Raw genomic sequence first — 110658 nt, 5'->3', positions numbered from 1 at the left:
ATGCACTCATCCTGAGAGGAGCATAAATCCTGCGTTTTCAGGACGATGTCACCAAAATCATCCAGCAGAACCATGCCTGATTTCTGAATGGCCGAGCGCAGCGCGGGGCTGACGCGCGAATCATCGTCCGGTTTCGGATGCAGCTGGCGGTTAACCGTCTGGGTGAGAGCCGTGGCCTTGTTCACCACTTCGGATTCCGGCAGCGGCAGCGGCGGCGCGTCGTTCCAGATAATTTGCGAACAATCGAACGGCATGAACGGCGAACTCTGACGCGTGTTCCACGCCCCCGGGGTGTGAATATTACACATCCCGGTCCCCTTCAGGCGCAGCGTGTCCCCCACGCGTACACCGGCTTCATCCAGTTTGTTGACGCTGGTCGCTTCAATGGTTTGCGCCCCTTTGATCCACGACAGGGTGAATTTAATGGGCATATCCAGCGGCACGAAAAGCAGCAGCATGGCTAAGACCAGCGCGGCGCCGCCGGCAATGACCGTACTGCGTAGCCAGTGCTGAAGCGGGAAATTTTTCACTTCATCATGCAGAGACAGGAAGCGCCCCTGACGCACAACGTGGCGGTCAAGGTAGATATCAATATCGGTTTTCTGCCCTAAATCCTGTGCGATCCACGGCTGCCAGTGACGCGGGTAGATCAGGTCGATAATACCGAGCGAGATATTGTTGAGATGCTCCTGATCGTTTTCACCGAACAGGCCCCAGCGCTTTGGCGTCCCGCGCAGGCAGTGGATCTCGCGCAACGAGGTTTTAGCCGGTGGAGCAAAGAGACCCCAAAGCCCGCCGGCCAGCAGCAGCACCGCGCCGCCAGCCAGCCAGGGGACAAACACATCCGGCGTCAGCAGGCAGATAAAAAAGAGCAGGAAAGCAGCAACGATCAGAATGGCTTCACGGATGCCGTCCGGGCGGCTCAGGGCGTACTCTTCATGCGTCTCCTGGCGAATGTTCAGCAGTTCTATCTGCTCTGTCTCTTCGCCACGAATGGACGCCTGCGTTGAACTCGCGCGTTCCAGCGCAAAACGCGGGGCTTCCTGAAGGTATTCATTCAGCGTATGGCCGTTAAGCGTGATAACCAGAGGCAACGAATCGGTGTGAATCAGCTCAACGCTGTTTTCGTCATTAATGTATTGCTCCCAGGACGGGGGCAGATGCACTTCGACGGAATCAAGGTAATAGCGCCATTTGTTGGGGTCATCAGTGGTGATGCCATAGCGCGTGATGGAGCGCGTCACGCAGAGCACGGTATCACTTTGCGCATTAAGCTTTAGCGCGACGGGCGCAGCGGTGGCTCCCGTTGGCCCAGGCGTTAACTGAGTACGGTTCAGGATTTCGAGATAGTTTTCAACCGCATCGCGCTCGTCCTGCGTGAGTTTACGCGTGCTCGCACCCGCAAATGCATTTAAAAAGGGCAGACGATAACGGCGCTGTACGCGGCGCCTGTACAACCATCCTGCAACCAACGCGCCGGCCAGCATAGCAGCGAGAACAATCAAAATGGTGCTCATGCTTTCCCCATCTTACTTATCTTCTTACAGGTGTAGTCAGTAGCACCTTTACATTGAATGAGAGTCTGTGGCTGGCTATCGGCAAGTATGGAGTCGAACTTGAGCATTCTGAAGCGCATCCCAGTGACCGGTGATGATAGCAAAGCCTGTTATGGCGCGATATCAGCAAATTCCTGGAAACATTTCAACCTCTTGACATTTGTTTTGAATTGAGGATTGATCCCAGTTACGTTGCATAAATGTAAATAAAGAACGATTGACATTGCCGAAACCGTGCGGCATATCGCACAATAACGCCAGTTCTCACTGCTAAGACCCATCAAGATGAGCAAACCACTACAAAAACCCACCATTCTGAATGTTGAAACTGTCGCCAAATCGCGCCTGTTTAATGTCGAAAGTGTGGACCTGGAGTTCAGCAACGGTGTGCGTCGCGTTTATGAACGTATGCGCCCCTCTTCGCGCGAAGCGGTGATGATTGTTCCCATTGTCGACGATCATCTGATTTTGATCCGCGAATACGCTGTGGGAACGGAATCTTACGAGCTTGGGTTCTCGAAAGGGCTTATCGACCCGGGTGAAACCGTCTTTGAAGCGGCAAACCGCGAGCTAAAAGAAGAGGTCGGCTTTGGTGCGAATGAGCTTTCATTCCTGAAAAAGCTGAGCATGGCGCCGTCCTATTTTTCCAGCAAAATGAATATCGTGGTGGCTGAAGATCTCTATCCTGAATCGCTGGAAGGGGATGAACCGGAGCCGCTGCCGCAGGTTCGCTGGCCGCTAGCGCACCTGATGGATCTGCTGGAAGACCCTGACTTTAATGAGGCTCGCAACGTGAGCGCGCTGTTCCTGGTACGGGAGTGGTTGAAGGGGCAGGGGCGATTGTAGTGGCCTGATGCCCTCACCCCAACCCTCTCCCACGGGAGAGAGCAAACACAAAAACGGCAACCAGAGGTTGCCGTTTTGCTTTGTTGTCAGAACAGCTCGTGCGTCTCGCCGTTATCAATAATCTCTGTCCCCACCTCGTGCACCGCCTGCGTGGTTGGCTGCGTGCCCTCGATGAAATACTCTTCGCGACTATTACCGCCGTTGGCGAGCTGGCCCGTGCTGCGGTCGATATTAACCGTCACCACGCCTGGCGGTGGCGTTAACGGCTGCTCCGGCACGCCTTCAAGAACGGACTTCATGTAGGCGTCCCAGGCCGGCTGCGCGCTCTTCGCTCCGCCTTCGTAGCCGGAAATCTGATCCTTAATCGCGCCGGAGGCCGTTGTACGACCTAAGTCACGGCGGTGATCGTCGAAACCGATCCAGACCGACGTCACCACGCCCGGGCCGTAGCCGGAGAACCACGCGTCTTTCGAGCTGTTGGTTGTCCCCGTTTTACCGCCGATGTCATGACGCTGCAAATCGCGCCCTGCGCGCCAGCCTGTGCCCTGCCAGCCCGGTTCACCGAAGATGTTGGTGTTCAGCGCGCTTTTGATCAGGAACGACAGCGGCGTGTTGATCACGTGCGGGGCATACTCCGGCGCGCCGGTCTGTGCCACCAGCGACTGGTTAGCCTGCTCAAGCTGCGGCTGCGGCACGACGCCGTTCTGCTGCTCCTGAGACACGGCAGGGTCTTCCATGTCCTTATTCTCAAGCACCTCGGATTTTGGCGTATTGCCATAAATCACCGGAATATCGCAGTCAGGGCAGGCAATCTTCGGCTTAGCTTCGAACAGCACGCCGCCCTGATCGTTTTCAATCTTGCTGATGAAGTACGGGTCAATCAGGAAGCCGCCGTTGGCCATCACCGAGTACCCGCGTGCGACCTGAAGCGGCGTAAACGAGGCGGAGCCTAACGCCAGCGACTCGGTGCGAACGATGTTCTGCGCCGGGAAACCGAAGCGCTGCAGATACTCTGCGGCATAGTCGACGCCCATCGCGCGCATGGCGCGCACCATCACCACGTTTTTCGACTGTCCCAGACCCTGACGGAGACGAATTGGGCCGGCATACTCCGCAGGGGAGTTCTTCGGCTGCCAGTCGGAACCGGCACCGGCATCCCAGCGGGAGATTGGCACGTCGTTAAGGATGCTGGCGAGGGTCAAGCCCTTATCCATCGCTGCCGTGTAGAGGAACGGTTTGATATTGGAACCGACCTGACGCAGCGCCTGGGTGGCGCGGTTAAATTTGCTCTGGTTGAAATCAAATCCGCCGACCAGGGCCAGGATGGCACCGTTCTGTGGATTGATAGAGACCAGGGCCGAGTTGACGTCCGGCACCTGTGCCAGCCACCAGGATTCGCCTACTTTCCGCACCCAGATTTGCTGCCCGGTCTGGACGGCATCGGTCACTTTACGCGGCGTTGCGCCCTGCAGCGTATCCGAGCGGTAAGGACGCGCCCAGCGGATACCGTCCATACGCAGCGAGACGGACGTACCGTCCGCGAGCGTCGCAACGGCTTCCTGAGGATCGGCCTGCGTTACCACGGCAGGAAGGAGCGGACCATAGGTTGGCAGCGCCTTCAGCGTACTGGTGATTTTTTTGCTGTCCCACGCGCTTTCGCCCACTTTCCAGAGCACGTTTGACGGGCCGCGATAGCCGTGACGCATATCGTAGTCCATCACGTTGTTCCGCACCGCTTCCTGAGCCGCCTGCTGGACCTTACGGGTGACGGTGGTGTACACGCGATAGCCATCTTCGTAGGCCTTGTCACCATAGCGATTCACCATCTCCTGGCGAACCATTTCGGTCAGGTAAGGGGACGCGAAAGCGATCTCAGGGGCGTGGTAGTTAGCGTCAATGACATCGTTACGCGCCTGGTCGTACTCGCTCTGGCTGATGTAGCCTTCGCTCAGCATACGTGACAAAACGACGTTACGGCGCGCGGTGGCGCGATCGAGCGAGTAGAGCGGGTTAAAGGTGGACGGCGCTTTCGGCAGACCGGCGATGGTTGCCATTTCGCTTAAGGTGAGCTGCTCAACAGGCTTACCGAAGTACACCTGTGCGGCAGCCCCCACGCCATAGGCGCGGTAACCCAGGTAGATTTTGTTGAGGTACAGCTCAAGGATTTCGTCTTTGCTCAGCAGCTGCTCAATACGGATCGCGAGGAACACCTCTTTGATCTTACGTATCAGCGTCTTTTCAGGGCTGAGGAAGAAGTTACGCGCCAGCTGCTGCGTAATGGTACTCGCCCCCTGAGAAGCGTGACCAGAGAACAACGCAATGCTCGCGGCACGGAAAATCCCCACCGGATCGACACCGTGGTGCTCGTAAAAACGGCTGTCCTCCGTGGCGATAAAGGCTTTCACCATCACGGGGGGGATTTGGTTTAAGGTCAGCGGAATACGACGCTTCTCGCCATACTGCGCCATCAGCTCGCCATCGGCGCTATAGACTTGCATCGGGATCTGGAGGCGCACATCGCGAAGCGTGGCGACATCAGGTAGCTGTGGCTCAATATATTTGTATAAACCGTAAATCGAGCCTGCTCCCAGCAGAATGCAACAGACTGCAAGGATGAATAAATACTTTACGAACTTCACCGGAGATTTCCCATTTGGTTTCACTTGGGCAGTTTCTAAACAATCGCGCGGTAGTATAAAGGCAAGCCTGATTCATTGATATAGCCGTCAACCCGACGGGCGATAAGGAGATCGTGAAGCATGGCTTTCAAAACATGGCAAACGGGCGTTCATATTCAACAGGATAGGGTGCAGATCGTCGCCTTGACCCGGGAGAAGTCGGGCTGGTGCTTGCGCCGCTGGTGGGCGATTCCTCTGGACGAGGGCATCATTCGTGACGGCAAAATTTGTCAGCCAGAACGGCTGGTTGATGCGTTACGCGACTGGCGGAAAACGCTGCCGCACTACCATCGGGTGTTCCTCTCTTTCCCGGCAGCACGCACCCTGCAACGGTCGCTCCCCCGTCCGACCGTTGCGCTGCGCGACAGCGAGCAGCTCTCATGGCTTGGCGCGGCGCTCGCGCGCGAACTGGAGATGTCTGCCGATACGCTCTGTTTCGATTACGCGCAGGATACCTTCAGCAATACCTTTCACGTGACCGCCGCGCAAAACAACGAGGTTGATACCCTACTGGCGCTGGCGAAAACGCTGCGTTTGCGGCTGGTGGCCATTACGCCGGATGCCAGCGCGCTGGCGAATCTTCTTCCTGCGGTGGCGCCAGCGACGTGCGTCGCCTGGCGCGACGAGCGGCAGTGGCTGTGGGCGATGCGTCACCAGTGGGGACGCCGCTTTACCACAGAAGCCGAAAGCGTGGCCGAGCTGGCGGCGCTGCTGGCGCTTGGTCCGGATGACATCGCGCTGTTTGATAACCGACGTGACCCGTGGGAAATCCTGGAGCGCTGCCAGGCCCCGCTACCGGACTGCGGCGCTGATTATACCGTTGCGCTGGCGCTGGCCATGAGCGAGGTGCCCAGATGAGCCTCATGAACTTTCTGCCCTGGCGACAGCAGCGGCGCGCACGATGCCTGCGTTTCTGGGGGGCAATGTGTGTCGGCACCGTGCTGTTGATGTTCGCGATCATTTTCTGCCTGCGGATAAACCCTGTTATGAGGCTGCACGCGCTGCAAACGGAGCTGACGGGAATGCAGACCGTGCAGCATGCGCTTGCCTCCCGGCAGAAACTCGCCTCACAGGCGCAGAAGCCAGCGCAGACACGTCAACAACGCGCATGGCAGCCGGTGCTGGAATCCCTTTCCCGCGCCACTCCTTCACAGGTCTGGCTGACAGAGCTTCGCTATCAGCCTCCTGCTCTGATGTTGAGTGGGTATGCCATAACCCTGCCAGCCCTGTCTGCTCTGCGCGATGCGCTGGGCCAAATAGCGGGTTTTACGCCCGGAACGGCGGGTGAGCTTCGGCAGGACAGCCAGGGGCGCTGGATGTTCACCCTCCATCTTAAAAGCGAGGGGTAACGCATGGATACCCTGTTAGAACGCTGGTGCGAAAGCCGTCCCTGGTATCGGGTGCTTTTCTGGTGTCTGGGGAGTCTCCTGGCAGGACTGGCCGCGTGGGGCACCTTGCTCAGACCGCTGGACAGGCAGTGTGCTGAACGACAGCGACAGCTGATTCAGGACGCGAGGACGAACGCGGCGTTATGGCCTGTCGTCAGAAAGGTGCCGTTTCTTACGGAAACAACGGAAATACGCGAGCTGACGCCGTTTTCCCCGCTCGATTTTCAGGGTGATAACGCGACGCTGGTTCACTGGAAGCCGCTGCAGAACGGAGGGGAACTGATGCTGGAGGTGGAGTGGCAGGCTCTCCCGGCGCTTTTTTCCCGGCTGGCGCAGCGGGATGTGCAGATCGCCGCTTTCGCGATTGCCCCACAAGGTACAGCGTTGCGCCTGCGGCTGGAGCTGGAACATGCGAAATAGCGCGCGATATTTGCTGGTTTGCTCAGCGCTGCTATTGACCGGCATGCGCGATCCGTTTCGCCCGCCGGACGATCCCTGCGCCATTGGCGAGCTGGCGCAGTGGCGCTATCGCGGCATGGTGGGAGGACAGCAGGCTATCGGTATTTTACAGGATGGGCAAAAGCGCTGGTACCGCCTGAAAATGCATGAGCGCTTCCCGGCAGGCTGGACGATAACAGCCATAAATGAAACGGAACTGGTTGTTGATGTGGGTGACACATGTGAACCAGGAAAATGGACGTGGCAACGAGAAGGAACGAATAAGAATGAATTTACGGATAATGCTGTGGCTGCTGGCGTTCAGCCATCCGCTGTGGGCCGCCGCGCCAAAACCGGTCACGCTGGTGGTGGATGACGTGCCTGTAGTCCAGGTGCTGCAGAGCCTGGTCGCACAGGAGAACCGAAATCTGGTGATATCGCCTGACGTCGGCGGCTCGCTTTCGCTCAACCTGACGCGCGTCCCCTGGCGGCAAGCGTTACAAACGGTTGTCACCAGCGCTGGCCTCGTTTTGCGAGAGGAGGGCGGCATTTTTTATGTTCATACCGCGGCCTGGCAGCGTGAACAGCAGGAGCGCTCAGAACAGGAGCGAACGCGTCGACAGCTTGAGGCGCCGCTGGTTTCTCACAGCCTCGCTTTCTCCTATGCCGATGCCGGAGAGCTGCAAAAAGACGCTGAAAAACTCCTGAGCCCAAAGGGAAGTTTGTCTCTCGACAAACGCACCAACCGGCTGCTGATTCGCGATAACCAGACGGTGGTGGAGACGCTGCAGCGCTGGGCCGCTCAGATGGATATTCCTGTCGAACAGGTCGAGCTGGCGGCGCATATTGTGACCATTAATGAAAAAAGCCTGCGTGAGCTGGGAGTGAAATGGAATCTCGCCGACGCCGCCGACGCGGGAAAGGTTGGCCAGCTCACCACGCTTGGCAGCGATCTTTCCGTCGCCAGCGCCACCAGCCACGTGGGTTTTAACATCGGACGGATCAATGGTCGGCTGCTGGATCTGGAGCTCTCTGCGCTGGAGCAAAAACAGCAGGTCGATATCATCGCCAGCCCGCGGCTGCTGGCCTCGCATATGCAACCGGCCAGCATCAAGCAGGGGAGTGAAATACCGTATCAGGTCTCAAGCGGTGAAAGCGGCGCAACCTCCGTTGAGTTTAAAGAGGCGGTATTAGGGATGGAGGTCACGCCGGTGGTCTTACCGGGAGGGCGCGTGCGCCTGAAATTGCACATCAGTGAAAATATGCCGGGACAGGTTCTGCAGCAGGCGGACGGCGAAACGCTGGCGATCGACAAACAGGAGATAGAAACCCAGGTGGAGGTAAAAAGTGGAGAAACGCTGGCGTTGGGCGGAATTTTTTCGCAGAAGAACAAAACCGGCAGCGACAGCGTGCCGGGGCTGGGGAAAATCCCCTGGCTTGGGCAGCTTTTTCGCCACGATGGGAAGGATAATGAACGGCGCGAGCTAGTGGTGTTTATTACACCACGTCTGGTCGGTATTCGCTGACGGGTAACGATCCCCGCAATGATTTTGCATTCAGTTTGTTGCAGATGTTTGACGTGGGGCATGAATTAGCATACAAGGAGTACCGATTTGAGTTGGACTTACGTCTTATTACCTTATGCGCCCGGCGCGGTGATTTAATCAGTTGCCAAACAAGCCGGAGTATTGAGATAATTTTTAGTCTGACTCTCGCTCTATTGCATATGAGGTTTCAGTTCATGTCCTGCTACGCTGGGTGTCTGCGAAGCGGGAATTACCATTAACGAATAGTCTTAGTAGTACCGATAAAATGGCAGAGAAACGCAATATCTTTCTGGTTGGGCCTATGGGTGCCGGCAAAAGCACTATTGGGCGTCAGTTAGCTCAACAACTCAATATGGAATTTTACGATTCTGATCAAGAGATTGAGAAACGAACCGGAGCTGATGTGGGCTGGGTTTTCGATGTAGAAGGCGAAGAAGGTTTCCGTGACCGAGAAGAAAAAGTGATCAACGAACTCACGGAAAAACAGGGCATCGTTCTGGCAACAGGCGGCGGTTCTGTGAAATCTCGCGAAACCCGTAACCGTCTCTCCGCCCGTGGCGTAGTGGTCTATCTTGAGACGACCATCGAGAAACAGCTGGCACGTACGCAGCGCGATAAAAAGCGCCCGCTGCTGCAGGTTGAAACGCCACCACGCGAAGTTCTGGAAGCGTTGGCCGATGAACGCAATCCGCTGTATGAAGAGATTGCCGACGTGACCATTCGTACTGACGACCAGAGCGCTAAAGTGGTTGCAAACCAGATTATTCATATGCTGGAAAGCAACTGATTCTGGCTTTATATACACTCGCCTGCGGGTAAAAGCATTAAAGGTGGATGTCGCGTCATGGAGAGGATTACAGTTACTCTCGGGGAACGTAGTTACCCTATCACCATCGCGGCTGGTTTGTTTAACGACCCAGCTTCCTTTTTACCACTGAAAGCGGGTGATCAGGCGATGCTGGTCACCAATGAGACGCTGGCTCCGCTTTATCTCGACCGCGTACGCCACCTGCTTGAGCAGGCGGGCGTAAAAGTCGACAGTGTGATTCTCCCCGATGGCGAGCAGTATAAAAGCCTGACGGTACTGGATACCGTCTTTACCGCATTGCTGCAAAAACCGCACGGTCGCGATACAACACTGCTTGCCCTGGGCGGCGGTGTTGTGGGCGATCTGACCGGATTTGCGGCCGCAAGCTATCAACGTGGCGTCCGTTTTATTCAAATCCCGACCACGTTGCTGTCCCAGGTCGACTCCTCTGTGGGTGGCAAAACGGCAGTCAACCATCCGCTCGGCAAAAACATGATTGGCGCGTTCTACCAGCCCGCATCGGTGGTGGTGGATCTCGACTGTCTGAAAACCCTGCCGAAGCGCGAACTGGCTTCGGGTCTGGCAGAAGTGATCAAATACGGCATTATTCTCGATGGCGAGTTCTTTAGCTGGCTTGAAGAGAATATGGATGCGCTGCTGTGCCTGGATGAGGCTACACTGGCATACTGCATTCGTCGTTGTTGTGAACTGAAAGCAGAAGTTGTCGCTGCAGACGAGCGTGAAACGGGCTTACGTGCTTTACTGAATCTTGGGCATACGTTTGGCCACGCCATTGAAGCCGAGATGGGTTACGGCAACTGGCTGCACGGTGAAGCCGTCGCGGCCGGTATGGTCATGGCAGCGCGCACCTCTGAACGTCTGGGGCAGTTTAAACCTGAAGAGACGGCACGCATCATTGCGCTGCTTGAGCGTGCAGGTTTGCCGGTAACCGGGCCGCAGGAGATGTCGGCGCAAGCGTATTTACCCCACATGATGCGCGATAAAAAAGTATTGGCAGGTGAGATGCGTCTTGTACTCCCGCTTGCAATAGGGAAGAGTGAAGTGCGCGGCGGAGTGCCGCACGATGTCGTTCTTGGCGCTATCGCTGATTGTCAGCAGGCGTAACAACTAGAAAGGTCAGGCCACTGTCGCAGGTGGTCGTTTAGCTTCAGGTGAAATGCAAAGTCGTTAGCATAAGCCTTTGAGTGGGGTGTTAAATGGATGAATTCAAACCAGAAGACGAGCTGAAACCCGATCCCAGCGATCGTCGTACTGGTCGTTCTCGTCAATCTTCAGAACGTGATAACGAGCCGCAGATCAACTTTGACGATGTTGATCTGGATGCAGACGATCGTCGCCCTTCGCGCAGCCGCAACGCGCACGAAGAGCGAGCAGAAGAGGATTATGAGTCCGAAGAAGATTCAATGGACGAACAGCCTGTAGAGCGTCGCCCACGTAAACGTAAAAAAGCCGCTGCGCCGAAACCGGCTTCCCGCCAGTACATCATGATGGGCCTGGGCGTTCTGGTGCTTGTGCTGCTGATTGTCGGCATTGGCTCCGCGCTTAAAGCACCGTCAACGAACTCAACCGAGCAAACTGCTTCCGCTGAGAAGAGCATCAACCTGTCCGGTAACGATGCGACCAATCAGGCGAATGGCGCACAGCCTGCACCGGGTGCGACTTCCGCAGAGCAGACCGCAGGTAACACCACAGCGCCGCAGGATGTTTCTCTGCCGCCCGTTTCTTCAACCCCTGCTCAGGGTCAGGCACCTGCTACGCCTGAAGGCCAGCAGCGCGTAGAAGTTCAGGGTGATTTGAACAATGCGCTGACGCAGCCGCAGAACCAGCAGCAGGTTGATAACGTCGTGGTTAACTCTACGCTGCCAACTGAGCCGGCAACCGTTGCCCCAATTCGCGGCGGTAACGCTCAGCCACAAACGGCTGCGACGGAAACCAAACCGCGCCAGACGCAAACTGCGACGCGTCCTGAACGTAAGCAGGCGGTGATTGAGCCTAAGCGTGAAACCAAACCTCAGGCAGTCGTAAAAGCGCCTGAAGTGAAAGCCGTACCGGCACAGCCGAAACGCACCGAAACGGCTGCGGTGAGCGAGCCTGCTAAAGCGCCAGTCACTCAGACTGCGCCGAAAGCAACGGCGACCACAGCGGCACCGGCTGCCACAGCGGCACCTGCAGCAACGGCTCCGGCAGCCACGGCAACAGCCTCCAGCAGCGCCGCAGGCAAAACTGCAGGTAACGTTGGCTCGATGAAGTCTGCGCCATCCAGCAATTACACGCTGCAGCTGAGCAGTTCGTCTAACTATGACAACCTCAACAGCTGGGCGAAGAAATCAAATCTGAAAGACTATGTTGTTTATCAGACGACCCGTAACGGTCAGCCGTGGTATGTGCTGGTCAGCGGCGTTTATTCGTCCAAAGATGAAGCGAAACGTGCCGTAGCGGCACTGCCAGCGGATGTTCAGGCAAAAAATCCCTGGGCGAAGCCGATTCATCAGGTTCAGGCCGATCTGAAGTAATGTTTAAAGCGCAGGATGCTGTCGGAGCTTTCTCCACAGCCGGAGAAGGTGTAATCAGTTAGTCAGCATGAAAAAAAATCGCGCTTTTCTGAAATGGGCAGGGGGGAAATACCCCCTGCTCGATGATATTAAAAAGCACCTGCCAAAAGGCGAGTGTCTAATCGAGCCTTTCGTGGGCGCAGGATCGGTGTTCCTGAACACCGATTTTTCTCGTTATATCCTGGCGGATATCAACAACGACCTCATCAGCCTCTATAACATTGTTAAGCTGCGTACCGAAGAGTATGTCGCAGAGGCGCGCAAACTGTTTACGCCGGAGAACAATCAGCCGGACGTTTACTACCAGTTCCGCACTGAGTTTAATCAGAGTCAGGATCCGTTCCGTCGGGCGCTGCTGTTCCTCTATCTCAACCGTCATGGTTACAACGGCCTGTGCCGCTATAACCTGCGCGGGGAGTTTAACGTGCCGTTTGGTCGCTATAAGCGCCCGTATTTCCCGCAGGACGAGCTGTACCACTTTGCCGAAAAAGCGCAGAACGCAGAGTTTCATTGCCTCTCCTATGAAGAGTGTATGGAGCTGGCAGGCGTAAACTCGGTGGTTTACTGTGACCCGCCTTACGCACCACTGTCTGCAACGGCGAATTTCACCGCTTATCACACCAACAGCTTCAGCCCGGCCGAACAGGCCCGTCTGGCGGAGATGGCAGAAAAGCTGGTCAGCAAAAGAATTCCGGTGTTAATTTCGAATCACGACACGCCTGATACGCGCGAATGGTATAAAGCCGCGAAGCATTTTCAGGTCAAAGTGCGGCGTAGCATTAGCAGCAACGGCGGCACACGTAAAAAGGTGGACGAACTTCTGGCTCTTTATCGCCCCTGAGCCGTTTTGCCCGCCGGTAAACACATTTCAAGGAGAAGCGGATGAAACAGTTTTTGATTGCTCCCTCAATTCTGTCGGCCGATTTTGCCCGCCTGGGTGAAGACACCGCCAAAGCTCTCGCGGCTGGCGCAGATGTCGTCCATTTCGACGTTATGGACAACCACTACGTCCCTAACCTGACCATTGGCCCAATGGTGCTCAAGGCATTACGCAACTATGGCATTACCGCGCCGATCGACGTTCACCTGATGGTTAAGCCTGTTGATCGCATCGTGCCTGACTTCGCCGCAGCGGGTGCCAGCATCATCACTTTCCATCCGGAAGCCTCTGAACACGTGGACCGCACGCTGCAGCTGATCAAAGAGAACGGCTGTAAGGCGGGCCTGGTGTTTAACCCGGCCACGCCGCTGAGCTATCTCGACTATGTCATGGACAAGCTGGACGTGATTCTGCTGATGTCCGTTAACCCGGGCTTTGGCGGTCAGTCGTTCATTCCCCACACGCTGGATAAGCTGCGTGAAGTGCGCCGTCGTATTGATGAGTCAGGTTACGATATTCGCCTGGAAGTGGACGGCGGTGTGAAAGTAAATAACATTGGTGAAATTGCGGCAGCCGGCGCGGATATGTTCGTTGCAGGTTCGGCAATTTTCGACCAACCGGATTACAAAAAAGTCATTGATGAAATGCGCCGTGAGCTGGCGAAGGTAAGTCATGGATAAATTGCAGGCAATTCGGGGTGTGGCATTTGACCTCGACGGCACGCTGGTCGACAGCGCGCCGGGCTTAACGAGCGCCGTAGACCAGGCGCTGTACGCCCTTGAACTCCCCGTTGCGGGAGAAGAGCGCGTGGTAACGTGGATTGGCAACGGCGCCGATGTCCTGATGGAGCGCGCGTTGACGTGGGCGCGTCAGGAGCGCACGTCGCAGCGTTCCGCGCAGGGTAAACCGAGCGTTGACCACGCTGACATCCCTAAGGATGAACAGCTGCGGATTCTGCGCAAACTGTTCGATCGTTTCTACGAAGAGACCGTCGAGGAGGGCAGCTTCCTGTTCCCGGACGTTCAGGAAACGCTGAGCGCGCTGCACGCGAAGGGCATTCCGCTGGGGCTGGTGACCAACAAACCGACGCCGTTTGTTGCACCGCTGCTGGAAGCGCTCGATATCGCGAAGTATTTCTCCGTGATTGTGGGCGGCGACGACGTACAGAACAAAAAGCCGCATCCGGAACCGCTGTTGCTGGTGGCAGGAAAATTATCCTTAACGCCTGCGGAGCTGCTCTTTGTCGGGGATTCGCGCAACGATATTCTGGCTGCCCGAGCGGCTGGGTGTCCTTCCGTCGGATTAACCTATGGCTACAACTACGGTGAAGCCATCACATTAAGTGAGCCGGATGTGGTCTTCGACCACTTCAAAGATTTGTTGCCCGCACTCGGGCTTTCGCACAGTGAACATCAGGAATTGAATAATGACTAAGCCCATCGTTTTTAGTGGCGCACAGCCTTCAGGTGAATTGACCATTGGTAACTACATGGGTGCGTTACGTCAGTGGGTCAGCATGCAGGATGAGTACCATTGCATTTACTGCATCGTCGATCTCCATGCGATTACCGCGCGTCAGGATCCTGAGAAGCTGCGTAAAGCCACCCTGGACACCCTGGCGCTGTACCTGGCCTGCGGCATCGATCCTGAGAAGAGCACCATTTTCGTTCAGTCTCACGTGCCGGAGCACGCGCAGCTGGGCTGGGCGCTGAACTGCTACACCTATTTCGGCGAGCTGAGCCGTATGACCCAGTTCAAGGATAAATCCGCGCGCTACTCTGAAAACATCAACGCCGGTCTGTTCGACTATCCGGTGCTGATGGCGGCGGACATCCTGCTGTATCAAACCAACCAGGTACCGGTAGGTGAAGACCAGAAGCAGCACCTGGAGCTGAGCCGCGATATCGCCCAGCGCTTTAACGCGATTTACGGCGATGTGTTTAAAGTGCCAGAGCCATTCATTCCGAAGTCCGGTGCGCGCGTGATGTCGCTGCTGGAGCCGACCAAGAAGATGTCCAAGTCTGACGATAACCGCAACAACGTTATCGGCCTGCTGGAAGATCCGAAATCCGTCGTCAAAAAGCTCAAGCGCGCAGTCACCGACTCCGACGAGCCGCCTGTAGTGCGCTACGACGTGCAGAACAAAGCGGGCGTCTCCAACCTGCTGGATATCCTCTCCGGCGTGACCGGCCAGAGCATTCCTGAACTGGAAAAACACTTCGAAGGCAAGATGTACGGCCACCTGAAAGGTGAAGTGGCAGACGCCGTTTCCGGCATGCTTACCGAGCTGCAGGAGCGTTATCACCGCTACCGTAACGACGAAGCTTTCCTGCAGAAGGTGATGAAAGACGGCGCGGAAAAAGCCAGCGCGCGCGCGTCCGAAACCCTGAAAGCGGTGTACGAAGCGATTGGGTTTGTGGGTAAACCGTAGGTAAAAGCAAAACGGTAACAGCGTTACCGTTTTTAGGGTTTGTTCCCTCTCCCTGTGGGAGAGGGTCAGGGTGAGGGCATCAGGCCGCACGTCCCTAAACTAAAAAACCGGGAAATTCCCGGTTTTTTTACGCCTGAAAAACGCTTACTGCTGCGCCGCCGGGCCGCAACCGCCGATGATCTTCGAAATGGAGATCGCCGGGTGCAGCAGGTAATCGTAGCTGCAGTTATTTTTGGTGTTCTGTACATGACCGGTACAGGCAGTCAGAGTCGATAACAGGCCAACCAGAACGGCGGCTTTTGCCAGTTTGAACATACGCATTCCTTGTCTTAAAAACGAAAGTTGGATGTAACTCAGGGGAATAAAGGGAGAAATTCCACTTCGGGGCGGTATGTTATCGACAGCGGTAAGAGGGGAGTAGTCCGCATAAGGACTACTCCGCAAAGGAAGAATATGCGTTAGTGATTTGAGAACCAGTTCAGCTTATCGCGCAGCTCAACCACGCGACCCACCACAATCAGCGCCGGGCTTTCGACCTGCTGCGCCAGTTCACCGAGCTGCGTCAGTACGCCATCCACTACGCGTTGCTTGATGGACGTACCGTTTTCCACCAGCGCAACCGGCATATCAGCCTCCATGCCGTGCTCCAGCAGCTTCGCCTGAATCGTCGCGGCCTGGTTCAGCCCCATGTAGAAGACCAGCGTCTGCTTTTCCGCGGCCAGGTTATGCCAGTCCAGCTCGCAGCCGGTTTTCAGATGGCCCGTCACCAGACGCACGCTCTGGGCATAGTCGCGGTGGGTCAGCGGAATGCCAGAGTAAGCTGAGCAGCCGGATGCCGCCGTAATGCCCGGCACCACGGAGAACGGAATGCCCGCGTCACACAGGGTTTCCAGCTCCTCGCCGCCGCGACCAAAGATAAACGGATCGCCACCCTTAAGGCGCACCACGCGCTTACCTTTCTGCGCCTCGCGCAGCAGGATCTGGTTAATCTCCTCCTGCGGCACGCAGTGATAGCCCGCCCGTTTTCCAACGAATACGCGGTCGGCATCGCGGCGTACCAGGTTCATGATGTCATCGGAGACCAGGCGATCGTAAACCACGGTATCGGCCTGCTGGATCTGCTGTAGCCCTTTCAGCGTCAGCAAGCCCGCATCGCCGGGGCCTGCGCCCACCAGCACCACTTCACCGCGATGGTCCAGCGGCTCGCTGAGCAGCTGTTCGGTCGTCTCTTCAACGGCTTTGGTGTCCTGATTCGCCAGCGACTGCGCCAGCCTGTCGTTCACAAAGAATTTTTCCCAGAAGCGACGGCGCTCGCCCACGGTCGAGAAGGTTTGCTTCACGCGGGAGCGGAGCTGCCCGGCGTAATGCGCAATCTGACCAAGGTGCTGCGGCAGCACGGCCTCCAGCTTTTCCCGCAGCAGGCGGGCGAGAACCGGCGAGCGTCCGCCGGACGATACCGCAATCATCAGCGGCGAGCGGTCGATAATCGAGGGCATGATAAAGCTGGCCTCTTTCGGCGCATCCACCACGTTGCAGAAGATTCGACGCGCTTCGCAGGCGTCGCTGACGCGCTGGTTCACTTCATCGTCGTCCGTTGCGGCAATCGTCAGCCAGCAGGTATCGAGCAGGGATTCATCAAACTCACCCTGTTCCAGCGTGAGCATCCCTTCCTGAGCCCAGACCTCAAACTGTGGGGCGAAGGTGAGGGCATTGACGGTGAGCCGGGCGCCAGCCTCTAGCAGCAGGCGCGCTTTGCGTTCAGCCACGTCGCCGCCGCCCACGAGCAGGCAGTCGCGGTTGCGTAATTGACAGAAAATCGGCAGGTGATCCACGACGTTACCTCGCAGCTTTCATGGAGGGGGTAAGAATTGACGTCAGGATAACAGCAGGAATCGTACAAAACATACGGTTTTTCCTGCCGTTACCCATAAGGGGTCATAAGCTTTTCGTATTGAAAAGGCGGGGGATCAGCCTTTCAGCTGCACCTTGCCGTCCTTCACGCGAACGTCATAGTGCTTCACTGAATGACTCTCATCTTCCATGCAGTAGCCGTCGCTTAAGCGGAAACGCTGCTTTTTCAGCGGGCTGGCGACCCACAGTTCGCCCTGATGCTCGGCAATCAGTCCGCGGGAAAGCACGCTGGCCTCGAAGAACGGGTCGATATTGCTGATGGCAAAAACCTGTTCATCGTGGCGAGGGCGGAAAATCGCAACCTGCTCGCTGCCCAGCAGCGCGCATACGCCGGTGGCCGGGATGATGTCGTTAATATCGCAAATGTTTATCCACTGGCTCATGCGTTTTCCTCCACCAGCGTGACCGGAATACGTTCATACGGTGTCGCCGGACGATGCTGTTCACGCTCCGGTACAACCTGTACGTTCGGGTCGCGCTGGGTGCTGTTGATAAAGTGTTTGAAGCGCGTCTGCGCCGCCGGGGTGTTGACGGTTTCCGTCCACTCGCAGATCACCGCCTCGCGCAGGCGCGCCATCTCGGCTTCCAGATGCTCGTTCAGCCCCAGCTTGTCGTCGATGATCACCGCTTTCAGGTAGTCGATGCCGCCTTCCAGGTTATCGAGCCAGGAGGCGGTACGGGTCAGCTTATCGGCGGTGCGGATATAGAACATCATGAAGCGGTCGAGATACTGAACCAGCGTGTCGCGATCGAGATCCGCCGCCAGCAGGTCCGCGTGGCGTGGCTTCATCCCGCCGTTGCCGCAGACGTACAGGTTCCAGCCTTTTTCGGTGGCGATAATACCTACGTCTTTACCCTGCGCTTCCGCACATTCGCGGGTACAGCCGGAGACGCCAAACTTCATCTTGTGCGGGGTGCGGATGCCTTTGTAGCGGTTTTCCAGCTCCACGCCGAAGCCCACGCTGTCGCCGACGCCGTAGCGGCACCAGGTGCTTCCCACGCAGGTTTTCGCCATGCGCAGCGCTTTGGCGTACGCGTGACCGGTTTCGAAGCCCGCTTCAATCAGCTGACGCCAGATTTCCGGCAGATCGTCTTTCTGCGCGCCAAACAGGCCGATACGCTGGGAGCCGGTAATTTTGGTGTAGAGGTTAAATTCACGCGCAATACGACCCACGGCGACCAGCCCTTCCGGCGTGATTTCGCCACCGGCTGAGCGTGGAATAACGGAGTAGGTGCCGTCTTTCTGGATGTTCGCCAGAAAGTTGTCGTTGGTGTCCTGTAGCGGCGTGTGTTCCGGCTTGAGTACGTACTCGTTCCAGCAGGAGGCCAGCAGGGAGCCGACGGTCGGTTTACACACTTCGCAGCCGTAGCCCTGGCCGTGTTTCGCCAGCAGTTCGTCGAAGGACTTGATGCCTTCCACGCGGATCAGGTGATACAGCTCCTGGCGAGAATACGCGAAGTGCTCGCACAGGTTGTTGTTCACTTCGATGCCCTGTTTCGCCAGTTCGGCGTTCAGCACCTGAGTGACCAGCGGAATACAGCCGCCGCAGCCGGTACCGGCTTTGGTTTCCGCTTTCAGCGCCGCAACTGTGTGGCAGCCTTTGTTGATGGCGGAGATTAGCATGCCTTTGGTGACGTCGAAGCAGGAGCAAATCTGCGCGCTGTCCGGCAGTTTATCCACGCCGATAGACGGCTTGCCGCTGGACGCGTGCGCCGGGAGGATCAGCGCGTCCGGGTTTTCCGGCAGTTCGATGGCGTTCAGCACCAGCTGGAGCAGGTTGCCGAAGTCGCTGGTGTCGCCCACCAGCACCGCGCCGAGCAGGGTTTTGTTGTCCTGGCTGACGATGAGGCGTTTGTAGACTTCTTTGCTTTCGTCGAGATAGACATAGCTGCGAGCGCCGGGCGTGCGGCCATGCGCATCGCCAATACCGCCCACGTCCACGCCCAGCAGCTTCAGCTTGGCGCTCATGTCTGCACCGGTAAACGCGTTTTCGCTGCCGAGGATATGGTCCACGGCGACCTGCGCCATTTTGTAGCCCGGCGCCACCAGACCGTATACGCGGTTATTCCAGCTGGCGCATTCGCCAATCGCGTAGATATCCGGATCGGAGGTCTGGCAGGCGTCGTTGATCATGATCCCGCCGCGCTGCGCCACGGCCAGCCCGCACTGGGTCGCCAGCTTGTCGCGCGGACGAATACCGGTGGAGAAGACGATGAAGTCCACTTCCAGCTCGCTGCCGTCGGCAAAGCGCATGGTTTTGCGCGCTTCAGTCCCTTCCTGAACGATCTCTTTGGTGTTCTTGCTGGTGTGAACCTTCACGCCCATGCTTTCGATTTTACGACGCAGCTGGTCACCGCCCATGTGGTCGAGCTGTTCGGCCATCAGCATCGGGGCAAATTCGATGACGTGGGTTTCAACGCCGAGGTTTTTCAGCGCGCCTGCCGCTTCCAGACCCAGCAGGCCGCCGCCGACGACCGCGCCGCGACGGCTGCGACGGGCGCAGGATTCGATGGCGTTGAGGTCTTCAATGGTACGGTAGACGAAGCAATCCTGAGTTTCCGAGCCTTTGATCGGCGGGATCCACGGATAGGAGCCCGTCGCCATGATCAGCTTGTCGTAAAAAACCGTACGCCCGGCGCTGGAGTGGATCACTTTTTCCTGACGGTTGATGGTGATAGCGCGTTCGCCCACCAGCACTTTTACGCCATGCTTCTCGTAGAAACCTTCGCGCACCAGAGAGAGCTCTTCGGCGGTATGATGGGAAAAGTAGGAAGACAGGTGCACACGGTCGTACGCCTTGCGGGGTTCTTCACAGAACACGGTAATATCGAACTGCTCAGCATCGGCCTTATCGAGAAGATCCTCGATAAAGCGGTGGCCGACCATGCCGTTACCGATGATAGCGAGTCTGACTTTGCTCATTATTGCCTCGATTTCTTTTCTATTATTGCCTACCTTAACGATTCAGCAGGGGCGCTTATTGATGCAAATCAAATACGTCTTCGCCTACTCCTTAGGTGGTATATAACTGATTTGTCAGGATTTTTATAAGTGGCGGAAATCGCAGGCTTTTCGTGCTCGTTGAATTTGTGTACAAATCAGGGGCGGTTTTGCCAAAATCGATACGCCTGAATATCAGCGGCGTTTTTTAGGGGAAGGGTATGTCTACAGCACCGTTATGGCTTGTTCAGAATGTTCGTTTACCGGGTCGGGAAGGGCTGTGGCAGCTCGCCATTGGGAACGGGCGATTTGGTGACATCACTCCGATGGACGACACCCACGCCGAAAGTTATGAAGTATTGAACGCGCGCGGCGGGCTTGCGATCCCGCCGTTCATTGAGCCGCATATTCATCTTGATACGACCCAGACCGCGGGTGAGCCGAACTGGAACCAGTCCGGCACGCTATTCGAAGGCATTGAGCGCTGGGCGGAGCGCAAGGCGTTGCTCAGCCATGAGGATGTTAAAGCGCGCGCCTGGAAAACGCTGAAGTGGCAAATTGCCAACGGCATCCAGTTTGTCCGTACCCATGTGGATGTCTCCGACCCGACGCTCACCGCCCTGAAGGCGATGCTGGAGGTGAAGCAGGAGGTTGCCCCGTGGGTGACGCTGCAAATCGTCGCGTTCCCGCAGGAAGGTATTCTCTCTTACCCGAACGGCACGGCGCTGCTGGAAGAGGCGTTAAGGCTGGGGGCCGACGTGGTTGGGGCGATCCCGCACTTCGAGTTCACCCGCGAGTATGGCGTGCAGTCGCTGCATATCGCTTTTGAACTGGCGAAGAAATATGACCGTCCGCTGGATATCCACTGCGATGAAATCGACGACGAGCAGTCGCGATTTGTCGAGACAGTGGCAATGCTGGCGTATGAGGCCGGCATCGGCCCGCGCGTGACGGCCAGCCACACCACCGCCATGCATTCCTACAACGGCGCTTACACCTCGCGGCTCTTCCGTCTGCTGAAAATGTCGGGGATTAACTTCGTCGCTAACCCGCTGGTCAATATTCATCTTCAGGGGCGCTTTGATGACTATCCGAAGCGCCGCGGCATCACCCGGGTGAGAGAGCTACAGGAAGCGGGCATTAACGTCTGCTTCGGTCATGACGACGTCTTCGACCCGTGGTACCCGCTCGGCACCGGCAACATGCTGCAGGTGCTGCACATGGGGCTGCACGTCTGTCAGATGATGGGCTATCCGCAAATCGACAGCGGCCTGAATCTCATCACCCATAACAGCGCCCGTACCTTCGGCCTGAGCGATTACGGTATTGCCACGGGGAACCCGGCGAACCTGATTATTCTGCCTGCCGAGAGCGGGTTTGAAGCGGTGCGCTGTCAGGTGCCTGTGCGCTGGTCGATTCGTCAGGGACGGGTGATCGCCACGACGCAGCTGGCGCAGACGTGGATCCAGATGGATATCGGAGGAGAAGAGGTAAGTTTTGCCAGAAACAGCCCCTCTGCCGAGCGCAAAGGGGCGTAGGGGTTAGTGAGACGCTGCCGCCGCGTTGTGCTGGCGGTGGCGGGTCACGAAGCCCAGAACGAAGCACATGATAAACACCACGGCATACAGGCCGTTTGCGGTGTGCAGCGCCGCCAGCGGACCGCTGTGGGCGACGATCGGGCCAGTGACCACGAAGGTCAGCATGGTGCCGATGGTGCCGCAGGTCAGGACGAAGTTAACCAGCTTCGGCGAGGCCACTTTGGTCTGCAGGGAGCCCAGGGTGATGATAGAGGTATAAATGGCGCTGGAGAAGAAGCCCAGGGTCAGAATGAACCACGGCATATGCTCCGGTGAACCGTTGATGAACAGGTACATCAGCACGGTCGCCAGCCCCGCCAGCACGGTCAGAATGCGCTGCAGGTCGAAGAAGCGCAGGATGAAGCTAAACGCCCACATGCCGAACATGTAAGACATCCAGAAATCGCTCACCAGTTTACCCGCGTCGTTCAGGCTCATGCCCAGACCTTTGGCATACTCCGGTACCCAGGAGATAAAGCCCAGCTGGCCCAGGATGTAGCACAGCGCGGCGATGGAGAGGAACAGCACGCCGATGCCCCACTTTTCTTTCGCAACAGGCTCTGCGGTGGTTTGCGCTTTCTTGCCCAGCACCGGGAACTTGCAGCCGAAGGTCAGAATAAAGATCGCCACGTAGACCAGGCCGATGCAGGCATAGACCCAGTACCACTCAATGCTGCGCGCCAGCAGAACCGCCGCGAGCATCGGAAAAATCATTCCGGCCATGCTGAAGAAGGAGTCGGTAAACAGCAGACGCGCGCCGCGCTGGCGGCCTTCATACATGTGGGTAATCAGGAACGTACCGATCGACATGGTGATCCCGCTCACCAGACCGAGCACGAACATGGCGGCGGAGAACAGGGCGATGCTGTGGCTCAGCATCAGGCCCGCCACGGCGGCAACCATCAGCACAAAGCCAAAGCGCAGCTGGGTTTTCAGCGGGACGATTTCCATCAGCCAGGCATTCAGGAAGATAGAGATCAGGATCCCCGCGTTGAGGAAGGTAAAGGTGTTACTCATGCTGGAAACGGGCAGCTGGAAGTAGTCTGCGATATTCCCCATCACCATCCCGGTGACGATCACCAACGCGCCGGTCAGGGCGTAGGAGAAGAAGCTGATCCATGTGAGCTTGATGCGATTGCTGTTAGTCATGTCTGGCCTGTTCAGAAAAAGAAAAGCGCCCGGGGGGCGCTGAGAGCGGGCAGATTTTAGTCGCTAAAGTGATCTATTCCTATCTTTTAAGGGTAATGATTACGTCATTGCAGGTTTTAGTGTGATCTAAATCACATTAATTGACGGCGTAACCAATCGTTTGCGCGGTAATAATTGTTTCAATTTCGTAAAATTAGGTAAAAGGCTGGTCTCCGTTCATACTGCTCTTTAGAATCAAGCCATTCGCTTTTTATACTGCGCTTTGTTAAGGAATTCTCATGCTCAAATCAACACTGGCGGCTGTCGCAGCTGTGTTTGCTCTTTCTGCCGTTTCCCCTGCTGCGCTGGCAGCCAAAGGGGACCCTCACGTTCTGCTGACCACCTCCGCCGGGAATATTGAGCTGGAACTGAATAGCCAGAAAGCCCCTGTTTCCGTGAAAAACTTCCTCGACTATGTGAACAGTGGTTTCTATAACAACACCACTTTCCACCGCGTGATCCCAGGCTTTATGGTACAGGGCGGCGGCTTCAACGAGCAGATGCAGCAGAAGCAGCCTAACCCGCCAATCAAAAACGAAGCGGACAACGGCCTGCTGAACAAGCGCGGCACCATCTCCATGGCGCGTACCGCAGACAAAGATAGCGCGACCAGCCAGTTCTTCCTGAACGTGGCGGATAACGCCTTCCTCGACCACGGTCAGCGCGACTTTGGCTATGCCGTTTTCGGTAAGATTGTGAAAGGCATGGACGTGGCCGATAAGATTTCTCAGGTGCCTACTCACGACGTCGGTCCGTACCAGAATGTGCCGTCAAAACCGGTGGTTATCCTCTCCGCAAAAGTTCTGCCGTAATTCTTCTGAACGCGGGCTTCTTCTGCCCGCGTTATATGACCCTCCCTGCGAAAGCGCGTTTTGCTGCTTATACTTGTGGCAAACGGACTATTCAGGGAGGCGTTAAGTGAAAAAGCTCACCGACAAGCAAAAATCCCGTCTCTGGGAACAGCAGCGTAACGTCAATTTACAGGCCAGTTGTCTCCTTGAAAAAGGTAATGGTCCCTCAGAGCCCCATATTGAGACGCTGGAGCTTGGGCCTTCCGCGCCCGGGTTGCCCCATCTGTGCCTCATTCATCGTCATTTGTACCGCAGCGAGATGAAGCGGGCAGGCGAGTTACGTACCGACGATATTTTTAAGGGTGACATTCCTTTCTGCCATTTCGAATACATCGAGAAGATGGGCAACGAGCTGATGGCGGCGCTGGAAAGCGAAAAGTATCTCGTGGGTCTTGAGAAAGCGGCGTTTGTTGACCGGGTTAGCCACTATTACTGCGAAATCAACATGCTGCATCCGTTTATGCGCGGCAACGGTATTGCCCAACGCGTTTTCTTCGAGCAGCTGGCGCTCCACGCGGGCTACTCGCTGGACTGGCGCGATATCGATCCCGACCAGTGGGTGGCGGCTAACCGAAGCGGCGCAACGGGGGATTTAACCGCGCTGAACGCTATCTTTGCCAAAGTAGTGAGCGAAGCGCGGGAATCTGAGTAGAATAGGGCGGCATTTTTTTCGGGAGCCGCCATGATTCTGCTGATTGATAACTACGATTCCTTCACCTGGAACCTTTACCAGTATTTTTGTGAACTGGGTGCAGAGGTGGTTGTCCGCCGCAACGACGAGATCGGACTGGCCGATATCGGGACGCTGGCTCCGCAGAAAATCGTGATTTCTCCGGGGCCGTGTACGCCGTCAGAATCGGGTATTTCTCTGGATGTTATCCAGCACTATGCCGGCAAGCTGCCGATCCTGGGCGTCTGTCTGGGCCATCAGGCGATTGCTCAGGCGTTTGGTGCCTCCATCGTGCGCGCCGCGAAAGTGATGCACGGTAAAACCTCTCCGGTCACCCACGCCGGCACCGGGGTATTCACGGGGCTCAATAACCCGTTAACCGTGACGCGCTACCATTCCCTGGTGATTGACCCGTCTACACTGCCCGACTGCTTTGAGGTGACCGCCTGGAGCGATACGCAGGAGATCATGGGGATTCGCCACCGCGAATGGGACCTCGAAGGCGTGCAGTTCCACCCGGAAAGCATCCTCAGCGAGCAGGGGCACGCGCTGCTGGCAAATTTCCTCAATCGCTGAATATCTGTTGCCTTGCTGTGATTTTTTATGCATATTTTGTGATTATATTTTCACAATCACTGTGACATAAAAATGGATGGTCATGACATGGCAACTGAACAACCAGCAATTACCCGCGCGACATTTGATGAAGTGATCCTGCCGATTTATGCACCGGCTGAGTTTATCCCGGTGAAGGGGAAAGGCAGCCGCGTCTGGGATCAGCAGGGTAAAGAGTATGTGGATTTCGCGGGCGGTATTGCGGTCACGGCGCTGGGTCATTGCCATCCCGCGCTGGTTGAGGCGCTGAAAACCCAGGGCGAAACCCTGTGGCATACCAGCAACGTGTTCACCAACGAACCGGCGCTGCGCCTGGGCCGGAAGATCATCGATGCGACCTTTGCCGAGCGCGTGCTGTTTATGAACTCCGGCACTGAAGCCAACGAAACTGCGTTTAAGCTGGCGCGCTACTACGCGACAACGCGCCACAGCCCGTACAAAACCAAAATCATCGCCTTCCACAATGCCTTCCACGGACGCTCCTTCTTTACCGTCTCCGTTGGCGGCCAGCCGAAGTATTCCGACGGGTTTGGCCCGAAACCGGCCGACATTGTCCACGTGCCGTTTAACGATCTGCACGCGGTGAAAGCGGTCATGGACGACCATACCTGCGCCGTTGTTGTCGAGCCGATCCAGGGGGAAGGCGGCGTGACGGCGGCAACTCCGGAATTCCTGAAAGGGCTGCGCGCGCTGTGCGACGAGCATCAGGCGCTGCTGGTCTTTGATGAAGTGCAGTGCGGGATGGGGCGTACCGGCGATCTGTTCGCTTATATGCATTACGGCGTGACGCCGGACATCCTGACCAGCGCCAAAGCGCTCGGCGGCGGTTTCCCGGTGAGTGCGGTACTGACGACGCAGGAGATCGCCTCCGCGTTCCACGTCGGTTCTCACGGTTCCACCTACGGCGGTAACCCGCTGGCGAGTGCCGTGGCGGGTGCCGCATTCGACATTATCAACACGCCGGAGGTGTTGAACGCCGTGAGCGCGAAGCGCGAGCTGTTCGTAAAACACCTGCAAAAGATTGATGAACAGTACGATGTGTTCAGCGAAATTCGCGGGATGGGGCTGTTGATTGGTGCCGAGCTGAAGCCGCAGTACAAAGGCCGGGCGCGCGACTTCCTGCACGCCGCCGCGCACGAAGGGGTGATGGTGCTTAATGCCGGGCCTGACGTGATGCGCTTTGCGCCGTCGCTGGTGGTAGAAGACAAAGACATCGAAGACGGGTTAACCCGCTTTGCCGCAGCGGTCGAGAAGATCGTAAAAGGCTAATACTCGGTTCGCTTTAGCCGGCGCGTTAACCAAATGCCGTGATGCGGACGCTGACGCCATGCCACCGACGAAATGGTGTGCATGGTGTTCAGATGCCCCAGAACGCGCTGTAAATGCTGCTCCAGGGTGCTCATTGGCCCGTGGGTCAACGTCTCCGGCGCTTCCAGAATATTTGAGTCGCCCGACTCGCCCGGCGCGTCATACTCCAGACGCTGCTGGCACCTCTGCAACGCAATTTCACACGACTGCAAATAGCGCTGCGCCAGATCCGGCGTTAGCATCGTGTGCTCGCGCGCCAGCGTGGTCATGGCGTTAATATGCTCGACGATAAACTGGCTGTGCGTCACCCAGAGCTTCATGTCTGCCAGATAGTGCGAGTTAAAGCCCGGCTCCTGCATCGCCTGGTTGAGCGAGTTAAACAGGGCGTTGTGCGCCTGGTTGACCTTCATCCGCTGATAGGCCAGCGGGGAGGGCTGCGGGTCGTTGCTCAGGATCAGGCGAATAGCCTGCTGGTCGGCTTCCAGCGCGTCGTGGGCGTTCTGCCTCAGCAGCCCGCTCTGCCACTGCGGCCACAGCCAGACCATGCCGCCAAAGGCAATCAGGCAGCCGATCAGGGTATCAATCAGTCTGGCGACAATAAACTGTTCGCCATTGAGCGTGAGCAACTGCAGCGTATATACCGCCGTCACCGTAAAGCCCACCATCGCCCAGCCGTAGTTTTTGCGGATAATCAGGTAGCTCACCAGCGTAATCGCCAGCATCCCTGCCAGGGTATAGCCTTCCGGCACGTGGAAGTGCAGCGTCACGCCTGCAATGATCAGCCCGGCCAGCGTTCCGCCAGCCCGATGCAGAATACGCACCCGCGTGGCGCCGTAGCCGTTCTGGGTGACAAACAGCACGGTCATTAAGATCCAGTACGGTTTCGGCAGATGCAGCGCCATGCCCATCAGGCTGGCGGTACTGAGCATAACGCTAATCCTTGCGGCGTTGCGCAGGGCGGACGATTTAAGAGAAAGATAGCTTTTGAGCGCGGGCAATAACGGAAGCCGTTTTTGCTTATCCGCCATCAGGTCGCGGGGATAAAGCGGGCGCTGGGTGCGCAACACGCGGGCGATGCGGCTGAAGTGCCAGGCGGCAAACTGGCCGACCGGGTTATCGGGATGCTGACGGGCGATTTTCTCCAGCGCGCCCAGCTGCTTGTCCATGTTAAAGCGCGTCGGGTAACGGTGATAGAGAATATCATCGGCCAGCACGCGCAGACGTGCGGACACGGTTTGTGCGTTCCAGCGGATCACTGCTTCGGCGTGGCTGCGCTCGACCAGCTTTTGCACCTCCTGCGGGTGATGAAGGCTTACGGAGATGTGCTCCTGCAGATCCAGCCCGACCTGGAAGGTGCGCAGCAGCCGTTTGTATTCGTGGTTCTTGTTGGCGGCGAGCATATGCAGCTGCTGATAGCACTGGCTTATGAGATCCACCACCTTCTGCTGGCGCGTCAGCAGCGGCGGTAAGGATTTTTCCGGGTCGGTATGCTGGGTGAGCAGGGTGTATTTGGCTTCGCAGTAATCCGCAAGCTGCACATAGAGCAGGCTCAGGGATTCACGCAGCGGCTGCTCCCGCCACAGCCAGAACCAAAACCAGTTAAACAGCCCGTACCATAATGTCCCCAGGGCGTAGATCAGCAGCGGCTCCCATACCGGCATGTTCCCGGCGAGGCTCAGCGTGAAAATGGCCGCAATCAGCGAGGCGGGAAGCAGGCGAGCATGCAGCGAACTGATTTCCGCCGTGACGCCAAGGGTCATCGCCAGCACGGTCAGGATCAGCGGCAGCGGGATATCCCGGGCAAGCAGAAGTTGTACGGCGAGGCTACAGCCCGCAAACAGGCAGCCACCGATAATCAGGCGTTTGAAAAAGCGCTTATGCGGAGTGTCCAGACCGGCGATGTTGCAGCAGGCGGGCACGAGGGAAAACAGCAGGCCTTGTTGAAGATGTCCGAGGATCAGGCCTATGGCCACAGGAAGACACAACACCAGCGTTTGTCGCAGTGCGTAGTTAACTTCCGGGTGATAGATCAGCCTGCGCCACATGGGGAGTAGAGACAAAAACGGCGTGACACCTTGCGATGGCACGCCGTTTAAGCGGAATTAACGCGTTCCGTAGACCACGATGGTTTTACCGTGGGCGGAGATCAGGTTTTGATCTTCCAGCATTTTCAGGATACGGCCCACTGTTTCACGGGAGCAGCCGACGATCTGACCAATTTCCTGACGGGTAATTTTAATTTGCATGCCGTCCGGGTGGGTCATGGCGTCTGGCTGTTTCGCCAGGTTCAACAGGGTTTGTGCGATACGGCCGGTAACGTCCAGGAAGGCGAGGTTACCCACTTTCTCTGACGTGACCTGCAGACGGCGCGCCATCTGGGAAGAAAGACGCATCAGGATGTCAGGGTTAACCTGAATCAGCTGACGGAACTTCTTGTAAGAAATTTCAGCCACTTCACATGCTGTCTTTGCTCGAACCCAGGCGCTACGTTCCTGGCCCTCTTCAAACAGGCCCAGTTCACCGATGAAATCGCCCTGGTTCAGATAAGAAAGGATCATCTCTTTCCCTTCTTCATCTTTGATCAGCACTGCCACCGAGCCTTTAACGATGTAATACAACGTTTCCGCTTTTTCACCCTGGTGAATCAGCGTGCTCTTCGATGGGTACTTATGAATGTGGCAATGAGACAAGAACCATTCGAGAGTCGGGTCTGTTTGCGGTTTGCCAAGCACCATGCGCTGTTATCCTCTGTTATAAGCTGTCACCAGAGTCATCAGATGCATCCGGACTCTGGGGTTGCAATCGAATTCTTACCCATACCCTGGGAAGTCGGCTACCGTAACGTTTCGCAGCCAGTAAAGTTTGATGTCCTCTGCATACACGTGTAACGTCAATGTATTACTGTAGCATCCTGAGTGTTTTAGCATAGCTTTCGCCGCGTGTCTCCTGGTGTCTCGCTTCAGCATGATGCAGGTCGCCTTCCATTGCGATAAATGTAACGCACGCGTAATCTGTCACCAAAAATGCAACGTTGGAGTTAATGAATATGCAAGCGCGCGTGAAATGGGTTGAAGGTTTAACGTTCCTGGGCGAGTCCGCGTCAGGACACCAGATTTTGATGGACGGTAACTCCGGCGATAAAGCACCCAGCCCAATGGAAATGGTGCTGATGGCGGCAGGCGGATGCAGCGCAATTGATGTGGTGTCGATTCTGCAAAAAGGACGTCATGACGTGACGGATTGTGAGGTTAAACTCACGTCAGAGCGTCGCGAAGAGGCGCCACGTCTGTTCACCCATATTAACCTGCACTTTGTGGTCACCGGTAAAGAACTAAAAGACGCGGCGGTCTCGCGTGCGGTGGACCTGTCTGCGGAGAAGTACTGCTCTGTGGCGTTAATGCTGGAGAAAGCGGTAAAAATCACGCATTCGTATGAAGTGATCGAGGCGTGATTGATGGGGCATCGTGCGTGTTGATGCCCTCACCCTAACCCTCTCCCACAGGGAGAGGGAACATGCTCACGCGATCTGCTTCCCTTCCATCAGTCGCTCCACCAGCGGCGTCATGATGAGCTCCATCGCCAGCCCCATTTTCCCGCCCGGCACGACTAACGTATTCATGTGCGAAATAAACGAGCCCTGCAGCATTGCCAGCAGCCAGGGGTAATCAATGCCTTCGAGATTGCGGAAATGGATCACCACAAAGCTCTCATCCAGCGACGGGATGCTTTTAGCGGCAAACGGGTTGGAGGTGTCCACCGTCGGCACGCGCTGGAAGTTGATATGGGTGCGGGAGAACTGCGGCGTCAGGAAGTTAATGTAATCCTCCATGGAGCGCACCACGGAGTCCATCACCGCCTCTCGCGAATGGCCGCGCTCGCTCATGTCGCGCGTCAGCTTCTGGATCCACTCCAGGTTAACGATAGGGACCACGCCGACCAGCAGATCCACGTGGCGCGCCACGTCGTGTTGAGGGGTGACCACGCCGCCGTGCAATCCTTCGTAAAACAGGACGTCGGTGGGTTCCGGCAGCGGCTGCCACGGGGTAAAGGTTCCCGGCACCTGATTCCAGGGTACGGCTTCATCATAGGTGTGCAGATACTTGCGGGACTGCCCTTTGCCGCTCTTACCGTACTCTATAAAGGTTTGTTCCAGCAGGCCGAAGTCATTGGCCTCCGGGCCGAAGTAGCTGATGTGTTTACCCGAATCGCGCGCCTTACGAATGGCCATGTCCATCTCCGGGCGCGTGTAGCGGTGAAAGCTGTCGCCTTCGACCTCCGCCGCACGGAGATTCAGCTGGGCGAAAATCTTGCGAAATGCGAGGCTGGTGGTGGTGGTTCCCGCACCACTCGACCCCGTAACGGCAATAACCGGATGTCTGGCAGACATAGCAACTCCCTGACTGAAAAGGATGGAAGATCAGCCGTGAAACGCGTTGCGGGGCATGATATTGACCGTCTCATGCAGTTCTGACCACACCAGCACCACGTCGCCGCTTTTCAGCTGGCGCTTAACATCGTTGACCTTTTGCTCAAGCGAGCGTTCCTGTTCACCATAATCGGTGCCTTCGCGTAATACAAAGCTTTCAATCAGATTATCGAGCGTTTCGGGAGCCAGATCCTGCCAGGGAATAATCATTTTGCACCGTCCAGATAAGGGGTCAGCCAGTCAGGAATACGCGCCTCAAGCCACATTTTCGGGCGACGCAGCGTGCCGCCGATAAAGCCGACGTGGCCGCCGTGCTCGGTCAACTGATAGTGAACGTTGTCGGGCAGGAATTCCTGAGCGGGGATCGAGTGATGATCCATAAACGGGTCATCTTTGGCATGAATAATCAGCGTCGGCTGCGTGATCTTGCTGAGCAGCGGCATGGCGCTGCACTGACGATAATAGTCAATCGCATCGGCGAAGCCGTGGATTTTCGCGGTGATCAGGTCGTCGAACTCGCGGATACGACGCACCTTTTTCAGCTGGCGCAGGCTTACCGGCAGGGTATCCGGGTAGGCCTTCAGCTTACGCGCCGCGTTGGCCTTCAGCAGGTTGAGCAGGTAGCGCTGGTAGACGCGGGAAAAGCCTTTATCCATGTGGTAGCTGCACTGCTCGAGCATAAACGGCGCGGAGACAATGACGGCGGCATCCAGCGGTACGCTTTCACCCTCTTTGGCCAGCAGACAGGCCAGCATATTCCCGCCCAGCGAGTAGCCCACGGCGGCCGTTGGCACGGTGCCATAATTTTCCCGCAGCCAGTGTAAAAACCACGTCCCGTCTTCGGTTTCACCCGAGTGATAAATGCGTTTCTGACGATTCGGTTCACCGCTGCAGCCGCGAAAATGCATCACCACGCCGAGCCAGCCGCGCGCTTTTGCCGCCTCAATTAGCCCATGCGCATACGGGCTGTGCAGGCTGCCTTCCAGACCGTGGAAAACCACCAGACGCGGCTTATGGCGAGCCTGTTCAGGCGCTTCGCTCCAGGCGAGATCCAGAAAATCACCGTCTGGCAGGTCAAGCCGTTGCCAGTGCGGGGTGAACTGAACCTTGCGGCGGATCAGTCGCGGCAGCATGGTCTGCAAATGCGGATTGGCCACGCCGCGCATAGGCACGAACTCAGTGCTGTCTTCGGCCGCAATGTCGAAGTCTGATGGAATGATTTGGGTCATAAGCGCGATGCTGATTCTTGTCGGAAATTTACGATACTTTCCGAATTGTACCCCGTTTAAGCTGGATTTCCGAACCCGGTACGGATTCTGCTCTTCAAACGGGGTAAATAAGTCAGTCAGCCTGCAGCATCGCTTCCAGCTGTTCCTGCGCGTCGAGCCACGCCATCTCGCACTCTTCGAGACTGGATTTGGTCTTCGCCTGGGTTTGCAGGCAGTCGGTCAGCTCAGCCTTGCGGCTTTGGTCATACAGGCCGCTATCGCCGAGCTTCTCTTCAACGATAGCCAGCGTGGCGTTGAGTTTTTCCATCTCTTTTTCGAGACGGGTAATCTCTTTACGCAGGGGCTGCGTCTGGGTGCGCAGCTCCGCTTCACGGCGCTTCTGATCTTTACGCGCCTGCGCGCTGTTGGCGTTGTCTTTCGCTGACTCTTCCGGCTGGTTTTCCTGCTTCTGCACGTCCGTCAGCCACTGCTGATAGTCTTCCAGATCGCCGTCGAACGGTTCGACTTTGCCGCCGTGCACTAAATAGAGATCGTCCGTGGTGGAGCGGATCAGGTGACGGTCGTGCGAAACCACCACCAGCGCGCCTTCGAACTCAATCAGCGCTTCGGTCAGCGCCTGACGCATGTCGAGATCCAGGTGGTTGGTCGGTTCATCGAGCAGCAGCAGGTTCGGGCGCTGCCAGACGATCAGCGCCAGCACCAGACGGGCCTTTTCGCCGCCGGAGAAGCGCTCGGTGTTTTCAGTCACCTTATCGCCCTGGAAGCCGAAGCCGCCGAGATAGTCGCGCAGCTTCTGCTCCATCTCCTGCGGCGCAAGACGCGCGAGGTGCTGAATCGGCGATTCATCCGCGCGTAAAAATTCCAGCTGATGCTGGGCGAAGTAACCCAGTTTGATGCCCTTCGCCAGGCCGATTTCGCCGCTGACCGGGTTAAGCTCGCCCGCCAGCAGTTTGATCAGCGTCGATTTACCGGCGCCGTTACGCCCCAGCAGGCCAATGCGGGAACCCGGCACCAGGTTGAGCTTGATGGAGTCGAGAATAATGCGGTCGGCATAGCCAGCGCTGACTTTTTCCATTTTCAGCAGCGGGTTAGGCAGGCTTTCCGGCTCGCGGAAGCTGAAGTGGAACGGGTTATCCACGTGCGCCGGGGCGATCATCTCCATGCGTTCCAGCATCTTGATGCGGCTCTGGGCCTGCTTGGCTTTTGAGGCTTTGGCCTTAAAGCGATCCACGAAGCTCTGCAGATGCGCCACGCGCTGCTGCTGGCTTTCGTACATGGACTGCTGCTGGGCGAGACGCGTCGCGCGCTGGCGCTCGAAGGAGCTGTAGTTGCCGGTGTACTCGAACATCGTTTGCTGTTCGATATGAATAATTTTATCCACCACCGGGTCAAGGAAGTCGCGGTCGTGGGAGATCAGAATCAGAGTGCCCTGATAGCTCTTGAGCCACTTCTCCAGCCAAATAACCGCATCGAGATCGAGGTGGTTGGTCGGTTCGTCGAGCAACAGCAGGTCAGAGCGGCAGATCAGCGCCTGCGCCAGGTTGAGGCGCATACGCCAGCCGCCGGAGAAGTCGCTGACCGGGCGTTCCAGCTGTTCGTTGCTGAAGCCCAGGCCGTGCAGCAGGCTGGAGGCGCGGGAGCGAATGGTCCACGCGTCGATGGCGTCCAGCTTGCCGTGAACGGTGGCGATGGCGTGACCGTCGTTGCGCTCGTTAGCAGAATGAAGTTCCGCTTCGAGCTTACGGTATTCACGGTCGCCGTCGATAACATAGTCGAGTGCCGGTTCGCTCAGCGCAGGCGTCTCTTGGTTTACCCAGGCGAGCTGCCAGTTTCCCGGGAAGGTAAAGTTACCGCCATCCGCGCTAATCTCGTTTTTCAGCAGCGCCAGCAGGGTGGATTTACCGCAGCCGTTTTTGCCGACCAGACCCACTTTTTGGCCCGGGTTGATGGTAGCAGTGGCGTTATCCAGCAGGACGCGCACGCCGCGACGAATTTGTAACGAGGAGAAAACAATCATAGAAGCGCCGTATGTTCCGACTATGTTAATTTGTCATTATGATAATGTAAGGTGTGGGCCATTTTCCGCACCGGGCCGCCATGGTAGCCCAAAACAGCGACGATACACAAAAACAGAAACAAGACCTGGAGGGGAATGATGTCTCAGACAGCAAAAGTGCTGCTGCTGTATGCCCATCCGGAATCTCAGGACTCGGTGGCAAACCGGGTGCTGCTTAAGCCGGCCACACAGCTTAGTAACGTAACGGTGCACGATCTCTACGCGCACTATCCTGATTTCTTTATTGATATCCCTTACGAGCAGGAGCTGCTGCGTCAGCATGACGTGATTGTGTTCCAGCATCCGCTTTATACCTACAGCTGTCCGGCGCTGCTGAAAGAGTGGCTGGACCGCGTGCTGAGCCGGGGCTTCTCCAGCGGGGTGGGGGGCAACCAGCTGGCGGGAAAGTACTGGCGTAGTGTGATTACGACCGGTGAACCCGAAAGCGCTTACCGCCACGACGGGCTGAACCGCTATCCGATGAGCGATATCCTCAGGCCATTCGAGCTGACGGCGGCGATGTGCCGTATGCACTGGATGAGCCCGATTATTGTCTACTGGGCGCGGCGTCAGGATCCGAAAGAGCTGGCAAGCCACGCCAGAGCCTACGGTGAATGGCTGGCGTCACCTATTCCGGCAGGAGGTCGTTAATGGAAGGATCGAATTTACTCCTCGCCGGGGTGCTGTTTTTATTTGCGGCCGTCGTCGCGGTGCCGCTTGCAGCCCGTATTGGTATCGGTGCGGTGCTGGGGTATCTGCTGGCGGGGATCGCGATTGGGCCATGGGGGCTGGGATTCATCAGCGATGTCGATGAGATCCTCCATTTCTCCGAGCTGGGCGTGGTGTTCCTGATGTTCATCATCGGCCTGGAGCTGAATCCTTCGAAATTGTGGCAGCTCCGACGCTCTATCTTTGGCGTGGGCGCCGCGCAGGTGTTATTCAGCGCCGCGATCCTGGGCGGCCTGTTAATGCTGACCCACTTTTCATGGCAGGCGGCGGTGATTGGCGGGATAGGCCTTGCAATGTCGTCGACGGCGATGGCGCTGCAGCTGATGCGCGATAAAGGGATGAATCGCAACGAAGCCGGTCAGCTGGGCTTTTCGGTGCTGCTGTTCCAGGATTTGGCGGTGATCCCGGCGCTGGCGCTGGTGCCGCTGCTGGCGGGGTCCGGGGACGATCACTTCGACTGGGCTAAAATCGCCATGAAGGTGCTGGCCTTCGCGGGCATGCTGATTGGCGGTCGTTTCCTGCTACGTCCCGTGTTCCGCTTTATTGCCGCGTCGGGCGTTCGCGAGGTGTTTACCGCCGCGACGCTGCTGCTGGTGCTGGGATCGGCGTTGTTTATGGACGCGCTTGGTCTGTCGATGGCGCTCGGGACCTTTATCGCCGGGGTGCTGCTGGCGGAGAGCGAGTATCGGCACGAGCTGGAAATTGCCATCGATCCCTTCAAAGGGCTGCTGTTAGGCCTGTTCTTTATTTCGGTGGGGATGGCGCTCAACCTCGGTGTGCTCTATACCCATCTGCTGTGGGTGGTCGTGAGCGTCGCCATCCTGGTGGCGGTGAAGATGCTGGTGCTGTACGTCATGTCACGTATCTACGGGCTGCGCAGTTCGGAACGCATGCAGTTTGCCAGCGTGTTAAGCCAGGGAGGCGAGTTCGCGTTTGTGCTGTTTTCTACCGCATCCTCCCAGAAGCTGTTTAAAGACGATCAGATGGCGCTTTTGCTGGTGACGGTCACGCTGTCTATGATGACCACGCCGCTGCTGATGAAGCTGGTGGATAAACTGCTGTCGCGCCGCCTGAACCCAAATGACGATGAAGACGAAGCGCCGTGGGTGGAAGACGATAAGCCGCAGGTGATTGTGGTGGGCTTTGGCCGTTTTGGACAGGTGATTGGACGCCTGCTGATGGCGAACAAAATGCGCATTACGGTACTGGAGCGGGATATCAGCGCGGTCAACCTGATGCGTAAATATGGCTATAAGGTTTACTACGGCGACGCGACCCAGCTTGAGCTGCTGCGCTCGGCGGGGGCGGAAGCGGCAGAGTCCATCGTGATTACCTGTAACGATCCGGAGGATACGATGAAGCTGGTGGATCTGTGCCAGCAGCATTTCCCGCATCTGCATATTCTGGCGCGTGCGCGGGGACGTGTTGAAGCTCACGAATTGTTGCAGGCGGGTGTGAAACACTTCTCCCGTGAGACGTTCTCCAGTGCGCTGGAGCTGGGCCGCAAGGCGCTGATCTCGCTCGGCATGCATCCGCATCAGGCGCAGCGCGCCCAGATGCACTTCCGCCGGCTGGATATGCGGATGCTGCGCGAGCTTATGCCGGTACATACCGATACGGCGCAGATCTCCCGCGTGCGGGAAGCGCGTCGCGAGCTGGAGGAGATCTTCCAGCGAGAGATGCAACAGGAACGACGCCAGCTTGATGGCTGGGATGAATTTGAATAAAGGGTAACGAAAGATGGCTGTACGTAAACGCTTTATCGCGGGTGCAAAATGCCCGACCTGTCAGGCGCAAGATACCCTGGCGATGTGGCGGGAAAATAATGTTGATGTTGTTGAGTGTGTTAAGTGCGGTCACCAGATGCGTGAGGCCGATAAAGAGGCCCGCGATCACGTTCGCAAAGAAGAGCAAGTTATCGGGATTTTTCATCCGGACTAGCGATATGCCCTGAGTTTTTTTAAGCTAAAGGGTACACGGGTGCAGATTTCCGCTACAATCTGCGCCAGCAATTTTCCCACGCTCAGGAGATATCATGAAAGTAGCAAAAGACCTGGTGGTCAGCCTGGCCTATCAGGTACGTACAGAAGACGGTGTGTTGGTTGATGAGTCTCCGGTGAGTGCGCCGCTTGACTACCTGCATGGTCACGGTTCCCTGATTTCCGGCCTGGAAAACGCGCTGGAAGGTCATGAAGTTGGCGACAAATTTGACGTTGCTGTAGGCGCGAACGACGCTTACGGTCAGTATGACGACAACCTGGTTCAGCGCGTTCCTAAAGACGTGTTCATGGGCGTTGACGAACTGCAGGTTGGCATGCGCTTCCTGGCTGAAACTGACCAGGGCCCGGTTCCTGTTGAAATCACCGAAGTGGAAGATGACCACGTCGTGGTTGACGGTAACCACATGCTGGCTGGCCAGAACCTGAAGTTCAACGTAGAAGTTGTTGCGATCCGTGAAGCGACCGAAGAAGAGCTGGCTCATGGCCACGTTCACGGTGCGCATGGTCACGACCATGACCACGATCACGGCCACGACGGCTGCTGCGGTGGTCACGGCCACGATCACGACCATGGTCACGACCACGGTAAAGGTGGTTGCGGTAACGGCGGCTGCGGTTGCCACTAATACCCGTCGTCTTTCAAGCCGCAGGTGCGTTGGCTGCGCTTTCAAACCCCGGTCACATAGTTATCTATGCTCCTGGGGATTTTCAAGCTTGCCGCCTTCCTGCGACTCGAAATCCATAGGGTATTTGGTATGTAGGCCCGGTAAGCTTCGCGCCACCGGGCACAAAAAAAGCGGGATAATCCCGCTTTTTTTACGCCTCAATAATGAGGGGGTGGCGTCTCTTCTGACTGAGAGGCAATGTTTGACGGCTGCGTAGCCTTCAGCTTTTCCGTCAGCAGGCGCATATGATCCCGCAGTTTTGCCATTTCGAGCTCATGTGCGGTCACGGTCTGGTTTAGCTCTTCGATGGTGATGTCCTGAAAAGCCAGGCGGCTTTCCAGCTCAGCCATTCTCGCTTCTATTGCTGTATCCTTCATCATTCACCTCGTTTATTTCAGATTCGCCATAATGGCCCTGCGGCGGCGCAGTTTAACTGAGTTTATCCTTAAGTACAGTCTGCATCCCTTTGGCAGGAAACTTATTTAAACAAAAATAGTCTGAAAAGTGGCGAGAATTGGAAGTGTCTGTCTGTAGATTTCTTCCGCAACGTTTTATAGTACGTAACTCATTTACGTTTAACGCTGGGGTGAGAGTCCCCAGGCCCTGGAGATATGGATGAAATCACTGTTTAAAGTAACGCTGCTGGCGACGACGATGGCTGTTGCGCTGAACGCGCCGCTGTCATTCGCTGCTGATACTGCTGCGAAGCCTGCTGCCACTGCAGACAGCAAAGCGGCGTTCAAAAATGACGACCAGAAATCCGCCTACGCACTGGGCGCATCTCTGGGTCGCTACATGGAAAACTCTCTGAAAGAACAAGAGAAACTGGGCATCAAACTGGATAAAGCTCAGCTGATCGCGGGCGTTCAGGACGCATTTGCAGATAAGAGCAAGCTGTCTGACCAGGAAATTGAACAGACTCTGCAGGCGTTCGAAGCGCGCGTGAAGGGTGCCGCGCAGACCAAGATGGACGCGGACGCTAAAGACAACGAAGCGAAAGGCAAAGCCTACCGCGACACCTTTGCTAAAGAGAAAGGTGTGAAAACCTCTTCTACTGGCCTGGTGTACAAAGTTGAGAAAGAAGGCACCGGCGATGCGCCTAAAGACAGCGACACCGTGGTTGTGAACTACAAAGGTACGCTGATCGACGGTAAAGAGTTCGATAACTCTTACACCCGCGGTGAGCCGCTCTCCTTCCGTCTGGATGGTGTGATCCCTGGCTGGACTGAAGGCCTGAAAAACATCAAGAAAGGCGGCAAGATCAAGATGGTTATCCCACCGGATCTGGCCTATGGCAAAACCGGCGTTCCGGGTATCCCTGCTAACTCTACGCTGGTCTTTGACGTAGAGCTGCTTGATATCAAACCGGCACCGAAAGCGGATGCGAAAGCAGACGCACCGGCTGACGATAAAGCCGCTGCTGCTAAGAAGTAATGTTGAAAAAAACCGCCGCCTTTCAGGCGGCGGTTTTTTTATTGTGGGGCAGATATAATTAACACTGGAAAGCGCTACGCACGCTGTATTAATTTAGTTGTCCGTGTAGATAATGAGCCTGCCCTGAAAACCTAACGACAGGCTCCTGAAAAGGAGTGTTTTTTTCATGTCCAGGTCGCTTTTAACCAACGAAACCAGTGAACTTGATTTGCTGGATCAACGTCCTTTCGATCAGACCGACTTCGATATTCTGAAATCCTACGAAGCGGTAGTGGACGGGTTAGCGATGCTCATTGGCTCCCACTGCGAAATCGTATTGCACTCCCTGCAAGATCTGAAGTGTTCCGCCATCCGCATTGCGAATGGTGAACATACTGGCCGTAAAATTGGTTCGCCAATTACCGACCTTGCATTGCGTATGCTGCATGACATGACCGGCGCGGACAGCAGCGTCTCAAAATGCTATTTCACCCGCGCCAAAAGCGGCGTGCTGATGAAATCAGAAACCATCGCGATTCGAAACCGCGAGCATCGTGTTATTGGGCTGCTGTGCATCAACATGAACCTTGATGTGCCATTCTCGCAAATCATGAGCACCTTTATTCCGCCAGAAACGCCGGACGTTGGCTCTTCTGTTAACTTTGCCTCCTCCGTTGAAGATCTGGTGACGCAGACGCTTGAGTTTACGATTGAAGAGGTGAATGCCGATCGCAACGTCTCGAACAACGCCAAGAATCGCCAGATCGTGCTCAATCTCTACGAAAAAGGGATTTTTGATATTAAAGACGCCATTAATCAGGTGGCCGATCGTCTGAACATCTCCAAGCACACGGTCTACCTCTATATTCGCCAGTTCAAAAGCGGCGATTTCCAGGGACAAGACAAGTAATGCGTTTTGCGTTAATGGTGACAGGCCCGGCGTACGGCACTCAGCAGGCCAGCAGCGCGCTGCAGTTTGCGCATGCGCTACTGGCGGCCGGACATGAGCTGGCGAGCGTTTTCTTCTATCGGGAAGGGGTGTATAACGCGAATCAGTTTACGTCACCGGCGAGCGACGAATTCGATCTGGTGCGCGCCTGGCAGGCATTAAACGAAAAGCAGGGCGTAGAACTGCACATCTGCGTGGCGGCGGCACTGCGCCGCGGGGTGACCGATGCAACCGAAGCCGCACGTCTTGGTTTATCGGGTTCTAACCTGCAGCCCGGCTTTTCGTTGAGTGGCCTGGGTGCACTGGCACAGGCGGCATTAACCTGCGACAGAGTGGTGCAATTCTGATGAAGCGTGTCGCGTTTGTTTTTTCCTCCGCACCGCACGGCAATGCGTCCGGCAGAGAAGGGCTGGATGCGCTGCTCGCGACCTCAGCATTGACCGAAGATATCGGTGTCTTCTTTTTGGGCGACGGCGTATTTCAGCTTCTGGCGGGGCAGCAGCCTCAGGCCATTCTGGCGCGTGATTACATCACGACGTTCAAAGTGTTACCGCTTTACGATATCGAAACCTTCTATGTCTGTGCCGACTCCCTGGCCGCGCGCGGTTTAAACGAGGCAACGCCTTTCGTGCTGGATGTGACAGTCCTGTCTTCTGCTGCATTGCGCGAACACCTTTCCCACTACGACACCGTTCTGACTTTCTGAGGCTGACATGCTCCATACTCTGAGCCATTCACCGTGGCAATGTGATATCGACGCGTTACTGAGTATGCTGCGCGAAGGTGATGATCTGCTGCTGATTCAGGATGGCGTGCTTGCCGCACTGGACGGCAGTCGTTTCGTTGAAATTCTCACGAATGCCCCCATAACAGTCTCTGCGCTGAAGGACGATCTGGATGCGCGGGGTCTTTCTGGTCAAATTTCAGCCAAAATTGACGTGGTTGGCTATACTGATTTCGTCAATCTTACTGTGACGCACGCCAGTCAAATGAACTGGTGATTTGAGATCGCTGTATATTTCTTGACACCTTTTCGACGTAGCCCTAAAATTTCGCGTCCTCATATTGTATGAGGTCGTTTTATTACGTGTTTACGAAGCAAAAGCTAAAACCAGGAGCTATTTAATGGCAACAGTTAACCAGCTGGTACGCAAACCACGCGCACGCAAAGTTGCAAAGAGCAACGTGCCTGCGCTGGAAGCCTGCCCGCAGAAACGTGGTGTATGTACTCGTGTATATACCACCACTCCTAAAAAACCAAACTCCGCACTGCGTAAAGTATGCCGTGTGCGTTTGACTAACGGTTTCGAAGTGACTTCCTACATCGGTGGTGAAGGTCACAACCTGCAGGAGCACTCCGTGATCCTGATCCGTGGCGGTCGTGTTAAAGACCTTCCGGGTGTTCGTTACCACACCGTTCGTGGTGCGCTCGACTGCTCAGGTGTTAAAGACCGTAAGCAGGCTCGCTCCAAGTACGGCGTGAAGCGTCCTAAGGCTTAATGGTTCTCCGTTAAGTAAGGCCAAACTGATTTATCTTAATGTCAAACTAAACTCTTTGAGTTTTGGACAATCCTGAATTAACAACGGAGTATTCCCATGCCACGTCGTCGCGTCATTGGTCAGCGTAAAATTCTTCCAGATCCGAAATTCGGATCAGAACTGCTGGCAAAATTTGTAAATATCCTGATGGTAGATGGTAAAAAATCTACTGCAGAAGCAATCGTATACAGCGCGCTTGAGACCCTGGCTCAGCGTTCTGGTAAAAATGAACTGGAAGCTTTCGAAGTCGCTCTCGACAACGTTCGCCCAACCGTAGAAGTTAAGTCCCGCCGCGTTGGTGGTTCTACTTATCAGGTTCCAGTTGAAGTTCGTCCGGTTCGTCGTAATGCTCTGGCAATGCGTTGGATCGTTGAAGCTGCTCGTAAACGCGGTGATAAATCCATGGCTCTGCGTCTGGCGAACGAACTTTCTGATGCTGCAGACAACAAAGGTACTGCAGTTAAGAAACGTGAAGACGTTCACCGTATGGCAGAAGCCAACAAGGCGTTCGCACACTACCGTTGGTAATCCCTTCGGAGTATTAGTCACCAGGCGGGCGCTTCAGAGAAGCCGCCCGCTCTGGGTAACTTAACTGAACGCCTAAAGATATAAACGAGGAATCAAATGGCTCGTACAACACCCATCGCACGCTACCGTAACATCGGTATCAGTGCGCACATCGACGCCGGTAAAACCACTACTACCGAACGTATTCTGTTCTACACCGGTGTAAACCATAAAATCGGTGAAGTTCATGACGGCGCAGCCACCATGGACTGGATGGAACAGGAGCAGGAGCGTGGTATCACTATCACCTCCGCAGCGACTACTGCATTCTGGTCAGGTATGGCTAAGCAGTACGAACCGCATCGCGTAAACATCATCGACACCCCAGGGCACGTTGACTTCACCATCGAAGTAGAACGTTCCATGCGTGTTCTTGACGGCGCGGTAATGGTTTATTGCGCAGTTGGTGGTGTTCAGCCACAGTCTGAAACCGTATGGCGTCAGGCGAACAAATATAAAGTTCCACGCATCGCGTTCGTTAACAAAATGGACCGTATGGGTGCTAACTTCCTGAAAGTTGTTGGCCAGATCAAAACCCGTCTGGGCGCGAACCCTGTTCCGCTGCAGCTGGCAATTGGTGCTGAAGAAGGCTTCACCGGCGTTATCGACCTGGTGAAAATGAAAGCCATCAACTGGAACGATGCAGACCAGGGCGTTACCTTCGAATACGAAGATATCCCAGCTGCAATGCAGGACCTGGCTGACGAATGGCACCAGAACCTGATCGAATCCGCTGCTGAAGCTTCTGAAGAGCTGATGGAGAAATACCTGGGTGGTGAAGAACTGACTGAAGAAGAGATCAAAAAAGCTCTGCGTCAGCGCGTTCTGAACAACGAAATCATCCTGGTAACCTGTGGTTCTGCGTTCAAGAACAAAGGTGTTCAGGCGATGCTGGATGCGGTAGTTGACTACCTGCCATCCCCAGTTGACGTTCCTGCGATCAACGGCATCCTGGACGACGGTAAAGATACTCCGGCTGAGCGTCACGCAAGCGACGAAGAGCCATTCTCTGCACTGGCGTTCAAAATTGCTACCGACCCATTCGTGGGTAACCTGACCTTCTTCCGCGTTTACTCTGGTGTGGTTAACTCCGGTGACACCATCCTGAACTCCGTGAAAGCGGCGCGTGAACGTTTTGGCCGTATCGTACAGATGCACGCTAACAAACGTGAAGAGATCAAAGAAGTTCGTGCGGGCGACATCGCTGCAGCTATCGGTCTGAAAGACGTGACCACTGGTGACACCCTGTGTGACCCGGATCACCCGATCATTCTGGAGCGTATGGAATTCCCTGAGCCGGTAATCTCCATCGCAGTTGAACCAAAAACCAAAGCTGACCAGGAAAAAATGGGTCTGGCTCTGGGCCGTCTGGCGAAAGAAGACCCATCATTCCGCGTATGGACTGATGAAGAATCTAACCAGACCATCATCGCTGGTATGGGTGAACTGCACCTGGACATCATCGTTGACCGTATGAAGCGTGAATTCAACGTTGAAGCGAACGTGGGTAAACCTCAGGTTGCTTACCGCGAAGCGATTCGCGCGAAAGTTACCGATGTTGAAGGTAAACACGCTAAGCAGTCTGGTGGTCGCGGTCAGTACGGTCACGTTGTGATCGACATGTACCCACTGGAGCCGGGCTCTAACCCGAAAGGTTACGAGTTCATCAACGACATCAAAGGTGGTGTAATTCCTGGCGAATACATCCCAGCCGTTGATAAAGGCATCCAGGAACAGCTGAAAGCGGGCCCTCTGGCTGGCTATCCGGTTGTTGACATGGGTGTTCGTCTGCACTTCGGTTCTTACCACGACGTTGACTCCTCTGAACTGGCGTTTAAACTGGCTGCGTCTATTGCCTTTAAAGAAGGCTTTAAGAAAGCAAAACCAGTTCTGCTTGAGCCAATCATGAAGGTTGAAGTAGAAACTCCTGAAGAGAACACCGGTGACGTTATCGGTGACTTGAGCCGTCGTCGCGGTATGCTGCGTGGTCAGGAATCCGAAGTAACTGGCGTTAAGATCCACGCTGAAGTTCCGCTGTCTGAAATGTTCGGATATGCAACTCAGCTGCGTTCTCTGACCAAAGGTCGTGCATCATACACCATGGAATTCCTGAAGTATGATGATGCGCCTAACAACGTTGCTCAGGCCGTTATTGAAGCCCGTGGTAAGTAATCCACAGGATTAAAACCTAAGTCCCGTGCTCTCTCCACAGGGGAGAGCACTATAGTAAGGAATATAGCCGTGTCTAAAGAAAAATTTGAACGTACAAAACCGCACGTCAACGTTGGTACTATCGGCCACGTTGACCATGGTAAAACTACCCTGACTGCTGCAATCACTACCGTTCTGGCTAAAACCTACGGTGGTTCTGCTCGTGCATTCGACCAGATCGATAACGCACCAGAAGAAAAAGCTCGTGGTATCACCATCAACACTTCCCACGTTGAATATGACACCCCGACTCGCCACTACGCACACGTAGACTGCCCAGGCCACGCCGACTATGTTAAAAACATGATCACCGGTGCTGCGCAGATGGACGGCGCGATCCTGGTTGTTGCTGCGACTGACGGCCCAATGCCTCAGACTCGTGAGCACATCCTGCTGGGTCGTCAGGTAGGCGTTCCTTTCATCATCGTGTTCCTGAACAAATGCGACATGGTTGATGACGAAGAGCTGCTGGAACTGGTAGAGATGGAAGTTCGTGAACTGCTGTCTCAGTACGATTTCCCAGGCGACGATACTCCAATCGTTCGTGGTTCTGCTCTGAAAGCGCTGGAAGGCGAAGCTGAGTGGGAAGCTAAAATCATCGAACTGGCTGGCTTCCTGGATTCTTACATCCCAGAACCAGAGCGTGCGATTGACAAGCCGTTCCTGCTGCCAATCGAAGACGTATTCTCCATCTCCGGTCGTGGTACCGTTGTTACCGGTCGTGTAGAGCGCGGTATCATCAAAGTTGGTGAAGAAGTTGAAATCGTTGGTATCAAAGAGACTGCGAAGTCTACCTGTACTGGCGTTGAAATGTTCCGCAAACTGCTGGACGAAGGCCGTGCTGGTGAGAACGTTGGTGTTCTGCTGCGTGGTATCAAACGTGAAGAAATCGAACGTGGTCAGGTTCTGGCGAAGCCAGGCTCAATCAAGCCACACACCAAGTTCGAATCTGAAGTGTACATCCTGTCCAAAGACGAAGGCGGCCGTCATACTCCGTTCTTCAAAGGCTACCGTCCACAGTTCTACTTCCGTACAACTGACGTGACCGGTACCATCGAACTGCCAGAAGGCGTTGAGATGGTAATGCCAGGCGACAACATCAAGATGGTTGTGACTCTGATCCACCCAATCGCGATGGACGACGGTCTGCGTTTCGCAATCCGTGAAGGCGGCCGTACCGTTGGCGCGGGCGTTGTTGCTAAAGTTCTGGGCTAATTAATTATCCCCGAATAAAAAAAAGGACGCTTCGGCGTCCTTTTTTGTTTTCTGCCGCTCAGTTACTGTCACAAATTTCGCATTTTTTGCCTGCTCCCGCCCCGTATTGTGGCGTTTGTGCTATTGTAATCATAACCATTCTCACTTACACTTTGCGCATAATTTGAACGGGAGTCTCTATGTACGTTTGTTTATGTAATGGTGTAAGCGACAAGAAAATACGTCAGGCCGTTCGCCAGTTTCAGCCTCAGTCATTTCAGCAACTACGCAAATTTGTTCCGGTGGGAAATCAATGCGGTAAATGTGTACGTGCTGCGCGAGAGATCATGCAGGACGAATTGATGCAGATCCCGGAATACAAAGAGATCGCGTAAGCGCCCATCTTTTTTTTGACATCCCTGTAGCCCGATCTACGCTTCAATGAGTGGAAGCGGAGGGACTATATAATGAAAGGTGATGTTAAAATCATAAGTTATCTCAATAAATTATTGGGAAATGAGCTTGTCGCAATTAACCAGTACTTTCTTCACGCGAGAATGTTCAAAAACTGGGGGCTTAAACGTCTGAACGACGTTGAGTACCATGAATCGATCGATGAAATGAAGCACGCTGATAAATATATCGAGCGTATTTTATTCCTTGAAGGCATTCCAAACCTGCAGGATCTTGGAAAGCTGGGCATCGGAGAAGATGTCGAAGAGATGCTGCGTTCCGACCTCAGGCTGGAACTTGAAGGCGCCAAAGATCTCCGTGAAGCCATTGCCTATGCCGACAGCGTACATGACTACGTTAGTCGCGATATGATGATCCAGATCCTGGCCGATGAAGAAGGTCATATTGATTGGCTGGAAACGGAGCTGGATCTGATTGCTAAAATCGGTCTGCAGAACTACCTTCAGTCGCAGATTAAAGTGGAAGAGTAACCACCGTCTTCCAGCCTACGCATAAACCCGCTGCTGCCAGAAATGGCCCAAAAGGCAGTGGGTTTTTTAATGCTCCCTTATCGCCGGTGAGTAACGAAAACACAAGAATGCTAAGTAGCGCCATAAGCGCAGCGAGTAACGCCAGCGTAGGCAGCATGCACCAGCCATGCCACGCACCAAGCGCCGCCAGGTATTTTACATCGCCGTATCCCATCCCTTCACGCCGGCAGATAAACCGATATCCCCAGTAAATAACGGCAAAGCCGACATATCCAGCCATCGCTCCAACCACTGCACTTGGCAGAAAATCAGGTTGGACGCAGAGCTGAAAGAGCAGGCCCGCCCAGAGCAGCGGGCAGAGAAACTTATCCGGAAGCAGTCCGTAGCGAATATCTGCACGGACGAGAAAGGCAGTCAGCGAAAAATAGACCAGCAAAAAGGGGAGGGTAGTTAACATGGAAAAGGCCTCAAAAGGGTTTGAGCGCATCCTCGCTATAATCGACCTGGTCGGCAATCTATAAAAACGACACTTGCGTAGGGGCTCGAGACAAAGCCTTGAGAAGGGATACATTGCGTAAAAAGTTGCGCGCCCATACGCATACTGCGCCTCTGGCGCTTAATTTCTAAACGGCACTTGCGTCTTGTCCAGATTTACGTATAATGCGCGGGCTTGTCGTAATTGACGGCGGGTTCAATCAGAACCAGAGTAGCTCATTTTGTTACTCAACAATGCTCCCAATTGGGGAGCTACGTAAGAACGGTTACACTCTCCCATCAATCGTAATGGGTTTGAGGAGTAATCATTTTCGTTTATAAAATAATTGGAGCTCTGGTCTCATGCAGAACCAAAGAATCCGTATCCGCCTTAAAGCGTTTGATCATCGTCTGATCGATCAATCAACCGCGGAAATCGTCGAGACTGCTAAGCGCACTGGTGCGCAAGTCCGTGGTCCGATCCCGCTGCCGACCCGCAAAGAGCGCTTCACCGTTCTGATCTCTCCGCACGTCAACAAAGACGCGCGCGATCAGTACGAAATCCGCACTCACAAGCGTCTGGTTGACATCGTTGAGCCAACTGAGAAAACCGTTGATGCTCTGATGCGTCTGGATCTGGCTGCCGGTGTAGACGTGCAGATCAGCCTGGGTTAATCAGGTCATCGAGCGATTGAGAGGTTGATACAATGATTGGTTTAGTCGGTAAAAAAGTGGGCATGACCCGCATCTTCACTGAAGATGGCGTTTCAATCCCAGTAACCGTAATCGAAGTTGAAGCAAACCGCGTTACCCAGGTTAAAGATCTGGCTAACGATGGCTACCGCGCTGTTCAGGTGACCACTGGTGCTAAAAAAGCTAACCGTGTAACCAAACCAGAAGCGGGTCACTTCGCTAAAGCTGGCGTAGAAGCTGGCCGTGGTCTGTGGGAATTCCGTCTTGCTGAAGGCGAAGAGTTCACCGTAGGTCAGGACATTAGCGTTGAGCTGTTTGCTGACGTTAAAAAAGTTGACGTAACCGGTACCTCTAAAGGTAAAGGTTTTGCTGGTACCGTTAAGCGCTGGAACTTCCGTACCCAGGACGCTACCCACGGTAACTCCTTGTCTCACCGCGTTCCGGGTTCTATCGGTCAGAACCAGACTCCGGGCAAAGTGTTCAAAGGCAAGAAAATGGCAGGTCAGCTGGGTAACGAACGTGTGACCGTTCAGAGCCTGGACGTAGTACGTGTTGACGCTGAGCGCAACCTGCTGCTGGTTAAAGGTGCAGTTCCGGGTGCAACCGGTAGCGACCTGATCGTTAAACCAGCTGTGAAGGCGTAAGGGGATAGCAATGGAATTAGTATTGAAAGACGCGCAGAGCGCGCTGACTGTTTCCGAAACTACCTTCGGTCGTGATTTCAACGAAGCGCTGGTTCACCAGGTTGTTGTTGCTTATGCAGCTGGTGCTCGTCAGGGTACTCGTGCTCAGAAGACTCGTGCTGAAGTAACTGGTTCTGGCAAAAAGCCATGGCGCCAGAAAGGTACCGGCCGTGCGCGTTCAGGTTCTATCAAGAGCCCGATCTGGCGTTCAGGTGGCGTGACCTTCGCTGCGCGTCCACAGGACCACAGTCAAAAAGTTAACAAAAAGATGTACCGCGGCGCGCTGAAAAGCATCCTGTCCGAACTGGTACGTCAGGATCGTCTGATCGTTGTCGAGAAGTTCTCTGTTGAAGCGCCTAAAACTAAGCTGCTGGCACAGAAACTGAAAGACATGGCTCTGGAAGATGTGCTGATCATCACCGGTGAGCTGGACGAGAACCTGTTCCTGGCCGCACGCAACCTGCACAAGGTTGACGTACGCGATGCGACTGGTATCGACCCGGTTAGCCTGATCGCCTTCGACAAAGTCGTAATGACTGCTGATGCTGTTAAGCAAGTTGAGGAGATGCTGGCATGATTCGTGAAGAACGTCTGCTGAAGGTGCTTCGCGCACCGCACGTTTCTGAAAAAGCGTCTACTGCGATGGAAAAAACAAACACCATCGTTCTCAAAGTTGCTAAAGACGCGACCAAAGCAGAGATCAAAGCTGCTGTGCAGAAACTGTTTGAAGTCGAAGTCGAAGTCGTTAACACCCTGGTAGTTAAAGGGAAAGTTAAACGTCACGGACAGCGTATCGGTCGTCGTAGCGACTGGAAAAAAGCTTACGTCACCCTGAAAGAAGGCCAGAATCTGGACTTCGTTGGCGGCGCTGAGTAAGTCGGAGGAGTAATACAATGGCAGTTGTTAAATGTAAACCGACATCTCCGGGTCGTCGCCACGTAGTTAAAGTGGTTAACCCTGAGCTGCACAAGGGCAAACCTTTTGCTCCGTTGCTGGAAAAAAACAGCAAATCCGGTGGTCGTAACAACAATGGCCGTATCACCACTCGTCACATCGGTGGTGGCCACAAGCAGGCTTATCGTATTGTTGACTTCAAACGCAACAAAGACGGTATCCCAGCAGTTGTTGAACGTCTTGAGTACGATCCGAACCGTTCCGCGAACATCGCGCTGGTTCTGTACAAAGACGGCGAACGCCGTTACATCCTGGCCCCTAAAGGCCTGAAAGCTGGCGACCAGATTCAGTCTGGCGTTGATGCTGCAATCAAAGCAGGCAACACCCTGCCGATGCGCAATATCCCGGTTGGTTCTACCGTTCATAACGTAGAAATGAAACCAGGTAAAGGCGGTCAGCTGGCACGTTCCGCTGGTACTTACGTTCAGATCGTTGCTCGTGATGGTGCTTATGTCACCCTGCGTCTGCGTTCTGGTGAAATGCGTAAAGTCGAAGCAGACTGCCGCGCTACTCTGGGCGAAGTTGGCAATGCTGAGCATATGCTGCGCGTTCTGGGTAAAGCAGGTGCTGCACGCTGGCGTGGTGTTCGTCCTACCGTTCGCGGTACTGCGATGAACCCAGTCGACCACCCACATGGTGGTGGTGAAGGTCGTAACTTTGGTAAGCACCCGGTAACTCCGTGGGGCGTTCAGACCAAAGGTAAGAAGACCCGCAGCAACAAGCGTACTGATAAATTTATCGTACGTCGCCGTAGCAAATAATTTTAGAGGATAAGCCATGCCACGTTCTCTCAAGAAAGGTCCTTTTATTGACCTGCACTTGCTGAAGAAGGTAGAGAAAGCGGTGGAAAGCGGAGACAAGAAGCCCCTGCGCACTTGGTCCCGTCGTTCAACGATCTTTCCTAACATGATCGGTTTGACCATCGCTGTCCATAATGGTCGTCAGCACGTTCCAGTCTTTGTTACCGACGAAATGGTTGGTCACAAACTGGGTGAATTCGCACCGACTCGTACTTATCGCGGCCACGCTGCTGATAAAAAAGCGAAGAAGAAATAAGGTAGGAGGAAGAGATGGAAACTTTAGCTCAACATCGCCATGCTCGTTCTTCTGCTCAGAAGGTTCGCCTTGTTGCTGACCTGATTCGCGGTAAGAAAGTGTCGCAGGCCCTGGACATCCTGACCTATACCAACAAGAAAGCTGCGGTATTGGTCAAGAAAGTACTGGAATCTGCCATTGCTAACGCTGAACACAACGATGGCGCTGACATCGACGATCTGAAAGTCGCGAAAATTTTCGTAGATGAAGGCCCAAGCATGAAGCGCATTATGCCGCGTGCGAAAGGTCGTGCAGATCGCATCCTGAAGCGCACCAGCCACATTACTGTGGTTGTGTCCGATCGCTGAGACTCTGGAGACTAGCAATGGGTCAGAAAGTACATCCTAATGGTATTCGCCTGGGTATTGTAAAACCATGGAACTCTACCTGGTTTGCGAACACCAAAGAATTCGCTGACAACCTGGACAGCGATTTTAAAGTACGTCAGTACCTGACTAAGGAACTGGCTAAAGCGTCTGTATCTCGTATCGTTATCGAGCGTCCAGCGAAGAGCATCCGTGTGACTATTCACACTGCTCGTCCTGGCATCGTTATCGGTAAGAAAGGCGAAGACGTAGAAAAACTGCGCAAGGTCGTAGCGGATATCGCTGGCGTTCCTGCACAGATCAATATCGCTGAAGTTCGTAAGCCTGAACTGGACGCTAAATTGGTTGCTGACAGCATCACTTCACAGCTGGAACGTCGTGTTATGTTCCGTCGTGCTATGAAGCGTGCTGTACAGAACGCAATGCGTCTGGGCGCTAAAGGTATTAAAGTTGAAGTTAGCGGCCGTCTGGGCGGCGCGGAAATCGCACGTACCGAATGGTACCGCGAAGGTCGCGTACCGCTGCACACTCTGCGTGCTGACATCGACTACAACACCTCTGAAGCGCACACCACTTACGGTGTAATCGGCGTTAAGGTATGGATCTTCAAAGGTGAGATCCTGGGTGGTATGGCTGCTGTTGAACAACCGGAAAAACCGGCTGCTCAACCTAAAAAGCAGCAGCGTAAAGGCCGTAAATAAGGAGCGTCGCTGATGTTACAACCAAAGCGTACAAAATTCCGTAAAGTGCACAAAGGCCGCAACCGTGGTCTGGCGCAGGGTACGGATGTTAGCTTCGGCACTTTCGGTCTGAAAGCTGTTGGCCGTGGTCGTCTGACTGCACGTCAGATCGAAGCAGCACGTCGTGCAATGACCCGTGCAGTTAAGCGTCAAGGTAAGATCTGGATCCGTGTATTCCCGGACAAACCGATCACCGAGAAGCCACTGGAAGTTCGTATGGGTAAAGGTAAAGGTAACGTGGAGTACTGGGTTGCCTTGATCCAACCGGGCAAAGTCCTTTATGAAATGGACGGTGTTCCGGAAGAGCTGGCCCGTGAAGCCTTCGGCCTGGCAGCAGCGAAACTGCCTATCAAAACCACCTTTGTAACTAAGACGGTGATGTAATGAAAGCAAAAGAGCTGCGTGAAAAAAGCGTTGAAGAGCTGAACGCTGAGCTGCTGAACCTGCTGCGTGAGCAGTTCAACCTGCGTATGCAGGCTGCAAGTGGCCAGCTGCAACAGACTCACCTGCTGAAGCAAGTGCGTCGCAATGTTGCACGCGTTAAGACTTTACTGACTCAGAAGGCGGGTGCGTAATGACCGATAAAATCCGTACTCTGCAAGGTCGTGTTGTTAGCGACAAAATGGAGAAATCCATTGTTGTAGCTATCGAACGTATTGTGAAACACCCGATCTACGGTAAATTCATCAAGCGTACGACCAAACTGCACGTACATGACGAGAACAACGAATGTGGTATCGGCGACAAGGTTGAAATCCGTGAATGCCGTCCACTGTCCAAGACTAAGTCCTGGACGCTGGTTCGCGTTGTAGAGAAAGCGGTTCTGTAATACAGTACGCCTTCTCAATACGAATAAACGGCTCAGCGATGAGCCGTTTATTTTTTCTACCCATATTGCAGAAGCGGTGTTATAATGCCGCGCCCTCGATATGGGGCTTTTTAACGGCTCTGATTTTAGAGTCTCAGGTAGTAGTTGACATTAGCGGAGCACTAAAATGATCCAAGAACAGACTATGCTGAACGTCGCCGACAACTCCGGTGCACGTCGCGTAATGTGTATCAAGGTTCTGGGTGGCTCGCACCGTCGCTACGCAGGCGTAGGCGACATCATCAAGATCACCATCAAGGAAGCAATTCCACGTGGTAAGGTCAAAAAAGGTGATGTGCTGAAGGCGGTAGTGGTGCGCACCAAGAAGGGTGTTCGTCGCCCTGACGGTTCTGTCATTCGCTTCGATGGTAATGCATGCGTTATTTTAAACAATAACAGCGAGCAGCCTATCGGCACGCGTATCTTTGGGCCGGTAACTCGTGAACTTCGTACTGAGAAGTTCATGAAAATTATCTCTCTGGCACCAGAAGTACTCTAAGGAGCGAATCATGGCAGCGAAAATCCGTCGTGATGACGAAGTTATCGTGTTAACCGGTAAAGATAAAGGTAAACGCGGTAAAGTAAAAAATGTTCTGTCTTCCGGCAAACTTGTCGTTGAAGGTATCAACCTGGTTAAGAAACATCAGAAGCCGGTTCCGGCCCTGAACCAACCAGGTGGCATCGTTGAAAAAGAAGCTGCTATTCAGGTTTCTAACGTTGCAATCTTCAATGCGGCTACCGGCAAGGCTGACCGTGTAGGCTTTAGATTCGAAGACGGCAAAAAAGTCCGTTTCTTCAAGTCTAACAGCGAAACTATCAAGTAATTTGGAGTAGTACGATGGCGAAACTGCATGATTACTACAAAGACGAAGTAGTTAACAAACTCATGACTGAGTTTAACTACAATTCTGTCATGCAAGTCCCTCGGGTCGAGAAGATCACCCTGAACATGGGTGTTGGTGAAGCGATCGCTGACAAGAAACTGCTGGATAACGCAGCAGCTGACCTGACAGCAATCTCCGGTCAAAAACCGCTGATCACCAAAGCACGCAAATCTGTTGCAGGCTTCAAAATCCGTCAGGGCTATCCGATCGGCTGTAAAGTAACTCTGCGTGGCGAACGCATGTGGGAGTTCTTTGAGCGCCTGATCACTATTGCTGTTCCACGTATCCGTGACTTCCGTGGCTTGTCCGCTAAGTCTTTCGACGGTCGTGGTAACTACAGCATGGGTGTCCGTGAGCAGATCATCTTCCCAGAAATCGACTACGATAAAGTCGACCGCGTGCGTGGTTTGGATATTACCATTACCACTACTGCGAAATCTGACGAAGAAGGCCGTGCTCTGCTGGCTGCCTTTGACTTCCCGTTCCGCAAGTAAGGTAGGGTTACTGAATGGCTAAGCAATCAATGAAAGCACGCGAAGTAAAGCGCGTAGCTTTAGCTGATAAATTCTTCGCTAAACGCGCTGAACTGAAAGCGATCATTTCTGATGTGAACGCTTCCGACGAAGATCGTTGGAATGCGGTTCTCAAGCTGCAGTCTCTGCCGCGTGATTCCAGCCCGTCTCGTCAGCGTAACCGCTGTCGTCAAACAGGTCGTCCACATGGTTATGTGGGCAAGTTTGGGTTGAGCCGTATCAAACTGCGTGAAGCCGCCATGCGCGGTGAAGTGCCAGGCTTGAAAAAGGCTAGCTGGTAATTACCAATTGAATCACGGGAGTAAAGACAGATGAGCATGCAAGATCCGATCGCGGATATGCTGACCCGTATCCGTAACGGTCAGGCCGCGAACAAAGTTGCGGTCACCATGCCTTCCGCCAAGCTGAAAGTGGCAATTGCCAACGTGCTGAAGGAAGAAGGTTTTATCGAAGATTTTAAAGTTGAAGGCGACACCAAGCCGGAACTGGAACTTACTCTTAAGTATTTCCAGGGTAAAGCTGTTGTAGAAAGCATTCAGCGTGTCAGCCGCCCAGGCCTGCGCATCTATAAGAAAAAAGATGAGCTGCCAAAAGTTATGGCTGGCCTTGGTATCGCAGTTGTTTCTACCTCTAAAGGTGTTATGACTGATCGTGCAGCGCGCCAGGCTGGTCTTGGTGGCGAAATTATCTGCTACGTAGCCTAATCGGAGGAAAGAATGTCTCGTGTTGCTAAAGCACCGGTCGTTATTCCTGCCGGCGTTGATGTAAAAATCGACGGTCAGGTTATTACGATCAAAGGTAAAAACGGCGAGCTGACTCGTACCCTCAACAAAGCTGTTGAAGTTAAACATGCAGATAACGCTCTGACCTTCGGTCCACGTGATGGTTTCGTGGATGGATGGGCTCAGGCTGGTACCGCGCGTGCCCTGCTGAACTCAATGGTTGTTGGTGTTACCGAAGGCTTCACTAAAAAGCTTCAGCTGGTTGGTGTAGGTTATCGTGCAGCTATCAAAGGGAATGCAGTAGGCCTGTCTCTGGGCTTCTCACACCCTGTTGAGCATCCGCTGCCGGCCGGTATCACTGCAGAATGTCCGACTCAAACTGAAATCGTGCTGAAAGGCGCTGATAAACAGCTGATCGGTCAGGTTGCAGCAGATCTGCGCGCCTACCGTCGTCCTGAGCCTTACAAAGGCAAGGGTGTTCGTTACGCCGACGAAGTCGTGCGTACCAAAGAGGCTAAGAAGAAGTAAGGTAACACTATGGATAAGAAATCTGCTCGTATCCGTCGTGCGACCCGCGCACGCCGCAAGCTCAAAGAGCTGGGTGCAACTCGCCTGGTGGTACATCGTACCCCGCGTCATATTTACGCACAGGTAATTGCACCGAACGGTTCTGAAGTTCTGGTAGCTGCTTCTACTGTAGAAAAAGCTATCTCAGAACAATTGAAGTACACCGGTAACAAAGACGCCGCTGCAGCTGTAGGTAAAGCTGTTGCTGAACGCGCTCTGGAAAAAGGCATCAGCAATGTTTCCTTTGACCGTTCCGGGTTCCAATATCATGGTCGTGTCCAGGCACTGGCAGATGCTGCCCGTGAAGCTGGCCTTCAGTTCTAAGGTAGAGGTGTAAGATGGCTCACATCGAAAAACAGGCTGGCGAACTGCAGGAAAAGCTGATCGCGGTAAACCGCGTATCTAAAACCGTTAAAGGTGGTCGTATTTTCTCCTTCACAGCTCTGACTGTAGTAGGCGATGGTAACGGTCGCGTTGGTTTTGGTTACGGTAAAGCGCGTGAAGTTCCAGCAGCGATCCAGAAAGCGATGGAAAAAGCCCGTCGCAATATGATTAACGTCGCGCTGAACAACGGTACCCTGCAACACCCAGTTAAAGGTGTTCACACGGGTTCTCGTGTATTCATGCAGCCAGCTTCAGAAGGTACCGGTATCATCGCCGGTGGTGCAATGCGCGCCGTTCTGGAAGTTGCTGGGGTTCATAACGTTCTGGCCAAAGCATATGGTTCCACCAACCCGATCAACGTGGTTCGTGCAACTATTGATGGCCTGGAAAATATGAATTCTCCAGAAATGGTCGCTGCCAAGCGTGGTAAATCCGTTGAAGAAATTCTGGGGTAATTGACCATGGCAAAGACTATTAAAATCACTCAAACCCGCAGTGCAATCGGTCGTCTGCCGAAACACAAGGCAACGCTGCTTGGCCTGGGTCTGCGTCGTATTGGTCATACCGTTGAGCGCGAGGATACTCCTGCTGTTCGTGGTATGGTCAACGCGGTTTACTTCATGGTTAAAGTTGAGGAGTAAGAGATGCGTTTAAATACTCTGTCTCCGGCCGAAGGCTCTAAAAAGGCGGGTAAACGCCTGGGTCGTGGTATCGGTTCTGGCCTCGGCAAAACCGGTGGTCGTGGTCACAAAGGTCAGAACTCTCGTTCTGGCGGTGGCGTACGTCGCGGTTTCGAGGGTGGCCAGATGCCACTGTACCGTCGTCTGCCGAAGTTCGGCTTCACCTCTCGCAAAGCAGCGATCACAGCGGAAATCCGTCTGTCTGACCTGGCGAAAGTTGAAGGCGGCGTTGTAGACCTGAACACGCTGAAAGCAGCAAACATTATCGGTATCCAGATCGAGTTCGCGAAAGTGATCCTGGCTGGTGAAGTTTCTACTCCGGTAACTGTTCGTGGCCTGCGTGTTACTAAAGGTGCTCGTGCTGCTATCGAAGCTGCTGGCGGTAAAATTGAGGAATAAGTAGCAGATGGCTAAGCAACCGGGATTAGATTTTCAAAGTGCCAAAGGTGGATTTGGCGAGCTGAAACGCAGACTGCTGTTTGTTATCGGCGCGCTGATTGTGTTCCGTATTGGCTCTTTTATTCCGATCCCTGGTATCGATGCCGCTGTACTTGCCAAACTGCTTGAGCAACAGCGAGGCACCATCATTGAAATGTTCAACATGTTCTCTGGTGGTGCTCTCAGCCGTGCTTCTATCTTTGCATTGGGTATTATGCCGTACATTTCGGCATCTATTATTATCCAGCTGCTGACGGTCGTTCATCCGGCCCTGGCAGAGTTGAAGAAAGAAGGGGAGTCTGGACGTCGTAAGATTAGTCAGTACACCCGTTACGGTACTCTGGTGCTGGCAATATTCCAGTCGATCGGTATTGCTACCGGTCTGCCGAATATGCCTGGTATGCAGGGCCTGGTGTTAAACCCGGGCTTTGCATTCTATTTCACCGCTGTTGTAAGTCTGGTCACAGGGACTATGTTCCTGATGTGGCTCGGCGAACAGATTACTGAGCGTGGTATCGGTAACGGTATCTCTATCATTATCTTCGCCGGTATTGTTGCGGGCCTCCCGCCAGCCATCGCCCATACTATCGAGCAAGCGCGTCAAGGCGACCTGCACTTCCTCCTGTTGCTGTTGGTTGCAGTATTAGTATTTGCAGTGACGTTCTTTGTTGTCTTTGTTGAACGTGGTCAACGCCGCATTGTGGTGAACTACGCTAAACGTCAGCAGGGTCGTCGTGTCTATGCTGCACAGAGCACACATTTACCGCTGAAAGTGAACATGGCGGGGGTTATCCCGGCTATCTTCGCTTCCAGTATTATTCTGTTCCCGGCGACCATCGCGTCATGGTTCGGGGGCGGTACTGGTTGGAACTGGCTGACAACAATTTCGCTGTATTTGCAGCCTGGGCAACCACTTTATGTGTTACTCTATGCGTCTGCGATCATCTTCTTCTGTTTCTTCTACACGGCGTTGGTCTTCAACCCGCGTGAAACAGCAGATAACCTGAAGAAGTCCGGTGCATTTGTACCAGGAATTCGTCCGGGAGAGCAAACGGCGAAGTATATCGATAAAGTAATGACTCGCCTGACTTTGGTTGGTGCGCTTTATATTACTTTTATCTGCCTGATCCCGGAGTTCATGCGTGATGCAATGAAAGTACCGTTCTACTTCGGTGGGACCTCACTGCTTATCGTTGTTGTCGTGATTATGGACTTTATGGCTCAAGTGCAAACTCTGATGATGTCCAGTCAGTACGAGTCTGCATTGAAGAAGGCGAACCTGAAAGGCTACGGCCGCTAAATGGTCGCCTGAGAAGTTACGGAGAGTAAAAATGAAAGTTCGTGCTTCCGTCAAGAAATTATGCCGTAACTGCAAAATCGTTAAGCGTGATGGTGTCATCCGTGTGATTTGCAGTGCCGAGCCGAAGCATAAACAGCGCCAAGGCTGATTATTTCGCATATTTTTCTTGCAAAGTTGGGTTGAGCTGGCTAGATTAGCCAGCCAATCTTTTGTATGTCTGTACGTTTCCATTTGAGTATCCTGAAAACGGGCTTTTCAGCATGGTGCGTACATATTAAATAGTAGGAGTGCATAGTGGCCCGTATAGCAGGCATTAACATTCCTGATCAGAAACATGCTGTGATCGCATTAACTTCGATCTACGGCGTCGGCAAGACCCGTTCTAAAGCCATTCTGGCTGCAGCGGGTATCGCTGAAGATGTTAAGATCAGTGAGCTGTCTGAAGAACAAATCGACACGCTGCGTGACGAAGTTGCCAAATTTGTCGTTGAAGGTGATCTGCGCCGTGAAATCAGCATGAGCATCAAGCGCCTGATGGATCTTGGTTGCTATCGCGGTTTGCGTCATCGTCGTGGTCTGCCAGTGCGCGGTCAGCGTACTAAGACCAACGCACGTACCCGTAAGGGTCCGCGCAAACCGATCAAGAAATAATCGGGGTGATTGAATAATGGCAAAGGCACCAGTTCGTGCACGTAAACGTGTAAGAAAACAAGTCTCTGACGGCGTGGCTCATATCCATGCTTCTTTCAACAACACCATCGTTACTATTACTGATCGTCAGGGTAACGCATTGGGTTGGGCAACAGCCGGTGGTTCCGGTTTCCGTGGTTCTCGCAAATCCACTCCGTTCGCAGCTCAGGTTGCAGCAGAGCGTTGCGCAGAAGCCGTAAAAGAATACGGCATCAAGAATCTGGAAGTTATGGTTAAAGGTCCGGGTCCGGGTCGTGAATCTACTGTTCGCGCTCTGAACGCCGCTGGTTTCCGCATCACGAATATTACTGATGTGACTCCGATCCCTCATAACGGTTGTCGTCCGCCGAAAAAACGTCGCGTATAACGCTCCGTTTTTTAGGTTAGTTGGAGATAGAAAATGGCAAGATATTTGGGTCCTAAGCTCAAGCTGAGCCGTCGTGAGGGCACCGACTTATTCCTTAAGTCTGGCGTTCGCGCGATCGATACCAAGTGTAAAATTGAACAAGCTCCTGGCCAGCACGGTGCGCGTAAACCGCGTCTGTCTGACTATGGTGTGCAGTTGCGTGAAAAGCAAAAAGTTCGCCGTATGTACGGTGTGCTGGAGCGTCAGTTCCGTAACTACTATAAAGAAGCAGCACGTCTGAAAGGCAACACAGGTGAAAACCTGCTGGCTCTGCTGGAAGGTCGTCTGGACAACGTTGTATACCGTATGGGCTTCGGCGCTACTCGTGCTGAATCACGTCAGCTGGTTAGCCACAAAGCAATCATGGTAAACGGTCGTGTTGTTAACATCGCTTCTTATCAGGTTAAAGCGAATGACGTTGTTAGCATTCGTGAGAAAGCGAAAAAGCAATCTCGCGTGAAGGCCGCTCTGGAGCTGGCTGAGCAGCGTGAAAAGCCAACCTGGCTGGAAGTTGATGCTGGCAAGATGGAAGGTACGTTCAAGCGTCAGCCAGAACGTTCTGATCTGTCTGCGGACATTAACGAACACCTGATCGTCGAGCTTTACTCCAAGTAAAGCTTAGTACCAAAGAGAGGACACAATGCAGGGTTCTGTGACAGAGTTTCTAAAACCGCGCCTGGTAGATATCGAGCAAGTGAGTTCGACGCACGCCAAGGTGACCCTTGAGCCTTTAGAGCGTGGCTTTGGCCATACTCTGGGTAACGCACTGCGCCGTATTCTGCTCTCATCGATGCCGGGTTGCGCGGTGACCGAGGTTGAGATTGATGGTGTACTTCATGAGTACAGCACCAAAGAAGGCGTTCAGGAAGATATCCTTGAAATCCTGCTCAACCTGAAAGGGCTGGCGGTGAGAGTTCAGGGTAAAGATGAAGTTATTCTTACTCTGAATAAATCTGGCATTGGCCCTGTGACTGCAGCCGACATCACCCACGACGGTGATGTTGAAATCGTCAAGCCGCAGCACGTGATCTGCCACCTGACCGATGAGAACGCAGCTATTAGCATGCGTATCAAAGTTCAGCGCGGTCGTGGTTATGTGCCGGCTTCTGCCCGAATTCATTCGGAAGAAGATGAGCGCCCAATCGGCCGTCTGCTGGTCGACGCATGCTATAGCCCTGTAGAGCGTATTGCCTACAATGTTGAAGCAGCGCGTGTAGAACAGCGTACCGACCTGGACAAGCTGGTCATCGAAATGGAAACCAACGGCACAATCGATCCTGAAGAGGCGATTCGTCGTGCGGCGACCATCCTGGCAGAACAACTGGAAGCTTTCGTTGACTTACGTGATGTACGTCAGCCGGAAGTGAAAGAAGAGAAACCAGAATTCGATCCGATCCTGCTGCGCCCTGTTGACGATCTCGAATTGACTGTCCGCTCTGCTAACTGCCTCAAGGCAGAAGCTATCCACTATATCGGTGATCTGGTACAGCGTACCGAGGTTGAGTTGCTGAAAACGCCGAACCTGGGTAAAAAATCTCTTACCGAGATTAAAGACGTGCTGGCTTCACGTGGTCTGTCTCTGGGCATGCGCCTGGAAAACTGGCCACCAGCAAGCATTGCTGACGAGTAACCGGATCACAGGTTAAGGTTTTACTGAGAAGGATAAGGTCATGCGCCATCGTAAGAGTGGTCGTCAACTGAACCGCAACAGCAGCCATCGCCAGGCTATGTTCCGCAACATGGCAGGTTCACTGGTTCGTCATGAGATCATCAAGACGACCCTGCCTAAAGCGAAAGAGCTGCGTCGCGTAGTTGAGCCGCTGATTACTCTTGCCAAGACTGACAGCGTTGCTAATCGTCGTCTGGCATTCGCCCGTACTCGTGATAACGAGATCGTGGCAAAACTGTTTAACGAACTGGGCCCGCGTTTCGCGAGCCGTGCCGGTGGTTACACTCGCATTCTGAAGTGTGGTTTCCGTGCAGGCGACAACGCGCCGATGGCTTACATCGAGCTGGTTGATCGTTCAGAGAAAGCAGAAGCTGCTGCAGAGTAATCTGCAGTAACGTAAAAAAACCCGCTCCGGCGGGTTTTTTTATATCCGCGATATCCCCACTTCTCTACAATGTCTGTATCAATTCTGTTCATCTCCTGGAGCTGGTAATGTGGTTGCTCGACCAGTGGGCAGAACGCCATATTCGCGATGCCCAAAAAAAAGGTGAATTCGACGATCTCCCCGGGAGCGGCGAACGCCTTGCGCTTGACGATGACTCGCACATCGCACCGGAATTACGGGCTGGATACCATTTGCTGAAAAATGCGGGCTGTCTCCCCCCGGAGCTCGAACAGCGCAGAGAGGCTGTTGAACTGGCCGATCTTCTCAAAGGGATCCGCCATGACGATCCACGACATTCTGAACTTAGCCGCCGCCTCGCCCTGCTTGAACTCAAGCTACGCCAGTCTGGGATGAACACTGATTTTCTGCACGGTGAATACGGTGAAAGATTGATGCAGAAAATAAGCGAGGAGTAGTTATGTACCGCATCGGTGAACTTGCGAAGCTTGCGAACGTCACGCCGGATACTATCCGATATTACGAAAAGCAGCAGATGATCGATCATGAAGTTCGGACTGAAGGAGGCTTTCGGCTTTATACCGATAACGATCTGCAGCGCCTGCGGTTTATTCGTTATGCGCGTCAGCTCGGTTTTACACTGGATTCGATCCGTGAGTTATTATCGATCCGCATCGATCCGGAACATCACACCTGCCAGGAATCTAAAAGCATCGTGCAGGCCCGGCTGGATGAAGTTGAAGCGCGTATACAGGAACTGCAAACCATGCAGCGCTCTCTGCAAAGGCTGAATGATGCCTGCTGCGGTACGGCCCACAGCAGCATTTACTGTTCAATTCTCGAAGCCCTTGAACAGGGAGCGAGTAGAGAAACGCAGGGCTGTTGATTTTTAGTTCAACCGGGTCTAGACTCGCTTCGTCATAAACCCTGCTCTGGAGACATTATGAGCCGCTATCAGCACACGAAAGGACAAATTAAGGACAATGCCATTGAGGCGTTACTTCACGACCCGTTATTCAGGCAGCGCGTTGAGAAGAATAAAAAAGGGAAAGGAAGTTATCTGCGTAAAGACAAACATGAAAAACGGGGTAACTGGGAGGCCAGTGGCAAGCAAGCGAATCGCTTATTTACCACTGGCCTTCCTGCTTTTATCTGTTGATTAGACGCGGTTATTTTGCTCTTTTAACAGATCGCGGATCTCACTCAACAGCACTTCTTCTTTCGTTGGCGCAGGTGCTGCAGCCGGCTCTTCTTTTTTACGGTTGAGCCTGTTGATCAGCTTGATGGCCATAAATATGGCAAACGCGACAATCACAAAATCAAATACGTTCTGAATAAATACGCCGTAGTGCATCACTACTGCCGGAACATCACCCTGCGCTTCACGCAGCGTGAAAGCGAACTGTTTGAAATCAATGCCGCCGATTAACAACCCTAAAGGTGGCATGATAATGTCGGCCACTAATGATGAAACAATCTTGCCGAATGCCGCACCAATAATGACACCCACTGCCAAATCTACCACGTTCCCGCGCATCGCAAATTCGCGAAATTCTTTAATAAAACTCATTGTTCTCTCCTTGTGCCAGCTGACGAGTTTAAGTTTAACAAATGATTAGCCAATTGCCATTCGGGATAATTAAACATTATGAAAAATAAAAGGCACAGAAATGAGAAGGATAAAGTAAGGGTGCTCTTACTCGAGCACCCAATTCTTTAAAGGAAGAATGGACTTGGCTGGAATAAACGTTCGACGTCGGTAATAAACTTTTTATCGGTAAGGAACATAATAACGTGATCGCCTTGCTCAATTCGTAAATTATCATTGGCAATCATGACATCATTCCCGCGCACAACGGCGCCGATAATCGTGCCTGGCGGCAGTTTAATTTCGTCGATCGAACGGCCGACGACGCGTGACGTCGTTTCATCTCCATGAGCAACGGCTTCAATGGCTTCCGCTACGCCACGGCGGAGCGATGACACACCGACAATATCCGCTTTACGAACATGGCTCAGGAGCGCGGAAATTGTCGCCTGCTGAGGGGAAATAGCAATATCAATAACGCTGCCCTGAACCAGATCGACATACGCCTTGCGCTGAATAAGCACCATGACTTTTTTTGCCCCCATGCGCTTCGCGAGCATGGCGGACATTATATTCGCCTCGTCATCGTTGGTGACGGCAATAAAGAGATCAACCTGATCAATATGCTCTTCAGCCAGTAGCTCCTGATCCGACGCATCACCATAAAATACAATCGTATTTTGCAGTTTTTCCGCCAGTTCAGCAGCACGCTGTTGATCGCGCTCGATCAACTTCACGCTGTAATCTTTTTCCAGCCGATGTGCCAGACCGGCACCGATATTGCCACCGCCGACCAGCATAATGCGTTTATAGGGTTTTTCGAGACGCTGAAGTTCACTCATCACCGCACGAATATGCTGTGAGGCCGCAATAAAGAAGACCTCATCACCGGCTTCGACAATCGTGGAGCCTTGCGGGCGAATTGGCCTGTCGTGGCGGAAAATCGCTGCAACGCGCGTATCAATATGCGGCATGTGCTCGCGCATGGTGGAAAGCGCATTGCCGATCAATGGTCCGCCATAATAGGCCTTAACCACTGCCAGGCTCACTTTGCCCTCGGCAAAGTTCACCACCTGCAGGGCACCCGGATATTCGATCAGGCGATAGATATTGTCGATAACCAACTGTTCTGGCGCGATGAGGTGGTCAATGGGGACCGCTTCGGAATTAAACAGTTTTTCAGCATCGCGAACATAGTCCGGAGAGCGAATGCGCGCAATTCGGTTTGGCGTGTTGAAAAGCGAGTAGGCCACCTGACAGGCCACCATATTGGTTTCGTCCGAACTGGTTACCGCAACCAGCATGTCGGCATCGTCGGCGCCCGCCTCACGAAGAACACGTGGGTGCGAACCATGACCCTGCACCACGCGCAGGTCAAACTTGTCCTGTAATACACGCAGACGATCGCCGTTGGTATCAACAATTGTGATGTCGTTGTTTTCGCCAACCAGGTTTTCCGCCAGCGTTCCGCCCACCTGTCCTGCACCCAGAATGATAATCTTCATATCTCGTGACCTGTTCTCAACATCACTCTTTGATTAGCTTAGCGTAAAAGAAGCCATCACCCTCTTCAGCACCTGGCAGGTTCTGCAGACCCGGGGATTCAGGCGTTCCCGTATCGCGCAGCGCGGCGTCCGGCGTACGTTTAAGGAAAGCCGTGATTTGCTGGCTGTTTTCTTCCGGCAGCACGGAGCAGGTTGCATAGACCAGCGTTCCACCAGGCTTAAGATGCGGCCAAATGGCGTCGAGAATGTCGGATTGCAGTTGGGCAAGTTCCTTAATATCACGATCGCGGCGTAGCCACTTGATGTCCGGATGACGACGAATAACACCGGTTGCAGAGCAGGGAGCATCCAGCAAAATGCGATCGAACTGGGTTTCACCACACCACTCTGCGGGTTTGCGTCCATCGCCCTGCTTAACCTGAGCCTTCATGCCAAGACGCTTGAGGTTGTCGTAGACGCGTGAGAGACGCTGTTCATCGACGTCCACAGCCATCACGCTGGCCTGCGGAGCCACTTCCAGAATATGCGTCGTTTTGCCCCCAGGCGCGGCGCACAGATCGAGGATCTGCTCACCATTTTTGGGTTCAAGCCAGGTCATGCAACCCTGAGCCGAGGCATCCTGTACGGTTACCCAGCCTTCATCAAAACCGGGTAATGCATGTACCGGTGCCGGTGAGGCCAGACGTACAGCATCCTGATAGGCTTGATGCGGGAATCCACTCATTCCAGCTTCTTCAAGTAATGCCAGCCATGCGTCACGAGTGTGGTGATTACGATTCACGCGTAGCCACATTGGCGGGCGCTGGTTGTTGGCATCGGCAATCTCCTGCCACTGCTGTGGATAAGCTTTTTTCAGGCGCCTCAACAGCCAGTCCGGGTGCAGAAAACGTGCTTCGCTTTGGGCAAATTCAGCCAGAAGCTCTTCCTGCTGTCTCTGGAACTGACGCAGTACGCCGTTGATCAGACCTTTCAGCTGAGGGCGTTTAATCGCAACGGCGCCTTCAACCGTCTCAGCCAGCGCGGCATGAGGTGGGATGCGGGTATGAAGAAGCTGATAAAAACCCACAATAATCAAATAGTGTACGGTGCGCTGCTTGCCTGTCATTGGGCGTGACATCAGCTTGTTAATCAGCCACTCAAGCTGAGAAAGCGTGCGCAGAACGCCAAAGCAGAGCTCCTGAAGCAGGGCTTTGTCTTTATCCGATACTTTTTGTTGCAGGGGAGGCAGGACGTTACTTAGTGACTGGCCCTGCTCGATAACCTGCTCAACGGCCTGAGCCGCCATACTGCGTAGATTTTGTTTTTTCATAACCGTAAAAATAAAAATGCCCGGAAACACCGGGCCTTAAGGATAGATTTGCTCAGGCAAGACGATTGCCCGGAATAAACCATTCGCGACGGGAATTTAACAGATCCTGAGCGCTCATGGCCTTCTTACCAGCCGGTTGTAGCGATTCAAGATTGAGGATCCCTTGCCCAGTCGCCACCTGAATTCCGTTCTTGTTGGCGTCAACAATCGTACCGGGTTCAGCCGTGGTAGTACCGCTAATGACGGAAGCTTTCCAGACTTTCACCGGCTGCTCATCAATCTCCATCCAGCTCATTGGCCACGGATTAAAAGCGCGAATGCAGCGTTCAAGCTGCGCGGCTGACAGGGACCAGTCTATCCGCGCTTCTTCTTTGCTCAGTTTTTCGGCATAAGTCACCAGCGCGTCATCCTGAACTTCCGGTTTCGCCGTATTGTCAGCAAGCTGCTGGAGCGTCTCGATAAGCCCTTGTGGGCCAAGGTCTGCCAGTTTGTCATACAGCGTAGCGCTGGTATCGTCTGACGTTATGGGGCACGCCAGTTTATACAGCATATCGCCGGTGTCTAAACCTACGTCCATCTTCATAATGGTAACGCCCGTTTCGGCATCACCTGCCCACAGCGAGCGCTGGATAGGTGCAGCACCACGCCAGCGCGGAAGCAGAGACCCGTGCACGTTGATGCACCCCAGGCGAGGCATATCGAGCACAGCTTTCGGCAGAATTAAACCGTAAGCCACCACCACCATTACGTCGGCATTCAGGTCAGCAACCAGCTGCTGATTTTCCTGTGGGCGTAACGATGCGGGCTGGAAAACGGGTAGCCCATGCTCTTCTGCCAGCACCTTTACCGGGCTCGGCATCAGTTTTTTACCGCGACCTGCCGGACGGTCAGGCTGGGTAAAGACGCCAACAACCTGGTGACCAGAAGATAACAGCGCGTCAAGATGACGCGCTGCAAAATCAGGGGTTCCCGCGAAGATAATACGTAGTGTTTTAGACACGATGATCCTTGTATCCGGGGGGACGTTATGCGCGAGAACGCAAACGATCCAGTTTCTCTACTTTTTGACGAATACGCTGCTGTTTCAGCGGCGAGAGATAATCGATAAACAGTTTACCGACCAGGTGATCCATCTCATGCTGAATACAAATCGCCAGCAGGTCGTCTGCTTCCAGTTCGAACGGGTTACCGTCACGATCCAGCGCGCGAATTTTCACCTTTTCGGCACGCGGTACTAAAGCGCGCTGTTCAGGAATGGACAGACAGCCTTCCTCAATACCGGTTTCGCCACTCTTTTCGAGCAGCTCAGGGTTGATCAGCACCAGACGCTCATCGCGATTTTCGGAAACATCAATCACGATAATACGCTTATGAATATCCACCTGCGTCGCCGCCAGGCCAATACCTTCTTCGGCGTACATGGTATCGAACATATCATCAACGATACGCTGGATTTCTGCATTCACTTCTTTGACCGGTTCAGCGACGATGCGAAGGCGCTCGTCCGGAATATGTAACACTTGCAAAACTGCCATAAATTTCCAGAGTCGTGTTCAGGAGTTGATAAGAATACTCTCTCTATTCTAGACAAATCCCCCATCGATTGACAGCATCAGTGACCAATCGCAATGATTGCGGAGGCCGCTTATGGCAGGGGAAAGGATGACGTCTACCGAGATATGGCTACGGCTAATACACACAGGGTCTCTATGTGGTGATGTAATGCTGGAAGCGGCTGCGCGACTGCAGAAGCTGGAACACCTCAACGTGCTCGTGGTCAGAGAGGCCGGGCTGACAGCAAAGCAGGCTGAACGGTTCTTTGCACTCGATGAGAGCGAGCTGGAACGTAGTCTTGTGTGGCTTGAGCAGCAGGGACATCATTTATTAACGCCCAACCATCCCCTATATCCCCCTTTGCTCCGCACGATCCCTGATTATCCCGGGGCGTTATTCATAAAAGGTAATCCTGAGGCGCTTAATACCATTCAGCTGGCGGTGGTAGGTAGTCGTGCGCCGTCATGGTACGGCGAGCGATGGGGGAAAATCCTGTGCGAACAACTTTCTCAAAGCGGTTTCACGATCACCAGCGGGCTGGCCTGCGGTATTGACGGCGTAGCCCACAGCGCGGCGCTGTCAGTTAAGGGACGAAGTGTAGCGGTGCTGGGGAACGGTCTTTTTAGCATTTATCCGCGCCGGCATCAGGCACTGGCGATGCGGCTTATTGAATCTGACGGCGCGATAGTGTCTGAATTTCCGCTTTCCGCACAGCCCAGGCCGGCAAACTTTCCGCGTCGGAATCGGATTATCAGCGGGCTCAGCAAAGGTGTGCTGGTGGTTGAAGCGGCGCGCCGAAGCGGTTCGCTGGTCACGGCGCGATGCGCGCTCGAACAGGGAAGAGAAGTCTTCGCCTTGCCTGGACCGATAGGTAATCCCGGATGCGAGGGGCCCCACTGGCTGATTAAGCAAGGGGCAACGCCGGTAACGGAAGTAGGAGATATTCTTGAAAATTTGCAATATGGGTTGCAATGGCTGCAGGAAGATCCCGAAAAGCGACAATATTCATCAGATCAGGGAAAGGTGGCATTGCCATTTCCCAAGCTCCTGGCTAACGTAGGAGATGAGGTAACACCTGTTGACGTTGTCGCTGAACGTGCCGGCCAACCTGTGCCAGTAACGGTAGCACAGCTACTCGAACTGGAGTTAGCAGGGTGGATCGCAGCTGTACCCGGCGGCTATGTCCGATTAAGGAGGGCATGCCATGTTCGACGTACTGATGTATTTGTTTGAGACTTACATCCATAACGAAGCAGAAATGCGAGTGGATCAGGACAAATTGACACAGGATCTTACCGATGCGGGGTTTGAGCGGGAAGATATCTATAATGCGTTGATGTGGCTGGAAAAACTTGCTGATTATCAGGAAGGCCTCGCCGAACCGATGCAGCTTGCTTCTGACCCATTGTCAGTACGCATTTATACAGCGGAAGAGTGTGAAAGGCTGGACGCCAGCTGCCGGGGGTTCATCTTATTCCTTGAGCAGATTCAGGTGCTGAACCTCGAAACGAGAGAAATGGTGATAGAGCGCGTCATGGCGCTGGATACAGCAGAATTTGAACTGGAAGATCTCAAGTGGGTGATCCTGATGGTTCTGTTTAATATCCCGGGCTGTGAAAACGCCTATCAGCAAATGGAAGAATTACTCTTTGAAGTGAATGAAGGTATGCTGCACTAATTCAATGTGCAGCACCAAGAGTTGTTATGGCCAAATCAGCACTATTCACGGTGCATAAAAACGAGCCCTGCCCGCAGTGCGGGGCTGAACTTGTTATTCGGTCCGGGAAACACGGCCCGTTTCTCGGTTGTTCACACTATCCGGAATGTGATTATGTCCGTCCCCTGAAAAGCCAGGCGGATGGACATATCGTTAAAATTCTGGAGGGTCAGTATTGCCCACTCTGCGGTGGTGAATTAGCCCTGCGGCAGGGGCGATTCGGCATGTTTATTGGATGTAGCCGCTACCCGGAATGTGAGCATACGGAACAAATTGATAAGCCTGATGAAACGGCAATTGCGTGCCCTCAGTGTCAGCGCGGTCAGTTGGTACAGCGCCGTTCCCGTTATGGTAAGACTTTCCATTCGTGCGATCGCTACCCTGAATGCCAGTTCGTTATCAATTTTAAACCGGTAGCGGGAACCTGCCCTCATTGCAATTATCCGCTACTTATAGAGAAGAAAACCGCGCAAGGCATGAAACGCTTCTGCGCCAGTAAACAATGTGGAAAGCCGGTTACGGCGGATCAAAATAGTGAATAATAACCTGCCATCAGGCTCCATTGCGCATGCTGTGGACGTACTGAAAAAAGAAGAAGTCATCGCCTATCCAACTGAAGCTGTTTTTGGAGTCGGTTGCGATCCTGACAGCGAGACGGCCGTAAGCCGACTGCTTGCCTTAAAACAAAGACCCGTCGAGAAAGGGCTGATTTTGATCGCTGCGAATTATGAGCAGCTTAAACCCTATATCGATGACTCCATGCTGACGCCGGCGCAGCGCGAGACGATCTTCTCCGCGTGGCCTGGCCCGGTGACCTTCGTTTTCCCGGCGCAGCCGACTACGCCTCGCTGGTTAACCGGACGTTTTGATTCCCTCGCCGTTCGCGTAACTGACCATCCGCTGGTGGTTGAACTTTGCCTGGCATTTGGTAAACCGCTGGTCTCAACCAGCGCCAACCTGACCGGATTGCCACCTTGTCGGACAACCGAAGAAGTATTGGCGCAGTTCGGGAATGACTTCCCAGTCGCTGTCGGTGAAACGGGAGGGCGCCTGAATCCGTCTGAAATTCGCGACGCCTTGACCGGCGAACGTTTTCGCCAGGGGTAATCTCATGGAAACCTATGCTGTTTTTGGTAATCCGATTGCACACAGCAAGTCACCGTTGATCCATCAGCAATTTGCGAAGCAGCTGCAGATAAATCATCCCTATGGTCGCGTACTGGCCCCGGTGGATGCATTTATTCCAACGCTGGAGGCTTTTTTCGCCGCGGGCGGTAAAGGCGCGAATGTGACGGTTCCTTTTAAAGAGGAAGCCTTTGAACGTGCGGATGAACTGACCGAGCGCGCTTCACTAGCTGGTGCAGTCAATACCCTAAAACGGCTTGAGGATGGGCGCCTTTTGGGTGACAACACCGACGGAATTGGTTTACTTAGCGATCTGGAACGACTGTCGTTTATTAAGCCCGGGTTTCGGGTCCTGCTGATTGGTGCGGGTGGCGCATCGCGGGGAGTACTGTTGCCTCTGCTTTCACTGGACTGTGCGGTGACCATTACCAACAGAACCTTTTCCCGCGCGGAAGCGCTGGCGGCGTTGTTTGAGCATACCGGCAGCGTGAGCGCGGTAGCGCTTGACGATCTTGCCGATCGTGAGTTCGATCTTGTCATCAATGCCACGTCCAGCGGCATCAATGGCGAGATCCCGTTAATTCCTGCTTCTCTGGTCAGCGCGCATATGTACTTCTATGACATGTTTTATCAGAAAGGGAAAACGCCTTTCCTTAACTGGTGTGAACAACACGGCGCGAAGCAGTTAGCCGATGGACTGGGAATGCTGGTGGGTCAGGCCGCGCATGCGGTGCTGCTCTGGCATGGCGTGTTGCCTGCGGTCGAACCTGTCATTGAAAAGTTAAAGCAGGAGCTTTCGGCGTGAACCAGGCTATCCATTTCCCGGACAGAGAGAACTGGGATGAGACTAAACAAGCGGTCTGTTTTCCGGTGCTGGTGCAGGGGATGCAACTTACCTGTGCCATTCATGGGGAGACGCTGTTGCGCCGTTTTGGCGGTTCAGACCCGATAGCGATATTTTGTGAAAATCGCTGGGATCTGGAAGAGGAAGCCAGCGATTTAATCCGCGAACAGCAGGAAGACGATCAGGGCTGGGTTTGGTTGTCCTGATCCAAATAGTCATTCTTCCAGTTAACGTAGTTGTTCGCCGAGTATTTTAATCCTTCGATCTCCGCCTCCTTCAGGGGGCGGATCTGTTTTACCGGGCTTCCCAGATAGAGATAGCCACTCTCCAGCCGTTTGTTCTGCGGGACCAGGCTACCGGCACCAATCATTACGTCATCTTCTACTATGACGCCATCCAGCAAAATCGACCCCATGCCAACAAGTACGCGATTCCCGATAGTGCAGCCGTGAAGCATCACTTTATGGCCGACGGTAACCTCTTCTCCAATGATGAGGGGATTACCGTCCGGGTTATAGGAGGATTTGTGCGTGACATGCAGAACGCTACCGTCCTGAATATTGGTACGGGCGCCAATCGACACATAGTTAACATCTCCCCTGATGGCGACGAGGGGCCAGATGCTGACATCATCGGCCATTCGGACATCGCCGATCACCACGCTGCTGGCATCGATCATCACGCGATCGCCTTTTTGGGGGAACAGATCTTTATAAGGACGTAATACTGCGGGCATATCTACCTCTAACAATGAGCGCTATACAGAAGACTTTGATCATATTAATGGATCGCGGCAAGGCAAAATACGTCAATATTTAAGCAGATCGGGCGGGATTTCAGCGAAAAGCGCGGAAAATCAGCAGTCGGAAAAAAAGATCTAAAAAATACTTGTGCTAAAAAATGGGATCCCTATAATGCGCCTCCATCGACACGGCGGATGTGAATCACTTCACAGACAACGCGGTCGGTTGAAGAGAAAAATTCTGAAATAACGGGTTGACTCTGAAAGAGGAAAGCGTAATATACGCCACCTCGCAACGGTGAGCGAAAGCCGCGTTGCACTGCTCTTTAACAATTTATCAGACAATCTGTGTGGGCACTCAAAGTGACATGGATTCTTAACGTCGCAAGACGAAAAATGAATACCAAGTCTCTGAGTGAACATACGTAATTCATTACGAAGTTTAATTCACGAGCATCAAACTTAAATTGAAGAGTTTGATCATGGCTCAGATTGAACGCTGGCGGCAGGCCTAACACATGCAAGTCGAGCGGCAGCGGAAAGTAGCTTGCTACTTTGCCGGCGAGCGGCGGACGGGTGAGTAATGTCTGGGAAACTGCCTGATGGAGGGGGATAACTACTGGAAACGGTAGCTAATACCGCATAACGTCGCAAGACCAAAGAGGGGGACCTTCGGGCCTCTTGCCATCAGATGTGCCCAGATGGGATTAGCTAGTAGGTGGGGTAACGGCTCACCTAGGCGACGATCCCTAGCTGGTCTGAGAGGATGACCAGCCACACTGGAACTGAGACACGGTCCAGACTCCTACGGGAGGCAGCAGTGGGGAATATTGCACAATGGGCGCAAGCCTGATGCAGCCATGCCGCGTGTATGAAGAAGGCCTTCGGGTTGTAAAGTACTTTCAGCGGGGAGGAAGGCGATAAGGTTAATAACCTTGTCGATTGACGTTACCCGCAGAAGAAGCACCGGCTAACTCCGTGCCAGCAGCCGCGGTAATACGGAGGGTGCAAGCGTTAATCGGAATTACTGGGCGTAAAGCGCACGCAGGCGGTCTGTCAAGTCGGATGTGAAATCCCCGGGCTCAACCTGGGAACTGCATTCGAAACTGGCAGGCTAGAGTCTTGTAGAGGGGGGTAGAATTCCAGGTGTAGCGGTGAAATGCGTAGAGATCTGGAGGAATACCGGTGGCGAAGGCGGCCCCCTGGACAAAGACTGACGCTCAGGTGCGAAAGCGTGGGGAGCAAACAGGATTAGATACCCTGGTAGTCCACGCCGTAAACGATGTCGACTTGGAGGTTGTGCCCTTGAGGCGTGGCTTCCGGAGCTAACGCGTTAAGTCGACCGCCTGGGGAGTACGGCCGCAAGGTTAAAACTCAAATGAATTGACGGGGGCCCGCACAAGCGGTGGAGCATGTGGTTTAATTCGATGCAACGCGAAGAACCTTACCTACTCTTGACATCCAGAGAACTTTCCAGAGATGGATTGGTGCCTTCGGGAACTCTGAGACAGGTGCTGCATGGCTGTCGTCAGCTCGTGTTGTGAAATGTTGGGTTAAGTCCCGCAACGAGCGCAACCCTTATCCTTTGTTGCCAGCGGTTCGGCCGGGAACTCAAAGGAGACTGCCAGTGATAAACTGGAGGAAGGTGGGGATGACGTCAAGTCATCATGGCCCTTACGAGTAGGGCTACACACGTGCTACAATGGCGCATACAAAGAGAAGCGACCTCGCGAGAGCAAGCGGACCTCATAAAGTGCGTCGTAGTCCGGATTGGAGTCTGCAACTCGACTCCATGAAGTCGGAATCGCTAGTAATCGTAGATCAGAATGCTACGGTGAATACGTTCCCGGGCCTTGTACACACCGCCCGTCACACCATGGGAGTGGGTTGCAAAAGAAGTAGGTAGCTTAACCTTCGGGAGGGCGCTTACCACTTTGTGATTCATGACTGGGGTGAAGTCGTAACAAGGTAACCGTAGGGGAACCTGCGGTTGGATCACCTCCTTACCTTAAAGAACCTGCCTTTGTAGTGCTCACACAGATTGTCTGATGAAAAGTAAATAGCAAGGCGTCTTGCGATTGAGACTTACACGTCCCCTTCGTCTAGAGGCCCAGGACACCGCCCTTTCACGGCGGTAACAGGGGTTCGAATCCCCTAGGGGACGCCACTTGCTGGTTCGTGAGTGAAAGTCGCCGACCCCTATATCTCAAAACTCATCTTCGGGTGACGTTTGAGATATTTGCTCTTTAAAAATCTGGATCAAGCTGAAAATTGAAACGACACACATGTTATGTGTGTTCGAGTCTCTCAAATTTTCGCAATCAGAAGTGAAACATCTTCGGGTTGTGAGGTTAAGCGACTAAGCGTACACGGTGGATGCCCTGGCAGTCAGAGGCGATGAAGGACGTGCTAATCTGCGAAAAGCGCCGGCGAGGTGATATGAACCTTTGACCCGGCGATGTCCGAATGGGGAAACCCAGTGCAATTCGTTGCACTATCGTTAACTGAATACATAGGTTAACGAGGCGAACCGGGGGAACTGAAACATCTAAGTACCCCGAGGAAAAGAAATCAACCGAGATTCCCCCAGTAGCGGCGAGCGAACGGGGAGCAGCCCAGAGTCTGAATCAGCTTGTGTGTTAGTGGAAGCGTCTGGAAAGTCGCACGGTACAGGGTGACAGTCCCGTACACGAAAGCACACAGGTTGTGAACTCGAAGAGTAGGGCGGGACACGTGGTATCCTGTCTGAATATGGGGGGACCATCCTCCAAGGCTAAATACTCCTGACTGACCGATAGTGAACCAGTACCGTGAGGGAAAGGCGAAAAGAACCCCGGCGAGGGGAGTGAAAAAGAACCTGAAACCGTGTACGTACAAGCAGTGGGAGCACCTTCGTGGTGTGACTGCGTACCTTTTGTATAATGGGTCAGCGACTTATATTCTGTAGCAAGGTTAACCGTATAGGGGAGCCGAAGGGAAACCGAGTCTTAACTGGGCGTTAAGTTGCAGGGTATAGACCCGAAACCCGGTGATCTAGCCATGGGCAGGTTGAAGGTTGGGTAACACTAACTGGAGGACCGAACCGACTAATGTTGAAAAATTAGCGGATGACTTGTGGCTGGGGGTGAAAGGCCAATCAAACCGGGAGATAGCTGGTTCTCCCCGAAAGCTATTTAGGTAGCGCCTCGTGAACTCATCTTCGGGGGTAGAGCACTGTTTCGGCTAGGGGGCCATCCCGGCTTACCAACCCGATGCAAACTACGAATACCGAAGAATGTTATCACGGGAGACACACGGCGGGTGCTAACGTCCGTCGTGAAGAGGGAAACAACCCAGACCGCCAGCTAAGGTCCCAAAGTCATGGTTAAGTGGGAAACGATGTGGGAAGGCACAGACAGCCAGGATGTTGGCTTAGAAGCAGCCATCATTTAAAGAAAGCGTAATAGCTCACTGGTCGAGTCGGCCTGCGCGGAAGATGTAACGGGGCTAAACCATGCACCGAAGCTGCGGCAGCGACGCTTAGGCGTTGTTGGGTAGGGGAGCGTTCTGTAAGCCGTTGAAGGTGTGCTGTGAGGCATGCTGGAGGTATCAGAAGTGCGAATGCTGACATAAGTAACGATAAAGCGGGTGAAAAGCCCGCTCGCCGGAAGACCAAGGGTTCCTGTCCAACGTTAATCGGGGCAGGGTGAGTCGACCCCTAAGGCGAGGCCGAAAGGCGTAGTCGATGGGAAACAGGTTAATATTCCTGTACTTGGTGTTACTGCGAAGGGGGGACGGAGAAGGCTATGTTAGCCGGGCGACGGTTGTCCCGGTTTAAGCATGTAGGCGGAGGTTCCAGGTAAATCCGGTACCTTTTAACGCTGAGGTGTGATGACGAGGCACTACGGTGCTGAAGTAACAAATGCCCTGCTTCCAGGAAAAGCCTCTAAGCATCAGGTAACACGAAATCGTACCCCAAACCGACACAGGTGGTCAGGTAGAGAATACCAAGGCGCTTGAGAGAACTCGGGTGAAGGAACTAGGCAAAATGGTGCCGTAACTTCGGGAGAAGGCACGCTGATATGTAGGTGAAGCCCCTGCGGGTGGAGCTGAAATCAGTCGAAGATACCAGCTGGCTGCAACTGTTTATTAAAAACACAGCACTGTGCAAACACGAAAGTGGACGTATACGGTGTGACGCCTGCCCGGTGCCGGAAGGTTAATTGATGGGGTTAGCGGTAACGCGAAGCTCTTGATCGAAGCCCCGGTAAACGGCGGCCGTAACTATAACGGTCCTAAGGTAGCGAAATTCCTTGTCGGGTAAGTTCCGACCTGCACGAATGGCGTAATGATGGCCAGGCTGTCTCCACCCGAGACTCAGTGAAATTGAACTCGCTGTGAAGATGCAGTGTACCCGCGGCAAGACGGAAAGACCCCGTGAACCTTTACTATAGCTTGACACTGAACACTGGTCCTTGATGTGTAGGATAGGTGGGAGGCTTTGAAGCGTGGACGCCAGTCTGCGTGGAGCCGACCTTGAAATACCACCCTTTAATGGCTGGTGTTCTAACGTAGACCCGTAATCCGGGTTGCGGACAGTGTCTGGTGGGTAGTTTGACTGGGGCGGTCTCCTCCCAAAGAGTAACGGAGGAGCACGAAGGTTAGCTAATCCTGGTCGGACATCAGGAGGTTAGTGCAATGGCATAAGCTAGCTTGACTGCGAGAGTGACGGCTCGAGCAGGTGCGAAAGCAGGTCATAGTGATCCGGTGGTTCTGAATGGAAGGGCCATCGCTCAACGGATAAAAGGTACTCCGGGGATAACAGGCTGATACCGCCCAAGAGTTCATATCGACGGCGGTGTTTGGCACCTCGATGTCGGCTCATCACATCCTGGGGCTGAAGTAGGTCCCAAGGGTATGGCTGTTCGCCATTTAAAGTGGTACGCGAGCTGGGTTTAGAACGTCGTGAGACAGTTCGGTCCCTATCTGCCGTGGGCGCTGGAGAATTGAGGGGGGCTGCTCCTAGTACGAGAGGACCGGAGTGGACGCATCACTGGTGTTCGGGTTGTCATGCCAATGGCACTGCCCGGTAGCTAAATGCGGAAAAGATAAGTGCTGAAAGCATCTAAGCACGAAACTTGCCCCGAGATGAGTTCTCCCTGACCCTTTAAGGGTCCTGAAGGAACGTTGAAGACTACGACGTTGATAGGTCGGGTGTGTAAGCGCAGCGATGCGTTGAGCTAACCGATACTAATGAACCGTGAGGCTTAACCTTACAACGCCGAAGCTGTTTCGGCGGATGAGAGAGACACGATTTTCAGCCTGATACAGATTAACAGAATTTGCCTGGCGGCTTTAGCGCGGTGGTCCCACCTGACCCCATGCCGAACTCAGAAGTGAAACGCCGTAGCGCCGATGGTAGTGTGGGGTCTCCCCATGTGAGAGTAGGGAACTGCCAGGCATCAATTAGAAGAACCCCGTACCGTAAGGTGCGGGGTTTTTTGCTTTGTGCGCGCAGAAAAGCCCGATGGCGCTTAGTAGGCCGGATAAGGCAAAGCCGCCATCCGGCAACGCAGACCGCACGATCCCACGACAAAGAGAAATAAGAATACAAAGAAGGGATGTATAAACGCAGAAAAGCAAAAACCCAGCCATAGGCTGGGTTCTTTAAATAGTGGTGCCCGGACTCGGAATCGAACCAAGGACACGGGGATTTTCAATCCCCTGCTCTACCGACTGAGCTATCCGGGCAACGGAGCGCATTAAACCGCAATCACGCTCGATCGTCAACATTATTTCGGGAAAAGCTGTTCAACTGCTTAAGTTTGCGGCAATCTGTCCGCTTTCGCCGTGAAAATGCACAAATCTTCCAGACACAACCAGCGTAATACGGCAATGCTGATAGCAAGAGGAGGACAGTATGGCGAATGACTGGCTTGAACTGCGTCAGCATGCAGATACGGGTATTGAGACGATTAAAGCGCATTTCGAAGGGCATGCCTTTGATCCGCACTGGCACGATAGCTATCTGGTAGGGATAACCCTCTCCGGCACGCAGCAGTTTCACTGCCGCCGTGAGCGTCATCGTAGCCAGCCGGGCGACGCATTTCTCCTCGAACCTGGCGAGATCCACGACGGTGATTCGCCTGTAGAGGGCGGCTTTACCTATTTGACCTTCTATCTGGATGAGCGCTGGCTTACCCGTGCGCTACAAGGGCTTTACGAATCTACTCCCGGGAGTTATTCACTCCACTTTGCCCAAACGTTGACGCGGGAGCCGCAGCTGGTGCGTGCTATCGGTGAGACATTTTCCACCCTGCATAATGACGAGATGAAAATCGTTCAGCAGAGCACAATGGATAATCTGCTCTCCCGGATCACCGCCCATTGCCACTGGCGTAAAAAACTGCCGTCGCAGTTACAAAGCGCTGCCGTGGCGCACCGTGCGCGCGACTATCTGTTTGCTCATATCGGCGAGAACGTAGGGCTGTCAGACCTTGCGCGCGAGACGGGCACGGATCGCTTTACCCTGACGCGCTGTTTTAAGCGCGAGTTCAACCTGGCGCCACACGCATGGCTTATTCAGCTTCGTCTGGCAAAGGCCCGACAGCTGCTGGCGCGTGGGGACCAGCCCGTTGATGTGGCTGCCACAGTGGGTTTTGCCGATCAAAGCCATCTGGGACGTTGGTTTCAGCGTGCTTACCGTATCTCTCCTGCACACTACCGACGGTTGTGCACAAACCTTCCCGACGTTTCCAAAAAATAACGGCACATTCATGGCTCTAATAAAAAGGAGCCACCTGTGAGTTTGATACCCTTTCTGTTGTTCGCATTTGTCGCCTCCATTACGCCGGGGCCGACCAATATTCTCGTGCTGACGAACAGCCAGCACTTTGGCGTAAAAAATACCGTACCTGCTATTCTGGGCGGGTGTATCGCGGCCAGTGCGATCGTGCTGGTATCCGGCATGGGCGCGGGGGAAGTGCTGCGTCAGTACCCTCTGATACGTCAGATAATGAGCTGGGCAGGCGTGCTGTGGCTAAGCTGGATGAGCTGGCAGCTGTTTCGCGCCCCGGCTGCCCGTCTCTCCGCTGAGCACCGTATCCGATTCACCGCTCGGGCGGCGGCGCTGCTGCAGGTCGTGAACCCCAAAACCTGGATGATGGCGCTGGCAGTCGTCAGCCTGTTTGCCCCAGCTGGCGACCATGCATTGCGGGATATTGCGCTAATGGCGCTATGGTTTCTGCTGATCTCGATAGCCTGTTTGATGTGCTGGGCGTGGTTGGGTAAAGCGGTGAACCGAATTTTTCGCACCACCGTGGCGATGGTGCGGTTTCAGCGCCTGATGGCGCTGTGTCTGCTCGTCTCCGCCTGGGCGGGCATGCTGGCTTAGGTCAGTGCTCCACCCATTCTGCATTGGGCAAAGCGTAGAATATCTTCCGCCAGGCGGTGTGCCGTATCCACATCGGCCTGGCTACGGTTCACCAGCATGCGGCTGAGGCAACCTTCCAGCACCAGCTCCATCTGTTTAGCCACCATCGCAGGGTCATCGACTTCCAGCGTGGTCAGCAGTTCGTGGGTAAAGTCATGCGCCGCCCGTTTTTGCTGATCCGCCAACTGGTGAATAGGATGGCCAGGGTCAGGAAAATAAGTGCAGGCGGCGATGAACAGACAACCCGGGTAGCGGTTGTTGCTGACGCATTCCGTCAGGGCAGTATAGCGCGCCAGCAGCTTTTGCTCCGCGGTCAGTTCTTCATTCAGCATCAGTTGTCTGCGCCAGACATCAACCTGCTGGCTGAGATAGCGCAGGGCATCATAGAGTAGCGCCTCTTTATCCGGCCAGAAGCGCTTAAGTTCATCCAGGGGATAATCGATACGGTCGGCTACCATCTCAAGCGTGGTGCTGGCGATCCCTTGAATCTCAAGTAGTTGCAGGGCTTGTCCCAGTACGTCTTCACGTTGCACGGTTATCTCCTCCGCTATTCCCAACGGTTTGTCCCGCTTAAAGTGTTGTTTACGGATGGCGATTGCGCAAATGCGCGCTAAATGCCGCTGCATCCATAAACCCGGTTACACGCTGCTCAGGCTGCTCCTGGCCCTGTTGATTGAAGAACAGAATGGTTGGCAGCCCGAGTACGTTAAGCTGCTTCAGCAGAGCCTTATCCTGCGCATTATTGGCGGTCACGTTAGCCTGGAGCAAAACGGTCTCTTTCAGGGCGTTTTGCACCTGTGGATCGCTAAAAGTATATTTTTCAAACTCTTTGCAGGCGACACACCAGTCGGCATAGAGATCGAGCATCACCGGTTTGTCTTTCGCCTCTGCCAGTGCGCTGTTAAGTTCATCCACGTTTTTTATCTGGGTAAAGTTCAGATGCGCCTGGGTCTGACTCACCGGTGTGCCGAACGCCCAGTCCTGGAGAGGGCGTACGCTCACCAGCGCGGCAGCCAGCAGCAGGATTTGCACCAGGCGCATCCATGGCTTCTTCGCCCCCAGGCTGACGATAAACGCCCAGGCAAAGAATGATACGCCGAGTATCGCCCACAGGCGCAGACCCCAGGCGTCGCCGATGATACGCTCAAGAAGGAACACCGGCAGCGCGAGGATGACAAAACCAAATGCGGTTTTCACCGTCTCCATCCACGGGCCGCTCTTCGGCAGAAGTCGATTGCCGAAAACCGTGACCAGAATCAGCGGCAGGCCCATGCCCAGCGCGTAGAGGTACAGCGTCCCCCCGCCGAGCCACATGTTACCGCTCTGGGCGATGTACAGCAGGATAGCGCTCAGCGGTGCGGTAGTGCAGGGAGAGCAAATCAGCCCGGCAATGGCACCCATCGCGAACACGCCGCCTGCCGAGCCACCCTGCTGACGGTTGCTCATCAGCGTTAAGCGCGTTTGCAGCGAAGAGGGCAGCTGTAGCGTGAACAGGCCAAACATTGACAGCGCCAACAGGATAAACACCGCTGACAGGCCAATAAGGACGTAAGGATGCTGCAGCGCGGCCTGGAGCTGTAACCCGGCAGCGGCAACCACAAGGCCAAGGGCTGTGTAGGTTAGCGCCATTCCCTGCACGTATATAAAAGCCAGCAGCAGCGCGCGGGCGGTAGAAAGACGCTGTTTGCCGCCCAGCACGATGCCAGAGATGAGCGGATACATCGGCAACACGCACGGCGTAAAGGCAATGCCGATACCAATCAGTAACGCCCACAGCGCTGAGAACGGAAGGTCAGCGCTATCGTTGGCTTTCTCAACCGCTGGGGCCGGCGTTACAGCAGCAGACGCTTTTACTTCGCTAAGCGGCACGACTTTCGTTTCCGGTGGATAGCAGAATCCCGCGTCCGCGCATCCCTGGTAGGTCACCGTCAGCGTCGCGCCTTTATCGGCCTGATTCACCGTAACGGGCACGCTCAGGCGCTGGCGGTAGATTTCACTCTTACCGTAGAACTCGTCCTCGTGCCACTCGCCAGCGGGTAATTGTAATGCGGCCACGTTTGCCTGGGCAGGGGTAATACTCACCTGCTTGCGATAGAGGTAATAGCCCTCTTTCACCTGCCAGGTGAGCGTCAGATCGTGCTGGTTCTGCTGAAAATCGAAAACGAACGCCTGGTCGGCAGGAATAAAGTTCGAACGGCCGGGCGCATCAAACAACCCGGCAAAAGCTGACGTGCTGCACAGCAGCAGGATCAGCGTAAGGAAGCGTTGAGCCATGAGAGATAGTCGTTATCGCCGTGGACCACTGGCAGCACCAGCAGCTCCGGGGTTTGGTAAGGATGATGAGATTTGAGGCAGTCCAGGAGAGCCTGCTGATTCGCCAGATTGGTTTTGAGCAACATCTGGACTTCGTACTCTTGCTCCAGCTTGCCTTCCCAGTAATAAAGGGAGGTGGCACCGGGGAGGAGCGTCACGCAGGCAGCCAGTTTTTCGGCCAGCACTTTGGCGGCGAGATCCTGGGCAGAGGCTTCATCAGGGGCGGTACACAGTACGACAACAGCATCAGGCGTGTTCACAAGTCGACCTCCTCATCACGAAAGGCTTCACTATATCACGCAAGGCGGTTGGTCATTAATGAAACGGGCCGCAGAGCGGCCCGATTTTAACTATTTTTACAACCACTCACCGTTTACAGCACCACGCCGCCAATGATAAAGCCGAGGATCACGCAAAGTGAAATGGCGACCACGCCCGGGATCAGGAACGCGTGGTTAAACACATACTTACCGATACGGGTTGAGCCGGTGTCGTCCATCTCCACCGCCGCCAGCAGGGTTGGGTAGGTTGGCAGAACGAACAGGGCAGAAACCGCCGCGAAAGAGGCAATCGCCGTCAGTGGCGTCACGCCCAGCATCAGTGCCGCAGGCATCAGCGCTTTGGTGGTCGCAGCCTGGGAGTAAAGCAGGGTAGCGGCAAAGAACAGCACCACCGCCAGCAGCCACGGGTAGTTGTGCAGCAGGTCGCCAGCGATGGTCTGAATGTCGCTGATGTGCGCTTTCACGAAGGTATCACCGAGCCACGCCACGCCCAGTACGCATACGCAGGCGCTCATACCGGATTTAAAGGTGCTGGCGTTCAGCACTTCGCTGGTGTCGATTTTACAGGTGATGCTAATCAGCGTCGCGATGGTCAGCATAAACACTACAATCGCTTCGTTACGCGGCAGGACAGGGTTCTGGATCAGGCCCACGGTGTCGCTAATGGCGGTCGCGTAGAACATCACTGCGACAATACCTATCAGGAACAGCAGCACGGAGCGCTTTGCGTGCGGCTTCAGCTCGAAGACCTGGCTGCCGCGCAGTCTCACTTCACCCTTGGCGAGGCGTTCCTGGTAAACCGGATCGTCTTTCAGTTCAGCGCCGAGGAAGTTACACAGCACGGCAGTAATCATCACCGCGATCAGCGTCACCGGGATACAGATCGCCAGCAGCGTCAGGTAGCTCACGCCCATCGGCTCCAGAATACCGGCGAAGAAGACCACCGCAGCGGAAATCGGCGAGGCGGTAATGGCAATCTGGGACGCGACGACGGCAATTGAGAGCGGACGAGACGGACGGATACCTTGCTCTTTCGCTACTTCGGTAATCACCGGCAGCGTAGAGAAGGCGGTGTGGCCCGTACCGGCGAGAATGGTCATAAACCAGGTCACCAGCGGGGCAAGGAAGGTAATGTATTTTGGATGGCGGCGCAGCATACGCTCCGCCAGGCTTACCAGGTAGTCCATACCGCCTGCCACCTGCATGGCGGCGATAGCGGCAATAACTGCCATGATGATTTCGATAACGTCGAACGGGATTGCGCCGGGTTTAATCTGAAAGATAAGGGTAAGAACGAGCACCCCGAGACCGCCGGCAAAACCAATGCCGATACCCCCGAGTCTTGCTCCCAAATAAATCGCCAACAAGACGATGACGAGTTCTGCTCCAAACATAAGGACCTGCCTTGCTTATTAACAAGTTGATATTGAATTGTTGTATTTAGGTAACGCCTAAAAAGAAAAAAGGCACGTCACAAGTGACGTGCCTTAAGAAGCCTAGCCAGAACGGTTACTGTTCGCTTTCATCGGTATATCGTTTCGCTTTATATGCCGGGTGCATCAGGTTCTGGGCCGAGAAGATATCGTCCAGCTCAGCTTCGGTCAACAGCCCGCGCTCCAGCACCACTTCACGTACGCTCTTACCGGTTTCGGCGCAAATCTTACCGACGATATCACCGTTGTGGTGGCCGATGAACGGGTTGAGGTAGGTGACGATCCCGATGGAGTTATAGACATAACCCTCACAGACTTCTTTATTCGCCGTGATGCCGTTAATGCATTTTTCCAGCAGGTTGTAGCAGGCGTTGGTCAGAATGTGGATGGATTCAAACATCGCCTGGCCAATCACTGGCTCCATCACGTTCAGCTGCAGCTGACCCGCTTCAGAGGCCATGGTCACGGTCGTATCGTTACCGATGACTTTGAAGCAAACCTGGTTCACCACTTCTGGCACTACCGGGTTCACCTTGGCTGGCATGATGGATGAACCGGCCTGCAGCTCTGGCAGGTTGATTTCATTCAGGCCAGCGCGCGGACCGGAAGAGAGCAGGCGCAGGTCGTTACAGATTTTGGACAGTTTTACCGCCAGACGTTTCAGGGCGCTGTGTACCATGACGTAGGCGCCGCAGTCGGAGGTGGCTTCAATCAGGTCTTCTGCAGGCACAACCGGCAGGTTAGAGACTTCAGCCAGCTTCTGTACCGCCAGCTGCTGATAGCCATCCGGGGTGTTCAGACGCGTACCGATGGCGGTGGCGCCCAGGTTCACTTCCAGCAGCAGCTCGGAGGTGCGCAGCAGGTTTTTGGTCTCTTCGTTCAGCAGTACGTTAAACGCGTGGAATTCCTGGCCGAGCGTCATCGGCACCGCGTCCTGCAGCTGGGTACGACCCATTTTCAGGATGTCCTGGAACTCAACCGCTTTACGCTGGAAGCCATCACCCAGCTGGTTGATCGCATCCACCAGTTTCACCACAGAGGCATACACCGCGATACGGAAGCCGGTAGGGTAGGCGTCGTTGGTAGACTGGCATTTGTTTACGTGGTCGTTCGGGTTCAGGTACTGGTATTCACCTTTCTGGTGACCCATCAGCTCCAGGCCAATGTTTGCCAGTACTTCGTTGGTATTCATGTTGACGGAGGTGCCCGCGCCGCCCTGATAGACGTCAACCGGGAACTGGTCCATGCATTTGCCGTTGTTCAGCACTTCATCGCAGGCTGCGATAATCGCATTTGCCGCACTTTTGGGAATGGTTTGCAGCTCTCTGTTAGCCAGTGCTGCGGCTTTCTTCACCATCACCATGCCACGGACAAACTCAGGGATGTCGCTGATTTTGCTGTTGCTGATGTAGAAGTTTTCAATCGCTCTCAGAGTGTGGACACCGTAGTAGGCATCCGCTGGAACTTCCCTGGTACCCAACAAGTCTTCTTCGATACGAATGTTGTTTAACATGTGAACCTTCTTTTCAAGCTGCCGATGGATTGTACTAAACACACAGTATTTATGTGGTTTTGAATATTTTCTGGCCGACGATTATTCCCTCAATCAGCCAGATGTTCGAGATCATATGCTGATGATAGCGAATTGCCGTAAGCTGGATCACTTATTATCGAGCCGATTCCATGATAATTATTAATCTGTGAAATGGGTCACCGCTTTATAATTTCCAAAAAAAATATCCGTGCAAACTGATTGAATTTTCGCTAACCGTCACCATTTAATACAAACGCGCGTCGCGAACACATTCAGACAGGGGCCCGATGGCCTCTGCCACACAGGAGATGCCAGTGCGCTGGATACCGTTTATTGCTTTCTTTCTCTATGTTTACATTGAGATTTCCATTTTCATCCAGGTTGCCCATGTGCTGGGCGTCCTGCTGACGCTGATTCTGGTGATTTTCACCTCCGTCATAGGCATGTCGCTGGTGCGTAATCAGGGTTTCAAAAATTTCCTGATAATGCAGCAGAAGATGGCCGCAGGGGAAAGCCCGGCGGAAGAGATGATCAAAAGCGTGTCGTTGATAATTGCGGGGCTGCTGCTGATCCTGCCGGGGTTCTTCACTGACTTCCTCGGCCTTCTGCTGCTTCTGCCGCCGGTGCAAAAACACCTGACCATGAAGCTGCTGCCGCATCTGCGCTTTAGCCGTATGCCGGGGGGCGGATTCAGCACCGGGCCGGGCGATACCTTTGAAGGGGAGTATCAGCGTAAGGATGAACAGCACGACCGTTTAGACCATAAAGACGATCGGTGATTTTGTTGCCCGGTGGCGCTTCGCCTACCGGGCTTCCGGTAGCGCACCGCGCTTCGGCAAAAACACCCACAGCCCTGCCAGCATGACAATCGCGTACAGACTCTTCCATCCCACCATCGCCAGCAGCAGCAGGCAAAGCATACCCCCGATGACCGCCAGAGCTTTATAGCGACCTTTCAGCAAACGACATCCCGCCAGCATGCACAGCAGGTAGATCATGATGAAAATGCCGTTGGCGTAAACGATCAGCGCGTCAAGATTGATCTTCAGTGCATAAATACACAGCGTGCTCACCACGCAGCAGCCCAGTACGGCATTCAGGGCATTCAGCGGAAGCTGGCGTTTAGACAGGCGCGCGAGGCGATTCTCTGGTTTGTCGAGCGCCTGCGACCACACCAGCCGGGCAAAGCTCTGGATATAAATATTCAGGCTGGCAAAACAGGCGAGATAGCCGATGACGCAGGCGATCCATAGCGCCTTCACGCCGAACAGTTCCACCACGATACCCGGCAGCGATGCCGCGGCGGCGAGATCCGCTCCGAACGCGCGGAAGTGTAAGACCAGCACGGTACACGCCCAATAGACCGTGCCAGCAAGCAGCAGGCCTATCATCAGCGCGCGGGGGAAATCGCGTTCAGGCTGCTTAAATTCAGAGGCCAGATGGGCAAAGGCTTCCAGGCCGACAAAACACCAGAACATGACGGAGAGCGCGGCGAAAAGCTGGGAATGGTCGACGTCGGTCAGCGGCGGGAAGGGAATTTCCTTTATTGTGATATCGCCCGCCCACCAGATTGCGACAACGAGCGCGACAATCAGCACCGCAACCAGCGTCTGCAGGTTGGCGCTGGAGCTGGCGCCGCGAGAGCCCACCCACCAGACGATCGCCAGCGTACCCAGCTCGGCCAGCAATAACTGCTCGTTATGCCAGCCAAACAGCGCCTGACCAAAGCCGGTCGCAATATGCAACGCCGCAGGAAGGCCAACCGGAATGACGGAGAGAAACAGCCAGCCGGTAACACGCTGCAGCCGCGGGCCAAAGGCCAGTCCGACAAAGTGCGCCACGCCGCCCGCGCTGGGGAAATGCCGCCCCAGGATGGCAAACACAATGGCTATCGGGAAAACCAATACAATCAGCGCAGGCCACGCCCATAGGCTGTTATTTCCAGCCACCAGCGCCGCCAGTGCGGGTACGGCAAACACGCCCGTACCTAACAAGGAGGTTGAGAGCAGTCCGACGCCCTGCGCCAGCCCCAACTCCTGCTTGAGTCCACTCATTGACATCGCCCTGCCAGTACCAAAAGAGAGGCGATGGTAACACTTTCGCAAATTTTTTTTTCGACTCCCCCTTGAAGGGGGAAAAAGCTATCCCCATCTCTCAGGGCACTAGTCGGAAAACCGCATGCGGGCCGGCGTCATCCATAACTGATAATGACTTTCTCAAAGGAGAGCTATCAATGAGTATTCGTCCGTTACATGATCGTGTGATCGTCAAACGTAAAGAAGTTGAAACCAAGTCTGCTGGCGGCATCGTTCTGACCGGTTCTGCAGCAGCCAAATCAACGCGTGGCGAAATCATCGCTGTCGGTAAGGGCCGCATCCTGGAAAACGGAACTGTGCAGCCACTGGACGTTAAAGTTGGTGACATCGTAATTTTCAACGATGGCTACGGCGTGAAATCCGAGAAGATCGACAATGAAGAAGTGTTGATCATGTCCGAGAGCGACATTCTGGCAATTGTTGAAGCGTAATTTACGCACGAGAATTTGAGGAAATAAGAACATGGCAGCTAAAGACGTAAAATTCGGTAACGACGCTCGTGTAAAAATGCTCCGCGGCGTAAACGTACTGGCAGATGCAGTTAAAGTGACTCTGGGCCCGAAAGGCCGCAACGTAGTGCTGGATAAATCCTTCGGCGCGCCAACCATCACTAAAGATGGTGTTTCTGTAGCACGTGAAATTGAGCTGGAAGACAAGTTCGAAAACATGGGCGCGCAGATGGTGAAAGAAGTTGCCTCTAAAGCGAACGACGCTGCAGGTGACGGTACCACCACCGCGACCGTGCTGGCGCAGGCAATCATCACCGAAGGTCTGAAAGCCGTTGCTGCGGGCATGAACCCAATGGATCTGAAACGTGGTATCGACAAAGCTGTCGCCTCCGCTGTTGAAGAGCTGAAAGCGCTGTCCGTACCGTGCTCTGACTCTAAAGCCATTGCTCAGGTTGGTACTATCTCCGCTAACTCCGACGAAACCGTAGGTAAACTGATCGCTGAAGCGATGGACAAAGTCGGTAAAGAAGGCGTGATCACCGTTGAAGACGGTACCGGTCTGGAAGACGAGCTGGACGTGGTTGAAGGTATGCAGTTCGACCGCGGTTACCTGTCCCCATACTTCATCAACAAGCCAGAGACTGGCGCTGTTGAACTGGAAAGCCCGTTCATCCTGCTGGCTGACAAGAAAATCTCCAACATCCGCGAAATGCTGCCAGTGCTGGAAGCCGTTGCGAAAGCAGGCAAACCTCTGGTTATCATCGCTGAAGACGTTGAAGGCGAAGCGCTGGCGACCCTGGTGGTTAACACCATGCGCGGCATCGTGAAAGTGGCTGCGGTTAAAGCACCTGGCTTCGGCGATCGCCGTAAAGCAATGCTGCAGGATATCGCTACCCTGACCGGCGGTACCGTAATCTCTGAAGAGATCGGTATGGAGCTGGAAAAAGCGACCCTGGAAGACCTGGGCCAGGCGAAACGCGTTGTGATCAACAAAGACACCACCACCATCATCGACGGTGTGGGTGAAGAAGCTGCTATTCAGGGCCGCGTGGGTCAGATCCGTAAGCAGATCGAAGAAGCGACTTCCGATTACGACCGTGAAAAACTGCAGGAGCGCGTAGCGAAACTGGCTGGCGGCGTTGCGGTTATCAAAGTCGGTGCAGCGACCGAAGTTGAAATGAAAGAGAAAAAAGCACGCGTTGACGATGCCCTGCACGCGACCCGTGCGGCAGTAGAAGAAGGCGTGGTTGCTGGTGGTGGTGTTGCGCTGGTGCGTGTTGCCGCTAAACTGGCAGGCCTGACCGCACAGAACGAAGATCAGAACGTGGGTATCAAAGTTGCGCTGCGCGCAATGGAAGCTCCTCTGCGTCAGATCGTTTCTAACGCCGGTGAAGAGCCATCTGTGGTTGCGAACAACGTGAAAGCGGGCGAAGGTAACTACGGTTACAACGCAGCAACTGAAGAATACGGCAACATGATCGACTTCGGTATCCTGGATCCAACGAAAGTGACCCGTTCTGCTCTGCAGTACGCGGCATCTGTCGCTGGCCTGATGATCACCACCGAGTGCATGGTCACCGATATGCCTAAAGGCGATGCACCAGACTTAGGTGCTGCTGGCATGGGCGGCATGGGCGGTATGGGCGGCATGATGTAATCGTGCGCTCTACGTCGTAGAATGTGAAAAACCCCCGGGCAGAAATGCTCGGGGGTTTTTCTTTTGGTCATCTTTTAGGTATAAGATTTACACACGGACAACTACTGTCCAGCTTATTGAAAACGAGGAATAACATGCGCGTAAAAGTCTGTGCAGGGATTGTAGGGGCAGCATTGCTGCTGGCGGGTTGTAGCTCCAGCAATGAGCTGTCGGCAGCGGGCCAGGGCGTTCGCTTTGTGGAAGATAAGCCTGGCAGTGAATGCCAGCTGTTAGGCACGGCAACCGGTGAGCAAAGTAACTGGATGTCAGGGCAGCATGGCGAAGAGGGCGGCTCGATGCGCGGTGCGGCGAATGCCCTGCGTAACCAGGCTGCGGCAATGGGCGGTAACGTGATTTACGGCGTGAGCAGCCCAACGCAGAGTATGCTGTCCAGCTTCGTGCCGACCGCCAGCCAGATGAACGGCCAGGTCTACAAGTGCCCGAACTGATTGCCTTTTCCCTCTCCCTGTGGGAGAGGGTTAGGGTGAGGGGAAACTAGCACTGCCGCAGCTGCAGATCCAGCGGCGTCTTGCTCGGCTCTCCGCCAATCTCGCGTGCCAGCTTCGGCACCATATAGCCTGAAACCAGCGTTAACAGTTCGCGCATAATCTGCCGGGCTTCTTCATCCGTCACCATGAAATGGGCCGCGCCCTGAACGCGATCCAGCACGTGCAGGTAATAGGGTATCACGCCCGCATCAAACAGGGCATTGCTCAGGTCGGCCAGCACGCGGGCGCTGTCATTGACGCCGCGCAGCAGCACGCTCTGGTTCAGCAGCGTCACGCCCGCTTTACGCAGACGCGCCATCGCCGCGCGAAAGTCATCGTCAATTTCATTCGCGTGGTTAATATGGTTCACCAGCAGCACCTGCAATCTTGACTGCTCCAGGCGTGACACCAGTCCGTCAGTGACACGTGCCGGAATGACAATCGGTAAACGGCTGTGAATACGCAGGCGCTTAACGTGCGGGATGGCTTCAAGCTGAGTCAACAGCCAGTCCAGCTCATGATCTTTTGCCATCAGCGGGTCACCGCCGGAAAAAATAATCTCATCCAGTTCCGGATGGGCGGCGATATAGTCCAGCGCGACCTGCCAGTTGCGTTTATTGCCCTGGTTTTCGGCATACGGGAAGTGCCGACGGAAGCAATAACGACAATTTACCGCGCAACCGCCTTTTACCAACAGCAGGGCGCGGTTGAGATACTTGTGCAATAAACCCGGCACCACGCTGTTCTGCTCTTCCAGCGGATCGGTGCTGTATCCTGGCGCGGTGACAAACTCATCCTGAGAAGTAAGCGTTTGTTTTAAAAGTGGATCGTCGGGGTTGCCTTTCTCCATCCGCGCCACAAATGCACGGGGAACGCGCAGGGCGAAAAGGCGTTTTGCCTCGCGGCCTGCAAGCAACTCTGGGTGCTGATCGAGGTCTAAAAGACGCAGCAATTCATCAGGACTGGTGATTACATCGGCAAGTTGCGATAACCAATCTTCTCTGGACGGGGTGTTTAGGGTTACAATATGCGCCATTTTGTGGCTTAGCTACCAGTTAACAAATTTAGAGGGCCTTATGGCAACGTACTATAGCAACGATTTTCGTGCTGGTCTTAAAATCATGATGGACGGCGAACCGTACGCGGTTGAAGCCAGCGAATTCGTTAAACCAGGTAAAGGCCAGGCATTCGCACGCGTTAAGCTGCGCCGTCTGCTGACCGGTACCCGTGTTGAGAAAACCTTCAAGTCTACTGACTCCGCTGAAGGCGCGGATGTTGTTGATATGAACCTGACCTATCTGTACAACGACGGTGAGTTCTATCATTTCATGAACAACTCCACTTTCGAACAGCTGTCTGCTGATGAGAAAGCGGTAGGTGATAGCGCTAAGTGGCTGCTGGATCAGGCTGAGTGCATCGTGACCCTGTGGAACGGCCAGCCTATCGCTGTGACCCCACCAAACTTCGTAGAACTGGAAATCGTTGAAACCGATCCAGGTCTGAAAGGTGATACCGCAGGTACCGGCGGTAAACCAGCCAAACTGTCTACCGGCGCAGTGGTTAAAGTTCCACTGTTCGTACAGACTGGCGAAGTGATCAAAGTGGATACCCGCTCCGGCGAATACGTATCCCGCGTGAAGTAATTTACGTCATGATTGAAGGCGCAGCGCCCGCTGCGCCTGATTTTTGCAGGCAGGGATGATGAAACGTACCGTTAAAATTCTGCTTCTGTTAGCGCTTTCCAGTGCATTGCTTTCCGGCTGTAACACCACCCGTGGAATGGGACAAGATATCCAGGATCTCGGTCATATCATTTCTCACGCCGCCAGCTAAGTTCGTCTAATTTTCCTAAAAATGCTTCCTTTTCCGTCAACCGGCGGGATCTTGTCTATTCTTAAGTTGCTATACACAAAACAACTTTGGCTATAAAAGGAAGATATTATGGTTAAGAAGACAATTGCAGCGATCTTTTCAGTCCTGGTACTTTCTTCAGTGTTAACGGCCTGTAATACCACGCGTGGCGTCGGTCAGGATATTTCTGAAGGTGGTAGCGCAATCTCTGGTGCGGCAACTAAAGCTCAGCAGTAATTAACATACGGTACGAGACCAGCGGGTTTCGTACCGTCAGCTTTCTGATTCCTGCAGGGATAAGAACGGAGAAAAACGCGTATCCATATGCAGTTTCATGCGGATATTGCGTTTGTAGGTATAGACCGTTTTTCCATTGATACTCAGGTGAGCGGCAATTTTTTGATTGCTTGCCCCGTCCATCCACAATGTCAGCACTTTCTCTTCCTGCCGGGTCAGCAAGGGGGCGGCTGCCGTTGGCCTTTCAGCGCTGGCGCGCGAGTTTAATGCGTCGTTGATAGTCGTTGCCACTTCTTCGAGACTGGCGTTTTTCAACAGCGACGACCACACCGGGAACTGTCCGAGCCAGTCGGTCATGCCGCGGTCCTCTCCCGATTGCAGCATAATAAACGGTAATCGTTCACTGGCGTTAAGCAAGGACGAGAGCTGCTGAAAATGATGAATATCCTGCCTGAAGCCGTACAGGTCGGCGATGACCAGCGTGGGTTTCCATTGCAGAATGTGCTCCCTGGCAAGGAACAGATTATTTAGCCCGGTCACAACGTAGTGTCCCGGGAACAAACCGGAATGATTGAGCCATGCTTCAAACCCGGTGCGGGTGAAGTGACAACGGTCAATCAAAAGAATTTTGAACATATTTTATTCGCAGTCGGCTAGTGGTTTGGCTTCCTGCCATCAGAAAGCACATCATCATAGAGAAGTCGGATGAGTGCTAAATGCCGGAACTACGCGCCATACTGCGGCTATTTCTTGCCTTAACGTGTTCAGCAAAAAATGATTGAAAAAAAATAGCACGCTAACCACAATATGGGGCGTAATCTCTGCCTTACGGGACGACCCGTAAGCGTTTCTTTCACCGGGGACGGCCCCAACTTGAATTAAGTTAAGGAGCCTGAAATGTCCTGGATCATTCTTTTTATTGCTGGCCTGCTCGAAGTGGTATGGGCAATTGGTCTCAAGTACACCCACGGATTTACCCGCCTGACGCCCAGCGTCATAACCGTCACCGCAATGATCGTGAGTATTGTCCTGTTATCCTGGGCGATGCGCTCGCTGCCTGTGGGAACGGCTTATGCCGTCTGGACGGGTATTGGTGCGGTGGGGGCTGCCATCACCGGCATTCTGCTGCTGGGAGAGTCAGCGAGTCTGGCGCGTATCGCCAGCCTCGCCTTGATTGTGGCCGGCATCGTTGGGCTGAAGCTCAGCACCCATTAATGGGGCTGTTTTACCCAGATGAGTTTTGACACATCAAACCCTTGCCGGGTCGCGACGTCCAGCATCTGCTGTTTCATTTCTGACGAAATAGTTGGCGTGCGGGAAAGTATCCACAAATAGTCGCGATCCGGCCCGCACACCAGCGCGTGACGGTACTCTCTGTCGAGCGCGATCACGTTATAGCCGCCATAAAACGGGCCGAAGAAAGAGACTTTGAGCGCGGCCCGTCGCGGGTCGCCCGTGAAGTACGCTTTCCCAATCGACTGCTGCCACATCTCCCGATCGGGATTATAGCCCCGGTTGATCACCTGAATACCGCCATCATCCATCGGGCTGTAATTCGCAGTGACCTTCTCTAAGCCCTGCTCAAACCGATGGTCGAGGCGCGCGATTTCATACCATGTTCCAAGGAAGCGTTGTGCATCAAAAGGCGAGACGACGGTAACGCCTGGAGGTGGGGTAGGGGAACTGCAGGCAACCACTAAAAACGCGGCTGTCACCGCGGCGATAACAGGCAGAATGCGCATAGGAGTTTCCTTACTGTTTTTTGTTAAGTGTAGATGACGGCAAGGAAAATGTGGTTTTTGTGCGGTGTGTTTCGCCGGGTGGTCACCCCGTGAATTTTGTAGGCCGGGTTAGGCAAAGCCGCCACCCGGCAATGTTTTACTGCAGCGCGTCGAGGATACGGTATGCCGCCTCAACGCGTGCCGGGTTGGGATAGCTTTTATTCGCCAGCATCACAATGCCGAGCTGCTTTTCGGGAATAAACGCCACGTAGCTGCCAAACCCGCCGGTAGAGCCGGTTTTATGGACCCAGGATGCGTTGACCGGGGGCGCCGGTGGATTCACTTCTCTCGCAGGCAACGGTGCCAGCGCCACCTTATTGTCGCTACCTTCAACCACGGTTTTGGCATCGACCGGCCAGTTAAGCATTTCCCAGCCTAACCCCTGATACATGGCACCCACGCGCCAGTAGCGAGACTGCGCCAGGGTAAGGCCTTTCCTGAGTGAACTATCCTCAAGCGAGTCCGGCTTCATGTTGACCATCACCCAGTTTGCCATATCCTTCACGTTGGTTTTTACGCCATAGACTTCAGCGTCCAGCATTCCTGGCGAAACGTGTACCGCCTTACCGTCGCGGTATCCCCAGGCGTAATGCGCCTCTTCCGCTTTCGGAACGTTAATCCAGGTATGGTCCAGCTTGAGCGGCTTAAAGACCCGCGTCGTTATGGCCTGCTCATAGCTCATGCCGGAAGGTTTGACCGCCAGCGCGCCAAAAAGACCGATGCTGGCGTTGGCGTAAAGACGCGTGGTGCCCGGCTTCCACTGAGGCTGCCAGTTTTGATAAAAGCGCAGCAGAGAGGCGTTATCCGTGACCTCATCCGGTACCTGTAACGGCAAACCTCCTGCGGTATAGGTTGCCAGATCCAGCATGCGGATCCCCTGCCACTGCTTGCCTGTCAGTTCAGGCCAGTATTTGGTCACCGGATCGCCCAGCGATATTTCACCCCGAGCAATGGCATCGCCGCCGAGTACGCCGGTGAAGGTTTTACTTATAGAGCCCAGCTCGAATAAGGTTTGTGGGGTGACAGGTTTGTTCGCCGCGACATCGGCTTTACCGAAGGTAAAGTAGTGCGGCTGACCCTGATAAATCACCGCCACTGCCATACCCGGAATGGCCTGCGCTTTCATCAGCGGCGTAACGGTACGTTCCACCATCTCAGCCAGCTGTTTTTCTGACATCGGTGCAGCCAATACCGAGCAGGAGGTGCTGAGCAGCAGGGCGCAGCAAAGGGATTTAGTCATCATCAGTTATCTTCCGTAATAGCAGTTCAAGGGAGTGTCCGGGCCCGTCAGACCGCTGTAGTCTGTTGGATTTGACTATGGCTGACAAACGGTTAAATTTAGCATTAGCTGTTAATTTTTCTAACGGACGAGACCATGACGCGCAGCTATCTCCCTCTTAATTCCCTGCGGGCGTTTGAAGCAGCCGCCAGGCATCTCAGTTTTACGCATGCCGCTATCGAGCTGAACGTCACCCATTCCGCGATTAGCCAGCACGTAAAGGCGCTGGAGCAGCACCTTAATTGCCAGCTGTTTGTCCGCGTTTCGCGTGGGCTGATGTTGACCACCGAAGGCGAGAATTTGCTGCCGGTGCTGAATGACTCGTTCGATCGTATCGCCGGAATGCTGGATCGCTTTGCCAGCCAGCGCGCTCAGGAGAAGCTCAAAATAGGTGTGGTAGGAACCTTTGCTACGGGGGTTTTATTCTCTGAGCTTGCGGACTTTCGCCGCTGCTATCCGCATATTGATCTTCAGCTTTCCACCCATAACAATCGCGTCGACCCGGCGGCTGAAGGGCTTGATTACGCCATTCGCTACGGTGGCGGCGCGTGGCATGGAACCGATGCTGAATTCCTTTGCCCTGCGCCGCTGTCTCCGCTCTGTACGCCTGACATTGCCTCCTGTCTAAAAAGCCCGGCAGATATCCTGAAGTTTACCCTGCTGCGCTCCTACCGGCGCGATGAGTGGGCTGCGTGGATGCAGGCAGCGGGTGAACATCCTCCCTCGCCGACGCACCGGGTGATGGTGTTTGATTCGTCCGTGACCATGCTGGAAGCCGCGCAGGCAGGCGTAGGGATTGCCATTGCGCCTGTCGACATGTTTACCCATTTACTCAGCAGCGAACGCATCGTGCAGCCGTTTGCAACGCAGATTGACCTCGGCAGCTACTGGCTCACAAGACTACAGTCACGGACAGAAACGCCCGCAATGCGCGAGTTTGCCCAGTGGCTGGTGGGGAAGATGCAGAAATAAAAGGCCCGCCGGGTGGCGGGCCTGAAGCGTCAGATGGTGACCACGGCAATCAGCGTCACCACGGTCAGGATGGTCGCCAGACCGTAGAACACCCATTTACCGCTCGGTACATGGATTTTCAGATCATGCATCGCATGGTGAATACGGTGCAGGCCACACCACAGCGGCAGGACGATCATCAGGAAGATGAACACGCGGCCGATAAAGCTGCTCGCGAACGCCAGTACGCGCTCGTAGCTCAGCGCATCGCCCGGGAACAGCCCCAGCGGCAGCATAATGCCGACCAGCAGAATGATGACGGGGGCGATGATGGCACTCCACATGCCGCCTGCGCCAAACAGGCCCCAGAAGACCGGCTCGTCAGAACGTTTTGGATTTGGATTGATCACAGTAGTCTCCTTACCAGAACAGTGCGACAAACAGAATGACCACAGTGACCAGAATCGTCACTGCCCAGAGCCCTTTAATCACCGGCTCTGGCCCCATTTTCTCGTCTTTTATGATGATGTTCGCCGCTTTTGGCGCTAGTTCAAACCAGGTTTTGGTATGAAGCAGCGCGGCCGCGAGCACGATCAGATTCAGAACAACAATGATCGGGTTTTGCAGGAAACCGACAAAGCTGGCCCAGGCTTCCGGGCCATGCTTGAGGGCAAAAACGCCGTACATCAGCTCAAGACTGAACCAGACCGCCGGTACCGCCGTGCCTTCACGCAGCATATAGAAGCGATAAAACGGCAGGTTTTTCCACCAGGTGGACGGCACAGGCCGCACATAGGCTTTGCGTTTAGTCGTCATCATGCACTCCTTAGCGTGGTTTCAGGGTAGCGATAAGAAAGTCTTTCGAGCTTTCTACTTTACCCTGCTGAATTGCGGCGGCCGGGTCGACGTGCTTCGGACACACTTCGGAGCAGTAACCCACAAAGGTACAGCTCCAGACGCCGTTCTGGCTGTTAAGCTGCGCCATACGTTCTTTTTTGCCGTGGTCGCGGCTGTCTTCGTTATAGCGGTGTGCCAGGGTAATGGCGGCCGGGCCGATGAACTCCTTGTTCAGGCCAAACTGTGGACAGGCTGCGTAGCACAGGCCGCAGTTGATGCAGCCGGAGAACTGATGATATTTCGCCATCTGAGCCGGCGTCTGGGTATTTGGCCCCTGATCCGGCGTGCGCGGATTACCGATGATGTACGGCTTAATGGCTTCCAGGCTTTCGATAAAGTGGGTCATATCGACCACCAGATCGCGTTCAATCGGGAAGTTGCCCAGCGCTTCGACCTTAATGCCTTTGGTGTACTCGCGCAGGAAGGTCTTACAGGCCAGCTTCGGCACCTTGTTGACCATCATGCCGCAGGAGCCGCAGATTGCCATGCGGCAGGACCAGCGGTAGCTCAGGTCTGGCGCCAGGTTATCTTTGATATAGCCGAGCGCATCCAGCAGGGAGGTTTGCTCGTCATAAGGTACTTCATAGAAAGCGCTGTGCGGTGCGGCGTCCACTTCCGGATTGTAGCGCACCACTTCAACCTTCATTTTTTGCATCTCAGCCATTCGCCTTCTCCTTCTTCTCGGCGGCTTCTGCTTCTGCACCGTACACGCGTTTAGCCGGCGGCAGCGTGGTGATTTTCACGTCGCTGTAGTCCAGACGTGTGGTGCCATCTGCATCGCGCCAGGCGAGAGTGTGTTTCAGGAAATTGACGTCGTCACGTTCGGTACAGCCTTCGTCCAGACGCTGGTGGGCCCCACGCGACTCTTTACGCGCCAGCGCAGAGTGCGCCATACATTCCGCGACGTTCAGACCGTGGCCCAGCTCAATGGTGTAGAGCAGGTCGGTGTTGAATACGCTGGAGGTATCGGTGATGCGTACGCGCTTGAAGCGCTCCTGCAGTTCCGCCAGCTTGTCGACGGTTTTTTGCATCAGCTCTGGCGTACGGTAAATACCGCAGCCTTCTTCCATCGACAGGCCCATCTCGTCGCGGATCTTAGACCAGTTCTCGTTCCCCTCCTGGTTCACCAGATCTTTCAGGCGTTTTTCAACGTCTGCGACCTGCGCATCCAGCGCGGCACCGTTGGCTTCACCTGCGGTAGCTGCCCGCTCCATCGCGCGCTCGCCCGCCATGCGGCCAAAGACGACCAGCTCTGCCAGCGAGTTAGACCCGAGACGGTTGGCGCCGTGCAGACCCACGGAGGAACACTCGCCGACGGCGAACAGGCCTTTAATACGGGTTTCGCACTGCTGGTCGGTTTCGATCCCGCCCATGGTGTAGTGCGCGGTAGGACGCACCGGAATCGGCTCTTTCACCGGGTCGACGCCGACGTAAGCTTTCGCCAGCTCGCAGATGAACGGCAGACGTTCCAGCAGTTTCTTCTCGCCAAGGTGACGCAGGTCGAGATAGACCACATCGCCGCGCGGCGTGGAGATGGTGTTGCCTTTGCGCCACTCGTGCCAGAAGGCCTGAGAGACTTTGTCGCGCGGGCCGAGTTCCATGTATTTGTTCTTCGGCTCGCCGAGCGGGGTTTCCGGGCCCATGCCGTAATCCTGCAGATAGCGGTAGCCGTTTTTATTGACCAGAATACCGCCTTCACCGCGGCAGCCTTCCGTCATTAGAATGCCGGAGCCCGGCAGGCCGGTTGGGTGATACTGGACGAACTCCATATCGCGCAGCGGTACGCCGTGACCGAGCGCCATGCCCATGCCGTCACCGGTGACGATGCCGCCGTTGGTGTTATAACGATAAACGCGACCCGCACCGCCCGTCGCCATCACTACCGCGTTGGCGCGGATCTGGACAAGCGTGCCTTCCATCATATTCATCGCCACCAGGCCACGCGCCTGCCCGTCATCAACCAGAATGTCGAGGACGAAATGTTCATCGAAGCGCTGAATTTGTGGGAACTGAAGGGAGGTCTGGAACAGGGTGTGCAGCATGTGGAAGCCGGTTTTATCGGCGGCGAACCAGGTGCGTTCAATCTTCATACCGCCAAAGCGGCGAACGTTGACGCTGCCGTCAGGACGGCGGCTCCACGGACATCCCCACTGTTCAAGCTGGGTCATTTCCGTTGGACAATGATGCACAAAGTAGTCAACGACATCCTGTTCGCAAAGCCAGTCGCCCCCTGCAACCGTGTCGTGGAAATGGTATTCAAAGCTGTCATGATCCTGCGCAACGGCGGCGGATCCTCCTTCTGCTGCCACTGTGTGACTACGCATTGGATAGACTTTTGAAATCAATGCGATTTTAGCGTTGGGATTAGCTTGTGCTGCAGCAATCGCAGCACGTAATCCAGCCCCGCCAGCGCCTATTACGGCAAGATCGGCTTGAAAAGTTTGCACGACATTCCTCCAGATTTTTGTTATTTCGCAACGCGACACACTAAAGGTAGTTCACCCGTCCAAAAGGACGATTGCGAAAGCGTTTCCACTGCTCCTTTATGGGTAAAACAGTATAACCGTGTAGATGTCAGGGAAATTTGACGTGTTCGATTTTTTTGCTGTTCTGTACGGCGATTTATCATGAAGATTGATGAAATACGTCACGAAAAAGTTCACCTAAATGAAATGCCCTTTTTTACTGCGCAAAATTTGTCTCTGCCCCTGCTAACGAGTAGACTTCGTGCCCTTGTCTGAAATCGGAGAACAACTCATGAGCGAAACGGCCACCTGGCAGCCGAGCGCATCCATCCCTAATCTGTTAAAACGCGCTGCAATTATGGCGGAGATCCGCCGTTTCTTTGCCGACCGCGGAGTCCTGGAGGTGGAAACGCCGTGCATGAGTCAGGCAACGGTAACGGATATTCATCTGGTGCCGTTTGAAACCCGTTTTGTTGGCCCCGGCCACTCTCAGGGCATGAATTTGTATCTGATGACCAGCCCGGAATACCACATGAAACGCCTGCTGGCGGCGGGGTGTGGCCCGGTGTATCAGCTGTGCCGGAGCTTCCGTAATGAAGAGATGGGTCGTCACCACAACCCGGAATTCACCATGCTGGAGTGGTACCGCCCGCATTATGATATGTACCGCCTGATGAATGAGGTGGACGATCTGCTGCAGCAGGTCCTGGACTGCTCAGAAGCCGAAACGCTCTCCTATCAGCAGGCTTTCCAGCGCCATCTGGAAATCGATCCGCTGTCGGCGGACAAAACCCAGCTGCGCGAAGTGGCGGCAAAACTGGATCTGAGCAACGTGGCGGACACCGAAGAGGATCGCGACACGCTGCTGCAGCTGCTGTTCACCTTCGGCGTAGAACCACAGATTGGCAAGGATCGTCCGACCTTTGTCTACCACTTCCCGGCAAGCCAGGCGTCGCTGGCGCAGATCAGTACCGAAGATCATCGTGTCGCAGAGCGTTTTGAGGTCTATTACAAAGGCATCGAGCTGGCGAACGGCTTCCACGAACTGACGGATGCCCGCGAGCAGCAGCAGCGCTTCGAGCAGGATAACCGCAAGCGCGCCGCGCGCGGTCTGCCGCAGCAGCCTATTGATGTTAATCTGCTTGAAGCATTAAAAGCAGGTCTGCCGGATTGCTCCGGCGTGGCGCTGGGTGTTGACCGTCTGGTGATGCTGGCCCTGGGCGCAGAGCAGCTTGGCGATGTGATTGCGTTTACCGTAGATCGCGCCTGACGGCAGTTTACCCTCTCCCGCGGGAGAGGGTTGCCCCGCTTACCTTACAAACTTCCCGCCGGGCGCGTACGCGCCGCTGACGTCAGCGTTCTTCCCGTTTTACGCCCGTCCAGGCTTTCGAGACGCATCTGGAACGGCGGGAACGGCATATCAATACCGTGCTCGCGGAAGCCCGCCAGAATCAGCTGGTGGATCTCATGGCGCAGCGGCATACGGTGTCCCATTTCGGCGGCGTAGATGCGCAGCTCGAAAATCTGGATCCCCTGCTGTAAATCCACAAGGAATACTTCCGGCGCTGGGTTGTCGATTACCAGCGAGCAGCGCTCAGCGGCAGTGTAGAGGATCTGGGTGACCTCTTCGCTGTTGGCGTCCGACGGCGCCGGTACCGTCAGCACCACGCGGGTAACGGAGTCTGACAGCGACCAGTTGATGAACTGCTCGGTGATAAACGCCTTGTTTGGCACGATGATCTCTTTCCGATCCCAGTCGCTGATCGTCGTCGCACGGGTGTTGATCTTCGTGATGCTGCCGGTCAGATCGCGGATCGTTACGGTATCGCCAATACGGATCGGTTTTTCGAACAGAATGATCAGGCCAGAGATGAAGTTGGCGAAGATCTCCTGTAAACCAAAACCTAGCCCTACACCAAGGGCCGCCACCAGCCACTGCAGCTTCGACCACTCAATACCGATCATTGAGAAGCCAACCAGCCCGCCAAACAGCATGATCAGATATTTGGTAATGGTCGTAATCGCATAGCCTGTACCCGGCGTTAAATCCAGATGCTGCAGCAGCGCAAGCTCCAGCAGCGCCGGGAAGTTGCGCACCAGCTGCGTGGTGATGATCAGCACCAGAATGGCAATCAGCACCGCCCCTAAGGTAATCGGCTCCAGGCTTTCCACGCCCTGCACCGTAGACGTCACGTCCCAGAGCGAGATGTTCTCCAGGAAGCCAAACGCGGAGTGGATCTCTGACCACAGGAAGATCACCGACAGGAGGGCAATCAGCATCAGGATGGAACGAACCAGGCGCAGGGACTGGGTACTGATGGCATCCAGATCCAGTTCGACCTCGTCCGCTTCCGTTGTGCCTTCCGTACTGTTGACGTGGTTTGGCTCTTCTTCACCCCGCGCGCGTTGGGCGAGGATCTCCGCCCGGCGATGCTTGGCTCGGTCAAAGGCCAGACGGCGGCGCTGGATCAGCATCCAGCGGCGGATCACGTGGTACACCACCAGCAGCAGGAACCAGATGGCCACCGAGGTTTCCAGCCGCGCCAGCAGCGCCTGCGCGGTTGCCAGATAGCCCACCGCGGCTGCCAGCATCGCAAACAGCGGCGCGCTAAGCAGCAGGTTCCAGAGCAGCCGGTTGAACATGTTTTCGCCGCTGCCGGATTTATCGAGATAGAGCGGAATACCCGCGCGTTTCAGGCTGAGCGTGACGATGGCCAGCGCCCCGCATATCAGCATAAAGCAGAGGCGGCCCAGCGAGCCTGAGAATTCCCGGTCGTTGAGATTATCGAACATGATCAGCGCCATAATCAGCGGCACAATCAGCCCGATGCTCATCAGGTAGTAACGCATGGCGCGCGCGACGCGATTACGCGGCCAGCCAAAGTGGGTGATGAACAGGCCATTGGGGCGCGCGAAGGTGGCGCAAATCATGACCACCCACAGCAGCGGCACCGTGGCGGTGACGCCATCGCCAATCGCGACCGCGAGCGGATAGGGCCAGGCTTCCCGCAGGCCATACCCCAGCGTCATCCACAGCACCGGCAGCGGGGAGGCGACAAGAATCGACCAGAATACGCTGCGTAACGTCAGCCAGAAGTGATCCTGGGTGACTTTCCCGACCCGGGAGCTGGAACGCTCCAGGAAGCGGGTGAAATGTCTGCGCGAGTAAATGCTGAAGCCCACCAGAATCAACGCCCCCAGCAGCGGGAAAATGGTCTCTTTGCTGGTAAACATCATCACGCTGGCCTGTCCCAGCTGGCTGACGGTGTCCAGCGAAATCAGGCGGCGCAGGTCCTGGACAATCTCAATCGGCCACGAGAAGGTCATCGGACGCACGTCGGACGTCCAGAAGAGATAACGGTGCGTAGCCTCGTTCACCTCTTTCAGCGCATCTTCCAGCTGGCTATTGGAGACTTTTAGCTTGGTCAGCTCCAGAATCAGCGTATCCCCGCCCTGGAGCAGAGAGTTCAGCAGCTCACGCTGGGTACGCAGCTGGGCTTCCAGAATACGGTTTTGCTCGCTGGTCAGGGGCTGGCCGTCAGCCTGACGGATCTGGCGGATTTGCGGCTGTTTATTGAGAAGATCTTCAAAGTGCAGGCGCTGAACGCGCAGCTGGGCCATCTCGGTATCCAGCTGCTGCGGCTTCGGCATTTCCGGCAGGCGCGCGACCTGGGCACGTAACGCTTCGCCCAGCAGGTTTGATGATCCGAGCCATTGGGACTGCTCGCGCAGGGTGTTGAGCGCCTGGCGAACCTGCAGGGTTTGATTGGTGGCCTGACGCTGCTGCGAGGCAACCAGATCCATGCGCTGCGCCTGCTGATTCAGCGCGGCAGAAAGCTCGCGGTTGACCCTGAATTGTTCGTTGATACCGGCAGGCAGGTTTTCGCTGTTTTCCGCCAGCAGTTCGGTGCTTTCAAGGGCACGCTCGGCTTCGCGCTGACGCTGGCTGTTGAGCTGATTGCGCAGGGCCTGGAGATACGCATCCAGCTGCTCGCTCTGCTTCTGAGCGAGTTCAGAGCGCATCCGCGACAGCTCCTGGCGGTTATTGGCGGAAAGCTGCGCCAGCTCCAGCTCATCGACAAGGGCCTTCAGGCGAGCCGATTCTGCCTGCAGGCCCAGATTTTGAGCCTGAGCCTGTGGCGTATTGCCGCTTTGCGTACCCACGCGACGCTCAACCTCATTAAGCTGGCGGCGGGCATCGGTTTGCTGCTGCGGAAGCTGGCTAAGGGAGTCGGCAATTTCACGCGCTCGCTCCTGCTCCTGCTGGGCAAGGCGGCTCTTTTCCAGAAGCTGGCTGCTGACCTGCAGGATCTCCTGGTTCAGGGCGTCGGAGGTCATGCCTGCTGGCACATCGCGCGGTTCGTCACGCAAATTATTGAGCTGCGCGCGTAGCGTCTGCGAGAGTTTGGGGAAATTGTCGATAACCTGCTGATACTGCTGAGCGCGCTCAAGAGAGCCTTTCCGCTCCTCAAGCGCGTTCAGGGCAGCCTGGAGCGACTCGACGATCTCTGGCTGAGCGGGTTTAGCCGCTTTTGCCTGCTCCAGTTCCTGGGTTATCTGTTTGGCGTCGGGGGCTGTCGCTGCGTACGCCCCCATGCTGAGGCACCAGGCCATCAGTAGAACGATAATCGGGCGCACGTCAGCGATCCTTCTGTTGTTAGCCTTCGTCTTTTTTGTCGTCAACCAGCGGGCTGGCGTCGTGCTCGGCGTTAATCTCTTCCTGTGACAGCGGAGCAGGTTCTGCATCCGGCGTCACGAAGGTTTCGGTAGAGATTGCCAGCGGCTGGCCCAGCTTGGTGACCGACAGGCTTTCGAGCTGTTCAGCCAGCTTCACTTTGCCCGGCGCAAACAGGTTGATTACGGTAGAGCCCAGCTTGAAGCGCCCCATCTCCTGACCTTTCAGCAGGGCCACCGAGCCTTCCGCTTCACCGGCAGGCCAGGTCCAGCGTTTGATCACGCCTTCGCGCGGTGGGGTGATGGTGCCCGCCCAGACGGTTTCGATGCTGCCTACGATGGTCGCACCCACCAGAATCTGCGCCATAGGGCCAAATTCAGTATCGAACAGACAGATGACGCGCTCGTTGCGGGCAAACAGGTTCGGCACGTTCTGCGCTGTCAGGTGGTTTACGGAGAACAGGTCGCCCGGGACGTAAATCATTTCACGCAGGATACCGTTACACGGCATGTGCACGCGATGGTAGTCGCGCGGTGAAAGATAGGTGGTGGCAAAGGTACCGTTACGGAACAGATCCGCCATCAGGTAGTTACCCGCCAGCAGCGCTTCCAGACTGTAGTTATGGCCCTTCGCCTGCAGGATTTTGTCGTCTTCGATATTACCCAACTGGCTGATCACGCCGTCTGCCGGCATCACCAGGACGTTAGGGTCGGTGTTCAGCGGGCGCACTTCGTCACGCAGCGGGCGTACGAAGAACTCGTTGAAGGTGCGGTAGCTGGCGGTATCCGGCTTCTGCGCCTCTTTCATATCGACCTTGTAATATTTTACGAAAAGGTCGATGACCAGTTTGGTCAGCCAGCCCGCGCGTTTGCTTGCGCCCCAGCCCGCCAGGCGAGTGAGCCACAGTTTTGGCAGAATGTATTGAAGCGAAAGTTTAAATGCGTTTAACAAGGTAGCCTCCAGGCCATTGTTTTGTCGTTCCTGATCCGGCGTTAAGCCGCCGGAACCTGAAAAAAGGGGACGATTTTAGCGATGCTTAGCTTAGTTGTCAGTTATCAGAATCAGAAAAGTTTTTACGCGTTTTTACGTCTTCCATGCTCTCAAGAATGCGGTGGTAATTCTCGAAGCGGGTTTCCGCGATCTCGCCTTTCTCAACCGCTTCACGGATAGCGCAGCCTGGGTCGTTATCGTGCTTACAGTCGCGGTATTTACAGGCGCCTAAATAATCATGGAATTCGACAAATCCGTTAAAGATTTGTTCCGGCTCAAGGTGCCACAAACCGAACTCACGCACCCCCGGGGAGTCGATCACGTCGCCGCCGTGCGGGAAATGATACAGACGCGAGGCGGTGGTGGTGTGCTGGCCCAGGCCAGAGACGTTGGACACATCGTTGGTCAGGATCTCTTGCTGGAGGCCGAGCAGGTTGTTCAGCAGGCTCGATTTACCCACGCCGGACTGGCCCGCAAAGATGCTGATGCGGTCGGTCAGCGCCTCTTCCAGCGGTTTAAGGCCATCTTTGGTGTGGCTGGAGACCATCAGCACGCGGTAACCAATCTTGCGGTAGATATCCATCTGCTCATTCACGAAGGCCATGCCGTCGTCATCCAGCAGATCGATTTTGTTCAACACGATAATCGGTTCAACCTGCAGCGTTTCGCAGGCGACGAGGTATCGGTCGATAATGTTGAGCGAAAGTTCGGGCAAAATCGCCGATACGATAACAATCTGGTTAATGTTGGCGGCAATGGGTTTGACCCCGTCGTAGAAATCGGGACGGGTTAACACGGACGTGCGCTCATGAACCGCTTCAACGATACCTTTTACCGTAACGCCTTCCGCCGCCTCTTTACCCGGTCGCCAGACCACGCGATCGCCGGTAACCAGTGAACGGATGGTGCGACGGATATTGCAACGGTGGATATCCCCGTCGGCGGATTCGACATCGGCATGCATACCGAAACGGCTGATAACTACGCCTTCTGTCGCTTCACCAAACAGGTTGTCGTCATAATCCGGCTTCTCCGAAGTGGTTTTAAGACGGCGCTGGTGGTTGGCGTTTACGCGGCGCTGCTGCCCTTTGGAGAGTTTATTTTTACTCAATCGCGCTGGCTCCTGGTCGCCCGTAAGGGGCAAAACCTCTATGATACACTCTAATTAATACTAGTTAACCTGCTACTGCCGGTTATGCGAGAAGGGTGGAAAATAACATGAGCGCGGATGAAAACAACCTGATTTGGATCGATCTCGAAATGACCGGGCTGGATCCCGAGCGCGATCGCATCATTGAAATTGCAACGCTGGTGACGGACGCTAACCTGAATATCCTGGCTGAAGGGCCAACGATTGCGGTGCATCAGTCCGACGAGCAGCTGGCTTTGATGGATGAATGGAACGTGCGCACCCACACCGGCAGTGGCCTGGTAGAGCGCGTGAAGGCGAGCACGTTCGGCGATCGCGAGGCGGAGCTGGCGACGCTTGAGTTCCTGAAACAGTGGGTTCCGGCAGGCAAATCGCCTATCTGTGGGAATAGCATCGGCCAGGATCGCCGTTTCCTGTTTAAGTACATGCCGGAGCTGGAGTCATATTTCCACTACCGCTATCTGGATGTCAGCACCCTGAAAGAGCTGGCGCGTCGCTGGAAGCCTGAAATCCTCGACGGCTTTAAAAAGCAGGGGACTCACCAGGCGATGGACGATATCCGTGAGTCCGTGGCGGAGCTTTCCTACTACCGCGAAAACTTTATTAAGCTGTGATTTTGCGATCCGGCGCCTTGCGTGGCCGGGTTTTTGTCGTTAAATTGTTCAGCTTGCCGATTAATTAAGCATTTGAACTTAATTTCGAAAAAATCGCTTTAAGGGGGGTTGCAGCTAAAAGGATTTCTCGTATAATGCGCCTCCCGTAACGACAGAGAATTACACGTTACGACAGCAACAAAAGCAGTGCAGATTTGCGGGAATAGCTCAGTTGGTAGAGCACGACCTTGCCAAGGTCGGGGTCGCGAGTTCGAGTCTCGTTTCCCGCTCCAAATTCTTCTTCATCTCTAAAATATCCACAGCGAAAAGAGTCGTTGGGGACGTTTTCTATTGTCTCTGAAATACTCTTGTGAACAGAGTTATCCACAGAAACTACGCTTAACCGTAACAGGGTTAAAACTTAGCAGGGTGAATAATATCCTTGTAACGCGTTGTATTTAGTAAATAAATTTTCATTTCAAAATGTTATTGAGATCACTTGACCTCTTCTCCAGCCCAGATGGCGCTTGAGTTTGTAATTTTATTCACAGGCTGTGAATAGTTCAGGCATCCCGCGTAAGCCCTTTTTCAATCACCCGCACCAGACGCTGTTTCTTCGGTAGCTGCACCTCGATCGTGCAGGCATTACGCTTCTCTATTTGCTGCGCAATCGCCCATTCTATGTGTTCATCAAGAAGTGGGTGCTCACCTTTACGCTTTTCAAGCGCCCGAATATTCGCTTCATCCCACGGGGCATTACCCAGCGCGACGGCAACATTACGCAGCCAGCGCAGATGACCGATACGGCGAATGGCCGAACCTTCCGTCACTTTCAGGAACCAGGCTTCGGTCCAGGCGAATAACTCAACCAGCTGCGGCGCATGCAGCGCCTTACGCGGGCTGAAATCCTCTTCGTCCGTGAGCTGCGAATAGCGGTTCCACGGGCAGATCAGCTGGCAGTCGTCGCAGCCGTAGATGCGGTTGCCGATAAGCGGTCGAAATTCCTCTGGAATGGCCCCTTCCAGTTCGATAGTGAGGTAGGAGATGCAGCGGCGCGCATCAACGGTGTAAGGCTCGACGATGGCACCCGTCGGGCAGATGGTCATGCAGGCCACGCAGCGTCCGCAGCCTTCTTCTACCGGGCCGTCTACCGGCAGCGGTAAATCAATCAGCAGTTCACCCAGGAAGAAGAACGATCCGGCATCGCGGCTAAGGATAAGTGAGTGCTTACCTGTCCAGCCAAGCCCGGCTTTTTCGGCGATCGGGCGCTCAAGAATAGGCGCAGAATCGACAAAGGGTCTAAAATTCAGCGAAACACAGTGCTGCTGAATAGTTTCCCCGAGTTTTTTTAAACGGTTACGCAAGAGCTTATGGTAATCACGTCCCAGGGCGTACCGGCTGACGTAACCCAGAGAGGGATTTTTTAGCGTGCGCGCAAAGGCCGCGTTGGCGGGCAGATAATTCATGCGCACGCTGATGACGCGTAACGTGCCCGGCAAAAGCTCGTGAGGGCGGGCGCGCATCATGCCATGACGCGCCATCCACTCCATTTCGCCGTGGTATTGTTTGTCCAGCCAGGCCTGCAGTTTTGGCTCGCTGGCGGAAAGGTCGGTATCGGTAATGCCCACCTTCTGGAAGCCAAGCTCAGCACCCCACTGTTTTATTTTTTGCGCTAATTCATTGAGATCGAGGGGCTGTGACATGACGGACCATACGGTGAAGAAAAACCCCGCAAGTATACCACATTCCATCTGGCATGCGGATGACCTCCGGCGCGCCGAAAAAGAGGCCGCAGACAGCCTCGGGATTACCCTTTATGAACTGATGCTGCGCGCGGGTGAGGCGGCGTTTAACGTTGCCCGCAGCGCGTACCCTCATGCCGCCCACTGGCTGATTCTGTGCGGTCACGGCAATAACGGCGGCGACGGCTACGTTGTCGCCCGTTTGGCGGTTGCGGCAGGTATCCGCGTGACGTTGCTGGCCCTGGAGAGCGATAAACCGCTGCCGGAAGAGGCCAGCGCGGCCCGGGAGGCGTGGCTTAACGCAGGCGGTGTGATTCATGCGCCTGATATCGTCTGGCCGGAAGAGGTGGATCTGATTGTTGATGGTCTGCTGGGTACCGGGCTACGCAGTGCGCCTCGCGAGAACATTGCCGCCCTTATTGAACACGCTAACGGACATTCCGCGCCGGTCGTTGCCCTGGATATTCCCTCAGGCCTGATCGCACAAACCGGCGCGACGCCGGGAGCGGTGATTCAGGCTGCACATACGGTAACCTTCATCGCCCTCAAGCCGGGGCTACTGACCGGTAAAGCACGAGACGTTGTTGGCGTGCTGCACCACCATGCGCTGGGGCTGGAGAGCTGGCTGTCCGGGCAGGAAACGCACCTCGCGCGTTTTGATGCTTCGCAGCTTGCGGCGTGGCTCCCGCCGCGCCGGCAGACGTCCCATAAGGGCGATCACGGCAGGCTGGTGATTATTGGCGGCGATCATGGTACGGCAGGTGCAATTCGCATGACCGGCGAAGCGGCCCTGCGCTGCGGTGCCGGATTAGTGCGAGTACTCACTCGCATTGAGAATATTGCGCCGATCGTTACGGCCCGACCGGAGCTGATGGTCCATGAGCTTACGCCTCAGTCGCTTGAAGAAAGCCTGGAATGGGCGGACGTGGTGGCGATCGGCCCCGGGCTCGGGCAGCAGGCATGGGGTAAACAGGCCCTGCAAAAGGTCGAGAATTTTCGTAAACCGATGCTGTGGGATGCCGACGCGCTTAACCTTCTGGCAATAAACCCCGATAAGCGTCACAATCGCATTCTGACGCCACACCCCGGCGAAGCCGCGCGCCTGCTTAACTGCAGCGTGGCAGAAATTGAAAGCGATCGCTTACTTTCTGCTCAGCGTCTGGTAAAACGTTACGGAGGTGTTGCTGTTTTGAAAGGGGCTGGAACCGTTGTCGCCAGTGACGAGACGCAGGGCATTATTGATGCCGGAAATGCGGGCATGGCAAGCGGCGGCATGGGCGATGTGCTTTCCGGCATCATTGGCGCATTGCTTGGACAGAAACTTCCCCTTTATGATGCAGCCTGCGCGGGCTGCGTAGCCCACGGTGTCGCGGCAGATAAACTGGCCGCGCGTTACGGTACACGCGGCATGCTGGCCACCGATCTTTTTTGCACGCTGCGGCGTGTTGTTAACCCGGATGTGATTGACGTAGAAAATGACTAATCGAGCGATTCCTTTACCTGATGAACAAGCCACTTTAGAACTCGGCAAGCGCGTGGCGCAGGCCTGTCAGGGGGCAACCGTCATTTATCTGTATGGTGATTTAGGTGCGGGTAAAACCACCTTCAGCCGGGGTTTTTTGCAGGCGTTAGGGCATAACGGGAATGTGAAAAGCCCAACCTACACGCTGGTAGAACCGTACACCCTTGAAAATCTCATGGTGTATCACTTCGATTTATACCGCCTTGCGGATCCTGAGGAGCTGGAATTTATGGGGATCCGTGATTATTTTGCCAACGACGCCATTTGCCTGGTGGAGTGGCCGCAACAAGGTGCGGGTGTGCTGCCTGACCCGGATGTCGAAATTCACTTAGATTACCAGGCACAAGGGCGTGAGGCGCGCATCAGTGCTGTTTCCTCATCAGGCAGTTCCTTACTGGCGCGACTGGCCGGTTAAGCGTAGGGATGACGGGATGATAAATCGCGTTAAAGGTTGGTTGTTGGCTGCCACCGTGCTGCTGTGCGCGCAGGCCGGGGCGGCAAACCTCTCAGATATTCAGGTATCAAACGGCGAAAGCCAGGCCCGGATCACGTTCAGTTTTATGGGCGACCCTGAATATGCGTTCTCACAGCCAGACAGCCACAGCGTGGCGCTGGATATCAAACAAACAGGCGTGATCCAGGGGCTACCGCTGCGGTTCAGCGGTAACAATCTGGTGAAAAGTATCCGTTCGGGAACGCCGCAGGATAGCCAGTCGTTACGCCTGGTGGTTGATCTGACCGAAAAGGGCAAAACGAAGGCGGTGAAGCAGCAAAACGGGGCGAACTATACGGTGGTGTTTACCATCAATGCCGACGCGCCGCCACCGCCTCCACCGCCGCCGGTCGTAGCGAAGCGCGTGGAAGAACCGGTGTATACGCGGCGTCCTTCTGAACCTGCGCGTAATCCGTTTAAATCGCAGAACGATCGCATTACTGCGGCAACCAGCAGCAATACGGTGACGCGTCCGGCGGCCAGCGCGCGACGCGCGACGGTCAGCGGTGACAAAGTGATTATCGCCATTGATGCGGGCCACGGCGGGGAAGACCCGGGGGCGATTGGCCCTGGCGGCACGCGAGAAAAAAACGTGACTATCGCGATCGCGCGGAAACTGCGTTCGCTGCTCAATGACGACCCGATGTTTAAAGGCGTGTTGACCCGCGACGGGGATTACTTTATCTCCGTAATGGGACGCTCGGACGTGGCGCGTAAGCAAAACGCGAACTTCCTGGTCTCTATTCATGCGGACGCCGCACCGAATCGTAGCGCGACCGGCGCCTCGGTTTGGGTGCTGTCGAACCGTCGCGCTAACAGCGAAATGGCCAACTGGCTGGAAGAACATGAGAAACAGTCTGAACTGTTAGGCGGCGCGGGCGACGTGCTGGCGAACAGCCAGTCCGATCCGTACCTCAGCCAGGCGGTGCTGGATTTACAGTTCGGTCATTCGCAGCGCGTCGGGTATGATGTCGCCACTAACGTATTGAACCAGCTGCAAAGCGTTGGCGTGCTGCATAAGCGCCGTCCGGAACATGCCAGCCTCGGCGTTCTGCGCTCCCCGGATATTCCGTCCATCCTTGTAGAGACGGGCTTTATCAGTAACAACGGTGAAGAGCGTCTGTTGGGAAGCGACAGTTACCAGCAGCAAATTGCCGAAGCGATTTATAACGGTTTACGTAAATATTTTGAGGCGCATCCTCTGCAGTCTGCGCCGCAGAGCGGCTCAGCACAGACGGCCAGCGCAGCGCTGCCGGGTGAGATGACCGCGACCAACTAAGGAGCATTCATGCCGATTCAGGTTCTACCGC

126 protein-coding genes, 3 tRNA genes, 3 rRNA genes and 2 pseudogenes (2 of these 134 cut by a window edge) are annotated in these 110658 nt (G+C 54.7%); 94 read left to right on the top strand and 40 right to left on the bottom strand.

The features are described from left to right. On the bottom strand, window positions 1-1517 hold the 5' portion of the coding sequence (locus FOY96_RS20375) for an intracellular growth attenuator family protein (protein WP_033146817.1). The gene continues 619 nt to the left of window position 1, outside the view; only the first 1517 of its 2136 coding nucleotides appear in the window; its start codon is at window positions 1515-1517; its stop codon lies beyond the left edge, outside the window. A gap of 324 nt (window positions 1518-1841) precedes the next feature. Here FOY96_RS20375 and nudE point away from each other — a divergent pair, with 324 nt between their 5' ends. Continuing rightward, window positions 1842-2402, top strand: coding sequence for an ADP compounds hydrolase NudE (nudE, locus tag FOY96_RS20370; protein ID WP_008503041.1), 561 nt, complete (start codon window positions 1842-1844; stop codon window positions 2400-2402). Window positions 2403-2488: 86 nt separating this feature from the next. On the opposite strand, the gene mrcA is transcribed toward nudE, so the two are convergent. After that, a complete protein-coding gene (mrcA, locus tag FOY96_RS20365; protein WP_039263080.1) occupies window positions 2489-5041 on the bottom strand; it encodes a peptidoglycan glycosyltransferase/peptidoglycan DD-transpeptidase MrcA in 2553 nt (850 codons plus the stop codon). Window positions 5042-5161: 120 nt separating this feature from the next. On the opposite strand from mrcA, the gene FOY96_RS20360 reads away from it, so the two are divergent. The 12 genes from FOY96_RS20360 to trpS all read left to right on the top strand — a co-directional run bounded on the left by FOY96_RS20360 (window position 5162) and on the right by trpS (window position 15145). Further along, on the top strand, window positions 5162-5938 hold the full coding sequence (locus tag FOY96_RS20360) for a type IV pilus biogenesis protein PilM (RefSeq protein ID WP_143347649.1): 777 nt from the start codon (window positions 5162-5164) through the stop codon (window positions 5936-5938). Continuing rightward, on the top strand, window positions 5935-6429 hold the full coding sequence (locus tag FOY96_RS20355) for a PilN domain-containing protein (protein ID WP_047059815.1): 495 nt from the start codon (window positions 5935-5937) through the stop codon (window positions 6427-6429). Before FOY96_RS20360 ends, FOY96_RS20355 begins: the two co-directional genes overlap by 4 nt. 3 nt (window positions 6430-6432) lie before the next feature. Continuing rightward, a complete protein-coding gene (locus FOY96_RS20350) occupies window positions 6433-6888 on the top strand; it encodes a HofO family protein (protein WP_143347648.1) in 456 nt (151 codons plus the stop codon). Continuing rightward, window positions 6878-7282, top strand: coding sequence for a HofP DNA utilization family protein (locus FOY96_RS20345; protein ID WP_143347647.1), 405 nt, complete (start codon window positions 6878-6880; stop codon window positions 7280-7282). The genes FOY96_RS20350 and FOY96_RS20345 overlap by 11 nt, the downstream gene beginning before the upstream one ends. Then, complete coding sequence (gene hofQ / locus FOY96_RS20340) at window positions 7209-8432, top strand: DNA uptake porin HofQ (RefSeq protein ID WP_223862645.1); 1224 nt, start codon at window positions 7209-7211, stop codon at window positions 8430-8432. Before FOY96_RS20345 ends, hofQ begins: the two co-directional genes overlap by 74 nt. A 286-nt stretch (window positions 8433-8718) precedes the next feature. Beyond that, window positions 8719-9240 carry a shikimate kinase AroK gene (gene aroK, locus FOY96_RS20335; RefSeq protein ID WP_003861630.1) on the top strand — a complete coding sequence of 174 codons (522 nt, stop codon included), beginning with the start codon at window positions 8719-8721 and terminating at the stop codon, window positions 9238-9240. A 57-nt stretch (window positions 9241-9297) separates the two neighbouring features. After that, window positions 9298-10386 (top strand): 3-dehydroquinate synthase, encoded by a 1089-nt coding sequence (gene aroB / locus FOY96_RS20330; protein WP_033146810.1) that lies wholly within the window; start codon window positions 9298-9300, stop codon window positions 10384-10386. A gap of 92 nt (window positions 10387-10478) precedes the next feature. Then, window positions 10479-11795: a cell division protein DamX gene (gene damX, locus FOY96_RS20325; RefSeq protein ID WP_126797313.1), complete on the top strand. Its 1317-nt coding sequence runs from the start codon at window positions 10479-10481 to the stop codon at window positions 11793-11795. Between the two features lie 67 nt (window positions 11796-11862). Beyond that, window positions 11863-12675 carry an adenine-specific DNA-methyltransferase gene (gene dam, locus FOY96_RS20320; RefSeq protein WP_033146808.1) on the top strand — a complete coding sequence of 271 codons (813 nt, stop codon included), beginning with the start codon at window positions 11863-11865 and terminating at the stop codon, window positions 12673-12675. 41 nt (window positions 12676-12716) lie between these two features. After that, window positions 12717-13394, top strand: coding sequence for a ribulose-phosphate 3-epimerase (gene rpe / locus FOY96_RS20315; RefSeq protein ID WP_024907923.1), 678 nt, complete (start codon window positions 12717-12719; stop codon window positions 13392-13394). Further along, entirely contained in the window at window positions 13387-14148 is a 762-nt protein-coding gene (gph, locus tag FOY96_RS20310; RefSeq protein WP_143347646.1) for a phosphoglycolate phosphatase, read from the top strand. The genes rpe and gph overlap by 8 nt, the downstream gene beginning before the upstream one ends. Next, window positions 14141-15145 carry a tryptophan--tRNA ligase gene (trpS, locus tag FOY96_RS20305; protein ID WP_023309477.1) on the top strand — a complete coding sequence of 335 codons (1005 nt, stop codon included), beginning with the start codon at window positions 14141-14143 and terminating at the stop codon, window positions 15143-15145. The genes gph and trpS overlap by 8 nt, the downstream gene beginning before the upstream one ends. 144 nt (window positions 15146-15289) lie before the next feature. On the opposite strand, the gene FOY96_RS20300 is transcribed toward trpS, so the two are convergent. The 4 genes from FOY96_RS20300 to nirB all read right to left on the bottom strand — a co-directional run bounded on the left by FOY96_RS20300 (window position 15290) and on the right by nirB (window position 19979). Then, window positions 15290-15460, bottom strand: a complete 171-nt coding sequence (locus tag FOY96_RS20300) for a YhfL family protein (protein WP_008503029.1) — start codon at window positions 15458-15460, stop codon at window positions 15290-15292. Between the two features lie 143 nt (window positions 15461-15603). Then, window positions 15604-16977, bottom strand: a complete 1374-nt coding sequence (gene cysG, locus FOY96_RS20295) for a siroheme synthase CysG (protein ID WP_143347645.1) — start codon at window positions 16975-16977, stop codon at window positions 15604-15606. 135 nt (window positions 16978-17112) lie between these two features. Then, window positions 17113-17439 (bottom strand): nitrite reductase small subunit NirD, encoded by a 327-nt coding sequence (nirD, locus tag FOY96_RS20290; protein WP_023309475.1) that lies wholly within the window; start codon window positions 17437-17439, stop codon window positions 17113-17115. Further along, the gene (nirB, locus tag FOY96_RS20285) at window positions 17436-19979 is read right to left on the bottom strand and encodes a nitrite reductase large subunit NirB (RefSeq protein WP_048976255.1); all 2544 of its coding nucleotides are present in this window, start codon (window positions 19977-19979) and stop codon (window positions 17436-17438) included. The genes nirD and nirB overlap by 4 nt, the downstream gene beginning before the upstream one ends. A 239-nt stretch (window positions 19980-20218) precedes the next feature. Between nirB and FOY96_RS20280 the strand changes: the two genes are divergently transcribed. Beyond that, on the top strand, window positions 20219-21535 hold the full coding sequence (locus tag FOY96_RS20280) for a cytosine deaminase (protein WP_143347644.1): 1317 nt from the start codon (window positions 20219-20221) through the stop codon (window positions 21533-21535). A gap of 3 nt (window positions 21536-21538) precedes the next feature. On the opposite strand, the gene tsgA is transcribed toward FOY96_RS20280, so the two are convergent. Next, the gene (tsgA, locus tag FOY96_RS20275; protein WP_033146801.1) at window positions 21539-22723 is read right to left on the bottom strand and encodes an MFS transporter TsgA; all 1185 of its coding nucleotides are present in this window, start codon (window positions 22721-22723) and stop codon (window positions 21539-21541) included. Between the two features lie 278 nt (window positions 22724-23001). On the opposite strand from tsgA, the gene ppiA reads away from it, so the two are divergent. The 5 genes and pseudogenes from ppiA (at window position 23002) to argD (ending at window position 26167) form a co-directional block, all read left to right on the top strand. Then, window positions 23002-23574, top strand: a complete 573-nt coding sequence (ppiA, locus tag FOY96_RS20270) for a peptidylprolyl isomerase A (RefSeq protein ID WP_023309471.1) — start codon at window positions 23002-23004, stop codon at window positions 23572-23574. 106 nt (window positions 23575-23680) lie between these two features. Next, window positions 23681-23752, top strand: a pseudogene (locus FOY96_RS23220) (YhfG family protein); the annotation flags it as partial. Window positions 23753-23797: 45 nt separating this feature from the next. Continuing rightward, window positions 23798-24265: pseudogene (locus tag FOY96_RS20265) on the top strand (putative adenosine monophosphate-protein transferase Fic); the annotation flags it as partial. A gap of 30 nt (window positions 24266-24295) precedes the next feature. Next, window positions 24296-24859: an aminodeoxychorismate synthase component 2 gene (gene pabA, locus FOY96_RS20260; protein WP_033146799.1), complete on the top strand. Its 564-nt coding sequence runs from the start codon at window positions 24296-24298 to the stop codon at window positions 24857-24859. An 87-nt stretch (window positions 24860-24946) separates the two neighbouring features. Then, on the top strand, window positions 24947-26167 hold the full coding sequence (gene argD, locus FOY96_RS20255; RefSeq protein WP_172421409.1) for a bifunctional acetylornithine/succinyldiaminopimelate transaminase: 1221 nt from the start codon (window positions 24947-24949) through the stop codon (window positions 26165-26167). On the opposite strand, the gene FOY96_RS20250 is transcribed toward argD, so the two are convergent. Then, on the bottom strand, window positions 26164-28251 hold the full coding sequence (locus FOY96_RS20250; protein ID WP_143347789.1) for a YccS/YhfK family putative transporter: 2088 nt from the start codon (window positions 28249-28251) through the stop codon (window positions 26164-26166). The two genes, argD and FOY96_RS20250, sit on opposite strands and share 4 nt — an antisense overlap. Before the next feature lie 57 nt (window positions 28252-28308). After that, window positions 28309-28941 (bottom strand): cAMP-activated global transcriptional regulator CRP, encoded by a 633-nt coding sequence (crp, locus tag FOY96_RS20245; protein WP_000242758.1) that lies wholly within the window; start codon window positions 28939-28941, stop codon window positions 28309-28311. 311 nt (window positions 28942-29252) lie between these two features. On the opposite strand from crp, the gene FOY96_RS20240 reads away from it, so the two are divergent. Then, window positions 29253-29657 (top strand): OsmC family protein, encoded by a 405-nt coding sequence (locus FOY96_RS20240; RefSeq protein ID WP_008503018.1) that lies wholly within the window; start codon window positions 29253-29255, stop codon window positions 29655-29657. 66 nt (window positions 29658-29723) lie between these two features. On the opposite strand, the gene FOY96_RS20235 is transcribed toward FOY96_RS20240, so the two are convergent. The 4 genes from FOY96_RS20235 to FOY96_RS20220 all read right to left on the bottom strand — a co-directional run bounded on the left by FOY96_RS20235 (window position 29724) and on the right by FOY96_RS20220 (window position 33878). Continuing rightward, complete coding sequence (locus FOY96_RS20235; protein ID WP_023309465.1) at window positions 29724-30593, bottom strand: phosphoribulokinase; 870 nt, start codon at window positions 30591-30593, stop codon at window positions 29724-29726. 30 nt (window positions 30594-30623) lie between these two features. Further along, window positions 30624-30842 carry a YheU family protein gene (locus tag FOY96_RS20230; RefSeq protein WP_008503016.1) on the bottom strand — a complete coding sequence of 73 codons (219 nt, stop codon included), beginning with the start codon at window positions 30840-30842 and terminating at the stop codon, window positions 30624-30626. Continuing rightward, a complete protein-coding gene (locus tag FOY96_RS20225; RefSeq protein WP_039263094.1) occupies window positions 30839-31861 on the bottom strand; it encodes a hydrolase in 1023 nt (340 codons plus the stop codon). Before FOY96_RS20225 ends, FOY96_RS20230 begins: the two co-directional genes overlap by 4 nt. A gap of 112 nt (window positions 31862-31973) precedes the next feature. Beyond that, the gene (locus tag FOY96_RS20220) at window positions 31974-33878 is read right to left on the bottom strand and encodes an ABC transporter ATP-binding protein (RefSeq protein ID WP_033146795.1); all 1905 of its coding nucleotides are present in this window, start codon (window positions 33876-33878) and stop codon (window positions 31974-31976) included. A gap of 138 nt (window positions 33879-34016) precedes the next feature. Here FOY96_RS20220 and kefG point away from each other — a divergent pair, with 138 nt between their 5' ends. The 4 genes from kefG (at window position 34017) to slyD (ending at window position 37272) form a co-directional block, all read left to right on the top strand. After that, window positions 34017-34568 (top strand): glutathione-regulated potassium-efflux system ancillary protein KefG, encoded by a 552-nt coding sequence (gene kefG / locus FOY96_RS20215; RefSeq protein ID WP_014885493.1) that lies wholly within the window; start codon window positions 34017-34019, stop codon window positions 34566-34568. Beyond that, window positions 34568-36373 (top strand): glutathione-regulated potassium-efflux system protein KefB, encoded by a 1806-nt coding sequence (kefB, locus tag FOY96_RS20210; protein WP_048976248.1) that lies wholly within the window; start codon window positions 34568-34570, stop codon window positions 36371-36373. Before kefG ends, kefB begins: the two co-directional genes overlap by 1 nt. Before the next feature lie 13 nt (window positions 36374-36386). Further along, window positions 36387-36587, top strand: a complete 201-nt coding sequence (locus FOY96_RS20205) for a YheV family putative zinc ribbon protein (protein ID WP_033146793.1) — start codon at window positions 36387-36389, stop codon at window positions 36585-36587. A 94-nt stretch (window positions 36588-36681) separates the two neighbouring features. Continuing rightward, on the top strand, window positions 36682-37272 hold the full coding sequence (gene slyD, locus FOY96_RS20200) for a peptidylprolyl isomerase (RefSeq protein ID WP_014833521.1): 591 nt from the start codon (window positions 36682-36684) through the stop codon (window positions 37270-37272). Between the two features lie 197 nt (window positions 37273-37469). Here slyD and FOY96_RS20195 read toward each other — a convergent pair whose 3' ends face one another. Next, the gene (locus FOY96_RS20195) at window positions 37470-37688 is read right to left on the bottom strand and encodes a protein SlyX (protein WP_023309461.1); all 219 of its coding nucleotides are present in this window, start codon (window positions 37686-37688) and stop codon (window positions 37470-37472) included. A gap of 238 nt (window positions 37689-37926) precedes the next feature. Between FOY96_RS20195 and fkpA the strand changes: the two genes are divergently transcribed. The 11 genes from fkpA (at window position 37927) to bfr (ending at window position 46128) form a co-directional block, all read left to right on the top strand. Then, entirely contained in the window at window positions 37927-38745 is an 819-nt protein-coding gene (fkpA, locus tag FOY96_RS20190; RefSeq protein WP_023309460.1) for an FKBP-type peptidyl-prolyl cis-trans isomerase, read from the top strand. 166 nt (window positions 38746-38911) lie between these two features. Then, window positions 38912-39634: a helix-turn-helix transcriptional regulator gene (locus FOY96_RS20185; RefSeq protein ID WP_014171909.1), complete on the top strand. Its 723-nt coding sequence runs from the start codon at window positions 38912-38914 to the stop codon at window positions 39632-39634. Continuing rightward, window positions 39634-40020: a sulfurtransferase complex subunit TusD gene (gene tusD / locus FOY96_RS20180; protein WP_033146792.1), complete on the top strand. Its 387-nt coding sequence runs from the start codon at window positions 39634-39636 to the stop codon at window positions 40018-40020. Before FOY96_RS20185 ends, tusD begins: the two co-directional genes overlap by 1 nt. After that, on the top strand, window positions 40020-40379 hold the full coding sequence (gene tusC / locus FOY96_RS20175; RefSeq protein WP_094934898.1) for a sulfurtransferase complex subunit TusC: 360 nt from the start codon (window positions 40020-40022) through the stop codon (window positions 40377-40379). Before tusD ends, tusC begins: the two co-directional genes overlap by 1 nt. Window positions 40380-40386: 7 nt before the next feature. Next, a complete protein-coding gene (gene tusB, locus FOY96_RS20170; RefSeq protein WP_033146790.1) occupies window positions 40387-40674 on the top strand; it encodes a sulfurtransferase complex subunit TusB in 288 nt (95 codons plus the stop codon). Window positions 40675-40798: 124 nt separating this feature from the next. Then, on the top strand, window positions 40799-41173 hold the full coding sequence (gene rpsL, locus FOY96_RS20165) for a 30S ribosomal protein S12 (protein ID WP_000246815.1): 375 nt from the start codon (window positions 40799-40801) through the stop codon (window positions 41171-41173). A 96-nt stretch (window positions 41174-41269) separates the two neighbouring features. After that, on the top strand, window positions 41270-41740 hold the full coding sequence (gene rpsG, locus FOY96_RS20160) for a 30S ribosomal protein S7 (protein ID WP_004106370.1): 471 nt from the start codon (window positions 41270-41272) through the stop codon (window positions 41738-41740). A gap of 96 nt (window positions 41741-41836) precedes the next feature. Continuing rightward, window positions 41837-43951 carry an elongation factor G gene (fusA, locus tag FOY96_RS20155; protein WP_033146789.1) on the top strand — a complete coding sequence of 705 codons (2115 nt, stop codon included), beginning with the start codon at window positions 41837-41839 and terminating at the stop codon, window positions 43949-43951. Between the two features lie 69 nt (window positions 43952-44020). Beyond that, complete coding sequence (gene tuf / locus FOY96_RS20150; RefSeq protein ID WP_014068448.1) at window positions 44021-45205, top strand: elongation factor Tu; 1185 nt, start codon at window positions 44021-44023, stop codon at window positions 45203-45205. 179 nt (window positions 45206-45384) lie between these two features. Further along, on the top strand, window positions 45385-45579 hold the full coding sequence (gene bfd, locus FOY96_RS20145; protein WP_008503493.1) for a bacterioferritin-associated ferredoxin: 195 nt from the start codon (window positions 45385-45387) through the stop codon (window positions 45577-45579). Window positions 45580-45651: 72 nt separating this feature from the next. Further along, window positions 45652-46128 carry a bacterioferritin gene (gene bfr, locus FOY96_RS20140; protein WP_008503492.1) on the top strand — a complete coding sequence of 159 codons (477 nt, stop codon included), beginning with the start codon at window positions 45652-45654 and terminating at the stop codon, window positions 46126-46128. Here the strand turns inward: bfr and FOY96_RS20135 are convergent. Then, on the bottom strand, window positions 46112-46585 hold the full coding sequence (locus FOY96_RS20135; RefSeq protein ID WP_064673113.1) for a prepilin peptidase: 474 nt from the start codon (window positions 46583-46585) through the stop codon (window positions 46112-46114). The genes bfr and FOY96_RS20135 overlap by 17 nt on opposite strands. Window positions 46586-46965: 380 nt before the next feature. On the opposite strand from FOY96_RS20135, the gene rpsJ reads away from it, so the two are divergent. The 31 genes from rpsJ (at window position 46966) to FOY96_RS19980 (ending at window position 61796) form a co-directional block, all read left to right on the top strand. Then, window positions 46966-47277: a 30S ribosomal protein S10 gene (gene rpsJ, locus FOY96_RS20130; RefSeq protein WP_001181005.1), complete on the top strand. Its 312-nt coding sequence runs from the start codon at window positions 46966-46968 to the stop codon at window positions 47275-47277. 32 nt (window positions 47278-47309) lie between these two features. Next, window positions 47310-47939, top strand: a complete 630-nt coding sequence (gene rplC, locus FOY96_RS20125; RefSeq protein ID WP_006178923.1) for a 50S ribosomal protein L3 — start codon at window positions 47310-47312, stop codon at window positions 47937-47939. Window positions 47940-47949: 10 nt separating this feature from the next. Next, window positions 47950-48555 carry a 50S ribosomal protein L4 gene (rplD, locus tag FOY96_RS20120; protein ID WP_000424395.1) on the top strand — a complete coding sequence of 202 codons (606 nt, stop codon included), beginning with the start codon at window positions 47950-47952 and terminating at the stop codon, window positions 48553-48555. Continuing rightward, entirely contained in the window at window positions 48552-48854 is a 303-nt protein-coding gene (gene rplW, locus FOY96_RS20115) for a 50S ribosomal protein L23 (protein ID WP_000617546.1), read from the top strand. Before rplD ends, rplW begins: the two co-directional genes overlap by 4 nt. Window positions 48855-48871: 17 nt before the next feature. After that, window positions 48872-49693 (top strand): 50S ribosomal protein L2, encoded by an 822-nt coding sequence (rplB, locus tag FOY96_RS20110; protein WP_000301859.1) that lies wholly within the window; start codon window positions 48872-48874, stop codon window positions 49691-49693. A 16-nt stretch (window positions 49694-49709) separates the two neighbouring features. Beyond that, a complete protein-coding gene (gene rpsS / locus FOY96_RS20105) occupies window positions 49710-49988 on the top strand; it encodes a 30S ribosomal protein S19 (RefSeq protein ID WP_001138117.1) in 279 nt (92 codons plus the stop codon). Window positions 49989-50002: 14 nt separating this feature from the next. Beyond that, window positions 50003-50335 carry a 50S ribosomal protein L22 gene (gene rplV / locus FOY96_RS20100; protein WP_002919773.1) on the top strand — a complete coding sequence of 111 codons (333 nt, stop codon included), beginning with the start codon at window positions 50003-50005 and terminating at the stop codon, window positions 50333-50335. Window positions 50336-50352: 17 nt separating this feature from the next. Beyond that, window positions 50353-51054, top strand: a complete 702-nt coding sequence (gene rpsC, locus FOY96_RS20095) for a 30S ribosomal protein S3 (RefSeq protein WP_000529945.1) — start codon at window positions 50353-50355, stop codon at window positions 51052-51054. Window positions 51055-51066: 12 nt separating this feature from the next. Beyond that, on the top strand, window positions 51067-51477 hold the full coding sequence (rplP, locus tag FOY96_RS20090) for a 50S ribosomal protein L16 (RefSeq protein ID WP_002919759.1): 411 nt from the start codon (window positions 51067-51069) through the stop codon (window positions 51475-51477). After that, window positions 51477-51668 (top strand): 50S ribosomal protein L29, encoded by a 192-nt coding sequence (rpmC, locus tag FOY96_RS20085; protein ID WP_003863282.1) that lies wholly within the window; start codon window positions 51477-51479, stop codon window positions 51666-51668. Before rplP ends, rpmC begins: the two co-directional genes overlap by 1 nt. Further along, the gene (rpsQ, locus tag FOY96_RS20080; RefSeq protein WP_008503489.1) at window positions 51668-51922 is read left to right on the top strand and encodes a 30S ribosomal protein S17; all 255 of its coding nucleotides are present in this window, start codon (window positions 51668-51670) and stop codon (window positions 51920-51922) included. Before rpmC ends, rpsQ begins: the two co-directional genes overlap by 1 nt. A gap of 166 nt (window positions 51923-52088) precedes the next feature. Continuing rightward, window positions 52089-52460, top strand: a complete 372-nt coding sequence (gene rplN, locus FOY96_RS20075) for a 50S ribosomal protein L14 (protein WP_002919748.1) — start codon at window positions 52089-52091, stop codon at window positions 52458-52460. Between the two features lie 10 nt (window positions 52461-52470). Beyond that, complete coding sequence (gene rplX / locus FOY96_RS20070; protein WP_003863287.1) at window positions 52471-52785, top strand: 50S ribosomal protein L24; 315 nt, start codon at window positions 52471-52473, stop codon at window positions 52783-52785. A gap of 14 nt (window positions 52786-52799) precedes the next feature. Further along, a complete protein-coding gene (rplE, locus tag FOY96_RS20065; protein WP_001096206.1) occupies window positions 52800-53339 on the top strand; it encodes a 50S ribosomal protein L5 in 540 nt (179 codons plus the stop codon). Window positions 53340-53353: 14 nt separating this feature from the next. Beyond that, window positions 53354-53659 (top strand): 30S ribosomal protein S14, encoded by a 306-nt coding sequence (gene rpsN, locus FOY96_RS20060; protein ID WP_003863291.1) that lies wholly within the window; start codon window positions 53354-53356, stop codon window positions 53657-53659. Between the two features lie 30 nt (window positions 53660-53689). Next, window positions 53690-54082 carry a 30S ribosomal protein S8 gene (gene rpsH / locus FOY96_RS20055; RefSeq protein ID WP_006178918.1) on the top strand — a complete coding sequence of 131 codons (393 nt, stop codon included), beginning with the start codon at window positions 53690-53692 and terminating at the stop codon, window positions 54080-54082. A 12-nt stretch (window positions 54083-54094) separates the two neighbouring features. Further along, window positions 54095-54628 carry a 50S ribosomal protein L6 gene (gene rplF, locus FOY96_RS20050; RefSeq protein WP_003863296.1) on the top strand — a complete coding sequence of 178 codons (534 nt, stop codon included), beginning with the start codon at window positions 54095-54097 and terminating at the stop codon, window positions 54626-54628. A gap of 9 nt (window positions 54629-54637) precedes the next feature. Beyond that, window positions 54638-54991, top strand: a complete 354-nt coding sequence (gene rplR / locus FOY96_RS20045; RefSeq protein ID WP_003863297.1) for a 50S ribosomal protein L18 — start codon at window positions 54638-54640, stop codon at window positions 54989-54991. Between the two features lie 14 nt (window positions 54992-55005). Further along, a complete protein-coding gene (gene rpsE / locus FOY96_RS20040) occupies window positions 55006-55506 on the top strand; it encodes a 30S ribosomal protein S5 (RefSeq protein ID WP_003863299.1) in 501 nt (166 codons plus the stop codon). 6 nt (window positions 55507-55512) lie between these two features. Beyond that, complete coding sequence (rpmD, locus tag FOY96_RS20035; protein ID WP_003863301.1) at window positions 55513-55692, top strand: 50S ribosomal protein L30; 180 nt, start codon at window positions 55513-55515, stop codon at window positions 55690-55692. Window positions 55693-55695: 3 nt separating this feature from the next. Continuing rightward, entirely contained in the window at window positions 55696-56130 is a 435-nt protein-coding gene (gene rplO, locus FOY96_RS20030) for a 50S ribosomal protein L15 (protein ID WP_003863304.1), read from the top strand. 7 nt (window positions 56131-56137) lie between these two features. After that, window positions 56138-57469, top strand: a complete 1332-nt coding sequence (gene secY / locus FOY96_RS20025) for a preprotein translocase subunit SecY (protein WP_003863305.1) — start codon at window positions 56138-56140, stop codon at window positions 57467-57469. A gap of 31 nt (window positions 57470-57500) precedes the next feature. Next, on the top strand, window positions 57501-57617 hold the full coding sequence (rpmJ, locus tag FOY96_RS20020; RefSeq protein ID WP_000868187.1) for a 50S ribosomal protein L36: 117 nt from the start codon (window positions 57501-57503) through the stop codon (window positions 57615-57617). 146 nt (window positions 57618-57763) lie between these two features. Then, the gene (rpsM, locus tag FOY96_RS20015) at window positions 57764-58120 is read left to right on the top strand and encodes a 30S ribosomal protein S13 (protein ID WP_003863308.1); all 357 of its coding nucleotides are present in this window, start codon (window positions 57764-57766) and stop codon (window positions 58118-58120) included. Between the two features lie 16 nt (window positions 58121-58136). Further along, window positions 58137-58526 (top strand): 30S ribosomal protein S11, encoded by a 390-nt coding sequence (gene rpsK, locus FOY96_RS20010; protein WP_003863312.1) that lies wholly within the window; start codon window positions 58137-58139, stop codon window positions 58524-58526. A gap of 33 nt (window positions 58527-58559) precedes the next feature. Further along, window positions 58560-59180 (top strand): 30S ribosomal protein S4, encoded by a 621-nt coding sequence (gene rpsD / locus FOY96_RS20005; RefSeq protein WP_004868345.1) that lies wholly within the window; start codon window positions 58560-58562, stop codon window positions 59178-59180. Window positions 59181-59205: 25 nt separating this feature from the next. Then, window positions 59206-60195 carry a DNA-directed RNA polymerase subunit alpha gene (locus FOY96_RS20000; RefSeq protein WP_002919219.1) on the top strand — a complete coding sequence of 330 codons (990 nt, stop codon included), beginning with the start codon at window positions 59206-59208 and terminating at the stop codon, window positions 60193-60195. A 40-nt stretch (window positions 60196-60235) separates the two neighbouring features. Next, window positions 60236-60619: a 50S ribosomal protein L17 gene (gene rplQ / locus FOY96_RS19995; RefSeq protein ID WP_001216368.1), complete on the top strand. Its 384-nt coding sequence runs from the start codon at window positions 60236-60238 to the stop codon at window positions 60617-60619. Window positions 60620-60726: 107 nt separating this feature from the next. After that, window positions 60727-61095, top strand: a complete 369-nt coding sequence (locus tag FOY96_RS19990; protein ID WP_143347643.1) for a DnaJ family domain-containing protein — start codon at window positions 60727-60729, stop codon at window positions 61093-61095. A 2-nt stretch (window positions 61096-61097) separates the two neighbouring features. After that, on the top strand, window positions 61098-61523 hold the full coding sequence (gene zntR / locus FOY96_RS19985; protein WP_143347642.1) for a Zn(2+)-responsive transcriptional regulator: 426 nt from the start codon (window positions 61098-61100) through the stop codon (window positions 61521-61523). 57 nt (window positions 61524-61580) lie between these two features. Beyond that, the gene (locus FOY96_RS19980; protein ID WP_023333665.1) at window positions 61581-61796 is read left to right on the top strand and encodes an alternative ribosome-rescue factor A; all 216 of its coding nucleotides are present in this window, start codon (window positions 61581-61583) and stop codon (window positions 61794-61796) included. Here FOY96_RS19980 and mscL read toward each other — a convergent pair whose 3' ends face one another. The 5 genes from mscL to def all read right to left on the bottom strand — a co-directional run bounded on the left by mscL (window position 61797) and on the right by def (window position 66574). Next, the gene (gene mscL / locus FOY96_RS19975; protein ID WP_023309449.1) at window positions 61797-62207 is read right to left on the bottom strand and encodes a large-conductance mechanosensitive channel protein MscL; all 411 of its coding nucleotides are present in this window, start codon (window positions 62205-62207) and stop codon (window positions 61797-61799) included. Between the two features lie 146 nt (window positions 62208-62353). Then, on the bottom strand, window positions 62354-63730 hold the full coding sequence (gene trkA / locus FOY96_RS19970; RefSeq protein WP_008503482.1) for a Trk system potassium transporter TrkA: 1377 nt from the start codon (window positions 63728-63730) through the stop codon (window positions 62354-62356). A 22-nt stretch (window positions 63731-63752) separates the two neighbouring features. Continuing rightward, complete coding sequence (gene rsmB, locus FOY96_RS19965; protein WP_143347641.1) at window positions 63753-65039, bottom strand: 16S rRNA (cytosine(967)-C(5))-methyltransferase RsmB; 1287 nt, start codon at window positions 65037-65039, stop codon at window positions 63753-63755. 52 nt (window positions 65040-65091) lie between these two features. After that, on the bottom strand, window positions 65092-66039 hold the full coding sequence (gene fmt / locus FOY96_RS19960; protein WP_048977000.1) for a methionyl-tRNA formyltransferase: 948 nt from the start codon (window positions 66037-66039) through the stop codon (window positions 65092-65094). A 25-nt stretch (window positions 66040-66064) separates the two neighbouring features. After that, window positions 66065-66574 carry a peptide deformylase gene (gene def, locus FOY96_RS19955; protein WP_006812188.1) on the bottom strand — a complete coding sequence of 170 codons (510 nt, stop codon included), beginning with the start codon at window positions 66572-66574 and terminating at the stop codon, window positions 66065-66067. Between the two features lie 127 nt (window positions 66575-66701). Between def and dprA the strand changes: the two genes are divergently transcribed. From dprA to FOY96_RS19925, 6 genes are read left to right on the top strand one after another with little or no spacing between them, the layout of a single operon-like run. Next, window positions 66702-67826, top strand: a complete 1125-nt coding sequence (gene dprA, locus FOY96_RS19950) for a DNA-protecting protein DprA (protein ID WP_143347640.1) — start codon at window positions 66702-66704, stop codon at window positions 67824-67826. Then, window positions 67798-68271, top strand: coding sequence for a DUF494 family protein Smg (gene smg / locus FOY96_RS19945; protein ID WP_008503477.1), 474 nt, complete (start codon window positions 67798-67800; stop codon window positions 68269-68271). Before dprA ends, smg begins: the two co-directional genes overlap by 29 nt. A 26-nt stretch (window positions 68272-68297) precedes the next feature. Then, window positions 68298-68852, top strand: coding sequence for a DNA topoisomerase family protein (locus FOY96_RS19940; protein WP_023309445.1), 555 nt, complete (start codon window positions 68298-68300; stop codon window positions 68850-68852). Continuing rightward, on the top strand, window positions 68845-69417 hold the full coding sequence (gene tsaC, locus FOY96_RS19935; protein ID WP_033146781.1) for an L-threonylcarbamoyladenylate synthase type 1 TsaC: 573 nt from the start codon (window positions 68845-68847) through the stop codon (window positions 69415-69417). Before FOY96_RS19940 ends, tsaC begins: the two co-directional genes overlap by 8 nt. 4 nt (window positions 69418-69421) lie before the next feature. Then, a complete protein-coding gene (gene aroE / locus FOY96_RS19930; protein ID WP_033146780.1) occupies window positions 69422-70240 on the top strand; it encodes a shikimate dehydrogenase in 819 nt (272 codons plus the stop codon). Next, window positions 70237-70485: a DUF1488 family protein gene (locus FOY96_RS19925; protein WP_033146779.1), complete on the top strand. Its 249-nt coding sequence runs from the start codon at window positions 70237-70239 to the stop codon at window positions 70483-70485. The genes aroE and FOY96_RS19925 overlap by 4 nt, the downstream gene beginning before the upstream one ends. Here the strand turns inward: FOY96_RS19925 and FOY96_RS19920 are convergent. After that, complete coding sequence (locus tag FOY96_RS19920; protein ID WP_058841964.1) at window positions 70461-71015, bottom strand: gamma carbonic anhydrase family protein; 555 nt, start codon at window positions 71013-71015, stop codon at window positions 70461-70463. The genes FOY96_RS19925 and FOY96_RS19920 overlap by 25 nt on opposite strands. Window positions 71016-71485: 470 nt before the next feature. Between FOY96_RS19920 and FOY96_RS19915 the strand changes: the two genes are divergently transcribed. The 4 genes from FOY96_RS19915 to rrf all read left to right on the top strand — a co-directional run bounded on the left by FOY96_RS19915 (window position 71486) and on the right by rrf (window position 76461). Then, a 16S ribosomal RNA gene (locus FOY96_RS19915) occupies window positions 71486-73027 on the top strand. 85 nt (window positions 73028-73112) lie between these two features. Further along, window positions 73113-73188 (top strand) — tRNA-Glu (locus FOY96_RS19910). A 182-nt stretch (window positions 73189-73370) separates the two neighbouring features. Beyond that, a 23S ribosomal RNA gene (locus tag FOY96_RS19905) occupies window positions 73371-76275 on the top strand. A 70-nt stretch (window positions 76276-76345) separates the two neighbouring features. After that, a 5S ribosomal RNA gene (rrf, locus tag FOY96_RS19900) occupies window positions 76346-76461 on the top strand. Together the 16S, 23S and 5S rRNA genes with 1 tRNA gene alongside form the textbook arrangement of a ribosomal RNA operon. A 214-nt stretch (window positions 76462-76675) precedes the next feature. On the opposite strand, the gene FOY96_RS19895 is transcribed toward rrf, so the two are convergent. Continuing rightward, window positions 76676-76751, bottom strand: a tRNA-Phe gene (locus FOY96_RS19895). Between the two features lie 169 nt (window positions 76752-76920). Here FOY96_RS19895 and FOY96_RS19890 point away from each other — a divergent pair. Then, window positions 76921-77766, top strand: a complete 846-nt coding sequence (locus FOY96_RS19890; RefSeq protein ID WP_143347639.1) for an AraC family transcriptional regulator — start codon at window positions 76921-76923, stop codon at window positions 77764-77766. A gap of 36 nt (window positions 77767-77802) precedes the next feature. Further along, window positions 77803-78393, top strand: coding sequence for a LysE family translocator (locus FOY96_RS19885; RefSeq protein WP_143347638.1), 591 nt, complete (start codon window positions 77803-77805; stop codon window positions 78391-78393). Here the strand turns inward: FOY96_RS19885 and FOY96_RS19880 are convergent. The 5 genes from FOY96_RS19880 to aspA all read right to left on the bottom strand — a co-directional run bounded on the left by FOY96_RS19880 (window position 78390) and on the right by aspA (window position 83972). After that, a complete protein-coding gene (locus FOY96_RS19880) occupies window positions 78390-78965 on the bottom strand; it encodes a transcriptional regulator (RefSeq protein ID WP_032641387.1) in 576 nt (191 codons plus the stop codon). The genes FOY96_RS19885 and FOY96_RS19880 overlap by 4 nt on opposite strands. A gap of 49 nt (window positions 78966-79014) precedes the next feature. Then, the gene (locus tag FOY96_RS19875; protein ID WP_143347637.1) at window positions 79015-80706 is read right to left on the bottom strand and encodes a protein-disulfide reductase DsbD; all 1692 of its coding nucleotides are present in this window, start codon (window positions 80704-80706) and stop codon (window positions 79015-79017) included. Further along, window positions 80682-81005, bottom strand: a complete 324-nt coding sequence (cutA, locus tag FOY96_RS19870; RefSeq protein ID WP_014168278.1) for a divalent cation tolerance protein CutA — start codon at window positions 81003-81005, stop codon at window positions 80682-80684. The genes FOY96_RS19875 and cutA overlap by 25 nt, the downstream gene beginning before the upstream one ends. A 113-nt stretch (window positions 81006-81118) precedes the next feature. After that, window positions 81119-82420 (bottom strand): anaerobic C4-dicarboxylate transporter, encoded by a 1302-nt coding sequence (locus tag FOY96_RS19865; protein ID WP_039260997.1) that lies wholly within the window; start codon window positions 82418-82420, stop codon window positions 81119-81121. A gap of 115 nt (window positions 82421-82535) precedes the next feature. Beyond that, window positions 82536-83972 (bottom strand): aspartate ammonia-lyase, encoded by a 1437-nt coding sequence (gene aspA, locus FOY96_RS19860; RefSeq protein WP_143347636.1) that lies wholly within the window; start codon window positions 83970-83972, stop codon window positions 82536-82538. 335 nt (window positions 83973-84307) lie between these two features. Between aspA and FOY96_RS19855 the strand changes: the two genes are divergently transcribed. Further along, on the top strand, window positions 84308-84772 hold the full coding sequence (locus tag FOY96_RS19855; RefSeq protein ID WP_023616652.1) for an FxsA family protein: 465 nt from the start codon (window positions 84308-84310) through the stop codon (window positions 84770-84772). A 24-nt stretch (window positions 84773-84796) separates the two neighbouring features. On the opposite strand, the gene yjeH is transcribed toward FOY96_RS19855, so the two are convergent. Then, window positions 84797-86047: an L-methionine/branched-chain amino acid transporter gene (yjeH, locus tag FOY96_RS19850; protein WP_143347635.1), complete on the bottom strand. Its 1251-nt coding sequence runs from the start codon at window positions 86045-86047 to the stop codon at window positions 84797-84799. A 179-nt stretch (window positions 86048-86226) separates the two neighbouring features. Here yjeH and FOY96_RS19845 point away from each other — a divergent pair, with 179 nt between their 5' ends. The 3 genes from FOY96_RS19845 (at window position 86227) to FOY96_RS19835 (ending at window position 88683) form a co-directional block, all read left to right on the top strand. Beyond that, entirely contained in the window at window positions 86227-86520 is a 294-nt protein-coding gene (locus FOY96_RS19845) for a co-chaperone GroES (protein WP_003855929.1), read from the top strand. A gap of 31 nt (window positions 86521-86551) precedes the next feature. Beyond that, on the top strand, window positions 86552-88195 hold the full coding sequence (gene groL, locus FOY96_RS19840; protein WP_014882201.1) for a chaperonin GroEL: 1644 nt from the start codon (window positions 86552-86554) through the stop codon (window positions 88193-88195). Between the two features lie 134 nt (window positions 88196-88329). Continuing rightward, the gene (locus tag FOY96_RS19835; RefSeq protein WP_023310115.1) at window positions 88330-88683 is read left to right on the top strand and encodes a DUF4156 domain-containing protein; all 354 of its coding nucleotides are present in this window, start codon (window positions 88330-88332) and stop codon (window positions 88681-88683) included. 46 nt (window positions 88684-88729) lie between these two features. On the opposite strand, the gene epmB is transcribed toward FOY96_RS19835, so the two are convergent. Continuing rightward, window positions 88730-89758, bottom strand: coding sequence for an EF-P beta-lysylation protein EpmB (gene epmB, locus FOY96_RS19830; RefSeq protein WP_143347634.1), 1029 nt, complete (start codon window positions 89756-89758; stop codon window positions 88730-88732). A 40-nt stretch (window positions 89759-89798) separates the two neighbouring features. Between epmB and efp the strand changes: the two genes are divergently transcribed. The 3 genes from efp to ecnB all read left to right on the top strand — a co-directional run bounded on the left by efp (window position 89799) and on the right by ecnB (window position 90810). Then, a complete protein-coding gene (efp, locus tag FOY96_RS19825; protein WP_010427766.1) occupies window positions 89799-90365 on the top strand; it encodes an elongation factor P in 567 nt (188 codons plus the stop codon). Window positions 90366-90423: 58 nt separating this feature from the next. Further along, window positions 90424-90555, top strand: coding sequence for an entericidin A/B family lipoprotein (locus FOY96_RS19820; protein ID WP_024907352.1), 132 nt, complete (start codon window positions 90424-90426; stop codon window positions 90553-90555). A 108-nt stretch (window positions 90556-90663) separates the two neighbouring features. Next, window positions 90664-90810, top strand: coding sequence for a lipoprotein toxin entericidin B (gene ecnB / locus FOY96_RS19815; protein ID WP_003025482.1), 147 nt, complete (start codon window positions 90664-90666; stop codon window positions 90808-90810). Between the two features lie 36 nt (window positions 90811-90846). Here the strand turns inward: ecnB and FOY96_RS19810 are convergent, their stop codons facing one another. After that, entirely contained in the window at window positions 90847-91446 is a 600-nt protein-coding gene (locus FOY96_RS19810; RefSeq protein ID WP_033144453.1) for a helix-turn-helix transcriptional regulator, read from the bottom strand. Between the two features lie 261 nt (window positions 91447-91707). Here FOY96_RS19810 and sugE point away from each other — a divergent pair, with 261 nt between their 5' ends. Further along, window positions 91708-92025 (top strand): quaternary ammonium compound efflux SMR transporter SugE, encoded by a 318-nt coding sequence (gene sugE / locus FOY96_RS19805; protein ID WP_008502938.1) that lies wholly within the window; start codon window positions 91708-91710, stop codon window positions 92023-92025. Here the strand turns inward: sugE and FOY96_RS19800 are convergent. Continuing rightward, window positions 92022-92552, bottom strand: coding sequence for a lipocalin family protein (locus tag FOY96_RS19800; protein ID WP_023310119.1), 531 nt, complete (start codon window positions 92550-92552; stop codon window positions 92022-92024). The genes sugE and FOY96_RS19800 overlap by 4 nt on opposite strands. A 136-nt stretch (window positions 92553-92688) precedes the next feature. Beyond that, window positions 92689-93834, bottom strand: coding sequence for an ACT family cephalosporin-hydrolyzing class C beta-lactamase (blaACT, locus tag FOY96_RS19795; protein ID WP_143347633.1), 1146 nt, complete (start codon window positions 93832-93834; stop codon window positions 92689-92691). A gap of 132 nt (window positions 93835-93966) precedes the next feature. On the opposite strand from blaACT, the gene ampR reads away from it, so the two are divergent. Then, entirely contained in the window at window positions 93967-94842 is an 876-nt protein-coding gene (ampR, locus tag FOY96_RS19790) for a LysR family transcriptional regulator AmpR (RefSeq protein ID WP_143347632.1), read from the top strand. 29 nt (window positions 94843-94871) lie between these two features. Here the strand turns inward: ampR and frdD are convergent, their stop codons facing one another. From frdD to frdA, 4 genes are read right to left on the bottom strand one after another with little or no spacing between them, the layout of a single operon-like run. Continuing rightward, the gene (frdD, locus tag FOY96_RS19785; protein ID WP_000609653.1) at window positions 94872-95231 is read right to left on the bottom strand and encodes a fumarate reductase subunit FrdD; all 360 of its coding nucleotides are present in this window, start codon (window positions 95229-95231) and stop codon (window positions 94872-94874) included. A 10-nt stretch (window positions 95232-95241) separates the two neighbouring features. Further along, the gene (gene frdC, locus FOY96_RS19780) at window positions 95242-95637 is read right to left on the bottom strand and encodes a fumarate reductase subunit FrdC (RefSeq protein ID WP_032662400.1); all 396 of its coding nucleotides are present in this window, start codon (window positions 95635-95637) and stop codon (window positions 95242-95244) included. Between the two features lie 10 nt (window positions 95638-95647). Continuing rightward, window positions 95648-96382, bottom strand: a complete 735-nt coding sequence (locus FOY96_RS19775; RefSeq protein ID WP_023310124.1) for a succinate dehydrogenase/fumarate reductase iron-sulfur subunit — start codon at window positions 96380-96382, stop codon at window positions 95648-95650. After that, the gene (gene frdA, locus FOY96_RS19770) at window positions 96375-98165 is read right to left on the bottom strand and encodes a fumarate reductase (quinol) flavoprotein subunit (RefSeq protein WP_023310125.1); all 1791 of its coding nucleotides are present in this window, start codon (window positions 98163-98165) and stop codon (window positions 96375-96377) included. Before frdA ends, FOY96_RS19775 begins: the two co-directional genes overlap by 8 nt. Before the next feature lie 310 nt (window positions 98166-98475). On the opposite strand from frdA, the gene epmA reads away from it, so the two are divergent. After that, window positions 98476-99453 carry an elongation factor P--(R)-beta-lysine ligase gene (gene epmA, locus FOY96_RS19765; RefSeq protein WP_024907345.1) on the top strand — a complete coding sequence of 326 codons (978 nt, stop codon included), beginning with the start codon at window positions 98476-98478 and terminating at the stop codon, window positions 99451-99453. Window positions 99454-99497: 44 nt separating this feature from the next. Here epmA and mscM read toward each other — a convergent pair whose 3' ends face one another. From mscM to rsgA, 3 genes are all read right to left on the bottom strand, one after another. Then, complete coding sequence (gene mscM / locus FOY96_RS19760) at window positions 99498-102821, bottom strand: miniconductance mechanosensitive channel MscM (protein ID WP_143347631.1); 3324 nt, start codon at window positions 102819-102821, stop codon at window positions 99498-99500. A gap of 19 nt (window positions 102822-102840) precedes the next feature. After that, window positions 102841-103809 (bottom strand): archaetidylserine decarboxylase, encoded by a 969-nt coding sequence (gene asd, locus FOY96_RS19755; RefSeq protein WP_143347630.1) that lies wholly within the window; start codon window positions 103807-103809, stop codon window positions 102841-102843. A 97-nt stretch (window positions 103810-103906) separates the two neighbouring features. Beyond that, window positions 103907-104959 (bottom strand): small ribosomal subunit biogenesis GTPase RsgA, encoded by a 1053-nt coding sequence (gene rsgA / locus FOY96_RS19750; RefSeq protein WP_023334242.1) that lies wholly within the window; start codon window positions 104957-104959, stop codon window positions 103907-103909. Between the two features lie 107 nt (window positions 104960-105066). Between rsgA and orn the strand changes: the two genes are divergently transcribed. Both orn and FOY96_RS19740 read left to right on the top strand, forming a co-directional pair. Continuing rightward, window positions 105067-105612, top strand: a complete 546-nt coding sequence (gene orn / locus FOY96_RS19745; protein WP_143347629.1) for an oligoribonuclease — start codon at window positions 105067-105069, stop codon at window positions 105610-105612. A gap of 196 nt (window positions 105613-105808) precedes the next feature. Next, a tRNA-Gly gene (locus tag FOY96_RS19740) sits at window positions 105809-105884 on the top strand. A gap of 270 nt (window positions 105885-106154) precedes the next feature. Here FOY96_RS19740 and queG read toward each other — a convergent pair. Then, window positions 106155-107294, bottom strand: a complete 1140-nt coding sequence (gene queG / locus FOY96_RS19735; protein WP_143347628.1) for a tRNA epoxyqueuosine(34) reductase QueG — start codon at window positions 107292-107294, stop codon at window positions 106155-106157. On the opposite strand from queG, the gene nnr reads away from it, so the two are divergent. The 4 genes in view from nnr to mutL are tightly spaced (at most 16 nt apart) and all read left to right on the top strand, a layout consistent with a single transcriptional unit that may run on beyond the window. Then, on the top strand, window positions 107293-108816 hold the full coding sequence (gene nnr / locus FOY96_RS19730) for a bifunctional ADP-dependent NAD(P)H-hydrate dehydratase/NAD(P)H-hydrate epimerase (protein WP_143347627.1): 1524 nt from the start codon (window positions 107293-107295) through the stop codon (window positions 108814-108816). The two genes, queG and nnr, sit on opposite strands and share 2 nt — an antisense overlap. After that, a complete protein-coding gene (gene tsaE / locus FOY96_RS19725) occupies window positions 108809-109270 on the top strand; it encodes a tRNA (adenosine(37)-N6)-threonylcarbamoyltransferase complex ATPase subunit type 1 TsaE (protein ID WP_013095283.1) in 462 nt (153 codons plus the stop codon). Before nnr ends, tsaE begins: the two co-directional genes overlap by 8 nt. Window positions 109271-109286: 16 nt before the next feature. Beyond that, a complete protein-coding gene (gene amiB / locus FOY96_RS19720; RefSeq protein ID WP_143347626.1) occupies window positions 109287-110627 on the top strand; it encodes an N-acetylmuramoyl-L-alanine amidase AmiB in 1341 nt (446 codons plus the stop codon). Window positions 110628-110636: 9 nt separating this feature from the next. After that, window positions 110637-110658 carry the 5' portion of a DNA mismatch repair endonuclease MutL gene (gene mutL / locus FOY96_RS19715; protein ID WP_094935124.1) on the top strand. It continues 1823 nt past the right edge of the window, so the window shows 22 of its 1845 coding nt (coding positions 1-22); its start codon is at window positions 110637-110639; its stop codon lies beyond the right edge, outside the window.

Origin of the sequence: Enterobacter asburiae, assembly GCF_007035645.1 — a bacterium.
Lineage (GTDB): Bacteria > Pseudomonadota > Gammaproteobacteria > Enterobacterales > Enterobacteriaceae > Enterobacter > Enterobacter asburiae_B.
Note: the sequence above shows the minus strand (reverse complement) of the source record. Positions and strands in the feature narration are given on the sequence as shown.

Coding starts and splice junctions, on each gene's coding strand:
- aroB (WP_033146810.1), top strand. CDS start 9,298: ATGGAGAGGATTACAGTTACTCTCGGGGAACGTAGTTACCCTATCACC.
- pabA (WP_033146799.1), top strand. CDS start 24,296: ATGATTCTGCTGATTGATAACTACGATTCCTTCACCTGGAACCTTTAC.
- FOY96_RS20205 (WP_033146793.1), top strand. CDS start 36,387: ATGGCTGTACGTAAACGCTTTATCGCGGGTGCAAAATGCCCGACCTGT.
- FOY96_RS19920 (WP_058841964.1), bottom strand. CDS start 71,015: ATGCCCGCAGTATTACGTCCTTATAAAGATCTGTTCCCCCAAAAAGGC.
- rpsS (WP_001138117.1), top strand. CDS start 49,710: ATGCCACGTTCTCTCAAGAAAGGTCCTTTTATTGACCTGCACTTGCTG.
- FOY96_RS20235 (WP_023309465.1), bottom strand. CDS start 30,593: ATGTCTGCCAGACATCCGGTTATTGCCGTTACGGGGTCGAGTGGTGCG.
- FOY96_RS19775 (WP_023310124.1), bottom strand. CDS start 96,382: ATGGCTGAGATGCAAAAAATGAAGGTTGAAGTGGTGCGCTACAATCCG.
- rpmC (WP_003863282.1), top strand. CDS start 51,477: ATGAAAGCAAAAGAGCTGCGTGAAAAAAGCGTTGAAGAGCTGAACGCT.
- tusD (WP_033146792.1), top strand. CDS start 39,634: ATGCGTTTTGCGTTAATGGTGACAGGCCCGGCGTACGGCACTCAGCAG.
- rpsH (WP_006178918.1), top strand. CDS start 53,690: ATGAGCATGCAAGATCCGATCGCGGATATGCTGACCCGTATCCGTAAC.
- FOY96_RS19980 (WP_023333665.1), top strand. CDS start 61,581: ATGAGCCGCTATCAGCACACGAAAGGACAAATTAAGGACAATGCCATT.
- rplV (WP_002919773.1), top strand. CDS start 50,003: ATGGAAACTTTAGCTCAACATCGCCATGCTCGTTCTTCTGCTCAGAAG.
- tusC (WP_094934898.1), top strand. CDS start 40,020: ATGAAGCGTGTCGCGTTTGTTTTTTCCTCCGCACCGCACGGCAATGCG.
- efp (WP_010427766.1), top strand. CDS start 89,799: ATGGCAACGTACTATAGCAACGATTTTCGTGCTGGTCTTAAAATCATG.
- nudE (WP_008503041.1), top strand. CDS start 1,842: ATGAGCAAACCACTACAAAAACCCACCATTCTGAATGTTGAAACTGTC.
- FOY96_RS19810 (WP_033144453.1), bottom strand. CDS start 91,446: ATGTTCAAAATTCTTTTGATTGACCGTTGTCACTTCACCCGCACCGGG.
- aspA (WP_143347636.1), bottom strand. CDS start 83,972: ATGTTAAACAACATTCGTATCGAAGAAGACTTGTTGGGTACCAGGGAA.
- trkA (WP_008503482.1), bottom strand. CDS start 63,730: ATGAAGATTATCATTCTGGGTGCAGGACAGGTGGGCGGAACGCTGGCG.
- FOY96_RS19845 (WP_003855929.1), top strand. CDS start 86,227: ATGAGTATTCGTCCGTTACATGATCGTGTGATCGTCAAACGTAAAGAA.
- epmA (WP_024907345.1), top strand. CDS start 98,476: ATGAGCGAAACGGCCACCTGGCAGCCGAGCGCATCCATCCCTAATCTG.
- rpsL (WP_000246815.1), top strand. CDS start 40,799: ATGGCAACAGTTAACCAGCTGGTACGCAAACCACGCGCACGCAAAGTT.
- nirD (WP_023309475.1), bottom strand. CDS start 17,439: ATGAGCCAGTGGATAAACATTTGCGATATTAACGACATCATCCCGGCC.
- rplQ (WP_001216368.1), top strand. CDS start 60,236: ATGCGCCATCGTAAGAGTGGTCGTCAACTGAACCGCAACAGCAGCCAT.
- crp (WP_000242758.1), bottom strand. CDS start 28,941: ATGGTGCTTGGCAAACCGCAAACAGACCCGACTCTCGAATGGTTCTTG.
- argD (WP_172421409.1), top strand. CDS start 24,947: ATGGCAACTGAACAACCAGCAATTACCCGCGCGACATTTGATGAAGTG.
- aroK (WP_003861630.1), top strand. CDS start 8,719: ATGGCAGAGAAACGCAATATCTTTCTGGTTGGGCCTATGGGTGCCGGC.
- FOY96_RS19890 (WP_143347639.1), top strand. CDS start 76,921: ATGGCGAATGACTGGCTTGAACTGCGTCAGCATGCAGATACGGGTATT.
- rplX (WP_003863287.1), top strand. CDS start 52,471: ATGGCAGCGAAAATCCGTCGTGATGACGAAGTTATCGTGTTAACCGGT.
- bfr (WP_008503492.1), top strand. CDS start 45,652: ATGAAAGGTGATGTTAAAATCATAAGTTATCTCAATAAATTATTGGGA.
- rpmD (WP_003863301.1), top strand. CDS start 55,513: ATGGCAAAGACTATTAAAATCACTCAAACCCGCAGTGCAATCGGTCGT.
- smg (WP_008503477.1), top strand. CDS start 67,798: ATGTTCGACGTACTGATGTATTTGTTTGAGACTTACATCCATAACGAA.
- rplN (WP_002919748.1), top strand. CDS start 52,089: ATGATCCAAGAACAGACTATGCTGAACGTCGCCGACAACTCCGGTGCA.
- FOY96_RS19940 (WP_023309445.1), top strand. CDS start 68,298: ATGGCCAAATCAGCACTATTCACGGTGCATAAAAACGAGCCCTGCCCG.
- rpsN (WP_003863291.1), top strand. CDS start 53,354: ATGGCTAAGCAATCAATGAAAGCACGCGAAGTAAAGCGCGTAGCTTTA.
- FOY96_RS19800 (WP_023310119.1), bottom strand. CDS start 92,552: ATGCGCATTCTGCCTGTTATCGCCGCGGTGACAGCCGCGTTTTTAGTG.
- rpe (WP_024907923.1), top strand. CDS start 12,717: ATGAAACAGTTTTTGATTGCTCCCTCAATTCTGTCGGCCGATTTTGCC.
- rplO (WP_003863304.1), top strand. CDS start 55,696: ATGCGTTTAAATACTCTGTCTCCGGCCGAAGGCTCTAAAAAGGCGGGT.
- fusA (WP_033146789.1), top strand. CDS start 41,837: ATGGCTCGTACAACACCCATCGCACGCTACCGTAACATCGGTATCAGT.
- rplE (WP_001096206.1), top strand. CDS start 52,800: ATGGCGAAACTGCATGATTACTACAAAGACGAAGTAGTTAACAAACTC.
- kefB (WP_048976248.1), top strand. CDS start 34,568: ATGGAAGGATCGAATTTACTCCTCGCCGGGGTGCTGTTTTTATTTGCG.
- rpsE (WP_003863299.1), top strand. CDS start 55,006: ATGGCTCACATCGAAAAACAGGCTGGCGAACTGCAGGAAAAGCTGATC.
- yjeH (WP_143347635.1), bottom strand. CDS start 86,047: ATGAGTGGACTCAAGCAGGAGTTGGGGCTGGCGCAGGGCGTCGGACTG.
- mscL (WP_023309449.1), bottom strand. CDS start 62,207: ATGAGTTTTATTAAAGAATTTCGCGAATTTGCGATGCGCGGGAACGTG.
- orn (WP_143347629.1), top strand. CDS start 105,067: ATGAGCGCGGATGAAAACAACCTGATTTGGATCGATCTCGAAATGACC.
- sugE (WP_008502938.1), top strand. CDS start 91,708: ATGTCCTGGATCATTCTTTTTATTGCTGGCCTGCTCGAAGTGGTATGG.
- aroE (WP_033146780.1), top strand. CDS start 69,422: ATGGAAACCTATGCTGTTTTTGGTAATCCGATTGCACACAGCAAGTCA.
- hofQ (WP_223862645.1), top strand. CDS start 7,209: ATGCTGTGGCTGCTGGCGTTCAGCCATCCGCTGTGGGCCGCCGCGCCA.
- FOY96_RS20300 (WP_008503029.1), bottom strand. CDS start 15,460: ATGTTCAAACTGGCAAAAGCCGCCGTTCTGGTTGGCCTGTTATCGACT.
- blaACT (WP_143347633.1), bottom strand. CDS start 93,834: ATGATGACTAAATCCCTTTGCTGCGCCCTGCTGCTCAGCACCTCCTGC.
- fkpA (WP_023309460.1), top strand. CDS start 37,927: ATGAAATCACTGTTTAAAGTAACGCTGCTGGCGACGACGATGGCTGTT.
- nnr (WP_143347627.1), top strand. CDS start 107,293: ATGACGGACCATACGGTGAAGAAAAACCCCGCAAGTATACCACATTCC.
- ppiA (WP_023309471.1), top strand. CDS start 23,002: ATGCTCAAATCAACACTGGCGGCTGTCGCAGCTGTGTTTGCTCTTTCT.
- rpsK (WP_003863312.1), top strand. CDS start 58,137: ATGGCAAAGGCACCAGTTCGTGCACGTAAACGTGTAAGAAAACAAGTC.
- slyD (WP_014833521.1), top strand. CDS start 36,682: ATGAAAGTAGCAAAAGACCTGGTGGTCAGCCTGGCCTATCAGGTACGT.
- FOY96_RS20225 (WP_039263094.1), bottom strand. CDS start 31,861: ATGACCCAAATCATTCCATCAGACTTCGACATTGCGGCCGAAGACAGC.
- rplR (WP_003863297.1), top strand. CDS start 54,638: ATGGATAAGAAATCTGCTCGTATCCGTCGTGCGACCCGCGCACGCCGC.
- secY (WP_003863305.1), top strand. CDS start 56,138: ATGGCTAAGCAACCGGGATTAGATTTTCAAAGTGCCAAAGGTGGATTT.
- rpsG (WP_004106370.1), top strand. CDS start 41,270: ATGCCACGTCGTCGCGTCATTGGTCAGCGTAAAATTCTTCCAGATCCG.
- tsgA (WP_033146801.1), bottom strand. CDS start 22,723: ATGACTAACAGCAATCGCATCAAGCTCACATGGATCAGCTTCTTCTCC.
- rpsD (WP_004868345.1), top strand. CDS start 58,560: ATGGCAAGATATTTGGGTCCTAAGCTCAAGCTGAGCCGTCGTGAGGGC.
- FOY96_RS20240 (WP_008503018.1), top strand. CDS start 29,253: ATGCAAGCGCGCGTGAAATGGGTTGAAGGTTTAACGTTCCTGGGCGAG.
- dam (WP_033146808.1), top strand. CDS start 11,863: ATGAAAAAAAATCGCGCTTTTCTGAAATGGGCAGGGGGGAAATACCCC.
- trpS (WP_023309477.1), top strand. CDS start 14,141: ATGACTAAGCCCATCGTTTTTAGTGGCGCACAGCCTTCAGGTGAATTG.
- ampR (WP_143347632.1), top strand. CDS start 93,967: ATGACGCGCAGCTATCTCCCTCTTAATTCCCTGCGGGCGTTTGAAGCA.
- rpmJ (WP_000868187.1), top strand. CDS start 57,501: ATGAAAGTTCGTGCTTCCGTCAAGAAATTATGCCGTAACTGCAAAATC.
- gph (WP_143347646.1), top strand. CDS start 13,387: ATGGATAAATTGCAGGCAATTCGGGGTGTGGCATTTGACCTCGACGGC.
- rpsJ (WP_001181005.1), top strand. CDS start 46,966: ATGCAGAACCAAAGAATCCGTATCCGCCTTAAAGCGTTTGATCATCGT.
- zntR (WP_143347642.1), top strand. CDS start 61,098: ATGTACCGCATCGGTGAACTTGCGAAGCTTGCGAACGTCACGCCGGAT.
- FOY96_RS19820 (WP_024907352.1), top strand. CDS start 90,424: ATGAAACGTACCGTTAAAATTCTGCTTCTGTTAGCGCTTTCCAGTGCA.
- FOY96_RS20195 (WP_023309461.1), bottom strand. CDS start 37,688: ATGAAGGATACAGCAATAGAAGCGAGAATGGCTGAGCTGGAAAGCCGC.
- rplW (WP_000617546.1), top strand. CDS start 48,552: ATGATTCGTGAAGAACGTCTGCTGAAGGTGCTTCGCGCACCGCACGTT.
- FOY96_RS19835 (WP_023310115.1), top strand. CDS start 88,330: ATGCGCGTAAAAGTCTGTGCAGGGATTGTAGGGGCAGCATTGCTGCTG.
- FOY96_RS19990 (WP_143347643.1), top strand. CDS start 60,727: ATGTGGTTGCTCGACCAGTGGGCAGAACGCCATATTCGCGATGCCCAA.
- FOY96_RS20250 (WP_143347789.1), bottom strand. CDS start 28,251: ATGTGGCGCAGGCTGATCTATCACCCGGAAGTTAACTACGCACTGCGA.
- FOY96_RS19865 (WP_039260997.1), bottom strand. CDS start 82,420: ATGTTTGGAGCAGAACTCGTCATCGTCTTGTTGGCGATTTATTTGGGA.
- FOY96_RS20360 (WP_143347649.1), top strand. CDS start 5,162: ATGGCTTTCAAAACATGGCAAACGGGCGTTCATATTCAACAGGATAGG.
- rpsQ (WP_008503489.1), top strand. CDS start 51,668: ATGACCGATAAAATCCGTACTCTGCAAGGTCGTGTTGTTAGCGACAAA.
- bfd (WP_008503493.1), top strand. CDS start 45,385: ATGTACGTTTGTTTATGTAATGGTGTAAGCGACAAGAAAATACGTCAG.
- FOY96_RS19875 (WP_143347637.1), bottom strand. CDS start 80,706: ATGGCTCAACGCTTCCTTACGCTGATCCTGCTGCTGTGCAGCACGTCA.
- tusB (WP_033146790.1), top strand. CDS start 40,387: ATGCTCCATACTCTGAGCCATTCACCGTGGCAATGTGATATCGACGCG.
- rplC (WP_006178923.1), top strand. CDS start 47,310: ATGATTGGTTTAGTCGGTAAAAAAGTGGGCATGACCCGCATCTTCACT.
- epmB (WP_143347634.1), bottom strand. CDS start 89,758: ATGGCGCATATTGTAACCCTAAACACCCCGTCCAGAGAAGATTGGTTA.
- FOY96_RS20135 (WP_064673113.1), bottom strand. CDS start 46,585: ATGTTAACTACCCTCCCCTTTTTGCTGGTCTATTTTTCGCTGACTGCC.
- amiB (WP_143347626.1), top strand. CDS start 109,287: ATGATAAATCGCGTTAAAGGTTGGTTGTTGGCTGCCACCGTGCTGCTG.
- FOY96_RS20185 (WP_014171909.1), top strand. CDS start 38,912: ATGTCCAGGTCGCTTTTAACCAACGAAACCAGTGAACTTGATTTGCTG.
- rplF (WP_003863296.1), top strand. CDS start 54,095: ATGTCTCGTGTTGCTAAAGCACCGGTCGTTATTCCTGCCGGCGTTGAT.
- FOY96_RS20350 (WP_143347648.1), top strand. CDS start 6,433: ATGGATACCCTGTTAGAACGCTGGTGCGAAAGCCGTCCCTGGTATCGG.
- FOY96_RS20355 (WP_047059815.1), top strand. CDS start 5,935: ATGAGCCTCATGAACTTTCTGCCCTGGCGACAGCAGCGGCGCGCACGA.
- rpsC (WP_000529945.1), top strand. CDS start 50,353: ATGGGTCAGAAAGTACATCCTAATGGTATTCGCCTGGGTATTGTAAAA.
- frdC (WP_032662400.1), bottom strand. CDS start 95,637: ATGACGACTAAACGCAAAGCCTATGTGCGGCCTGTGCCGTCCACCTGG.
- nirB (WP_048976255.1), bottom strand. CDS start 19,979: ATGAGCAAAGTCAGACTCGCTATCATCGGTAACGGCATGGTCGGCCAC.
- FOY96_RS20220 (WP_033146795.1), bottom strand. CDS start 33,878: ATGATTGTTTTCTCCTCGTTACAAATTCGTCGCGGCGTGCGCGTCCTG.
- tsaE (WP_013095283.1), top strand. CDS start 108,809: ATGACTAATCGAGCGATTCCTTTACCTGATGAACAAGCCACTTTAGAA.
- groL (WP_014882201.1), top strand. CDS start 86,552: ATGGCAGCTAAAGACGTAAAATTCGGTAACGACGCTCGTGTAAAAATG.
- queG (WP_143347628.1), bottom strand. CDS start 107,294: ATGTCACAGCCCCTCGATCTCAATGAATTAGCGCAAAAAATAAAACAG.
- FOY96_RS20000 (WP_002919219.1), top strand. CDS start 59,206: ATGCAGGGTTCTGTGACAGAGTTTCTAAAACCGCGCCTGGTAGATATC.
- FOY96_RS20345 (WP_143347647.1), top strand. CDS start 6,878: ATGCGAAATAGCGCGCGATATTTGCTGGTTTGCTCAGCGCTGCTATTG.
- rsmB (WP_143347641.1), bottom strand. CDS start 65,039: ATGAAAAAACAAAATCTACGCAGTATGGCGGCTCAGGCCGTTGAGCAG.
- rplP (WP_002919759.1), top strand. CDS start 51,067: ATGTTACAACCAAAGCGTACAAAATTCCGTAAAGTGCACAAAGGCCGC.
- FOY96_RS20230 (WP_008503016.1), bottom strand. CDS start 30,842: ATGATTATTCCCTGGCAGGATCTGGCTCCCGAAACGCTCGATAATCTG.
- rplB (WP_000301859.1), top strand. CDS start 48,872: ATGGCAGTTGTTAAATGTAAACCGACATCTCCGGGTCGTCGCCACGTA.
- rplD (WP_000424395.1), top strand. CDS start 47,950: ATGGAATTAGTATTGAAAGACGCGCAGAGCGCGCTGACTGTTTCCGAA.
- damX (WP_126797313.1), top strand. CDS start 10,479: ATGGATGAATTCAAACCAGAAGACGAGCTGAAACCCGATCCCAGCGAT.
- kefG (WP_014885493.1), top strand. CDS start 34,017: ATGTCTCAGACAGCAAAAGTGCTGCTGCTGTATGCCCATCCGGAATCT.
- FOY96_RS20280 (WP_143347644.1), top strand. CDS start 20,219: ATGTCTACAGCACCGTTATGGCTTGTTCAGAATGTTCGTTTACCGGGT.
- dprA (WP_143347640.1), top strand. CDS start 66,702: ATGACGTCTACCGAGATATGGCTACGGCTAATACACACAGGGTCTCTA.
- ecnB (WP_003025482.1), top strand. CDS start 90,664: ATGGTTAAGAAGACAATTGCAGCGATCTTTTCAGTCCTGGTACTTTCT.
- def (WP_006812188.1), bottom strand. CDS start 66,574: ATGGCAGTTTTGCAAGTGTTACATATTCCGGACGAGCGCCTTCGCATC.